Source organism: Nocardiopsis sp. LOL_012, assembly GCF_048060475.1.
Classification (GTDB): Bacteria; Actinomycetota; Actinomycetes; order Streptosporangiales; family Streptosporangiaceae; genus Nocardiopsis.
This window is the reverse complement of the sequence record NZ_JBHMIV010000016.1, coordinates 1-113,624: the sequence shown is the minus strand read 5'-3', so window position 1 is coordinate 113,624 and position 113,624 is coordinate 1. Positions and strand designations below refer to the sequence as shown.

The window sequence follows — 113,624 nt, the reverse complement described above, 5'->3', positions numbered from 1 at the left end:
CGCTCCATCGGCGGGCACCGGATCCGCGGCCGGGTGGGCGCGGGCGGCATGGGGACGGTCTACGCCGCCGAGTCCCCCGGTGTGAGCGGCTATCTGGCCGTGAAGGTGGTGCACGCCGCCCAGGCGGACGACCGGCGCTTCCGTGAGCGCTTCGCGCACGAGGCGCGGCTCCTGGCGAGGGTCAACAGCCCGTCGGTGGCACGGTTCGTCCGTGCCGACGTCGAGGCCGAGCGGCCGTGGATCATCACCGAGTACGTGCCAGGTCCCACACTCCGCCGCCACGTGGAGCGCTTCGGCCGGCTGCGCGGCGGGATGCTGCTCGGCCTGGCGGCCGGGACCGCCGAGGCGCTGCGGGCCGTCCACGACGCCGGAGTGGTGCACCGCGACCTCAAGCCGAGCAACGTGGTGCTGTCCGCGCGGGGGCCCAAGATCCTGGACTTCGGTATCGCGCACCCGGTGGAGGACCCCGACCCCACCAAGTGGATCAGGCTGCGCCGGATGCGCCGCGCCTACCGCGACCTGCACCTGCCGTCGCCGGAGGCGCTGTCCGACGAGCGGATCGCGCACCGGGTCGACAAGCTGGGCACTCCGGGGTGGATGAGCCCGGAGCAGTACGGGCGCCAGCCCACCACGCAGAAGGCGGACGTGTTCCTGTGGGGGGCGACGGTGGCGTTCGCCGCCGCGGCGCACGACCCGTTCGGGCACGCCCACCCCAAGGAGATGGCGCGCCGGGTGATGTTCGAGGAGCCCGACCTGGACCACCTGCCGCCGGGGCTGGAGCGCCTGGTGACGGCGGCGATGGCCAAGGACCCCGACGAGCGCCCCGCGTCCGGGGAGCTGCTGCGGGCCTGCCTGGGCCTGGAGAACAGGGAGGGCGGGGTGCGCCCGCCCGAGGGGGATCCCGGTCCGGCGTCGGTGCGCTCCCTGCTCGCCCGGCGGTGGACCGAGGTGGCGGTGCGCCCGCCGCTGCCGGCCCGTGCGGGGCGGTGGCCGTTCGGACGCGAGGAGGGCGCCGAGGAGGGCTGAGCGGTCAGAGCAGGCCGTAGTAGGCGCGCCCCTCGCGGGAGAACATGAACACCGCCATGGTGACCGCGAAGCCCAGCGGTACCAGGGACAGGAGGTCCCCGCCGAGGACCGCCCAGCCGAGGATGAGGGCGGCGGCCGTCTGGAAGGCCACGATGCCCCAGAACACGCCGACCGTGCGCCGCCGCACGCGGGAGGCCAGGAAGGTGGACAGCAGGCCGTACACACCGGTGACCACCGCCATGACCGCCATCACCGAGCGCATCGCCTCGGCGGTGACCGCGAGTTCGACGCCTTGGTCCGCGGCGATCTCCGCCTGCTCGGCCACCGCCTGGTCCACGGCCTCCGGGGGCATGGCCGTCCCCATGAGGAACATCGCGGACAGGGCGAGTCCGCAGGCGCCGCCGATGAACATGAGGGTGCGCACGATCGCGACCTTGCGCGGCGCGGGCGCGTCGGGGTGCAGGGCGTCGAAGTGGGCTCCGAAGCCGAAGAGCCCGCCGCGGGGCGGCCCGCCGCGTCCGCCGCTCGCCCCGTCCGGGTCGTACGGGTCCTGGCCAGAGGGAAACACGGAGGGCCTCCGAGGGGTCGACGGGCGTACGGGTCCATGGTAGAGGCGCGCCGCTCCGGCGGTGCGCCCCACCGCGGGTCCGGTCCGCCGGAATTCAGGAGCAGCCGCTGATCTCCTCCGTGGCGGTGACCATGCCGTCGCGCTCCTCCTGGCCCATCACGCCCTCCTCGTCGAACCAGAGGAGCACGAAGTGGCAGGCGCTGCGCACATCGACGAGATCCGAGTCCTCCCGCCCCTCCAGTGCCGCAGCGGCCAGCAGGGCGAGGCCGGCGCCGTCGAAGGCGACGACGCGCATGAGGTTCGTGTCCATCGCCGTCGTGCACTGGAGCGGGGCGGGCTGCTCGCCCTCTGCCGTGGAGCACACGTCCGCGGTGATGTTGAGCCGGTCGCTGATGTCGAAGTCGCCATCGAGCTCCTCGACCAGTTCGGGGGCGGTGATGAGTTGCTCCGGCGCCTCAGTGGGGGTCGGCTCCGGGGAAGGCGTCGGCTCCGGTTCGGGCTCCGGTGTCGGTTCCTCTGGAGGGGTCGCGGAGGGCGGGGCCGACGGGACGTCCTCCCCCTGGGCGGGGCCGTCGAACACGGACCTTCCGAGGAAGAGGCCGCCGCCGAGGAAGGAGCCGCCTGCCAGGACGGCGATGACCGCGAGCACCGCCACCGTCCCGGTCCCGTAGCGACCGGGGGGCTTCGGGGGCGGCTGGGGCGGTGTGGGGCCGGGAGGGGGCGGAGGCCCCTGGGGAGGGTGGGGCGGGGGGCCGAAGCCGCGCCCGGGTTCGGGGTGGCGGGGGTGCACGTAGGACTCCTCGGATGCTCGGACCGGGGCCGGCCCCGACGGGCCGCCCACGCGCGAACCAGCTTCCCAGTTTTATCACGAGAAAGCAAAGAATATTAAACAAATAACGCTTATCACCATTTGACCGTTATGTGAATAGCGCATTTTCGACCAACCCTGGGACATCCGGCGCGCATAATAGGGAAATGCACGACCCGGGACCTACGATCAGGACCATGACCTGCGTTTTGCTGGCCGAAGACGATGTCTCGATCTCCGAGCCCCTCGCGCGCGCACTCCGCCGCGAGGGCTACACGGTTGACGTGACCGTCAACGGCATTGAGACACTCGACCGTGCCCGTGGGGGAGACATAGACCTCATGGTCCTGGACCTCGGGTTGCCGGAAATGGACGGGCTCGAGGTGGCACGTCGGCTGCGCGCCGAGGGTCACGGGACTCCGATCCTCATCCTGACGGCCCGTGCCGACGAGGTCGACACCGTCGTCGGCCTCGACGCCGGGGCCGACGACTACGTCACCAAGCCCTTCCGCCTGGCCGAGCTCCTCGCCCGTGTCCGGGCCCTCCTGCGCCGGGGCGGGGCCGAGGTCCCGGTCGTCCACGGCGTACGGATCGACAACGACTCCCGCCGGGCCTGGCTCGGCGACCGCGAACTGCAACTGACCACCAAGGAGTTCGACCTGCTGCGCGTGCTGGTACGCGACGCCGGAAAGGTCGTCACACGCGAGCAGATCATGCGCGAGGTGTGGGACACCAACTGGTGGGGATCGACCAAGACCCTGGACATGCACATCTCCTGGCTGCGGCGCAAACTCGGCGACGACGCCAACCAGCCGTCCTACATCACGACCGTTCGGGGCGTGGGATTCCGGTTCGAGCGGGACTGAGCGGGCCGGATCCACGCGCTCGGCGCGCATCGCCCGCCCGGGTCGCACGAACGTGAGGTGACATGCGCAGGCGGATGGTTTTCTCCACCCTGGTGGTGACCGTCATCGCCATCATGCTGCTCGGGCTGCCCCTGGGCGCGCTCACCTACAACCTCGTCTACAACGAGACCGTCCGCCAGCTCCAGTCCGAGGCCGAGGTCGTCGGCGTGGAGGCCGACCACCAGCTCAGCCACGAGGACATCGTCGACCGCCCGCTCCTGGGCGCCACATCCGCGAACCGGTACATCCGCGTCACTCGCGAGGGCGAGGAACCGGTGACGTCCGGCCCGGCGTCGCTCGCCCCGGGCCGCCCCGGGGGGCCGGAGACCCTGATGGCCCAGACCGTCACCGAGGAGGGCACCCTCGTCGAGATCTGGGTCAGCGCGCAGAGCGCCCAGGAGAGCGTGCTCCGCGCCTGGCTGGGCATCGGGTCGCTGTCCCTGCTGGCGCTCGGCGTGGCCGTCGGCCTGTCCGTGCTCCAGGCCCGCAGGCTCACCCTGCCCCTGGTCGACCTGGCTGCGACCGCCGAACGCCTGGGCTCGGGCGTGACCACCCCCTGGGGCCACCGCTACGGGATCCCCGAGGCCGACCGGGTCGCCGAGGTGCTCGACCGCAGCGCCGAGCGCATCGCGGGGCTGATCGCCACCGAACGCCACTTCGCCACCGACGCCTCCCACCAACTGCGCACCCCGCTCACCGCCCTCACCATGCGCCTGGAGGAGATCGTCGCCGTCGCCGACGACCCCGACGCCGTGCGCGAGGAGGGCGAGGCCGCCCTCGCCCAGACCGAGCGCCTCGTGGAGACCGTCGAGAGCCTGCTGGGGCGGGCCCGCAAGAGCCAGAACCCCGAGGTGGAGGCCGTGGAACTCGACCCCGTCCTCCGCGGTGTCCGCGAGGAGTGGCAGCCCGTCTTCCGGCAGGAGCGCCGGAAACTGGTGCTCGCGGGCGAGGACGGGCTGACCGCGATGACCGTGCCCGGCGACCTCACGCAGATCGTCGCCACCCTCGTGGAGAACGCCTACAAGCACGGCGCGGGCACGGTCACCGTCCGCCGCGTGCTCACCGGAAACTCCGTGCGCGTGGAGGTGAGCGACGAGGGCGAGGGCGTACCCGAGGAGCTGGCCGGGCGCATCTTCGACCGCGAGGTCAGCGGCGGCGGCGGCACCGGGCTGGGCCTGGCCCTGGCCCGGCACATCGCCGAGGCCGAGGGCGCCCGCATCGAACTGGTGCAGACCCATCCGACCACGTTCGCCCTGTTCCTCCCCTCCGGCGGGGAGGGGCTGACGAAGATGGCCGGCCCGTTCTGAGCGGTCAGGCCACCGAACGCGACTCCGTCGACTGCGGCACCTTGCCGCTCACCACGAGTTCGGTCCACAGGGACCGCACGCGGGAGAGCCCGTAGGCCGACACCACCTCCGAGCGGGCCCGCTCGGCCTCCTCGGCGAACCGCCCCTCGGACACGGTCGCGTGGACGGCCTCCGCCATCGCCACGGCGTCGTCGTGGATCCAGTGCGGGTCGTAGATCGTGTCCGCCCCCGGCCACGGCAACAGGGCGGGGACCCCGCCCGAGGCCGCGCACTCGGCGGGCGCCAGGTGGAAGGACTCGTCGTCGCTGGTGGAGAGCATGAACCCCACCCGTCGCAGCCAGGTGGCCACGTCCGGGCCGAACGGGTCGAACACCACGGCCGGGGAGAGCAGTTCGTCGCGCTGGATACGCCGGTAGACGCGCTCGAAGTAGGAGCGCTCCTCCGGCCGGTTCCAGATCCACCAGTAGTCCCACGGCTGCTTGGTCTTCACCGACAGCGTGTACCGGGGGTCCATCCGGCGCAGTTCGGCGAGCACGTCCAGCCCCCGGTCCAGGCGCTTGCGCGAGGGGGCGATCCCGACCATGCCCAGGGAGTACTCCGCCCCGGCGAGCTTGGGCCGGTCCAACTGCGCGTCGTCCACCCAGTTGGGGACGACGATCACCTTGTCGTCGGGCCAGCCGGTGATGTCGCGCGTGAGGTCGGCGTAGTGGGGGCTGACGCACACCACCGCGTCCACCTTGTCGATGTCGAGCTTGCGCGGCCACTCCGCGTAGAGCTCGAACCGGTGCAGGCGCACCACCAGCCGCTGGTCGGGGCGCTTCCACTTGGCGTAGAAGAGGGCGTTGGGCCCGCACCACTCGCAGATCACCACGTCCGCCCAGCCGGCCAGCTCGCGGGAGCGGTACTGGTCGTGGGTGCGCAGCCCCTCCCACTGGTCGATGCGCACGTCGAGTCCGGGCAGCGACTCCAGGTACTCCGCCAGCCGGGTGAAGAACTTGAGGTCGTGCCCGGCCACCACGACCTTGAGCGGAAGCTCGGGGTCGGTGCCGGCGGGCGCGGGCGGGAGGGCCTCGGCCAGGCAGGCGCGCAGGCGCTCGGCGGCGCGGTCCAAGGCGTGGTCGGCGGCGGCCTCCCGGCAGCGGTCGGCGGCCTCGGCGTAGACGGAGCGGTCGGCGTGGGCGCGGGCGACGACCGACGCCACCGAGGCGGTGTCCGTCCCCGCGAAGAGCGGGTAGTCGGCGCCGAGCATCGCCTCGTGCATGGGGGTGCGGTTGAGCACCACGGGCAGGCCGAGCGCCCCCAGTTCGAGCACCTTGGTGGACAGTTCGAGGCTGGCGTCCATCGACGGGTCGCGCCAGGAGAGCCCGAAGTCGCACTCGGCCGCCTGGCGCAGCGCGTCGGCGCGCGACATGCCGCCGCGCCAGTCCACGCCCGGGGTGCCCTCCAGGGCCTTGCGCATCCGCTTGGCCCAGTCGGCGGGGTCGGCGTGGATCTTGTCGCCGATCATCACCATCTCGGACTCCACGCCCAGCCGCTCCAGCTCGGCGGGCAGGGAGGTCATCTCCAGGGTGTTCCACTTGGGCGCGAACTTGCCGGTGTAGGCCAGGCGGGTGCGCGCGTGCACCTCGCCCTGGGCGCGCACGCCGTCGGGGACCACGACCACCGGCGGGAACAGGACGGACCGGCCGCAGGCCGCGGGGACCGACGACTCCAGGAACGCCCGCAGCTCCTCGGTCTGGCAGAGCAGGAACCGGGAGGCCAGCGCGATGTCGGTGAGCTCGGCGGTGGCGGTGGCCGTGAACTCGGAGACGCTGTGCGGGAAGTCGGTGAGGTAGGTCCACAGCCGCCCGGACAGGGACTCCTCCTGCGCGGCCAGCCCGGCCAGGCGTCTACCCCGGACGACCACCAGGTCCAAGCGCGACCGGCCGTCCTGGCGGGTGATCAGCTCCACGGCCTGCTCCGGGGTGAGCCCGCGCGGCCCCAGGTCGGGCAGGAGCTCGTCCTCGTAGGGCCGCAGCAGCCGGACCCCGGGCGTCCGGGTGAGGGGCGCGGTCAGGCGGTCGGTGCGCACCGGCGCCTTCAACAGGAGGGTGACCTGGCATCCGGCGGCGACCAGGGCCTGCGCCATCGACTGCGCCCAGATCGCGGAGCCGTCGATGATGTTGAGGTCCACGTCCCCGTACAGGAGTGCGCGCGGAGGAGGTGTACTCACGTTCTTCCCTTCGGATGCTTTCGGGTTGCCCCTGCGGGGCGTTCGGCGCGGTCGGGGGTCAACCGACCACACCGGTGGAGGCGGCGGTGTGCGCGGGGTCGTCGCCTCCGGCGCCGTGGTCCTGCCCCAGCGCCAGGAGCCGTCCGCCCCGGCGGTTCCACTCCCGGGGGTCCCACCCGCGCCTGAACAGTCCGGTCCGCGCCAGCTCCGGGGTGACGGAGCCGACGAAGACGTACTGCTCGGTAGGGCGGTCGAAGTAGCCGCGCCCGTCGAACGGCTCACCGTCGGTGTCGGGGGTGCCGACCGCGTCGGCGCCCGAGCACTCCGCCGCGCACACCAGGTCGGCGAGGCGCTGTTCGGTGAGATTACCGCGCCAGGGGTGTGCCCAGGGAGAGGAGGCCCTCTCGGCGAGGACGGCCCACCGGTCGGTGCCGGGCGCCCCGTCGCGCACGGTGCGGACGGCCACCCCCTCCGAGCGCAGGCGCCTGACCCCCTCCAGCGCCGCCGCGGCGGCGGGGACGACCACCTCGGCGGGGCGCAGCCGGGACGCGAGGAGTTCGGCGGCCAGGCGTTCGGCGTCGGCCTCCCCCTCGGGCTCGGCGAGGACCGCCACCTGTCGGCCGCGCAGCGGCAGCTTGGCGCCCGCGGTGCCCGGCGCGACGTCGAGGCCGTCGAGGACGGCGGCCAGGCGGACCGGGGTGGCCTCGTCGAGGAACACCTGGCGCAGCAGCGCGCGCTGCTGCGAGGCGCTGGGCCCGTCCTCGCGCAGCCGGGGCACGGACACCGCGAGGTCCTCCGCCCCGGGGCCCGGCGTGGGGGTGTGTCCGACCACGCGGGCCCCGCAGGCGCGGGCGCGGCGGCGGAGGCGTTCGGTGGCGGGGGTGCCCTCGGCGACCACCGCGACGTTGGCGGCGCGCAGGGCCTCGGCCAGGTCGGGGGCGTCGGCGTCGACGACCCGCGCCCCGAGGTCGGCGAGGATCTCGGGGACCGGCTCGTCCTCGCGAGCGCGGACGTACACGGCCCGGGTGCCCGTCGCCAGTGCCGCGGCGACCGGGTTGAACAGGTGGAGGGGCACGCCGGCGTCGCCGTCGTGGACGCGGTCGAAGCCCAGTGCGCGCAGGGCGGGAGGGGCCGGGGCGTCGTCCAGGAGTACGGTCGGCACGCCGCGTGCGGCCGCCTCCTCCAGGACCCAGTGCAGGGCACGGGTGCGGTCGGCCGTGGCGGGGTCGCCGACGTGGGCCCAGGGCGACCCGGCGCCGGCGGCCGAGGAGGAGACGAGGACGAGGTCGACGTCCACACCGTCCATGACGATCTGGGCGTCGTGCGGGCGCAGCGGCACGCAGCGGATGTAGGGCTCGACGGCGGCCTGGACCTCGGGGCCCACGACGGTGGCGGCGACCAGGCGCTCCTCGCCGAACCCGGCCAGGCCGGTGAGCAGGCGGGCCTCCTGGCGTTCGGCGTCGAAGGAGCGGATCGGCGCGGCGCTCTGCCGACGCTGGACGTGGCGGCTCTCACCACTGCGGCGCCAGAGGCGGTAGAGGTCGCGGGGCAGGCGGACCAGGGAGCGGCCGGGCCGCTTGGCGGCGGACGTCAGCGCGCGGCCCACCTGGAGGGAGGTCGACGCCTCCAGGGACGCCAGCCGGGCCCGCGCCTCCTGGAGCTGGGCCTCGCGTTCGGTGAGAGCCTGCTTGAGCTGTTCGGTCTGGCTCTGTTCTCGCCGTTTCACGGTCTGCCACCTCTTCTGGTCGGATCGGCGTCTCTCACGGTGCTCACCTGGACCACTGGGCGAGGACGGAGGCGATACGGTGCCCGGCCCGGCCGTCCCAGAGCGGGGGGCCGTCGTCGCCGATCCGCTCGGGGCCGCGGCCGTCCAGGACCTTGGCGAGGGCCTGGAGGAGGTCGGCCTCGGTGACGAGCTGGTTGGTCCCGTGGGTGATGGTGACGGGCCGTTCGGTGTTGGGGCGCAGGGTCAGGCAGGGGACGCGCAGGATCGTGGTCTCCTCCTGGACGCCCCCGGAGTCGGTGACGACCGCGGCGGCGCCGCGGACCAGCGCGACGAAGTCGAGGTAGCCCAGGGGCTGGAGGAGGCGCACGCGCGGGTGGTCGCCCAGCCCCGCGTGGTCGAAGGCGGCCTTGCCGCGCGGGTGTACGGGCATGACGACGTCGGTGCCGTCGGCGATCTCGTGCAGCCGCGCGACGAGGCGGGCCACGGTCGCCGGGTCGTCGACGTTGGCAGGCCGGTGCAGGGTCGCGGCGACGTAGCGTTCGGGCAGGTCGAGCCGGGAGCGCAGGGCGTCGGCGTCGAAGCGGTCGAGGTTGTCCAGGAGGGTGTCGATCATGGGGTTGCCGACCAGGTGCACCCGCTGGGGGGAGATCCCCTCGGCGGCCAGGTGGCCGACGGCTTCGGGGCTGGTGGCGAAGCACAGGTCGCTGAGCTGGTCGGTGACGCGCCGGTTGATCTCCTCGGGCATGGTGTCGTCGAAGGAGCGCAGCCCGGCCTCGACGTGGGCGACGGGGATGTGGAGTTTGGCGGCGACGAGGGCGGCGGCCACCGTGGAGTTCACGTCGCCGTAGACCACGACCATGCCGGGCCGCCGCTCGGTGAATTCCTTCTCCAGGCCGACCATGAGCGCGGCCGTCTGGGCGGCGTGCGAGCCCGAGCCGACGCCGAGGTCGACGTCGGGGGTGGGCAGGCCCAGGTCGCGGAAGAACACGGCGGACATGCGGTCGTCGTAGTGCTGTCCGGTGTGCACGACCGCCTGGTGCGCGCCGCGCTCACGCAGGGCCGAGACGACGGGGGCGGCTTTGACGAAGTTGGGCCGTGCCCCGACGATGTGCACGATGCCGGTGTCCTGACTCCCCAGGGGAGCGCTCGTTGCCACGACTCTCACTTGTCCTTGCTGTTGGGGTGGTGTGCGCCCGTGGAGGGCGCGGTGGAGGGGCGGGTCGGTCGTGCGGGAACGGAAGCGGCGTCCGGCGCGGCCGGTCGGCCCGGTTCCTTGCCCGAGCCGTCCCACGCGCGTCGCCGTGGTGTCACCACTTGGTCACGTTCGCGTGGTTGTGTGACTGACCGTGCATGACACCCAGACTTCCCGACCCCGCATTCCGCGCCCGCGCACCCGGTGGGTACGAGCGCTGACGTTCACCGCTACGTTGGCCTGGCGACACCTGAGGTCCGATCCCGCGCGGCTGCCGCTGCTGGCGCTGCGGCTCTCGCCCGGCCCGCTGCGGCGCGGCGCCCGCGCACTGGCTTCCCGGACCGGGGGCCTGGCGGGCGCCTACGGGCTCTGGGACCAGGGGCGGCGCGAGGAGGCCCGCCGTGCGGTCCTGGATGCCGCGCAGGGCGCACCGCCGCGGCGCGTGGCCCGCATGGTGGCGGCCTCCCTGGCTGCGGGAGACGCCGACACCGCCCGTGATCTGGTGGAACAGATCCCGGAGGGGCGCGACCGCACCGCCGCTGAGTATCGGACGGCTCTGGCCACGGGGCGCGTGGTCCCCACGTCCTCGTCGCCTGACCATCACCGAATCAAGGTAACCCGTGGCCCGCGAACGCGACCCGACGACACGGTGAACGCTCGGCGACCGGAGCCTTCGGAAGATGAACGCCGACGTGGCGGAGGGGGCCCCGCCTCCCCCGGGGCGGGGCTGCGCGTCCTCCACCTGGTGACCAACGCGCTCCCGCACACCAACGCGGGGTACACCCAGCGCACGCACCGCATCGCCACGGCCCAGCGCGAGGCGGGGATGGAGGTGCACGTGGTCACGCGGGCCGGGTACCCGCTCACCAAGGGGGTCCTGGACCCGCGCACCCGGGTGGCCGTGGACGGGATCGAGTACCACCGCCTGCTGCCGTGGACGGCGCCCGCCGACGCGCGCGGTGAGCTGGCGGCGGGACTACGGCTGGCGGCTCCGCTGGTGGAGGCGCTGCGCCCGGACGTGCTGCACGCGGCGAGCAACCACCACAACGCGCGGCTGGCGCTGGAGCTGGGCCGCCGGTACGACCTTCCGGTGGTGTACGAGGTGCGGGGCTTCCTGGAGGAGTCCTGGCTCTCGCGGGACCCCTCCCGCAGCGTGGACGACGCGTTCTACCGGGCCGAGCGCGCGAGCGAGACGGAGTGCATGCGGGCCGCGGACCTGGTGGTGACGCTGGGCGAGGCGATGCGTGCCGACATCGAGGCGCGGGGGGTGCCGCGCGAGCGCCTGCTCGTGGTCCCCAACGCCGTGGACGTGTCGTTCCTCGACCCCCTTCCCTCGGGTGAGGGGGTGCGCCGCGGTCTGGGGATCGGTGCGGACGCCTGCGTGGTGGGCACCACGACCAGCTGTTTCGGCTACGAGGGGCTGGACGTGCTGCTGGACGCGGTGGCGTTGATGCGCGGGCGCGGCGAGGAGGTGCACGCGCTCGTGGTCGGGGACGGCCCCGAGCTGCCCGCGCTGCGTGACCGGGCCGGGCGGCTGGGGCTGGAGGGCTTCGCCCACTTCCCGGGGCGGGTGCCGGCCGGTGAGGTCCGGCGGCACCACGCGGCGCTGGACGTGTTCGTGGTGCCGCGCCGAGACGAGCGGGTGTGTCGGCTGGTGACCCCGCTCAAGCCGGTGGAGGCCATGGCCGGCGGGCTCCCGGTGGTGGCCAGCGACCTCCCGGCTTTGCGAGAGATTGTGGAACCGGGGGTGACGGGGGAGTTAACTCCGGCTGGCGAATCGGAACAACTCGCTGATGTACTGACAAAACTCGCTTACAGTCGAGAAAAGCGGGCTTCATACGGCAGCGCCGGTCGGAAGCATGTCGGAACCGACCGAACGTGGACACAAGCCGCCTACCACTACGGCCAGGCGTACCGCACCCTACTTCGGAAAATGTCCGAACCGGGCCAAATCCCGTAAGTCAGGGCCGCGGCTGTCTACACTTGGACACCCCACCTTCCCAGGCTGTCCTTGAATCAGTGCGCCCGTTCACCAAACGAATGCGAGTGTGACCGCGAAGTGGATGCCGCAGCCTCCAACTCAGTTTCCGTACCCGAACAGACCTCCGCGGAGAGTGTCGACCTGGTGGTCCTCGGCCTCGGTTACGTCGGCCTGCCGCTGGCCGCCGAGGCCGTCTCCTCCGGCCTGTCGGTCACGGGCCTGGACCTGAACCGGGCCGTCGTGGAGGGCCTCAACCAGGGCCGCTCGCACGTGGACGACCTCTCCGACGCCGACGTGGCCGCGATGGTCGGTGCCGGGTTCACGGCCACCGCCGACCCCGCCTGCCTGGGCCGGGCGCGCGCCATCGTGATCTGCGTGCCCACCCCGCTCTCTGAGGAGGGCGGCCCGGACCTGGGCGCGGTGCGCTCGGCGGCCCGCTCCATCGCCTCCCACCTGGCGCCCGGCACCCTGGTGGTGCTGGAGTCGACCACCTACCCCGGCACCACCGAGGAGGTGCTGCGGCCGCTGCTGGAGGAGTCCGGCCTCATCGCGGGCGCCGACTTCCACCTGGCGTTCTCGCCCGAGCGCATCGACCCGGGCAACGCCACGTTCGGGGTGGCCAACACCCCCAAGGTGGTGGGCGGGCTCACCGAGGCGTGCGGGCAGGCCGCCGCCGACTTCTACGGCCGGTTCGTGCACACGGTGGTGCGCACCCGCGGCACGCGGGAGGCGGAGATGGCCAAGCTGCTGGAGAACACCTACCGGCACGTCAACATCGCCCTGGTCAACGAGATGGCGATCTTCTGCCAGGAGCTGGGCGTGGACCTGTGGGACTCCATCGGCGCGGCGGCGACCAAGCCGTTCGGGTTCCAGGCCTTCCACCCCGGTCCGGGCGTGGGCGGGCACTGCATCCCCATCGACCCGAACTACCTCTCGTACAAGGTCAAGACGCTGGGATACCCGTTCCGGTTCGTGGAGCTGGCCCAGGAGATCAACGGGCGGATGCCGTCCTACGTGGTGCAGCGCGCCCAGGAACTGCTCAACGAGGCGGGGCTGGCGCTCTCGCGCTCCAAGGTGCTGCTGCTGGGCGTGACCTACAAGGCCGACATCGCCGACCAGCGCGAGTCCCCGGCGCGCCCGGTGGCGGCCAAGCTGGCGGCCAAGGGCGCCGAGCTGGTCTACCACGACCCGCACGTGGAGTCCTGGGAGGTGGACGGCAGGGCCGTGGAGCGGGCCGAGGACCTGGAGGCGGCGCTGGCCGAGGCGGACCTGACGATCCTGCTCACGGCGCACTCGGAGTACCGGGCCAAGCGCCTGGTGGAGTGCGCGCGGCTGCTGCTGGACACCCGCGGCGTGCTGCGCCGCGACCAGGACGGCGAGAGCGTCGGCACGGACCCCGAGCACGTCTCCGTCCTCTGACGGCCACGGCACACGGACCCACAGGGCGCCCCGAGGAACGATCACCTTCGTTCACCGGGGCGCCCTTTCACGTTCATCGTCGGACCACCTAAGGTTCACCTATTCACCCCCATGTGTCCATCGAGCCTTTTTCGCCCCGTTTTCGCAGGTGAATACCGTGTCGGAAAGCTGGTACCGCCACAGAGAAGCGGATCATCTTTGTCAGAAGACCCCATTCGGTGACACTCGTAGGTGATGTTCAATGCACGCGCTCGTGGCCACGGTGGTGCACCACCCTGAGGACGCACGGATCCTGCACCGGCAGATCACCGCTCTGATCGACGCAGGCCACCAGGTGACCTACATCGCCCCGTTCCGGGAGTGCGGCGTCACCCCGCGCGAGGACCTGCGCGCCGTGGACGTGCCCCGGGCCTCGGGCCGCGAGCGCCGGCACTCCCTGCGCGCCGCGCGGGCGGCCCTGGCCGAGCACGCCCCGAAGGCGGACCTGCTCCTGTTCCACGACCCCGAACTCATCCTCGCGCTGCCCGCCAAACGTCCGGTGACCGTATGGGACGTCCACGAGGACACGGCGGCCTCCCTGCTCACCAAGCCGTGGGTGCCCAGGCCGCTGCGGCGTCCGCTGGGGCTGGTGGTGCGGGCCTTCGAGCGCTACGCCGAGCGCCGGATGAAGCTGCTCCTGGCCGAGGAGGGGTACCGCTCGCGGTTCCGCGGCGACCACCCGGTGGTGCCCAACACCACCGACGTACCCCTGGCCCCGGCCAAGGAGCCGGGCGACGACCGGGTGGTCTACCTCGGCCACGTCTCGATGGCGCGCGGCGCCCGCGAACTGGTCGAGCTGGGCCGGACCCTGAAGCCGCACGGGGTGCGCCTGGACGTGATCGGCGGCGCCGACACGGGCGTGCGGCCCCTGCTGCGCGAGGCCCAGCAGGAGGGCGCGCTGTGCTGGTACGGCTTCGTCCCCAACGACCGGGCGCTGCGGATGTGCGCCGGGGCGCTGGCCGGGGTGAGCCTGCTGCACGACGCTCCGAACTACCGGCACTCGATGCCGACCAAGATCGTGGAGTACATGGCGCACGGCCTGCCCGTGGTGACCACGGCCAACCCGATCGCCACGACCCTGGTGGCCGAGCGCGACGAGGGTCCCGCGGGGCTGGTGGTGCCCTTCGACGACGTTCCGGCGGCGGCAGAGGCGGTGCTGCGCCTGCGCGAGGACGCGGACCTGCGCAAGGCGATGGCCCGCACCGGGCACGCGATCACCCGGTCCTCCTTCCACTGGCCGACCCAGGCCCGGCTGTTCGTCAAGCAGTTGGAGGAGTGGGTGGCCGAGTCCGCGCCGGGAACCCCCTCGGTCCCCCGGCCCCGCGAGGAGCGCCGGGGCGCCGCGCGGGAGTGAGCCCGCGCACAGATTCGTCGAAAGGAAATGTCTTCCTAGACAACCATGTTGGTGCCGGTGATGCGTGAACCCCGGTTCGCGCTGGTCAAGGCAGTAGACGAGCACCGCAGAGGTTGAGACATGAGCGAGGCACTGGTTCTCAACAAGGACGCGCAGGACCTCCTGTTCCGTTCCGCGCGCACCGCCAACAGCTTCACCGACGAGCCGGTGACCGACGAACAGCTCCAGGCCGTCTACGACCTGGTGAAGTTCGGTCCCACCTCGATGAACAACCAGCCGCTGCGCGTGACCGCCGTGCGCTCCCCCGAGACCCGCGCGCGCCTCGTCAAGCACATGGGCGGCAACAACGCCCCCAAGACGCAGACCGCGCCGCTCACCCTCATCCTGTCGGCGGACTCCGACTTCCACGAGCAGCTGCCCAAGGTCTTCCCGGTCTTCCCCGAGGCCCGCGACAACTTCGCCGGGATGCCGGTGGCGGCCCGCGAGTCGACCGCCGAGCTGAACACCGCCCTCCAGATCGCGTACCTGATCGTCGGCGTCCGGGCGGCCGGTCTCGCCGCCGGCCCGATGACCGGGTTCGACGCCGACGGTGTGCGGAAGGAGTTCTTCGGCGAGGACTCCACCCAGCGCCCGCTCGTGGTGATGAACGTCGGCAAGCCCGGACCGGACGCCTGGTTCGACCGTCTGCCGCGCCTGGACTACGACGAGGTCGTCACCGAGGTCTGATCCCAGGGGATGTGTCGGGGCCGGGCGCCGTGGAGCGCCCGGCCCGACCCGTTCCCAGGGTTCGGCGGGGGGAGGGAGGGTTCCGGGTGCTTCAGGGAGTGGTTCAGCGCCCGGCGCGCACCGAGGCCAGGAGCGCGGCCCACTCCCGGGCCGGCACGTCGAGGTGCCCGAGTTCGCGGTTGCGGGTGTCGCGCACGCCCGTGACCGGCCCCTCCGCGACCTCTACGCAGTTGTGTGCCCCGTCACTGTAGGTTGACTTGTGCCACGGCAGGTTCGCCATCTTCGTACTTCCTCTTCACCTGTCGGAGGTAGTCCACCGAATCTCGTACAGACCGCGCGTTCGCCTGCAATCTACTGAACAGGGACACAAAGGAACGAACCATGTGCGGTTCGTCTGTCGTCTGGCCCAGATAAACCGATTCGGTGTGCAGCACTTCCGGAGCCGAAGGTGACGCTATCAGCGAGAACGGGCCGTCCGGCTCCGAGTGCGGAAGAGTCCCCCACCGGTAGAGCTGCATCTGCACCCGGCCGGTGGTGGCGAGCCGGATGAGGGCGTCGATCTGTTCGCACATGACGGCGTTCCCGGCCACGGGCCGGTGCACCACCACGTCGTCGAGCACCACGTGGTACTGCGGCCCGTCTTCGTCCAGGACGCGTGCGGCCCGCTCGAACCTGGTGGACGCCTTCTCCTCGATCATCGGCTCTTTGAGCCAGGGGGCGCCCGCCGCGAAGACGGCTCTGGCGTAGTCCTTGGTCTGGAAGTTCCCCGGGATGAGGACGCAACTGTACTGGCGGATGAGGTCGGCGCCCGCCTGGAGGACGTGGACCTGCTCCTGCCAGTCCAGGCGCTCGGGCGCGTACAGCTCTTCGTAGAGCCTGACCAGGCGCTTTCCCGCTCCCAGGAACTCATCGAGGTCCTTGACCTTCGACGCGTCCAGGTGCTTCCAGCCGCACTCGACCTGCGAGATGAAGCCCTTGGAGTAGCCGAGTTTACCGGCGACCTTCAGTTGGGTCATACCGCTCTTACGGCGCATACGTGCGACGGCTTGCCCAAAGCGGACGTCTGATATGTCCTTTTTCTTGTTCTTCGCCACGGTGTTGAGCAGATCAGGAGGCACTCAGGAAGTCTACAAAAGTACACCGAGGAATACCTGGGGTATTCGCTAATCCCCCCAAGGACCGTAAGCCTGTTCCGGCCCCCGGGCTTTGGGGATTCTGGCGTTGTCGATCCGCGAAGCGGCGACTCCCGCCCCCTCCCCCTGGGCTGGGAGCCATCGGAGCAATGCCCGGTGGCGGGGTCGGTCCGCTCTCCTCCGGGGCGGGCCGGCCCCAAGACGAGAACACCCAGAACAGACCGAGGTGAGAACACATGCGGCCCACCGTCCCGCCCCTAGCACTCCCCCGCCGACTGTGCGGCACCCACACCACCTCGGGACTGCTCATCGGCCCCGACCCCCGACACCTGCGCGACGCCCGCCGATGGGCCGCCCAAGCCACCCGATCCCGGCCTGGACTCGCCGAACCCGTCACCCTCGCCGTCTCCGAACTCGCCACGAACGCCCAGCGCCACAGCGCCTCGGGGCTGTCCGGCGGCGCCGTCCGCATCGAGATCGAACGCACCCGGCACCGGATCACCCTGCGGGTCACCGACCACGGCCCCCGCCCCGGACACCGGGCCACCCTCCCGGCCGTGCCCGCACCGGACCCGCTCCGGCCCAACGGAAACGGCCTGCGCCTACTCGACGCCCTGTGCTCCTACTGAGACTGGACCCAAGGCCCCGGAGACCAGATCACCGTACGCGCGGTCTTCACCTGAAAGCCCCAGCGCCGTGGGCGATCCACCCAAGCCCGCCAAAGGCCGCCGCGCTCTCCCCCGGTCCCGTTTCGACCAGGTGCGGCTCCAGGCCGCGCTCCGCGGGCTCGTACTCACCCGCTACCCCAGACTGCTCGGAGCGATCTACACCCTCGCCATGCCGGACCAGCAGGTCGCCATCTGCCACGACCTCACCGAAGCCCAGCAACACATCAACCGCCACCCACCCCTGTCTTGAAGGCACCTGGGCGCACACCAAAGAAGATAGGACCGGGACAGCAGGTGCTGCATACAGCAAGGGGAAAATAAGAAAATCTCAATCATCAATCATTCGGCCAGGGCCATTCGACAAATAGATTTTCATCATCAAAAGACTTTGCCACGATTTCACAGTCCAAAACTCTGATCGCAGCCTTGTAAATATACTCACTCACAGACATTTCATGTTCACACCACCAACCATCACGCTCCTTGGCCAAAATTTTCCACTCACTTGAAGGTCCGTCTACATACCAATAAAATTCATCACCAATGAAGTCGTCACCCCACTTCAACAGCCCGGGGACCGTCGGATAAAAATCTGGAAACCTCGGATAACCCTCTAGTAGAGTTCCATCCATTTTTTGCGGGACATCACCCACAAAGGGATCCTCTGCAAGAAATTCTCTAAAAATTTCCTCACTCTCCCTGGTCGCAACCAGCAGATCCGGATCGCCCGGGGTTCCCGCACGGGGAGTTATCAGAGAAATAGAACCCAAGTTCACGGTAAAATACTTAGAGGCAAGAATCTTATAATCCTCAGGAAGCGCCAGACCCATCGCTTCCTCTATTTCACCCCACACAATCGGCTCCTTTTTCCCAACCGTACTATCACCCACCAGATCAATAATCTTCTCCACATAGTCCACAGAACTCTCCAATCCCTCAAAAACCACTCATACTTCTCGGCTTGGACCCCCTGCAGACACTTCCATCCATCCTCCCACCATTCACATACTTCTTCCCATTATTCAGGATGCAATGATCCCAGGATTCCCCATTGCTCGCAATCCCTGTCATATGGATACCCCATGGACGGACGTTCGAACCTTCATAAATTGGCGTAACTACGTAGATTACTTCCACATTATTCTTCAACAATTTTTTAGTTCGACGCTCAACCGTCCCCATGCCAGAAGTATTCGTCTTCCGATACGTGGCGACAATATTCTCATCCTGCCCCGAACCGAAGAAGTTACTAGCAATCAGGTGAGCTCTGTTGTCCGGACCAGAAGCGTATCCAGGTGGATCATTTTTTGGTTCATACCTACTAGTCGAAGGATTCAGATCTTGCGGCCCGCAGAACCTTCCGACCGCAGTCCCACGCTGCTGATGAGAATTGATCTTACTGAGATCGATGAACGAACGACACCCGCCGTCCTCATCTCTCAGGTTGAACGTGGAAGCCCCATCCAAACCTTCCAGGGCCGATTCATAGTCGCCATAGTTTGCAAGGTCAAATGATATTTGATCATTAACCTTGATGTCGTTTTCCCTCTTCTTACGATAACTCTCATCAACCGTGAGAGTTTCGAGGACATGCGCGAAGGAGTCGGTGACGAACTTATCAACAGCGACATCTACCAGATCCTCGATCTCCGGCCTGGCGTGCTCAACCGCCAGAATCGCCCTAAGGATCAAACCCCACGGCGGCGAAGAAGGCGGGGAATCATCTTCGATCCCGTTATTATTTCCAGAACCACCACCGGGATACCAAGGGTTGCGATTACCATTCCCGCCACCCCCTGAACCAGGGATATTGATATCCGTAAACGAGATCTCATCAAGATTCGGGTAAGGCGCTTCAGGCAAATTCCAAGGACATACGGGTTTATTCTGCCCAGGGTAACCACATGTGGCATCAGCCAATGGCGATGGAGCCAATACGCCTTCTATCACCAAACCAGCAAGGTTCAAGCGACCAACCCATGTCGCAGCCCTAAGACCCCATCTACCCCATCTAATTACCTGCACTCTAAAACGTTTTCTGCTTTCTTGGTCATAGAGTTCTTCGACGAATTCTTCGCTAACACAGGGTGTCTTAGGTCGACATGGCGCGTGTCCGCTGGGGTCGGTGTTCATCAGCGGGCTGGCATTGCCGTAGGTGTACCGATTGGCCTGCACCGAGGGCACCGGGTTCAGCGTCCAACTATCCCGAGAAGAGAACCCACCAGTGGCCGGGTCGTACCAGCGGGCGTGCATGTTCACCCGACCGGTCTCCGGATCGGTGTACTCCCCCTGGAAGCCCAACGACCCCGTCGTCCCCGCCTCGTCGGCCACCTCACCGAACGGCGTGTAGGTCCGCGAACCCGTCACGGTCCCGGCCACCGGGTCCACCCCGGCGATCACGTCACCGTGCATGTCACTGACGGTCACCACCCCGCCGCCGCCCGCCGGGGCCGTGGCCAGCGGCCGGCCGTCCAGACCACGCGCGATCAGCTCCCCGCCGACGGCGACAGCGTCGTTGTCCTGGCCCGCGTAAGCCAGGCTCTGCCCGCCCCGGCCGATCAGCCGGTTCAGCGCGTCGTAGACGTAGGCCACCTGGCCGTCGCTGACCATCCGCCCACGGGCGTCGTGGGTGAACGCCGTGGTGGTGTCCTCCTCATCGACGGTCTGGGCCAGCGTCCCCCGCGCGGTCCAGGAGTAGTCGGTCCCCGCCGCGCTGACCAGCCGGTTGCGCTCATCGTAGGCCGCGCTCTCCCCACCGGCCGAGGTGCGGTTGCCCGCCGCGTCCCACGTGTAGTCGGTCACCGTCTCGTCCGGAGCGGTCCAGGAGGTCAGCCGACCCGCGTGGTCGTAGGCGTAGGCGTGCTCGCCCGCCCCGGCCGTACCCGCCGTGGTCTTACCGGTCACACGCCCCGCATCGTCGTAGGCGTAGGACACCGACACCGCCGGGACCGGACCCGGCGCGAGGGTCGAGTCGCTGACCAGGCGCCCCTGGGCGTCGTAGTCGAAGGAGCGGTCCACGCCCGCGCTGCCGTAGGCGATGGCCTCCAGCCGTCCGGTGCCGGTGTCGTAGGTGTAGCTGTGGGTGGTGCCGGTCAGCGGATCGGCGGCGGTGGACAGGCGCCCCGCACCGTCATAACCGAACGTGGTGGTGCCCGCAGCGTCGGTGCGCTGGGTGAGGCGGCCGTCGGCGTCGTAGGCGAAGGAGGCGGTCCCCGATTCGCCCGCGGAGGTGAGCAGTTGGCCGCGGTCGTTGTAGGTGTAGGTGTTGCCGCCCACGGTGGTGGGGCGTCCCGCCAGGTCGTAGCCGAAGGTGTCGGTCCGCGTGGTGGCCTCGGCGCCGGTGCCGGAGACCTCGGTGATGCGGCCCAGAGCGTCGTAGGTAGTGCTCTGGACCACGCCGCCGGGCCGGTGTTCGGCCACCGGGTTGCCCGCCGCGTCGTAGACGGTGGTCCAGGTGCGGTCGGCCAGCGCGGGGTGTGCGGTGGTGGCCGGTTCGATCACCGATTCGAGCAGGTCGTGGGGGGTGAAGGTGTACCAGGTGGTGTTGCCGCGCCCGTCGGTGAGACGGGTGCGGTTGCCCGCCGCGTCGTAGCCGAACGTGGTGGTGATCGAGGTGGTCTCATCGACGGGCTCGGTGAGGGTGGTGATCCGCCCGATCGGGTCGTAGTCGGTGGTGGTGGTGTGGCCCAGGGCGTTGGTGGTGGCCACGGGGCGCGAGTCGTCGTCGTAGTCGGTGCTGGTGGTGGCCAGGACGGTGCCGGAATCGTCCTCGACGGTGGTGGTCGTGGGCCGACCGGCCAGGTCGTGGACGGTGCGCGCGGTGGCTCCGGCCGGGTCGGTGACGGAGGTGGTCAGACCGGTGGGGCCGTAGCCGTAGGTGGTGGTCTGTCCGGCGGCGTCCGTGGTGGCCACGGGCTGGCCGAGGGGGTTGTGGGTGGTGGAGGCGGTGACGCCGGAGGGCGTGGTGGTGGAGGTGAGGTTCCCGGCGTCGTCGTAGGCGTAGGTGGTGGTGTGCGCGGCCGGGGTGGGGTGGCGTTCGATCAGGGTCTGGGTGACCTGGCGGCCCAGGTCGTCGTAGGTGGCCTCGGTGCGGGCGCCGGTCGGGCCGGTGGCCGAGAGCTGTTCGCCCAGCAGGTCGTGGGTGAGGGTGGTGACCGGCGCGGTACCGCCCGTCTCGGCGGGCGGCTGGGTGATCCGGACGGTGTTGCCGAGCTGGTCGTAGGTGTAGGTGGTGGTGTTGCCGCGGGCGCCGGTCTCGGAGGCGACGCGCCCGGCGTCGTCGTAGGTGGTGGTCAGGGCCGGGGTCAGCGCGGTGCTCGAACCGTGGGGGGTGTAGTCGGCCAGGGTCGTGGTGACCGGGCGGCCCAGCAGGTCGTAGACGGTGTGGGTGGTGTTGCCGCGCTCGTCCTCCTCGTGGGTGAGGTCGCCGAAGGTGTTGTAGCCCAGGGTCGTGGTGGGCCGGGCGGTGACGTCGGCGGTGTCCCACTCCTGAACCGTGACGGCGGGGCTGCGGGTGGTGGTGAGGTTGCCCAGCAGGTCGTAGGTGTAGTCGGTGGTGTGCCCGGCCGGGGTGGTCTCGGACAGCACCAGGCCGCGCTGGTCCACGGTGCGGGTGGTGGTCAGGTCGTCGTCGCCGTTCTCGACGGTGCGGCTGGTCCAGGTACCGGTGGCGTCGCGCTGGTAGGTGACCTTCTCGGTGCGGCTCCCGCCCGCGCCGGTGCGGGTCTCGGTGAGGACCGCACCGGTGGCGTCGTAGGTGTAGGCGGTGGTGCGGGCCAGGCCGCCGGGGTCGGCGACGGTGGAGGTGACCAGCCCGGCGGCGTTGACCTGCTGGGTGGTGGTGAGGGTGCCGTTGCCGGTGCTCTGGCTGACGAGGTGGCCCGCCTCGTCGTAGTCGTAGGAGGCCAGCACGATGTCGCGAGTGGAGCCGTCGCTCTCGCGGAAGCCGACGCGGGTCTCCTGTGCGGTGAGGCCGTCGTCGTAGTAGGTGTAGGCGGTGGTGCGGCCCATCGCGTCGGTGTGCTCGGCCAGGCGGCCCACGCTGTCGTAGGCGTAGGAGTCCAAGACGAGGTCGGCGGGCGCCTGCGGGTCGTCGGGGTGGCCGGTGTAGTCGGTCAGGACGGTCTCGGCCAGGTCCCCGCCGGGGGTGTAGGAGTAGCGGAACGTCTGCCCGTCGGCGGTGGTGCGGGTGACCTGGTTGCCGTAGGCGTCGTAGGTGTAGGTCTCGGTGCGGTCCTCGGCGTCGGTGACCGAGGCCAGTCGGCCGTGGTCGTCGTAGGTGCGGGTGGTGGTACGGGGGGCGTCGGCGCCGTCGAGGTCGGTGGCGGTCTCGGTGAGGACGCGGCCGTCGGCGTCGTAGGTGTAGGCGACCGATCCCTGGTGGGTCTGGCCGGTGACGGCGTTGGCCACCTCCGGTCCGGTCTCGGTCACCAGGCGGGAGGCGCCGTCGTAGGTGCGGGTGGTGGTGGCGCCGCCGGGGAAGGTGTCGGTGACCACGGTGCTGGCGGTCTGCCGCCCCAGGGCGTCGTAGGTGTGGGTGGTGGTCAGGCCGCTGGGTGCGTCCACCTGGGCCAGGTCTCCGGCGGCGGTGTAGGCGTAGGAGGTCACGCCGCCCTTGGCGTCGGTGGAGGTGGCCATGAGCCCGGCGGGGACCGTGCCGCCGCCGACGGCCGCTTCGGTGCCGTCGGTGAAGGTCTGGGTGGTCTCCCGGCCGTCGGGGAAGGCGCTGGTGGCGGGGGACGTGGTGGAGACCCGGTCGCCGAAGGCGTTGTAGCCGTAGGTGGTCAGGTAGGTGTCGTCGTCGGGGCCGCTGGAGCGCGGGTCGCGCTGGGCGGTGAGTTGGTCGTTGCGCGGGTCCAGCGGGTTCTCGGTGTCGAGGAAGTAGTCGTAGTAGCCGGTGGAGCAGGAGTCCTCGTCGCCTGCGTCGCGGCAGGTGGTCTGGGAGACCTTGTTGCCGCGCTCGTCGCGCCCGGTACGGGTGACGGTGCCGTCGGGGGCGGTGGTGGCGGCGAGGAAGCCGCCAGTGTCGTAGGAGAAGTGGCCGGTGTTGCCCGAGGTGTCCGTCTGGGAGAGCAGGCGGTGGCCGTTGAGGGGGTCGTAGGTGTAGCTGGAGTCGCGGTCGTCGGGGTCGGTGACGGTCACGGTGACCGTGAGGTCTTCGGGGACCGCTTCCTCGTCGTCGCTTTCGGGGGCCGCGGCGGTACCGGTGAGGGTGTGGTCGGAGACCTGGTAGGTGGCGCCGTGGGAGTCGGTGTAGGTGCTGACGCGGTCGTGCACGGCGTCATGGGTCAACTGCACGTGGGTGCGGCCGCTGGGAAGGGTGGTCTCGGTGAGCTTCTGGGAGAGGGTGGCCGCGGCGTGGTGCTCGGCGACGGTGCGGGCGCCCAGGGGGCGACCGTAGACGGCGACCTCGTCGATGTCACCGGAGAAGTGGGACACCTCGCCGGTGGTGGCGGGCCAGTCCCTCCAGTAGCCCGCGCCGACGTAGACGTAGCGCTGGTCGTTCTGGGTGATCTGGCCGCTCATGGTGCCGACGGCGACACCGTCCAGGTAGAGGGACTGGGTGTCGCCGGAGGCGGTCAGCGCGGCGTGGTGCCACTGCCCGTCGTTGACCGCGTCGCTGGAGGTGAGGGGGGAGGAGGCGCCGTTCCAGAACTCGCCGCGGAGCTTGCCGTCCGTGCCCACGTAGAGCGCGGGGGTGTAGGAGCTGGAGGCCGCCTCCTCCAGGGTGTGGTTCTGGTAGCTGAAGAGCACCCCGTCCTCGGTGGTGCGGAACCACAGTTCGATCGTCAGGTAGGGGGTGTCGGTGACCAGCCAGTCCGGCAACTGCACGCGGGAGGAGGTGCCGTTGAAGGTCGCCGCGCTCTCGGGGGTGCCCTGGAGGGCGCCGGTGGTGCCGAGCTGGACGTCCCGGTAGGTGCCGGTGTGGCGGTCGCCGTCCAGCAGCAGGTCGCTGTCGGCCTCTCCTGCGCCTTCGTCCTCGCCCAGGCGCCAGTAGGCCACGGGGCCTGCGTCGCGGACGACGGTGCGGTAGTGGGAGCCGTCGGTGTAGCTGTAGGCGGTGCAGGCGCCCTCGGCGTCCTCGGTGCCGCACACCTCGGTGAGGCGGTCGCCGTCGTAGGTGTAGGTCCACTCCAGCGGCTGCTCCCCTGATTCGGGGGCGTCGGTGGTGACGGTGCTGACCCGGCCGCCGGTCCAGGTGAAGTGCAGGCTGCGTCCGCCGGGGCTGGTGGCGCTGTCCAGCGTGCCGTCAGCGGCGTAGTCGAAGGTCTGGGTGCGGCCGCGGAAGTCGGTGACCTCGGTGATACGGCCGTCGGAGTCGAAGAGGTAGGCGGTCTGGTTCTTGTCGCTGAGGCGCCATCCGCCCTGGGCGGTGGAGGTCAGGGTGGCGAAACTGCCGAAGGGCGGTGCGTAGGTGCCGTCGGGGTTGTGTCCGAAGCGGACCTGCTGGCCGTTGGGGTAGGTGACCACGACGTTGCCGGTGCCGTCGCCGTCGGGTTCGACCCGCATGTCGAAGCGGGTGCTCCAGCCGGAACCGAAGATGGTGTCGGTGCGCGGGTCGCGACTGTTGTAGGTGCGGCGCACCGACAGGGCCGGTCCGGCGGCGGAGACGTGGGCGTCGGTGTCGGCGGTGGTGTAGTTGCCCACCAGGGGGTCGACGTCGCGGCCCGCGCCGCTGAGGCCGACCCCGCCCAGGTGGTGGGTGATGGCGGGCTGTTCGACGGCGGTGACCACGGGGTAGTACGGGCTGGTGGGGCTGGTCTGGTCCCCTTCACGGGTCTGCACGCGCCACTGGAACTGCTCGCCCCAGGCCAGGGTGTCCTCGGGCACGCTCCAGGTGCGGGTGTCCTGCCAGCTGGAGTCGACGCAGTCGGTGGGCTCTTCGCCGGTGTCAGCACAGACCTCGAACCAGTACTCCACCACGGCGTCGGTGGGCCAGTGGTCGATGGTCTCGCCGGCGGCGAAGAGGGTGGGGGTGAGGCTGCCGACCTGCCCGCCGGGGCGGGGGTAGACGTCGGTGATGCGCGGCCCCACGTCCTGGGAGGCGACGCTGACGGTGGAGACCGGCACGCTCTGGTCGGAGAACCAGGCCTGGTCCCGCAGCCGCTGCATGTCGAAGTTGAGCAGGTAATCGCCCGGGGGCAGTGAGGGGATGCGAGCGTTGAGGGTGGCCGAGTCGCCGGGGGTGAGGCGCTCGTCCAGACGGGTGAAGGCGACGGCGTCCAGCAGTTCGCCGGTGTCGGTGTCGCGGACGCGGGTGCCCAGCCGGAACTCGTTCCAGCCCTGGGGCTCCCAGTCCATGTCGCCGAGGTTGGTGACGGTGACGGTCACCTCGCCGCCCTGGCCGCCGGTCACCGGTTCGGTCAGGGAGTCGACGTCGTAGGAGGCGCCCCAGGAGCTGTGGGTGATGGCCAGGTAGGGCGGGTTGGCGGACTGGCGGCTGCCGAAGCGCTTCCAGGTGTGGCTGGAGTCGAAGTCGGCCCGGATGGACAGGCCGTGGTTGGCCTCGGAGCCGTCGACCCAGCCCTGGACCAGGTCGACGCCGTTCTTGCCCAGGTCGAGGACCTCCCACGCCGAGCCGCCGCAGGTCTCTCCGTGGGCGAAGGAGTCCGTGGCCAGGGCGGAGTCGACCGAGGGGCGGTTGTTCCAGGTGACGGTGGTCGCCGACCAGGATTCGGTGACCTGGTGGACGCGCACCTCGCGCGGGGTGCAGTAGGACGACCAGTGGTTGAACAGCACCAGGTCGGCGTTGAGGATGTAGCGGTTGTCCAGTTCGCTGACGACGTCGTTGAAGCGCAGGTAGCTCATGGCCCGGCTGGCGCCGCCGTTGTAGCTGCCGACCTTGAGTTCGTCGTCGCCGCTGTAGTTGGTGGTGGGCCAGTCGTCCTGGACGTAGGCGTCACCGTCGGTGTCGATGTCGGCCACGCTCGGGTCGACCCGGACGGGGTAGACGCGCTCGGAATCGTCGAGCCAGGCGTCGTCGAGGGTGACGGTGAGGGACCACTGGCCGCCGCTCTGGTCCAGGCCGTAGTGGACGTCGCCGGAGAGGGCGGGGCCGCCCGTGTCCGGGTCGTGGGAGGAGTCCTCCATCCAGCCGGTGGGGATGACCGCCTGGGGTCGGCCGTCGGTGTCCGTGAGCAGGACGGCGCCCTGGTCGTCCAGCTCCGGGGCCAGGCCGTCGAGCTGGAGGGGGAAGGTCCACTCCCGGGGCGCGTCAGGGGAGTTCAGGACGATGGTCTCCTTGACCATCCCGGGGGCGGCCTGCAGTTCCAGGTCGGCGCCGGGGCGCACGTTCTCGTAGTGGACCGTGTCACCTCGCACGCTGCCCGCCGCTTCGGAGGCGCCGTCGAGGCCGAAGGCCACACGGTGCTCACCGTCCTCACCGACGTCGAGGGAGGCCAGTTCGGTGGCCTCGGCGTCGGTGGAGAGGGTGAGGCGGTCCTCCTCAGCGGCCATGGCCACGCGGTCCGCGCCGTCGCCGTCCAGGGAGCGTGCGGCCGCGGCTTCGGTGTCGGGGACCAGGGTCGTGTCGATCTCGCGCCAGGTGCCGTCGCCGTCCTGGAAGTGGACCGGGTCGGTGTAGACCTGTGTGGTCGTGGTGCCGTCGGGGTTCTCGAACTCCTTGGTCCAGCGGGTGCGCTGGTCGGTCAGCTCGACACTGGCCTCGGGGTCGAATCCGCTGCTCTGGGCCTGTTCTGCGGTGTCGTCCTGCGGTGCGAGTTCCTGGGGATCGAAATCGGGTTCGACCGGAGTGAAGGGGGCAGCGCCGTCGTCCAGGGGGAGGGCACCGTCCGCTGGAAGGTCTGCGACATCGATGCTGTTGGCCCCGGTGGCATCGCTCTGCTCAGCGGGGACCTCGTGTTCGCGGTCGGCCGCGGTCCCGCTCAGTTGTTCGGGTCCTTCAGGTGTCTCCACCGGCAGGACCGGAGCAGCCGGTTCCTGGGCCAGGGCAGGCTGGGGCAGCGAGCTGAGCATCAAGGAGAGAGCCACGGCACCGGCCGTCCACGACGTCCAGGTCCGCTTGTCCAAGATTCCGCCACGGTGCGACGCGTGCACGAGGCTCCTTTATCCGCAGGCCAACAGCAACGGACCGGCCCCGTGAAGCGGGGGTGAGGCCGACCCGACAGAACCCGGACACCATAGAACAAAATGAACTTGAAATGAGTTAATATTTAATAACAGGCGAAAAGTAACGAATTAGAAAAATTCCGAGCAAACTTCGTGATAACAGCGAGACTCAAGAGGGTTAAGGTTCCGCCGTCCATTCGTTTCGGCTGAAGGGGACCGATGAAGCGCGAGGGCTTTCACCTGCCCACATCCCGGAAGTGGCTCGCCGCCGCAGCAGCAGTGCTGGTGGTCGGCGGGACGGGCACCTACGCTCTCGTCTCCAGCGTCAGCGACCCTCGCGCCGACTCCTACGACTTCAACGGTGACGGCTTCCCCGACCTGGCCGTCGGTCTGCCGGGAGACACCCTCAACGGCCACGCCAACGCCGGGTCGGTGGCCGTCGCCACCGGCAGCATCTCCGGTCTGATCGGCAGCAGCTACCTCCTCAACCAGGACTCGGCCGACGTCTCCGGAGCCCCCGAAGCGGGTGACAGCTTCGGACAGGTGCTGACCAGCGGCGATTTCGACGCCGACGGGTACGCGGACCTGGCGGTGAACGCCCCCTTCGAAGCCATCGGAAGCACCGAGGGGGCCGGGTACGTCACCATCCAGTACGGCAGCAGCTCAGGTCTGATCAACAGCCGCAGCCAGTCCATCCACGAGGACAGTTCCGGAATCCCCGGTGACGTGGTCAAGGACGAGATCTTCGGATACTCCCTGGCCACCGGTGACCTGAACGGCGACGGCTACGACGACCTCGCCATCGGCCAGCCTCTCGACTCGGCCAACGGCAAACCGAACGCGGGCACGGCACGTGTGGTCTTCGGCTCTGGTTCCGGACTCGACATGGCATCCACCATCTGGCTCGACCAGTCAACGGACAACGTCCCCGGTGGCCCGGAATCCCAGGACCGTTTCGCCGAACAGCTCGCCATCGGCGACATCAACGGCGACGGCAACGACGACCTGGTGTCGGCGACCATCGGCGAACAGATCCCCAGCAGTTCGGACCGGGGCTCACTCCATGTGATGTTCGGTCCCTTCACCGACGCTCCGTCCAGCGGGGACTACATCGACTCCGCCCACGTCGACGGCATCGGCGAGTTCTCCGGAAGCGCCCTGGCCATCGGCAACTTCAACGCCGACCCCTACCTCGACGTCGCGGTCGGCGTCTCCGACCAGAAGGTCGGTGAGGACGGTGCCGCAGGAAGGCTGGCGGTCTTCTACGCGGGCTCCGACGGCCTCTCCCACGACAACGTCGAACTCTTCGACCAGGACACTCCCGGGATCGGCGGAGGCCCCGAGCCGGAGGACTACTTCGCCGCGGACCTGGCCGTGGGCGACGTCGACGGCGACGGGATCGACGACCTGGTGGTCGGTGTGCGCAGTGAAGCCCTCTCGGGTCACCCCGGAGCAGGAGCCGCCACGATCCTCTTCGGCAACATCCAGGGCGGGATCGCGGCGACCGACTCACTCTGGATCGACCAATCCGTGGCAGGTGTCCCGGGAACCGTCTATGAGGCCGACCACTTCGGTTGGACCGTCGGAGTTCTGGACATGGACGGCGACGGGGTCGAAGAGCCCCTCATCGGGGCCCCGGGCAACAGCCACGGGACGGTGACCCTCCTGGAGGTGGAACGGGGCGCGCTGATCTCCGCGACGGCCTATGCCCAGGCCGACCTCGAACTCGAAGAGGGGTCCGGGGAGGACGCCTTCGGAATCGCCCTGCCGAAGTAGCCGGGCGTCCGGTCATCAAGCTCTCGCGGGAATGCCCGCGAACCGCCCACGCGCGCGGCGCACCGTACCTGGTCCGAGGGGCCGGGCACCGGGGTCCCCCGCCTCAGGTGCTCAACAGCAGAAGATCAATGCGGCCAGAGGGTGACGTGAACGATGACGACCTCTCTCATATGGTGAGCGAGGATGAACTTGAAGAAGCCTGCTTCATCACCCAGTGAGAACTCTCGCAACCCACCCGAACGATCAGTCGGTTCACCCACGTGGTCGGCTTCGGGGCCCAGGAAGGCCAACTCGGTCGCGAAGCGTTCGATCGCCGCTAGAGCCCAGGGTGGCAGCCCTTCGGAGAGGTGCTCCGGTTCGAAGCACCAGGTCCATTCGTTCACCTGCCGAGCCTCGCATCCGCCCAGGCCAGGATGCGTGAGATCTCGGAGGCCGCTTCCCGGGTATTTGGGTGCCCCTCGTTCACCATGGCCAACAACTCCGCTTGTCGACGCGCGATATCGGGGTGTCTCTCGACCTCGATGAACTGGGCCCACGAACGGCAGAACAGCCACAGGGGACCGAGGCTCTGATTGGTCTGAGCCTTGGTGCTGGCCTCGACGAGTCTGCGGTCGAACTCCTTCAGCCGCGAGGGGGCGAGTTGCGTCAACGCCGCACGCAGAGCGGCCGGGTTCGCGTCCGGCCGTGGGATGAAAGGCGCCTCGATGGCCTCGACCACAGGTTGTTCCGACATCGCTACCGCCCTGCTTTCAGCCGTGGGAGCCGCTGGTCCTCAGCAGGAATCTACCTGCTGTCCGGAAGAGAAGGTGGGGATCTCAGATGATCGGGGGGCGGCCGGCGAGGGTCATCCGCCAGGCGGTGGACCAGCGGATGGGGCTGCGCCGGCCGGCGTCCTCGCGCCAGCCCTCGCGGAAGCCCGCGAACCAGGAGCGCAGTGCGGAGCGGTCGCGCTCGCGCAGGACGGTGAGCCCCACCCAGGTACCCAGGTAGGCCAGGGCCAGCGGCCACGGCAGGTTGCGGCGGGCCAGCCAGACCCGGTTGCGGGCGTTGAGCCGGTAGAAGTTCTCGTGCCGGGTGGGCGGGACCGCCGGGTGGTACATCACCGCCTGGGCGTCGTACTCGATCGTGTACCCGGCGTCCATGATCCGCCAGGCGAGGTCGGTCTCCTCGTGGGCGTAGAAGAACTCGCCGGGCAGGCCGCCGCCCTCGTCGAAGGCGCTGCGGCGGATGGCGCACGCACCGCCCAGGAAGGTGGTGACCCGGCTCGACACCCGGGGGTCGCCCACCCGCAGCCGGGGCACGTGGCGGCGCTGGTCGGGGCCGCCGTCGGGGTCGGCGATCCGGAACGACAGGGCGCCCAGGGACGGGTCGGCGGCGAAGCGGTCCCGCACGTGGGCGGCGAGGTCGTTGGAGCGGTACCAGCCGTCGTCGTCGAGGAACAGCACGATGTCGCCCCTGGTGGCCCGGACGCCGTGGTTGCGCCCCTCGGGGATGCCCACGTTCTCCGCCAGGCGCACCGTGGCCACGCCCTCGGGCAGCGTGGGCAGGTCGGAGCCGTTGCCGACCACGACCACCTCGACGTCCGTCCCCTCCTGCTCGAACACGCTGCTGATCGCCCTGCGCAGTTCGGCGGGGCGGTTGCCCATGGTCAGCAGGACACAGGACAGCGTGGGCTGGGTGGGACCGGACACCTCGCGGCGGCTCCGTTCGGCTCGGGGCGCTCGGGTTTCGCTCGCCGCGGGCGCGCCGGAGACCGGTGAGGACGGAATCAGGGATGTGGCCAAGGCTCGCGACCGTTCAGTGGACGACAGACGACGGAGAGGTTGACTCTAGCCAACGCTCACACGAACAGACTAATGAGAAGATAAGCCGAATGTGTACGGAGCCGTGTGCCGGGTAGGGCACACGGCTCCATAGGTGACGTGATTGTCACTTTCGCGCTATTCGAGCCTGCGGGAGGCGACCACGCTCACGAAGTGCGCGGCGCTCATCACCACGCCCACGGCGGCGCACGCGGCCACCAGGACCCGGGTGGCCGCCAGGTCACCGAGGAAGGCGTCCGCCACGGCCGCCACCACGACGAGCAGCGACAGTTCGACCGCCTGGATGAGGCGGTGCACCTTGAGCGCGGAGGCCAGGCGCCGGGCCAGGCTCAGGCCCGACGAACGCGGGCGCATCGCCTCGGCCGTGACCTCGGCGGGCAGCCCGGCCTTGGCCCGGGCCACCACCACGTTGTCGGTCTCGGCCTTGATGAGGACGACGCCGAGCGCGGCGGCCATCCCCAGGACGACCCAGCCGCCCGCCGACCACTCGCCCTGGGCGCGCACGCCCAGGCCGACGAGCAGGGCCACCTCGGAGACGTAGTGGCCGATCCGGTCGAGGTAGATCCCGGCCACGCTGGTGCGGCCCGTGTAGCGGGCCACCTCGCCGTCGGAGCAGTCCAGCAGCAGGTAGAGCTGGACCAGCAGCGCGGCGAGGACGGCCGACCACAGCCCGCCGAAGGCCACGACCGCTCCGGCCAGCACGCCGCAGGCCATCATCAGGTAGGTGATCGGGTTGGGGGGGACGCCGAGGCGGACGAAGAACGTGCTCAGGTACGGCGAGAGGTCCCGCATGTAGTACCGGCCGGCCCAGTGCTCCTCGTTGACGCGCTCCTTGATTCCGGGGGGTTGGCCACCGGACCGGACGTCAGCGACCGATGGTTTCGACATAGTCAGCGACACTCCGCGCGATCTCGTCCTCGGTGAGGTCCAGGTGTTCCAGGATGGTGAACCGGCCGGGCCGGGTGCCCGGTGCGTGGGCGACGGCCCGGGCGAACTCCCCGTCACCGAGCCCCGCGTCGGAGGGCAGGGTCGGCAGTCCGTGGCGCACCAGGCAGGCGCGGATCTCCTCCAGCCGCGGTTCCGGCCACCCCGCGTGGCGCGTGCGCAGGAAGGACGCGTACAGCGCGCCCAACCCGGCGAGCTCGCCGTGGTTGCCGACCCCCGGGTAGAGCTGGGTGACGGCGTGCAGGATCTCGTGGCAGGCCCCGCTCGCCGGACGGCTGGACCCGGCCACCGACATCGCCATGCCGGAGAGCACCAGCCCCTCGGCGAGCACGCCGAGGAAGGCGTCGGACTCGATGGAGTCGGGCCGGTGCAGGACCGCCTCGGCCGCGACCCGGGCGAACGTGACGGCCATGCCGTCGACCGGCTCCCCCTTGAGGCGGCCCGCCAGGTGCCAGTCCTCGATGGCGGAGATGTTGCTGACCACGTCGCCGACGCCGGAGCGCACCAGGCGCTCGGGGGCGGCCCGGACGTAGTCGAGGTCGATCACCACGGCGATGGGCATCGTCACCCCGATGGAGGGCTTGCCGCCCTCGTGCTCCAGGGAGCTGACCGGGGAGGCGATGCCGTCGTGGGCCAGGTTCGTGGCCACGGCCACCATGGGGATGCCCGCCATGGTGGCGGCGTACTTGGTGACGTCGATGGTCTTGCCGCCGCCGATCCCGGCGACCGCCTCGTAGGCGCCCGCGCGCAGCTTCGTGCCCAGCTCGGTGGCGGCGTCCACGGTGCCGTCGTCGACCTGGAAGACCTCGCTGTGCGGCAGGTCCAGGTCGGCGACGATACTGGCGCCCTGCCCAGGGCCGACCGCGACGGCGATCCGCCCCTCGGTGGCGATGCGCCGGTCGGCGAGCACGTCCCCGAGGGAGGCGACGGCACCGCGGCGCACGTCGATGGCCAGGGGGGAGGCGAGCATTCTCGCTAGTAGCGGCATGCGATCTCCCTGGCCTTGGCGAGGTCGTCGTGGTCGTCGACCTCGACCCAGTCGACCCGCCCGATCGGGGCGACGGCGACCTTCTCCCCGCGGCGGACGAGTTCCTGGTAGCCGTCCTCGTAGTAGAGCTGCGGGTCGCGCTCCCAGGTGGCCTTGAGGGCGTCGGCGAGCCGGGCGTCGAGCGAGCCCTCGATGAGGGTGGCGCCGATGTACTCCCCCGCGGCGGTGGCCGGGTCCATGAGCTTGGTGATGGTGCGCACGTGTCCCCCCTCGTCGAGGGTCACCTTCATCTCCTCTTCGGCGAGAGTTTTCACGTCGTCCACCGCGAGGAGGAGTTCCGGACCCCTGGCTCCCAGTAGCGTGTTCTCGACACTCACGGGGTGCACCGTGTCGCCGTTGACGAGGAGGACCCCCTCGGAGAAGAACTCGCGTGCGGTCCACAGGGAGTAGGCGTTGTTCCACTCCTCGGCCTTGTCGTTGTAGCTGAGGGTGAGCCTGACGCCGTGGCGCTCCTCCAGGGCCTCCTTGCGCTCCTCGACGGCGCGGGCCTGGTAGCCGACCACGACGACGACGTCGGTCAGCCCGGCGGCGGCGAGGTTGCCCAGGGAGATGTCCATGATGGTCGTCTCACCGTCCACCGGTACCAGGGCCTTGGGCAGGGTGTCGGTGTAGGGGCGCAGACGCCGTCCGGCTCCTGCGGCGAGAACCATTCCGAGCATGAGGGCGTGTTCCTCCTTCATCGGGGAGGCGCCTCACGCCTCCCCGTTCGTTCCGGCGGCCGGTCGGCCGCCGTCTGTGTGCCCGTGCGGGGGTGTCACGGGCTCCTCCGGGCCGTCGCCGCCCCCGGGGCAGGGCGGGGCGACGGTCGTGCGCACCTCGGTCACGGGCGTGGCGCTCCAGGAGCGCACGGCTTCGCGCACCAGGAGCACCGCCAGGTACGCGGCGAGCACACCGTAGGCGGGAGTGAGCGCACCGAACGCTCCGCCGACGGCGAGGACGAGCATGCGGCCGTCCCAGCCCAGCGCCGCCCGGCGCACCCATGCGGGCCGCGCGACACCGACCGCGGGACGGCAGACGCCGTCGCGGTGGTGGCAGGCGACCACCACCAAGAGTACGAACACCAGCGGACCCGGCACACCGGACGCCAGCCCCAGGACCGCCAGATACCCGTACTCCGTGGCGCGCAGGACCAGCGGCACGAGCCGGTCGAAGCGCCCGTCGTGGGGGTGTCCCGAGGAGGGACCGGACAGCAGCAGCGCGGCGACCGGTGCGAACAGGGTAATGCCTGCCAGCTCCCCTCTGACCGCGGCCAGGAGTGTGCCCACCACGAGCAGGCCGGTGAGCGCGGGGAGCAGGGGCGCCACGGCGCCGGGGGCCGCCCGTCCGAGCAGGGTGCAGAGGTGGCCGTCGTCACGCAGGACGCGCAGGTCGGGGACGCTGGCCCGCAGGCGCTCTCGGGGCGTGTTCACCCGGCGTCCCCGGTGGTCGGGTCGATGAGCTCGCAGGTCACCGCGAGGGCGCATCCGACGGTCAGGGTGAGCAGTGCGGCGCGCGCGTCCCAGAACGTGGCGGTCACCGCGATCACCAGGAAGCGGGTGGACTGGGTGAAGGCCAGCAGGCGGCGCAGGACGGCCGGGGGCGCGGCCCCGGGTACGGCCGGACGCGGCTTCTGGACGGGGGGTTCGGATGCGGGGCCGCTCCGGGGGGCACCAGCGGTGCCGAAGAGCCGCCCGGTGAGCGCGGGGTCGCTCTCCTTGGGCCCCTGGGGCGGCGCGGGCAGGAGGTCCTTCAGCAGGCCGCCGGAGGGCTTGTGCGGGCCCGTGGCGGCCTCGTTGAACCCGGGGGCCGGCGCGGGGGCGGGCGGGGCCGACCGGGACACCAGGAACGAGTCGCGCAGGGCGAGGGCGATGAGCGCACCCGCCGCCCAGGCCCAGGCGCCCTCGATCCCGGCCGCGACCGCGCCGAGGGCGAGCCCAGCGTAGACGACGTACTCGCGCAGTTGGGCGAGCATCGCGGCGAGCCACATGGTGAGCGCGTCCCGCCGGTCGGCGCGCATACGCGATCGGACGGCGTCACAGAACAGGACGGCCGCCAGGAAGAGGGCGCCGACGAGGGCGCCGACGGTGTCGCCCCGAGAGAACCAGACGGCCGCGGCGACGGCCACCAGCACGCCCACACGGCTCACCCCGGCCCGGGTGACGCCTCTGCGTTCCAACATCCGCGCGGTCGACCGCGCCACCGTGCCCTCGGCCATGACGTGCCCTCTCCTGCGTACTGAGGGACACCGTTTCTCACTATGGGCAGCCAATCAACCACTGACACGCTCATAGCGCCCGGTACGGGCATACGCGGACGAGGTTCGTCCTGGGGCGAACGTGAGCGCTCGGTTTCGCCGTGGGGCGAACCTCGACACCTGCCGTCCGCGGACCGGGGCACCAGACCCCGTCGACGGGCTAGGCTGCCTGACCGCCGTCGCCCTGGCCCTTCTCCTGCTCGGCCCGCTTCTTGGCCTCCTCGCGCTTCTTCTTCTCCTCGGCGCGCTTCTTGCGCGCGGCGATCTCGGCCTTGGTGTCGGCGTTGTAGGCCTCCAGCGCGGCCTCGATGTCGGTGTCCAGCGCCAGTTCGCCGCCCCGGATGTACAGGCCGCGGTTGCAGAACCTGCGCAGGTCCCCCTCGTTGTGGGAGACCAGGACCATCGTGCGCTGGTTGGCCAGCATGCGCTCGATCGCCTCGTAGCACTTGCGCTTGAACGCCTTGTCGCCGACGGCCAGCACCTCGTCGACCAGCATGACGGGGTGTTCGAGCTGGGAGATCAGCGCGAAGCCGAGCCGGACCTTCATACCGCTGGAGTAGTGCCGCACCGGGGAGTCGATGAACTTGGCCTCGATCTCGGCGAATTCGACGATCTCGTCGAAGCGCGCGTCGATCTCCTTCTCGCTCATCCCGTGCAGCGAGCCGACCAGGTACACGTTCTCGCGGCCGGTGAGGTTGTCGTTGAACCCGGCGCGCAGCTCCAGGAGCGGGGCGACCTTGCCGCGCACGTGCACCTCGCCCTCGTCGGGGATGAGCACCCCGGCGATGAGCTTGAGCAGGGTGGACTTGCCGGTGCCGTTCTTGCCGACGATGCCGACGCAGTCGCCGCGGGCGACCTCGAAGGAGACGTCGCGCAGCGGCCAGAAGTCGTTGCCCTGGGCGTTGGGGTCGCGCTTGCTGCCGTGGATGAACATCTCGCGCAGGCTGCGCTTGCGGCGCCGGTTCACGGCGAACTTGACACCGAGGCCCTTGGCCTCGATGACCGGACCGCCGTCGGCGGTGCCGTAGCTGGTCTGCGCCATCACAACTCCTTCAGGACGGACATCTCCAGGCGGCGGAACGTCCAGTATCCGATGACGAGCATGAGGAGCGAACCGACCACCGCTGAGGTCAACGCCAGGGTGGTGGGCACGAGTTCCTCGAACCCAGCGAACCACACCGTGCGGTGCATCTGGAAGATGCCCAGGAGGGGGTTGAGCTGGAAGACGGTCTGCGCCCACGAGGGGGCGTCGACGCTCTCGCCCAGGACCATGGAGGCGGGGAAGAGGATCGCCGAGCCGTAGAACAGCAGGCGCGTGAGGATGCGCGTCAGGCGCTCGACGTCGCGCAGCAGCACGTTGACCGAGGACAGCAGCAGGGTGGTGCCCAGCCCGAAGGCGAACGTGAGCACGACGGCCAGCGGCAGCCAGATCAGCAGCCCCTCCACCGAGGGGCGCCCGCCCAGGGCGATGACGAAGACCACCAGGATCGGCCAGGTCAGCAGGTACTCGACGAACTTGGTGCCCACGGACGCCAGGGGGAAGATCTCGCGGGGCACCTTCATGGTGGTGATCAGCTTGGAGTGCGTGATCATCGTCCGGGGGGCCTCGCCGAGGATCTGGCTGAAGGTGGTCCACGGCAGGATGCCCGCGACCAGGAACAGCAGGAAGCCGCCGGTCGCCTTCGCGTCCGCGGGCATGCCGCGATCCGCCCCCAGGACAATCCCGAAGACGAAGAAGTAGACCAGGGTCATGGCCATGGGCTCCAGCATCGTCCAGGCGTAGCCCAGAACCGACTGCTGGTACTTGACCTTCAGGTCGCGCCGGACCAGGAGGCCGACGACCTTCCGGTGCTCCCAGACGGCCAGCGTCCGTGACGCCACCGCCACCTCCAAGGGTTGTCTCTCACGTCCGGGCGGCTCTCGACCCCGGACGGGCGTGTAGGTACTCGCCTGCGCGCACCGGACCTGCGGACCAGGCCCCGGGACCCAGCGCCTGGGGGATGTCGCGGGCCGCGCCCCCGGTCCCGGGTGGGCCGGGTGCCGGAACGGACGCGTCACAACAGGCGTCCACAGATTACCGCCGTGACGGATCGGCCGAACCCACCCATCCGGGGACAGGCGCCGCGGACCGCACCCGGGCCCCGGTCACCGGTCCGCTAGGGTCGGCGCATGGCTCCCCAGATCCCGCGCGTGATCGCCGCGGTCCTCGCCGGAGGGGTGGGATCGCGCATGGGCGCGGCCGCCCCCAAGCAACTGCTCCCCCTCGCGGGGCGGCCGATCATCGCCCACTCCGTCGCCGCCTTCGAGGACTGTCCCGACGTGGACGACATCGTCGTGCTCATGGTCGCCGAGCACGTGGGGCGGGTGGAGGACATCGTCGCCGACGCGGGGTTCACCAAGGTCCGCGCGGTCCTTCCCGGCGGGGCGACGCGCACCGAGACCTCGCGCGCCGCGCTGGACGCGATGGAGGGTGCGACCGGAACCGATCTGGCCCTGCTCCACGACGCCGCGCGCCCCCTGCTGCGTCCGGCCACGATCTCGGCGTGTGTGGCCGCCCTGGGGACGGCGGGTGCGGTCGGGGTGGCCGTGCCCAGCACCGACACGACGGTACGGGTGGCGCCCGGCCGCACCGGCGGCGAGGTGATCACCGATGTTCCGCCGCGCTCCGAACTGCGGCGCATGCAGACCCCGCAGGGGTTCCGGCTGGACGTGGTCCGCCGCGCCTACGCCCTGGCGGCGGCCGACCCGGACCTGGTCGCCACCGACGACTGCGGTGTGGTGCTGCGGTACCTGCCCGGCGAGGAGGTCCGGATCGTCGAGGGCGACGAGGCCAACATCAAGGTCACCAACCCGGGCGACGTGGAGGTCGCGGAGGCGCTGCTGCGGCGGGCGCGGGCCGGGGAGGCGCGGTGAGCGGGGTGTTCACCCCGACCGAGGTGATCGGCCACCGGGGTGCGGGGCGCGGTGTGGTCGGCGGCGCTGTGGAGAACTCGGTCCGCTCCTACGCGGCCGCCGCCGAGGCGGGGGCGGACTGGGTGGAGATCGACGTGCGGCGCACGGCCGACGACGCCCTGGTGCTGTACCACGACGCCTGGCTGGCGGACGGCCGCGCGGTGGTGGACCTGACCGCCCGGGAATGCGCGCGGGCCGGGATCATCGGCCTGGACGAGGGCCTGGCGGCGCTGCCGGAGGGGGTGGGCCTGGACGTGGACGTCAAGTCGGTGGTGGAGGACGCCGTGGACGCCCCGGCGCGGCGGACCGTCTCGCTGCTGCTCCCCTACCTGCGCCGGGAGGCCCGGCGCAGGCGGGTGCTGGTCTGCTCGTTCGACCCGGGTGTCCTGCTGGCCGTGGCCGAGGGGGCTCCGGGGGTCCCGACGGCGTGGATGCCCTATGTGCGCACCCCCGCCGACCACGCGGTGCCGGGCGCGGTCGCCCTGGGCTGCCCGGTCGTGGCGATCGACGCGCGCGCGTTCGGGCTGGGCGGTGAGCCGCCGCGGCCGGGGCGGCGTCCGGTGTCCTACTCCGTGGACCTGGCGCACCGCGCCGGCCTGGAGGTGGTGTCGTGGTGTCCGGACCCGGCGGAGGCCGCGCTGCTGGCCGGGGCGGGCGTGGACGCGGTGGTGGTGGACGACGTGCCCGGCACGGTGGCGGCGCTGGGGGCCGCGCGGTCCGGCGGGTGAGCGCTCAGGCTCTGACGGCGGCGGTGCGCGAGTCCGCGCCGAGGCCGCGCGGGCTGGTGATGAAGCCGACCCCCCAGGACATGTGCATGGTCGCCAGGGCGAGGGGGACCATCGGCCAGGACGCGGCGGGCAGGCCCCGGGACAGCGGGGCCGACGCCGCGGTGATCAGGGCCAGGTAGGCGGCGGGCACGAGGAACAGCGGCCAGAGGAAGAGCCCTCCGACCAGTCCGGCGGCGATCCCGGCCACCGCGAGCGGCGGGGCCAGGTAGCGCAGGTTGATCGTGCCCTTGTGCTGGCGGGCGACCACGCGCCGCCAGCGGCCGTAGTGGAAGTACTGCTTGGCCAGCAGGCGCACGTTGCGGCGCGGCCGGTAGGACACCCGCATGCGGGGCTGGAACCACACGGTCCCGCCGGTGGTGCGGATGCGGTGGTTCATCTCCCAGTCCTGAGCGCGCAGGAACGCCTCGTCGTAGCCGTCGACGCGTTCGAGGGCCGAGCGGCGGAAGACGCCCAGGTAGACGGTGTCGACCGGGCCGCCCTCGCCTCCGGTGTGGAAGCGCGCGTTGCCCACGCCCACCTTGGAGGTCATGGCGGCGGCCACGGCCTTCTCCCAGGGGGTGGTGCCCTCGGCGGCCATGATCCCGCCGACGTTGTCGGCACCCGTCTCCTCCAGGGTCTGGACGGCCACGCGCAGGTAGTCGGAGGGCATCATGGCGTGCCCGTCGATGCGGGCGACGATGTCGTGGCGGGAGGCGGCGATGGCGGCGTTGAGGCCGGCCGGGGTCCTGCCGGTGGGGTTGTCCACGACCTTGACCCGGGGGTCCTCGGCGGCGATCCCGTCGGCGACCTCGCGGGTGCGGTCGGTGGAGGGCCCCACGGCGAGCACGACCTCCAGCTCACCGGGGTAGTCCTGGGACAGGACGTGGTCCACCGCGGCGGCGAGGTGGCGCTCTTCGTTGAGGACGGGCATGACGACGGAGACCGGCGGCCAGGACACGGATACTTCCCCAGGTCGAGACGGGTCGCTGATGCGTGGGACGCGGGTCAACGGTACTGCACGGCGGCCTCCGTTCCGGCCCGGCGGAAGATCGCCAGGCCGGAACGGGCAGGGCTTCAGGCGTTCTTGACGGGCAGGCCGTCGGAGTCCTTGTACGCGCCGACGAGGATCATGATGAAGTCGATCAGCACCCAGATGCCGAGACCGCCGAAGGTGATGAGCATCAGGATGCCGGTGCCGATCTTGCCGGTGTAGAAGCGGTGGACGCCGAGGGCACCGAGGAAGAAGCTGAGGAGGACGGTGACGAGCCAGTTCTTGCTGGAGACGGCCTCACCGGACGGCGCGGTCATAGTGCACTCCGAGGATGTCGGGGGAATTGAGGGTTTCGGTACTCACCGGGATCTGACGGAGCCGGGGGAGGCTCCTGTCCGTTCCGTACCGGGAGTAGAGCATACATCCGCCCACTACCAGGCCACATCGGTTATCGAGGGGAACATCCCATTCGCATAGAGTGACGGTCACACGGATCCACCGCCCCGCCCGGAGCCGCCCCGGGCGGGCGACACGCCGAGAGTGCCCGTCCGGCCACTCTGAGCACATCAGGTGACAACCTAGGAGTAAAGGGATTCCGGCTCTGCAGGGGCCGGGAGGAGACGCCCGACACACTGATGACGGACACCGCTGCACGGGTGGGACGGGGACGCCGATGAGTGACGGCAACACGGAAGGGCCGGGACCCGCGGACGAGTTCCGCCGCACGCGGTCCCAGCCGCTCCCGCCCGCCCCCCGGCGCTCGAACCGCTCGGGCCGGGTCACCGTGCCCCCGGCCGCCGTGCGCCGCCACCGCACCGCCCTGCTGGTGATGGGCGCCCTGTCGGCGCTGGTCCTGGTCGCCTCCGGCACGTCCTGGGCGGTCGCGGGGTGGATGTCGGGAACGCTCAACCGCTTCGACGTGTTCGGGGCGCTCTCCGAGGACGGCCGCCCCGAGGGGTCCGGCGGCCTCACCTTCCTGGTCATCGGCTCCGACTCCCGCGGGGAGATGAGCCGCGAGGACCGGCACGCGCTGAGTGTGGGCTCCACCCCCGGCCGCAGGTCCGACGTCATCATGCTGGTGCGGATCGACGCCGAGAACGACCGTGTCGCCGTGGTCGGCGTCCCCCGGGACCTGTGGGTCGAGATCCCCGGCGAGGGGCCGGACAAGATCAACGCCGCCTACGCCCACGGCGGGCCGACCATGTCGGTCCGGACCGTGGAGGCCCTCACCGACGTGCGGATCGACCACTACGTCGAGGTGGACTTCGACGGGTTCGTGGACGTGGTGGACGCCCTCGGCGGGATCGAGGTGTGCCTTCCCGAGGCCATCCACGACCCCAAGGCCCGGTTGGACATGGCGGCCGGCACACACGGGGTGGACGGAGCCGAGGCCCTGGCGTTCGCCCGGACCCGCGCCACGGAGCGCGGCGACCTGGACCGCATCGACCGCCAGCAGCAGGTGCTCTCGGCGATGCTCGACAGAGCGGTGAGCACCCGGACGCTCTCCGACCCCTCCCTGATGACCGAGTTCCTGCGCAGCGCGCTGTCGTCGGTGACCGTGGACGAGGGGCTGGACACGGACACCATCAACCGGCTCGGCTACCACCTGCGCGACCTGGAGCTGTCGGAGGTCTCCTTCACCCAGGTGCCCATCGCCGACATGGACCACCGGACCCCGCGCGGGGAGTCCGCGCTGCTGTGGGACGAACCCGCCGCGCGGGAACTGTTCGACCGCTTCCGGGAGGGCCGCCCCATCGACGGCTCCGCACCGGTCCGGGACGGGGAGCCCGACCCGGCCGACATCCGGGTCCGGGTGTTCAACGGGACCGCGGGATCCGGGCTGGCCTCGCGCACGGAGCGCGAGCTCGCCAGCGCCGGGTTCCGGATCAGCGCCCCCGCCGCGAACTGGGGGCGCCGGGACGTGGCCGTCACCCAGATCCGCCACGCGCCCGGGAACGGGGAGGCCGCGGCCTACGTCTCAGAGATGTTCCCCGGTTCCGAGACGGTGGAGGAGCCTACGCTGGACGGTGGACTCCACATCGTGATCGGGTTCGACTTCACGGCACTGCACGTTCCGGAGGACACCGGAGGCGAGCCCGCCGGGGACGCGTCCGCCGCCGACGGCGTCTCGACCGTCAGGACCGCCCAGGACAACGTCTGTAGCTGAACCCGAGCGAAGGAAGGTGGTTCCCGTGCTCCGCCATCTGGTCGGTCTGCTCGCCGGTATCGCCCTGGCCCCGCCGCTGTGGGCCGCCCTCGCCTGGGGGGCGGACCTGTTCCCCCGGCTCGCCGGGGGCGAGGTGACCGCGGCGACGGTGTCGGCGGCGATCGTGCTGGCACTGGCGGGGGCCATCGGCGCCTACCTGGCGGCGGGAGGGGCGTCGCCGCTGTGCGCCGCCGCCGCGGGGCTGCTCCTGACCGCGCTGGCCCTGTGGCCGGTGCTGTCCCCGCAGACGGTGGCCACCGCCCTGGGATGGCTGGACCCGGAGGGCTTCCTGTACCCCGTCGGTCCCGGGCTCGCACCGGCTCTGGCCGCGGGGGTCCTCCTGCTCGGCTCGGCGATGACGCCGACCCGGTGGCGGGTCCGGCGCACCGCCGCGGAGCCGCCCCCCGCCGCCGACGGCCCCGCTCCCGGCAGGGACCGCGTCCGCGACGGCGGCCCCCTCCCCACGCGCCCGCTCCCGGCCGAGCCCGCCGGTGAGCGGTTCTCCGACACCCCTCCCCTGCCGCCGACCGGCTCCGGCGACCCGGACAAGACCACGACGCCCTTCCGCAGACAGGGGGACCCCGCCTCGCGGCACCCGCTGGACGTCGCCCCCGAGCAGTTCCGCTCCTTCGACGACCGGAGCTGAGCGGGTCCCCCGGGGCTCGGCGTCCGGAACCGCGGGTAGCCTGTGCGCCTGACTGTTCACGCCCTGTTCGCCCCCGTGCCGCACCATGGCGCGTAGGGTGATGGCTCTTGGGATGTTCGCCCCGGGCTCTCCTATGTCCGTTTTCAACCCGAAAACAGGATGCTGACCGCTTCAAGTGGGCACAACGAGTACACAGGCGCGAACGGCACGTTCAGGAAGGGGCTCCATAAGTGGCGGAACGAATGCGCGTCTCGGTCATCGGCACCGGATATCTGGGGGCCACGACAGCGGCCTGCCTGGCCGAGCTGGGCTTCGAGGTTCTCGGACTCGACGTCGACGAGGCCAAGATCGAGCTGCTGCGCTCCGGTAGCGTTCCCTTCTACGAGCCGGGGCTGGAGGAACTCCTCACCCGCGGCCTCGACGCCGGCCGGCTGAGCTTCACCACCTCCTTCCCCGAGGCCGCCGAGTTCGCCGACGTCCACCTCATCTGCGTGGGCACCCCCCAGCGCGACGACTCCGGCGCCGCCGACCTGCGCTACGTCAACTCCGCCGTGGAACTGCTGGCCCCCCACCTGACCCGCCCCGCCGTGGTCGTCGGCCGCTCCACCGTGCCGGTGGGCACCGCCGCGACCCTGGCCGCGCGCCTGCGCGAACTGGCCCCGGCGGACGAGGAGGCCGAGCTGGGCTGGAGCCCGGAGTTCCTCCGCGAGGGCTTCGGGGTGGAGGACACCCTCAACCCGAACCGGATCGTGCTCGGCACCGACTCCCGCAGGGTCGAGAAGGTCGTCCGCGAGCTGTGGCAGAAGCAGATCGACGAGGGGGTGCCCTTCCTGGTCACCGACCTCCAGACCGCCGAGCTGGTCAAGGTGTCGGCCAACGCCTTCCTGGCCACGAAGATCTCGTTCATCAACGCGATGGCCGAGGTGTCCGAGGCCGCCGGGGCCGACGTCATCCAACTCGCCGAGGCACTGTCCCACGACGACCGCATCGGCGGAAAGTTCCTCGGCCCCGGACTAGGCTTCGGCGGCGGCTGCCTGCCCAAGGACATCCGGGCGTTCATGGCGCGCGCCGACGAACTCGGGGTGGAGCCCGCCCTGTCCTTCCTGCGCGAGGTGGACGCGATCAACCAGCGCCGCCGCGCCCGCACGATCGACATCGCGCGCGAGCTGATCGGCGGGGACTTCTCCGGCACCTCGGTCACCGTGCTGGGCGCCGCGTTCAAGCCCAACTCCGACGACATCCGGGACTCCCCGGCCCTGGACGTGGCCGCCACCGTGGCCTCCCTCGGGGCCCGGGTGACGGTGTACGACCCCCAGGCCATGGACCGGGCGCGCGAGGCCTACCCGCAGTTGGGCTACGCCCCGACGATGGCGGACGCCGTGCGCGGCGCGGACGTGGTCCTGCTGCTCACCGAGTGGGCGGAGTTCCGGGAGGCCCACCCCGACGAGATCGGTGAGGCGGTGGCGCACAAGCGCATCGTCGACGGCCGCAACGCGCTCGACCCGACGTTCTGGCGGGCCTCCGGCTGGACCTACCGGGCGCTCGGACGCCAGTAGCCGCCCCGAGGCATCGAAGGGAGCCCCCCGCGGGGGGCTCCCTTCGTGTTTCCCTCCCGTCCGTGCGTTGCCCGGCGGTCGGACCGCGCCCGTGATTCACTGCTCTGCGCACTCACTTGAACACACCCGGCCATCGCCGGGTGTCCGAGTTCCGAACGGAGTCCGATGCCGAGGATCACGCCGCTGGCCGGCACCGCCCTGGCCCTGGCCCTGGCCGCCACGCCCGCCCACGCCGCAGCCTCCATGGAACACCCGCCGACGGCCTCCGCACTGGACGGCTGCCCCGCGCGCTACGAGCCGCCGACCGCCGACGAACTGGAGAGGTACCTGTGCGGCGACCCGCGGCTGGGGCCGGCGTCGCTGCCCTCTGAGGGACCGGTCGCCGCACTGGTGGAGGGGTACCAGCGCTTCGGCGGGCTGACCCCCGCCGCGTTCCTGGACCGGTGGTACCTGGAGGACCAGGTGGACCCGGCGACCGGCGACACCTTCGACGGATGGGACTACCCGGAGCACAACGGCTTCGCGGTGCGGGACGGGGAACCCGTCAACGGGCTCCGCGTCCTCGGCTCCGGGGAGCTGCTGGACCGCTTCGGCTCCCCCCGCGGCACGTTCCTCGCCCCGGCGGGCGCCCCCTACGCCGAGCGGGCCCTGCCGCCCGACTCGCTGAACACCTACCCGGGCGGCGCCGAGCACAACTACCACTGCTATGCGGTACTCGAAGACCTGACCGCGCTGGTCGGGCCGATCACCCCGCACTTCGGGCAGCCCGGAGGCGGGGAACAGCTCCTCGTCCCCGCGGAGGGGGTTCCCGAGGCGGACGGTGACGGCTTCGTGCGGGTGAGCCGACTCCTGGAGCTCGGCTACCTCGACGAGCAGCCCGCCGAGGCCTGCGTGGACGGCGCGGACGGCCGAGCGGACACGGCCTGAACCGCGCCGCCCCACCGCCGACGCGCCGCCCGGGGGCGGCGCGTCACCCGACGCTCAGCGGCCCAGGCCGAACCCGGCCGGCCGACCGTCCTCGGCGACCTCGCGGCGCAGCCGCTCGCCCTTGGCGTGGGCCTGGGCCATGAGCCCCTCCTGGAACCGCGCCATCCGCTCGGTCAGCTCCGGGTCGCCCGCCGCCAGCATCCGTACCGCCAGCAGACCGGCGTTGCGGGCCGCGCCCACGGCCACGGTGGCGACCGGCACCCCGGCCGGCATCTGCACGATCGAGAGCAGCGAGTCCATACCGTCCAGGTACTTGAGCGGCACCGGGACCCCCACCACCGGCAGGGTCGTCACCGAAGCCAGCATCCCCGGCAGGTGGGCGGCGCCGCCCGCACCGGCGATGATCGCCTTGAGGCCCCGCCCCGCGGCCTCGGAGCCGTACCGGATCATCTCGTGCGGCATCCGGTGCGCGGAGACCACGTCGGCCTCGAAGGGCACGTCGAACTCGCGGAGGGCGTCGGCGGCCTCGCGCATCACCGGCCAGTCGGAGTCCGAGCCCATCACGATCCCCACGACGGGGCCGCCACCGTTCGCGCTGTCGGTCACTGGTCGTCTCCTCGCAGGTAGTCGGCGGCGTCCCGGGCCCGCGCCAGCAGGTCCCGGTGGTCGTCGCCCGTCACTGTGACGTGCCCGATCTTGCGCCCCGGCCGCACGTCCTTGCCGTACATGTGCACCTTCACCCCGGGGTCCTTGGCCATGACGTGCAGGTAGCGGCCGTAGACGTCGGGGTCCGCGCCGCCCAGCACGTTGGCCATCACGGTGTAGGGCGCGACGGTGCCCGGCGCGCCCAGGGGCAGGTTGGCCACGGCGCGCAGGTGCTGCTCGAACTGGGAGGTCACGGCACCGTCGATCGTCCAGTGCCCGGAGTTGTGGGGGCGCATCGCCAGTTCGTTGACGAGTACGCCCTCGGCGGTCTCGAACATCTCCACCGCCAGGACCCCGGTGACGTCCAGGGCGTGGGCGATCTCGATCGCGGCCTGCTGCGCCCTGGTCGCCTTCTCCTCGTCGAGTCCGGGCGCTGGGGCGATCACCTCGTGGCAGATGCCGTCGCGCTGGAGGGTCTCCACCACCGGGTAGACCGCGACCTGCCCGTGCGGGGAGCGCGCCACCTGCACGGCGAGTTCGCGGCGGAAGCCGACCTTCTCCTCGGCCAGTAGCGGCACCCCCTCGGCGGCGGCGCGCGCGACGATCACGGCGGCCTCCTCGGGGCCGTCGGCGATCCACACGCCCTTGCCGTCGTAGCCGCCGCGCGCCGCCTTGAGCACGATCGGCCAGCCGTGCTCGTCGGCGAAGGCGTCCACGTGCTCGGGGGCGCTCACGGCCCGCCAGGCCGGGGAGGGGGCGCCCAGTTCGGCCATGCGGGTGCGCATGACGAGTTTGTCCTGTGCGAAGCGGAGCGCCCGGCGGCCGGGCCGCAGGAGGCCGCCCGCCTCCTCCACGGCGCGCAGGACGGGTTCGGGCACGTGTTCGTGGTCGAAGGTGACCACGTCGCAGGCCTTGGCGAAGGCCAGGACGTCGTCCAGCCCGCGGTCGTCCCCCAGGACGACGTCGCCGCACACGCGGGCGGCGCTGTCTCGGGGGTCGGCGGCCAGCACCGAGAAGTCGATCCCCAGGGCGATGCCCGCCTGGTGGGTCATCCGGGAGAGTTGTCCGCCTCCCACCATTCCCATGCGGGGGACGGTGCGGTTACGCTCGCTCACAATGCCTCAATGATCATCGATTCGTCGGGGTGGAGCCCCCTCCGGCCGGGGATCCGCGCTCCGGCCCCGGGCTAGAGTCTAGGCCGTGTTCTTCTTGAACCTCCGCTTCGCTTCGGCCCACCCCCCGACCACCGCGACGGGAGACTCGAAGCGTGCGTGACTTCCTTCTCCGGCATCCGAGGATCGCCGGGCTCCTCCGGGAGCTGAGCCGGTTCGCCTCGGTGGGCGCGGTGGCCTACACCGTCCAACTGGGTGTGACCAACCTCCTGTGGGCGCTGGGCACGGACACGATGCTCGGCCAGGCGGTCGGCACACTGCTCTCGATCGCGGTGGCGTTCGTGGGCAACCGCTTCTGGACCTACCGCCACCGCGCGCGCACGGGTTACGGACGCGAGACGGCGCTGTTCCTGGCGATGAACGCGGTGGGGATGCTCATCCAGCTCGGCTGTCAGGGGACGGCCGTCTACATCTTGGAGCTGGAGGGCCCGTTGGCCTCCAACATCGCCGGGAACGTCGTGGGGGTCGGCCTGGGCACGCTGTTCCGGTTCTGGTCCTACCGGACGTGGGTGTTCCCGGAGACCGGTTCCGGTGCCCGGGGCGGCGCGGCACGGGAGGTGCGCGGCCAGGTCTCCGACCCGCCGGGGGCGGCCCCCGCCCCGGACCCGAACGCGTAGACGGCCGTCAACTTGACCCGACCGTAACGCCGATTTACCGGCAAAAAATCTAACAGATCTGGTCTAATCCACTCATTTTAGGTAAAGTCTCCTCACTGTTACGGCCGCGTCCACAACACCAACGCTTATGTGCGGTGCGACCCCAGGGTGACCTGCCCCTCCCCATCCCCGACCGCGGGCACCCCTCGCCGACCCCCGAGGGCCCATCCCGCTCCTGAGGAGAAGGATGAGTATCGGCCAGTGGGCCGCCAGCTTCGCGACAGCCCTGCTGATCGCGGCCAGCCTCGCCGTCTACACCGCGTACCAGGGCGCGTTCGGCATCGAGACCGAGGCGATCGACCCCGAGTCCTGGGGCGACGGCGAACGCCCCGAACCGGTCGAGGGCATCCACAACTTCCTCCTGCTGGGCGTGGACACCGAGTCGGAGGGCGAGCGGCCCGACGTGCTGATCATCGTCAACATCGACGCGGACCGGGACGCGGTGACCATGGTCAACATCCCCCGCGACCTGATCGTGGACATCCCCGCCTGCGAGGCCGACGACGAGCACCCCGGCTGGACCGGCGGCCTCCAGCAGATCAACCACGCGGCGACCTACGGCGGCATGGACTGCCTGGGCAACACGGTCGAGACGGCCACCGGCATCCGCCTGGACCACATGGTCATGGTGGACTTCGCCGGGTTCGAGAACATCGTGAACACCGTCGACGGCGTGGAGATGTGCATCCCCGAGCCGATCGACGACCCCAAGGCCCATCTGGTCCTGGAGGCCGGAACGCAGACGCTCGACGGCGCGGAGGCGCTGGGCCTGGCACGGTCCCGGGCCAGCACCGACAACGGCAGCGACCTGGAGCGCATCGAGAGCCAGCAGCGGCTGATCGGCGCCCTGGTCCGGAAGGTGACCAGCGGCGAGTTCCTCTCCAGCCCGACGTCCGTCTACTCCTTCGTGGACTCGGTCACCGACAGCATGGTCACCGACGACCGGCTCACCGTGGACACCATGGCGAACCTGGCCCTCAGCATGAGCGACGTCGACCTAGACCAGGTCAACATGGTGACGGTCCCGGTGGTGGACTCCGAGACCCACCAGTACAAGGTCGATCCGATGCAGCCGCAGGCCGGTGACCTGTTCGCCGCGGTGGCCAACGGCGAGGTGCTCCCCGAGGAGGAGGACGGTGCGCCGGAGGCCGACGAGGAGCCCTCCCTCGCCCCGGGCGACGTCTCCCTGCGCGTGCTGAACGGGACCGGGGTCACCGGACTGGCCGCCGAGGTCGGTGTGCTCCTGGAGGGACGCGGGTTCGTGGTGGGCGGGGTGGGCAACCCCGTCGAGCGCACACCCGCCGTCACCACCGTCTACCACGCGCCGGACCAGCGCGAGGCGGCCGAGCTGCTGGCCGCGGAGCTGGCGGCGGCCACCGTGGAGGAGGTCGACGGTCTCGGCCCCGAGCTGGAGCTGGTGATGGGGGCGCAAGACTGGGACGGGCTGGCCGTCGGCGGGCGGAGCCCGAGCGCGGAGGCCTCCGACGGAGAGGACGGCGGCGTTCTGGAGGAGCTCGACTCCACCTCCGCCGAGTCCGACACCGCCGTCTGCGAGTAGCCGTCCGCCCTACGGCGGTCGGGGGCTCAGGCCGGGGCGGCCGGGCTGATGCGCCGCACGCCCGTGCGGCGGGCCAGGGCTACGGCACCCAGCGCGTACGCACCCGCCAGCACCACCGCGAGGACCAGGCCAAGGGGCGTCCCCGTGCCCGGCGGACCCGCGCCGACGACGGCCCCGGTCCCGATCGCCGCCATCCGGCCCTCAGCCACACTGAAGACGATCTGGACCAGCCCGTTGACCACGTGCAGACCGATCGCCGCCTCCAGACCGCCGGTGCGCCAGGTCAGCCAGGCCGCGCACAGGCCCATGACGGCGAGCGTGGCCGCCGTCCACCCGTCCTCGGGGAAGGCGGAGGCGTAGAGCGCGGCGAGCAGCGTCCCGCCGGCCAGGACCGCGGGGGCCGGCGAGCGCAGGACCCGGGCGGCCGCCCGATGGCCCCCCGGGGCGTCGGCCGACGCCCCCAGGGAGCCGACGAGCTGCATCACCAGACCGCGCAGCCCGAACTCCTCGGCCACGGCCTGGAACGGCACCAGCAGCACGATCACGGCGACCGCCGCCGCCACGACCCGCACGTCGGGCGGCGGCCCCGCCTCGGGCCCGGAGAGGCCGAACGGGCCGACCAGGAGCAGGTAGGCGCCGAGCACCGCCGCGACGCACACCAGCGCCAGCGCCGAGCAGCGGGCCAGCCACCCCCCGCGCAGCCGGCCCTCGACCGACAGCAGCGACCGCGCCCGGCGCCACTGGACCACGCGCACCACGATCAGCACGATCGGCAGGAGCAGCACCGAGGAGCCCAGGCCGATGGCCAGTCCCGCGATCTCCCCGACCCGCGGCGAGTCCGCGAGCAGACTGCTGCCGCCGAGGACCGCGACGATCGTCACGACGAAGGCGACCGCCACGCCCAGGACGAACAGCAGGATCGCCAGCATCACGAGTGACAGGGCGGGGACCCACCAGCGGAACCGGTCGCCGCGGGCCAGCCGGTGATACGGCTCACCCCCGGGGATCTCCGCGCAGGCGAACTCACTGGTGCGCACCGGACGCGGCGGCGGCCACGCCCACACCGAGGGGGACGCGTTCGCCGCGGGCTGCCCGCCGGGGGGCGTCAGACGGCCGCCGCCGGGCGGCCCCGCCCAGGTCTGCTCCCGCGCCCACGCCTCGTCGGTCCGCCCGCCGGCCCTCTCCGGGGCCGGCCAGGACGGACCGGATGGTGGCGACACGTTTCCCATGGTGGGCAGAGGCTACTATCCGGCGGTGTAGCGACAGCGTTAAGGGCACGCCGTAAACGCCTGGTCACAGTACGGACGGGCCCCTCCGGGGCGCCCGCGGCACCGCCCGGGAATAGGCCGGTGACGGCGCGCCGTTGGAGGGGGTGGTCCGTGAAGGAGACGCCACAGGCCAACGCCGGTTTCCGCTGATCTACGATTGAGTACTATGTCCTCCACACCATCCACCGAGCAGGTGCACGAAGCCCTCGCCACGGTGCTCGACCCGGAGATCCGCCGCCCCATCACCGACCTCGGTATGGTCAAGAGCGTCGACATCGCCGACGACGGCTCCGTCAAGGTCGGTATCTACCTCACCGTGGCCGGCTGCCCGATGAAGGGCCGTATCGAGAAGGACGTGACCGAGGCGGTGACCGGCAAGGTCACCGGGGTCACCTCCGTGGCCGTCGAACTCGACGTGATGAACGAAGAGCAGCGCAAGGAGCTCCAGACCAAGCTCCGCGGCGGCCAGGCGGCGAAGGAGATCCCCTTCGCCAAGCCCAGCTCGCTGACCCGGGTCTTCGCGGTCGCCTCCGGCAAGGGCGGCGTCGGCAAGTCGTCCGTGACGGTCAACCTCGCCGCCGCCATGGCCGCCCAGGGCCACAAGGTCGGTGTCGTCGACGCCGACATCTACGGCCACTCGGTGCCGCGCATGCTCGGCGCGTCGGACTTCCCGACCAAGGTCGAGGACATGATCCTGCCGCCCACCGCGCACGACATCAAGGTCATCTCCGTCGGCATGTTCACCCAGGGCAACACGCCGGTCGTGTGGCGCGGCCCCATGCTGCACCGGGCCCTCCAGCAGTTCCTCTCCGACGTCTTCTGGGGCGACCTGGACGTCCTGCTGATGGACCTGCCCCCGGGCACCGGCGACATCGCGATCTCGGTGGCCCAGTTGCTGCCGACCGCCGAACTGCTCGTGGTGACCACCCCGCAGCAGGCCGCCGCCGAGGTCGCCGAGCGCGCGGGCGCCATCACCGCCCAGACGCACCAGCGCATCGCGGGCGTCATCGAGAACATGTCGTACTTCGTCCCGCCGGGCGGCGGCGAACCGCTGCACCTGTTCGGCGAGGGCGGCGGCAGGACCGTCTCCGAGGCGCTGGGCCGGACCCTGGGCACCGACATCCCGCTGCTGGGCCAGGTGCCCCTCGACACCCGCATGCGCGAGGGCGGCGACTCCGGTCAGCCGCTCGTCCTGACCGACCCCGACGCCGAGGCCAGCAAGGTCATCACCTCGATCGCCGACGGCCTGGTGGGCAAGCCGCGCGGGCTGGCCGGCATGCAGTTGGGGATCTCCCCCGCCGGGCGCTAGAGGGTATTGAGAGACGAGTGGGCGACGGCCCGCGGGCCCCGGGACCGACGGTTCAGGGGCCCGCGGCGCGTCAGTCGTCCGACGCGCCCAGGACGATGTCGGTGGTGACGGTCTCCCCGTCGCGCCGGTAGACGAGCTCGACCTCGTCGCCCGGTGAGCGGTCCCGGAGCATCGCCAGCAGTTCCTGGCCGGAGTTCACCCGCCGGGTGTCCAGGGACGTGATCACGTCGCCGGGCTCCAGCCCCGCCTCGTCCGCGGGGCCGCCGCGCTCCACGGCGCCGGGCTCGTCGACGATGACCGCGCCCGCCGTCGGGCTGCTCAGGTCGAACTCCGCGCCGATGTCGGCGTAGGTCGCGCCCTCGTTCTCGATGAGCCGCTCCACCACGGTCTGCGCCTCGGACGAGGGGATCGCGAAGCCCAGACCGATGTTGCCAGTCCCCTCCCCCATGTAGCCGCCCATGGTGATGATCATCGAGTTGACGCCGATGACCCGTCCTTGGAGGTCGACCAGAGGGCCGCCCGAGTTGCCCGGGTTGATCGCGGCATCGGTCTGGAGCGCGTAGAACTGGCCGACGTCCTCGCCCTCGGGGCTCACCGGCCGGTCGGTGGCGCTGATGATGCCCTGGGTGACCGTCCCGGCCAGGCCCAGGGGCGCGCCGATCGCGATCACCTCGTCGCCGACGATGACCTCATCGGAGTCGCCGAACTCCAGGGGCTCGACGTCGATCGGGTCCTCCAGAGCCAGGACGGCCAGGTCGGAGGTGGGATCGGCCCCGACGACGGTGGCGTCCGACAGGCTTCCGTTGCTGTACTCGATCTGGATGCCCCCGTCCTCCAGTTCGGAGGAGACGTGGTCGTTGGTGACCACGTAGTCGCCCTCGATGACGAACCCGGACCCGCCGCCGGGGATCACCGGGCTGGCACTGCCGATGTAGACCACGCTCGGGCTGACGCGCTGGGCGACGCCCGCGATGGTGTCGGGGTCGCGCTGGGGCGCTTCAGGCGGCGGCTCGTTCATCTGCGGCCCCTGGTCCGGGGCGGCCTCCTCGTCGCCCGAGGAGGAGGCGGTGGCACCCACCAGGCCGCCGGCACCACCGGCGATGAGGGCGACGACCAGCATCCCCGACAGCGCCATCCACGCGGGTATCCCGCGCTTGGGCGGGCGCGGCGGTGCGGCGGGCGGCCCCTGGCCCGGGTGGTACGGGGCCTGTGTGAAGTGCTGGGGCTGGAACCGAGGGTCCGGCGGGGGGAACGGGTGCTGCTGGGAGGTCTGGATCGAAGGGGAGGGGTTCTGGGGTGTGTGAGGGTGCCGCGGAACCTGTGACATGTGGGGTGCATCAGGTGGTTCCGCTGGACCTGGGGGCGTTGTGTGGTTCATGCGGCCTCCGCTGGCGGTCGCTGGGGTAGGGGTCGAGGCGCGGCGCTACCGGGGCGGGGATCAGCCGATCCCCCACCGGGACAGGCCGCGCTGCACTCTGGCCCAGAACCCGAAGGCCCCGGGCTCCGGCAACGCGGTCACCGCGGAGGACACCAGCCCCGTGGGGGCGTCTGCCAGAACCGTGTAGACGAAACCACCGGATTCCCACACGTTCCGGTACTGACCGGTACCACCGCCGAAGATCGTGTCATGTTCTGTTGTGACGCCGTCACCCCCCGCCCCGGTTCCGGTGGATTCGTCACCGAGTGCGGAAGGATGTTCCGATTCCAGCTTCCCACGCTGGAGGAAGACCGACACCTGGGACAGACCATCCGAATAGACCGCGTGCACGACACGCGCGCCGTCCAGGCGGGTCGACCTGGCGTCCACGAGCCGCAGGTTCCACGCGAGGTGCTCGGGCAGATACCAGCCGCCCTCCCGCAGTTCCTCCCGCTCGTCCGGGGGGAGCGTGTCGCCCCAGGGCTCACCGCCGACGGCGTGTTCGGGCCAGTCCGCCTCGCCCACCCGGATCCCGGACAGGCGCGACACCGAGAAGGGCCGTCCAGACCCGTCGCACACCGTACGGCCCACGAGCAGGCCGGTGTCGGCGTCCACCAGGAAGCGGCCCGCGCGGGTGCCGTCGGCCCTCAGCGCGTCCACCCGGTGGACCGGTCGGCCCTCCAGCTCCCCGGGCCCCGCGTACACGACGGCATAGGTGTCCGCCAGTACCCGCAGGAGACGGCCGTCGAGGGCCTCGGGGGACTCGCGCACCACGAAGGCGGGCTCCTGGGAGCCGAGGGGCGCGACGGCGACCCCCTCCCCCGGGCGGCTGACCACGTGCAGGGCTCTCTCCTGCCGGGCACCGGGAAACGACACCGTGCCCACGGCGGTGTAGGGCACCTCGTCCTCGGCCTCGGCGGCGCCCAGGAGGTGGCCCATCCCGTCGTCGCCGCCCTCGGCGGGGACTCCGGAAGGGTCGGGGTGCCCCGGCGGCGCCATGATCAGGACACACAGCGCCAGAGCGGCCAGCAGGACCGCTACCGGGGGAACCGGGGGGGAGGAGGGTTCCTCCGGTCTCACCGGGTCTGTTCGGTCTCGCCGGGGGCGGCTCCCGTGACGGTCTCCGCCGGGGACTCCTCCCCGAAGGGCAACTGCCGGACGGTCAGCGCGTGTTCGAGCGCGAAATCGGCGATCCGGGGCTCGACCACCGGTGTGTCGTCGTCACCGCCGCCCGCCACGAACGCCGAACCGAGCAGGGCCGTGGCCACCGCGACCCCGGCCACCGCGTACCTGCTGCCCGGGAACGCGGGCAGGAGGTAGCTGAACCGGTCGGCGCGGCGGCGCGCCGGACGGTCCGCCGAGGGCGGGGCCGCAGGTGCGGCGGGAGAGGTGTCCGCCACGGCCTCCGAGGCGAACGGACCGCCCGTGGAAGGGTGGCCGCCGAGGGGGCGGGAGGAACCCAGCGGAGGGCTCATGCCGAACCCGGCGCCCCCGGGCGGCGGGCCGGGCGGTCGGCTGTCGGCTCCGCCTCCGGCCAGGCCGCTCAGGCGTCCCAGGAAGTCGTGGTCGGGCTCGGGCTCGCCGAGCGTGGTCAGGCGCCGTTTGAGCCTGCGCAGCATGTCGGCCTCGAAGCGGCACGCCTGGCACCCGGCCAGGTGGATGAGGGCGCGTTCGTGCTCGATCGGTCCCAGTTCTCCGTCGACGAGCGCGGAGAGGCGCTCTCCGAGGTGGCCCGTACTCACTCCGCCTCCCGGGTGCTCACACGCGCCTCACGCGCCTCCTTCTCGGCTGCCAGGGCGCGCCGGTGCTCCAGCGCACGGCGCAGTTGCGCACGGCCGCGGTGGATCCTGCTGCGGACCGTGCCGAGTTTGACGTCCAGCGTGGCGGCGATCTCCTCGTACGACAGGCCCTCGATGTCGCACAGGACGACCGGGGCCCGGAACTCGGCGGGGAGCGCGTCGAGGGCCGCCTGCACGTCGGCGTCGAAGTGGCGGTCGTCGTAGCTCTGCGCGGGTGAGGGCTCCCGGCCCTCGATGCGCTCGTCGGCGTTGTCCGCCAGGCCCTCGAACCGGATGCGGGCCTTGCGCCGCGCCGTGTCGAGGAAGAGGTTGGTGGTGATGCGGTGCAGCCAGCCCTCGAACGTACCGGGTGTGTACTTGGCCAGGGAGCGGAACACCCGGATGAAGACCTCCTGGGTGAGGTCCTCCGCGTCGTGCTTGTTCCCGGTGAGCCGGTAGGCGAGCCGGTAGACGCGGGGCGAGTGGACGCGGACCACCTCGTCCCAGCTCGGGGGCTCCCATTCCTCGAATTCCGCGGCCGGGCGGGACTCTGGCACCGCTGCTCCTTCCTTGCGTCGATCGCGAGGGGGCCGTGGCCCGGTCGACGACCGTTCATCCTGGTTCAACGCCGGGGGACATCCGATAAGTTCCCGCCGTCATGCTCGGAGTTCTCCCCTGTTTCACGTTAATCTTTTGCCGAGAGGCGGCCTGAACGCAACCACTCCCTTACGGAGAGTGGCCGATCACCGTCGAACCGACCACGACGCGAGGAGGCCGTCATCGCGAGCACGGAACAGGCCGCGGCCCAGATCACCTGGGCACGGACCGAGCAGAACCGCTTCTCCCACGAAGCCGTCGGGGAGGGCCCCCTGGCCGACGCCTACGAGACGGCACTGCGGTCCACCGCCCCGCCCGTGGACCCCGCCGCGGGGGCGGCACTGCGCTTCCTCGCCGCCGCGATCGGCGCGAGGTCGGCGGTGGAGGTGGGCACCGGCTGCGGCGTGTCCGGGGTCTGGCTCCTGAAGGGGATGGCCGCCGACGGGATCCTCACCTCCGTGGACACCAACGCCGCCTACCAGGACCACGCCCGGTCGGTGTACGCCGCCGAGGGGTTCGGCACGGGCCGGGCCCGGCTCATCAGGGGCCGGGCCCTGGAGGTGCTGCCCCGCCTGGCCGACGGCGGCTACGACCTGGTCTTCGTGGACGCCGACCCGGAGGGCTACCCGCTCTACCTGCGGGAGGCCCTGCGCCTCCTGCGTCCGGGCGGGATCCTGGCCTTCAACGAGGCCCTGACCGTGTCACCGGAGCCGGACGGCCCGCTGAGGGCGCCCGACCCGGTGGAGACGGCGGTGCGTGAGACGGTCCGGCAGGTACGCGAGGACACCTCGTTCGTACCCCTGCTGCTGCCCTTGGGCGGCGGCCTACTGGCCGCCATCCACCGCCCGGCCCTCTAGCGGGAGGCGAGCCAGCGCAGCAGCGTGCGGGTGGTGAACGCCGTGCCGCCCTTGCTGAGGATGCCGCTCTCCGACATCGACCGGCCCGGGCCCGCGATGTCCAGGTGGACCCAGGGCACGTCCGCCGTGAACTCCCTCAGGAAGAGGGCCGCCTCGGTCGCGCCCGCCGGGCCGAAGTCCTTGCCGCGGGTGCCGACGTTGGCGAGGTCGGCGATCCGGGAACCGGTGGTCGGTGCGTACTCGTCGGTGAGCGGCATCCGCCACAGGGGCTCGCCGGACTGCTCACCGGCCGCCGAGAGCTCGGCGGCGATCGTGTCGTCGTTGCTGTACAGCGCGCCGATACCGGTGCCGAGCGCGACCTTGGCCGCGCCGGTCAGCGTCGCCACGTCCACCAGGGCGTCCGGGCCGAGCTCGGCGACCGCGTAGCCGAAGGCGTCGGCCATGACCAGGCGCCCCTCGGCGTCGGTGTTGAGCACCTCGACGGTGGTGCCGGAGTAGGTGGTGAGCACGTCGCCGACCCTGGTGGCCGAACCGGAGAAGGAGTTCTCCGCCAGGGGCAGCAGGCCGGTGACCCGCACCGAGGCGCCCACGGCCGCCAGCTCCGACAGCACGCCCAGCACGATCGCCGCGCCGCTCATGTCCGTCTTCATGAGCTTCATGTTGTCGTTGGGCTTGAGCGAGAGACCGCCGGTGTCGAACGTGATGCCCTTGCCGACCAGCACGATGTGCTCGGTGGGGTTCTCGGGCGTGTAGGAGAGCCGGACCAGGCGCGGTGGGCGCACGGACCCCTGCCCCACACCGAGGATGGCGCCGAAGCCCTCGTCCACCAGGTCCTTCTCGTCCCAGACCCGCACGTCCAGCCCCGCCCCGGAGGCGACCTCGCGGGCCCGGGCCACCATCCACTCGGGGCCCTTGGCTAGGGAGGGGGTGTTGATGAGGTCGCGCGCGAGCGCGGTGGCCGCTGCGAGGGCGGCCCCCCGGCGGAGGTCGTCCGCCAGGGCCTCGGCGCCTGCGCCCACGACGTCGACGGCCTGGGCGGGGCGCTGGTTCGCGGGGGTCTCGCCCGTCTTCATGCTGAAGGTGTAGGAGGCGAGCAGCACCCCCTCGGCGAAGGCCGCGGCAGCGGCGGCGCCGTGGCCGGGCCAGGCCAGGGCGACCCGTTCCCGCCCCCGGCCGGCCCGGGAGAGGGCCGCACCGGCCTTCCGGAGGTCTCCGGGCGATCCCGGCCCCACCCCCAGAAGCGCCAGCCGTGTCAGGCCCCCGTCCCGGGGCACCGGGAACTGGACGAGCTCACCGGGCGCGCCGGTGAGCGAATAGTGCGTGAACAGATCGTCGAGCGGAGCGGGAAGAAGGCCCGCGACCGCTTCGGCCCCTCCGGCCGCGGTCGGCGCGTCATCACCGGAGGCCACGGGAAGGACCAGCAGGTCCGCGGTGGAATCGGCGAGGCTTCCCCGTCGGGGCTGGATCTGCGTGGTGAAGGGCACGGGCCGCTCACAATCGTTCACTCGTTCGGGAGGTCGGTGACCTCGGGGATCGTCGGGGATATCCGGCCCGGGGTGGGGGCGGGCACGGATCGGCTCACCTAGCCGACGACACCTTGCAACGCGTCCCGGAGCTCGCCCGCCTCGTCCGGTGTCAGTTCGACCACCAGGCGACCGCCGCCCTCCAGGGGGACTCGCATGATGATGCCGCGACCCTCCTTGGTGACCTCCATCGGCCCGTCGCTGGTCCTCGGCTTCATCGCCGCCATGCCATTCCCCTTTCTCGATGTTCCTCGCAGGTGGCCGGGGGCCGGACCGCGTCACCGGTACCGATCCGGCGAACCGTCCCGGTCCCGGAACCGCTGCACCGGTTCCCTGCGGCCCCACGCCCGCACCGGCGCGCGCGTGCCGCTCCTCCCATTATCTCGGAGGTTGGCCCCGGGTGTGTGCGCCAGACAGCCGCCTGACCACCGCACGGGCCCACCGGCGAGGAATCGTTGTTCATTAAAGGTTATATCGGTACTGACCGAATCTTGGGAGAGCCCGACAGCCGAACGGACTTCTCCCCCTTCGGAACCAATCGAAACAAAAGGGAACCGGATCCCCCGGAGTCGTCCGGAACCGGTCAGCCGAGGACACCCGTGGAGGTCATGCGCGTGCCCTCGTCGGTGACGGACGACCACTCGGCCCTCAGCCCCCGCCCGTCCTCCTCGGGCCACAGCGTCAGTTCGGCGTCGTCGACGCACCGGTCCTCGGGGTCGGCGGTCTCGGTGTAGGCGTACACGGCGCGATCGCCCTCACTCGCCGACAGCACCAGGCTCCCCGAACAGGAGAAGGTGATCCAGGCGGAGGTGCCGTGCTCGGCGCCCTCCTCGATGGAGACACGGGCGTCCCAGTCGGCGACGTGCTGCCCCTCGGTGTCGACCTGGTTCATCTCCCCCGACCAGGAGCCCACGAACTCACCCGTCGACACCGCCTCGCCGGCGGAGCCGGAGTCGCCGCCGACGAACACCGCCACCGCCGCGGCTCCGCCCGCGAGCACGGCGACCGCCGCCACGGATCCGGCCAGCAGGAGGATCCGCTTTCGGCGCTTGCTCTTGTAACGGGTCGACCGGGGCGGGGCCCACAGGGACATCTGGCTCACAGGCCCCGGGGAGCCGTCGCTCCCGCCATCGGAACCGGATTCCACTTCGGCTGGTGTGTCCATCCTCGCCATCCTGAGCAACGGTCCACCCTCACAGGCGGAACAGGGGGGTACGTTCGTGCTGCGCTGAGAATAGAACACACGAACGCGGCATGTGTCAGGACAGGGGCGCGAACAGCGTGACCCACGGCATAGCGCGGGCCCGGCCCTCACTCCGGAGCCCCCGCCTCGTCACCGGTCGTAGCGCGCGTGGACGCGGTCGCCGTCACCGCCGGGCGCGAAGGACACCCCGGGGGCGGCCGGGGAGGCGCCGGCGAGCCGCTCCTCCAGTTCCGCGATCCGCCGTTCGCGCTCACCCAGCTCGTCGGACAGCCGGGTCAGGAGGTCGTCGACCGCCCGGACGTGGTAGCCCAACAGCGACAGGGGCAGCGTCAGCCGACGGAGGTCGGCCGTCCCGACCGGGCGGTCGGCGGGCAGGTCGAGCGGAGGGCGGTCGGACTCCACGCCGGCGAGTCCCCCGCCCCTGCCGAGCACGACGAGGACGACGCCCGCGAGCACGGTGACGGCGACCGCTCCCAGCAGGATCATGATGAAGACAGGCACGGGACCGATCCTCCCACAACCCGCTCCTAGCCGCTGATGCCCGGCGGGGTCGCCCCGTTCTCGCGGGCCAGGTCGGAGTGGGACCTGCGGATGATGTCGACGACCTCGTCGGGGTCGTCGGTGAGCCGGAACAGGTGCGTGTCCTGTGGGCCGATCAGCCCGTGCTTGGACAGGCTCGACTCGATCCACTCGGCCAGCCCGCCCCAGAACTCCGTCCCGACTAGGACCACGGGGAACCGGGTCACCTTCTTGGTCTGGACGAGCGTGATCGACTCGAACAGCTCGTCCAGGGTCCCGAACCCGCCGGGAAGCACGACGAAGGCCTGCGAGTACTTCACGAACATGGTCTTGCGGACGAAGAAGTACCGGAACGTCATCCCCACGTCGATGTAGGGGTTGAGCTCCTGCTCGAACGGCAGCTCGATACCCAGGCCGACGGACAACCCGCCCGCCTCCTGGGCGCCCTTGTTGGCGGCCTCCATCATTCCCGGCCCGCCGCCGGTGATGGTGGCGTACCCGGCCCTGGCCAGCTCGGCGCCGACCCTCAGCCCCACGTCGTAGAAGTGGTGGTCGGGGGCGACCCGCGCCGATCCGAACACGCTCACCGCCGTCGGCATCTCCGACAGCAGCCCGAACCCCTCGACGAACTCCGACTGGATGCGCAGCACCCGCCAGGGGTCGGTGTGCACCCAGTCCGTGGGACCGCGCTGGTCCAGCAGGCGCTGGTCCGTGGTGGTCTGGGGGATGGCGCTCCCCCGGTAGGTCAGGGGGCCGGCGTGCCGTATGTGTTCCTCTTCTTCCGTCATGCCCGCCAACCTAGCCGAGCGGGGGCCGACCACGCGTGAACCGAGCGTGTCACCAGGGAAAACGGTGACGCCTCGCGGAGGGGCGGCCGTCCCGACCGGTCAGCGTTCCCCAGTGAGCCAGCCGAGCATCCGCTCCTCGGCCTCGCGGATCTTGGCGATGTCGGCGTACTCGTCGCGGGTGTGCGCCAGCGTCGGGTCGCCCGGCCCGTAGTTGACCGCGGGCACACCCAGCTCCGAGAACCGGGACACGTCGGTCCAGCCGAGCTTGGCGCGCGCCCGGCCGCCGCCAACCGAGGCCACGAACGCGGCCGCCGAGGGGTCGTCGAGGCCGGGGCGCGCCGGGGCCGCGGCGTCGGTCACCTCCACCTCGTAGCCGTCGAAGAGCCCGCGCAGGTAGGCCTCGGCCTCGGCCACCGACAGGTCCGGCGCGAAGCGGTAGTTGACCGTGACGACGCACTCGTCGGGGATGACGTTGCCCGCCACCCCGCCCTCGACGAACACGGCGTTGAGCCCCTCGTGGAAGCGCAGACCCTCCACCTCCGGCTCGCGGGGGGTGTGGGCGCGCAGCACGTCGAGGACGGCGCCGGCCCCGTGGATGGCGTTCTCGCCCATCCACGAGCGGGCGCTGTGCGCACGGGTGCCCCGAACCGTGACCCGCACCCGCATCGTGCCCTGGCAGCCGCCCTCGATGACGCCGCCGGTGGGCTCCATGAGGATCGCGAAGTCGCCCGCCAGCCACTCGGGGCTGTGCGCCGCCAGCCGCCGCAGGCCGTTGCGGGAGGCGTCGACCTCCTCGTTGTCGTAGAAGACGTAGGTGACGTCGTGCACCGGTTCGGCGGCCAGGGCGGCGAGCTTGAGCTGCACCGCCACGCCCGCCTTCATGTCGGAGGTGCCGCAGCCGTACAGGCGTCCGCCGTCCACGTGCGAGGGGAGGTTGTCGACCACGGGCACGGTGTCGAGGTGGCCGGCGATCACCACTCGTCGGGGACGGCCCAGGCCGGTGCGCGCGACGACCGCGTCGCCGTCGCGGAGCACCTCCAGGTGCGGCAGGTCCGCCAGCGCGCGCTCGACCCGGTCGGCGAGGACCTTCTCGTCGCCGCTCTCGGAGCGGATGTCCACCAGGGCGGCGGTCAGGTCCGCCACGTCCGAGGTCAGGTCCAGCATCGTCTCGCCCCTGTTTTCCGGTGAGGTCGTCGTCTTCCGGTCCCAGCCTAGGGACATCCGCGGCCTCCCGGGGCGCACCGCCCTCCCCCGCGTGTACGGGAGAGGGCGCCCGAGCCGCGGCGGACCGTGCCCGTCAGGCGTTGACGCCGTGTTCGCGCAGGAGGTCGTTCAGGGCGAGCTTGTCGTGCTCGGCACCCTCCTCCAAGCGCTTGAGCACCAGCAGGACGGGCATGCCGAAGTCGCCGCCGGGGAAGCTCTTGACGCGGTTGGCGGTCACGCACACCGACCAGGCCGGGGCCTGCCCGCGCTCCAGCTCCTCGCCGGTCTCGGCGTCGAAGACCCGGGTGGAGGAGGTGAGGATGGTCCCCGCGCCGAGCTTGGCTCCGGTGCGCACGCGCGCGCCCTCCACGACCATGCTGCGGGAGCCGAGGAAGGCGTCGTCCTCGATGACCACCGGGGAGGCCTGTGGCGGCTCCAGGACACCGCCCACGCCCACGCCGCCGGACAGGTGGACGTTCTCGCCGACCTGGGCGCAGGAGCCCACGGTCGCCCAGGTGTCCACCATGGTGCCGGAGCCGACGTGGGCACCGATGTTGGTGAAGGAGGGCATGAGCACGACGCCCGGAGCCAGGTAGGAACCCCAGCGGGCGATGGCGCCCGGCACCACGCGGACACCGTCGAAACGGGTCTTCAGCGGCATGCGGTCGTGGTGGTGGAAGTCGCCCGCCCGGGACTCCTTCATCTCCAGTACCTTGAAGCCGAGCAGGATGGAGCGCTTGGCGCGCTCGTCGACCACGACCTCGTCGGTGCTCGGGTCGACGAAGGCGACGCGGGCCTTGCCCTCGTCGATCTGGTCGATCGCGGCGAGGATGGTCGCACGGGGCTCGGCGTGGTCGGGGGTGAGTTCGGTGCGCCGCTCCCAGAGCACGTCGATCTCGTCGGGCAGCGGGCTTGTGTACGAGCTGGTCATGTGTCACCACGTTAGCCGCTGCGCGGCCGGTGGGATGCCGTGCCCCGCCCCTGATGGAACGAGTTCTTCCCACCGCTATGTCCCGGTTCACTCGCCGACTACACTTTCGCCGGGGCACTCACACGCCTCACGCGCCTCGCGGACCTGTCTCCCTTCCCGCGCGGACGCGTTCCACCCGTCCACCGACCCGATGGTTCGCCCGTGCCCAGTAAGCGGCGGAGATTCTCCGCGTTCGTCAAGATCCTCCTCGCCCTGTCCCTCGTCTGCGGCGCGCTCGTCGGGGGCGCCTACTACGTGCTGACCACCGTGGAACCGATGGAGACCGCGGAGCCCCCCGAACCGGGGTGTCGGCTGGACCTGGCCCAGGGGGAGTACGAACTGGAGCCCGCCCAGGCGAGGAACGCCGCCACGGTCAGCGGCGTGGCCTTCGGCCACGACCTGCCCGAGTCCGCCGTCACCGTGGCGTTCGCGACCGTGTGGCAGGAGTCGACCTTCTACAACCTGGAGTTCGGCGACCGCGACTCGCTGGGCCTGTTCCAGCAGCGGCCCTCACAGGAGTGGGGCGAGCCCGAGGAGATCCTCGACCCCGTGTACGCCAGCACCGCCTTCTACACGGCGCTGGCCGAGGTCGAGGGCTGGGAGTCGCTGCCGGTGTTCGAGGCGGCCCAGGCCGTGCAGCGCAGCGCCGACGGCTACGCCTACGACCAGCACGAACTCCTGTCCGCGGACATGGCGGAGGCGTTCACAGGCACGCTGGGACCGGCGATGACGTGCTGGTACGTCCCGGAGACCGTCGAGGCGGTCCGGGCCGCCGAGGCGGACCCCGACGGCGCCCGGGAGGAGATGGCCCGGGTCTTCGGCATCGACCCGGAGAGCCTGCCCTCGGCGGAGGACCCCCGGACGGGGGACACCGGGTGGGCGATGGCGCTCTGGGCGGTCGCCCACGCCGAGGAGTACGGGCTGACCTCGGTCGCCTACCAGGGGCGGCAGTGGCGGATCTCCGACGGGACGGAGGGCGCCGAGGCCTGGTCCACGGCGGACTCCGGTGGCCTAGTCCTGGAATGAGGCCTCAGGACAGGCGCGCGGCCGCCGCGTCCACGCGCTCGTCGGTGGCGGTGAAGGCCACGCGGACGTGGCCCGCCCCCGCCTTGCCGTAGAACTCGCCGGGCGCCACCAGGACGCCGCGCTCGGCGAGGGCGGACACCGCCCCCCACGCGTCGTGCCCGGGGTGGCTGGCCCACAGGTACAGACCGGCCTCGGAGTGCTCGATCCGCCATCCCGCGGCCTCGAAGGCGGTGCGCAGCCGCTCGCGGCGCGCACGGTAGCGCTCCTTCTGCTCCCGCGCGTGGGCGTCGTCGTCCAGCGCCGCCGCCATGGCCGCCTGGACGGGGGCCGGCATGATCATCCCCCCGTGCTTGCGCACGGCCAGCAACTCCTCGACCAGGGCGGGGTCCCCGGCGACGAAGGCGGCCCGGTAGCCCGCCAGGTTGGAGCGCTTGGACAGCGAGTGCACGGCCAGCAGGTTCTCGTGGGACCCATCGCACACCTCAGGGTGCAGGATCGACACCGGCTCGGTGCCGTCCCACCCCAGCCCGAGGTAGCACTCGTCGGAGGCCACCACGGCGCCCCGCTCCCGCGCCCAGGCGACGACCTTGCGCAGGTGCGGCACGCCCAGCACGCGGCCGGTGGGGTTGCTCGGCGAGTTCACCCAGACGAGCCCGACCGGGGCCGGACCGAGCGGGGTGAGGCCGTCGGAGGCCACGGGCTCCGCGCCCGCCAGCCGCGCCCCGATGTCGTAGGTGGGGTAGGCCAGCTCGGGGTGGACGACGGTGTCGCCCGGGCCCAGTCCGAGTTGGGCGGGCAGGTGCGCCACCAGCTCCTTGGAACCGACGGTCGGCAGGACCGCGCCCTCGGCGACGCGCACGCCGTGCCGCCGCTCCAGCCAGCCGGAGATCGAGTCGCGCAGCCGGGGCGTCCCCCAGGTGGCGGGGTACCCCGGCGCGTCCGAGGCGTCGGTCAGGGCGCGGCGGACGAGGCCGGGGACGGGGTCCACGGGCGTGCCCACCGACAGGTCGACGATGCCGTCGGGGTGGGCGGCGGCCGTGCGCTTGTACGGCGTGAGCCGGTCCCACGGGAAGGTCGGGAGCCGGTCGGTCACCCGTCGCCGCTGGGCCATCGGTGTTCTCTCTCCATGGGGTTCGCTTACCACTGCTCATGACGCGGTCGCGCCGGCCCCCGTCGGGGGCCGGCGCGACCGCGTCGATCGGGCCGCCCGTGCGGGGGCGGCACCCTCTGCGCCAAGGGGGTGTGCGTGGCCGGCCGCGGACGCGGCCGAGGTGCGGAGCCTACTCCGCCTGCGGCGGCAGCTTGGCGATGAGCGGGTGGTCCCGGTCGATCTTGCCCTGCTTGGCGGCACCGCCGGGGGAGCCCAGGTCGTCGAAGAACTCCACGTTGGCCTTGTAGAAGTCCGACCACTGCTCGGGAAGGTCGTCCTCGTAGTAGATGGCCTCGACGGGGCAGACCGGCTCGCACGCACCGCAGTCAACGCACTCGTCCGGGTGGATGTAGAGCATGCGGTCGCCCTCGTAGATGCAGTCCACGGGGCATTCGTCAATGCACGCCTTGTCCAGCACGTCGACACAGGGCTGCGCGATGACGTAGGTCACGTCGAACTCCTTGATCTCACCCCCGCGGCGGGAGCCTGACGGGGACCCTGAGAGTCCCGGAGGGGCGGCGGTGTGCGGGCACCGCGGCCTCCCCTGCCGGGGACTCTGTCAGCGATTGGCACAGATATCGTCCTCCTAGTATGGCGTTGGAGAACGTGTGACGCACAATCGGGGGTGGGTTGGATGCACATGGGGGGCCGTCTGGTCCATCGAATCACCCGTGAGGACGTCGGTCGGCGCGTCTCCCTACGGATCCGCCTCCCCGAGGGCGGATTCACCGATATCGTCGGAGTGGTGGAGTCCTGGACGGACGGGGTGCTGTGCCTGCGCCGCCGTGACGGCTCGCCGGTGGAGGTCTCCGAATCCGGTATCGCCGCCAGCCGCGTCGTCCCTCCCGTCCCGCCGAGACGGCGCGGCGGCCGACCGCCGGAGGCTCCCTGAGGCGCGATGCTCCGGAGCGACGCATTCTTCGCCCCGACCGGGGTAAACAGACGGCACGGTTCCACTTCGGCGAGCCGATTCGGCTCCGTGTGGACGAACGCGCCCCGGCCCCGCCCCGGGCCGAGGGGCGCCGGGTACGGCGGGAGGTGGTGAGCGCCCATCATGCGCGAAGCAGTCACGTGCGCCCTCGCGGAACTGGCGCAACGGGATGAGCGGATCGCCGAATCGGCGCGCCGCGCCCTGGACACGCTGGTCCCCGACCACGACATCGAACGCCTCACCCAGCACCGCCTCCAGCGGTTCTGCTGGTACGAGCTGCCCGTGCGCTTCCACGACTCCGCCGAGGAGCGGCTGTTCGCCGTCCGCTCCCTGGGGCGCCTCTTCTCCCTCCTCCAACTGCACCGCTACGCGCACGTCTGCACCTCGGCGGAGACCGTCACCCTGCTCACCACCTACGACGAGGATCACGACACCGGTCTGGCCATGTACGAGCGGCTCATGTGGGAGTCGGGCGTGCAGCCGCCTGACCTGCCCGAACTGACCTGGGGCACCTCGGTGGGCGAGGCCGAGATCAGGGCGCACGGCGAGACCGCCGCCGCGCTGGAGCTGGCGGTCTCCCTCGGCGACATCCGGCCCGGCAGGTACGGGTGGCGGCCCGCGCAGGAGCGGTTCGCGCGCTCCTTCCTCATCCAGCCCGACGGCAAGGGCCTGAGCCACCTGGACCGGATCCGCGAGGAGCGGGTCCGCGCGTGGCTGGGGTCCTCCTCCCACCCGCACCGCCAGCGCATGTGGCCCCTGGTGGGCCTCCTCATCGCCGGGGTGGACGTCCCGCGCACCGCTGACCGCGCCATGGAACCGCTGCGGGCACTGCTGGACCTGGCCGAGGACGGTATCGCGCTCACCCAGGTCGGATACCTCTCCCCCGCCGTGGTCCGCCGCCTGTGCGAGGACTTCGGCTGGCGGAGCAGCCCGGAGCCCCCGCGCAGTGAGACTGACTGCACCCAGGTGATCGCGCTGCACCAACTGCTGAGGAGCATGCACGCGGTGCGGCGCTCGGGGCGGCGGCTGGTGCTCACCCGGCGGGGCCGACGGCTCCGGGGGGACACCGAGGCGCTGTGGTGGGCCGCCGCCGGGGCCGCGTGCCGGGCGGGCGGCATCGAGCGGGCGGCCGTGGAGACCCTGCTGGGCATTCTTCTGGACCGCACCCCGCAGGGCACCGGCTCGCACGCGCGGCGCGCGGAGTCGGACGCCGCCGCGGCGGAACGGGTCCTGGTGGAGTCGGGGTGGACGCCCCTGGAGTCTCCGGTGTCGGCCGGGCGCCACGCGGCGACCCGGAGCGAGACGGCCGAGACCGGTTCGGACCAGGTGCGTGCCATGGTGATGGCGGTCAACTGGCTGCTGGAGGCGCTGGACCTGCTCGTCGGCGGTGAGGTGGAGGGGCGTGGAGGGCTGACGGCCACGGGACGGGCGTTCGCGCTCGCGTGTCTGCACAGATCGGCGGTCGCCCCCCGAGCCGTGGTGTGACCTGCGGCGGGCACCCGCTGCGGAGGAGGGCGGCACACGCCGTACCCTGGAGCCCGAGAGGCCGCCCGTGACCCGCAGGAGTGCCATGCCCACGCCCGAGACCCCGCAGCAGGCGGACCCGACCGACGCGCCCGCGGCGGAGAACGGCGCGGCCGGGGCTCCTGGCGCCGACCCGTGGGAGCGGATGCCCGAGGACGCGCTCAACGTCCCCTCCCGTGCCGGAGCCGCCGAGGACGGCGGGGGCCCCGGCCCCGCCGCGGAACCGGCCTCTGGGGAAGACCCCGCCGGGGACACCGGACCCGCACGGCAGGGCTGGACCGACTTCCTGCCCAGCCCGGTGCTGGTCCTGCTGCTGGGGCTGGCGGGGTTCGCGGGCTGGCTGTCCTGGCAGGCGGTCGAGCTGGACTGGGTGGCGGAGGGGACGAGGGTCACCCCGCTGATCCCGCCGCTGCTGATCCTGCTCGGGTGGATCGTCTCCTGCGCCGTGCACGAGTTCGGGCACGCGCTCGCCGCCTACCTGGCCGGGGACCGCTCCCTGCGGGGCAGCGGCTACCTGCGCCTCAACCCGTTCGCCTACCGCGAGGCCTTCGGCGGCCTGGTGCTCCCGGTCACCTACCTGTGCCTGAGCGGCCTCGGGCTGACCGGCCCGCCCGCCTACGTGGACTGGGACCGCATCCCCGGAAGGGGCAGGCGCGTGCTGGTGGCGCTGGCCGGACCACTGGCGAGCCTGGCCGCGGCGGCGCTGCTGGCGCTCACCGTCTCACTGCTGGTGCCGCCCGGCAACGACACCACCAACTGGGCGATCGCCGCGCTGGCGTTCCTGTCCCTGGCCAACCTGACCGCGGCAGCGATCAACCTTCTGCCCCTGCCGGGCCTGGACGGGTTCGAGGTCCTCGCGCCCTGGCTGCCCGGAAGGGCGGTGCGCCCGGGGCGGGCCTGGGGGGCGTTCGGATCGATCGCCGTCTTCGCGGTGCTGTGGTTCCCGTCGGCGAAGGGGCCCTTCACCGACCTCTTCTACGGACTGTTCACGCTGGTCCTGCCCAACCCGGCGTTCCCGGGCATGGCCTTCCACGGCGAGCTGCTCCTCCAGTTCTGGGGATAGCGGGCACGCGTGTGACGCTCTCAGGAGGTACCGAACCGATTCCTGCGGTCCGCCTCCCCGAGCCCGCTGCGTACGAAGGCGAGCACCAGCGTGAGCATGGCGCCGAACATGTAGGCGTAGTTGACGATGTGGGCGGTGAGCAGCAGGTCACCGCCGCGCGTGTAGCCGACCAGGGCGCTGAGGGCCAGCACGTAGCCCGCCCCGAAGACCACGGCGCCGACCGGGCTCCCGCAGCCCCACGCGACCAGGCGGACACCGGCGTACAGCAGGACCAGGTAGGCGGCCAGGGCGGCCAGGACGAGCGTCGGCACGTACGACGCCGCCTCCCAGTAGCGGGTCAGCCACCCGGCACCGACCGTGGAGACGGCCCCCACCGCCGCTCCGAGCGGCGCGAGGACCACGAGGGTCGCGCCGTGCAGCAGCGTCGACGCGACTCGGGCCGGAGCGCCCCGGGTTTCGGTGATGGTCACGTCAGGCAACGGTACGCGCTCCGCTCCGGTCTTCACAGGCCCGAGAAGAGGTCGGTCTCCAGCTCCCCCTGGCGCAGCCGCGGTGTGGGCCCCATGAGCAGCGTGAAGTACTCCACCGCGTCGATCTCCTGGGCGATGCCGTTGGAGAGGGCGAACCGCTCCCCCTCCACGCTGATCTGCGTGGCGTGGGCGCGCATCGCCAGGGCCTTGGCCGCCCAGTGCGCGGTGGCGTCCACACGCGTGGTCACCTGCGCGTCGGGGGTGCCCCGGGCGATGTCGGACACCCGCGCGGGCGGTGTGAAGGAACCGGACTCCTCGCGCAGCCGGGCGATGGCGGCCTCGATCCGCGAGACGGGCTGGGCGATGGCGTAGAGCTTGCGGACCTGCCACGGGGTTCCGGGCATGGAGCGCTCCCCGGCCCTGATACAAGCGCGGCGGGTGACCCGGTGGGCCTGGATGTGGTCGGGGTGGCCGTAGCCGCCGTGCTCGTCGTAGCAGACCAGCACGTGGGGGCGCACCTGGCGGATCACCTCGGCCAGGAGCGTGGCCGCCTCCTCGACGTCGGCCCCCCAGAAGGCGCGGGGGCGGCCGTTGGTGGCGGCGCCCATCATCCCGGAGTCGCGGTAGCGGCCCGGTCCGCCGAGGAACCGGTGGTCGCGCACGCCCAGGGCGACGCACGCCTTGTCCAGTTCGCCGACCCGGTGCTCCCCGAGCGTGTCGGTGCGGTCCGAGGCCAGGTGCGCGAGGTCGTCGGGGATGACCTCGCCCTCCTCGCCGAGGGTGCAGGTGACGAGGGTGACCCCCGCCCCTTCCGCCGCGTACTTCGCCAGCGTCGCGCCCGTGACGATGCTCTCGTCGTCGGGGTGCGCGTGGACCATCATCAGTCGCCTGTCCTTCACCCGGTGAACGATACCGGGACGCCGCCGGGGCCCGGCCCTCTTCCGGCGCGTCGGCCGGGGCGCGCCGCCGGGCAAGCGGCGGCCAGGCCGGTGATGCGCGAGAATCGGCCCATGAGCTTTCCTCGCCAACTTGCCCGGACCCATCGCTTCTCCCTCGGTGTCCCGCACGCGTTCCAGATCTCCGAGGACGGACGGTGCGTGGCCTTCCTGAGGGGGCGCGACGGGGTGGACACCGCCACCTGCCTGTGGGTACACGAGACCGAGGGGGACGTGGCCCGGGTGGTCGCCGACCCCAGAGAGCTGGGGGCCGACGACGAGAACCTCCCGCCGGAGGAGCGCGCGCGCAGGGAGCGGCTGCGCGAGAGCGGCGGCGGCATCGTCGCCTACTCCGTGGACACGGCCTTCACCCGGGCCGTGTTCGCCCTCTCCGGACGGCTCTTCTGCGTGGACCTGTCCACCGGCGGCTCCACCCCGGCCGAGCTCCCCGCGACCGGTCCCGTCGTGGACCCCCGGGTCAGCCCCGGGGGCGACCGCGTGGCCTACGTCGCCGGAGGGGCGCTGCGGGTGATCGACATCGAGGCCGGGGAGGACGGGCACGGCGACCGGGCCGTCGCCGAACCCGACGGGCCCGACGTCACCTGGGGTCTGGCCGACTTCGTGGCAGCCGAGGAGATGGGCCGCTACCGGGGCTTCTGGTGGTCCCCCGACGGTACGTCCCTCCTGGCCGCACGGGTCGACGAGTCCGGTGTGGCGCGCTGGCACGTGGACGACCCGGCCGTTCCGGAGCAGGAGCCCACCAGCCTGCGCTACCCGGCGGCCGGCTCGGACAACCCGGACGTGCGGCTGGCGGTACTGCCGATCGCCGGCGGCGGGCCCGTGTGGGTGGAGTGGGACCGCCGGGCCCTCCCGTACGTGCCGCGGGCGGGCTGGAAGCGGGTGGGGGAGAACGCGCCGACCGTGGTGTTCACCGCCCAGAGCCGCGACCAGCGCACCCTGACCGTGTTCGACGCCGACCCGGTGACGGGCCGGGTGAGCGAGGTGCGCACCGACACCGACGACGTGTGGATCGAGATCCCCTCGGGTGTGCCCGCGCACACCGGATCCGGTGCCCTGGTGTGGGTGGCGCGCGACCCGGGAACCGGTGAGCGGCGGGTCTACGCGGGGGACGAACCGGTCAGCCCGACCGACGTCTACGTGCGATCGGTGCTCGACGTGGACGCCGACCGGATCCTGTACTCGGGCTCCCCGGCCGGCCGGCCCGGCGACGTGTCGCTGTGGTACGTGGACCTGGCCACGGGGAACTCGGGGGCCGTCGACATCCCCGGCCACGGCTGCTCGGCCTCCTCCGACGCCGACGTGCACAGCGGCCTGCGCTCGGGGTGGATGCGCGACGACACCCTCCTGCTCCAGCACCGGTCGATGGACTTCCCCGGTGTACGCACCCTGGTGTTCCGCGACGTCAGCGTCGAGTCCAAGCGGCAGCGGAGCGAGATCGAGAGCTACGCGCAGAACCCGGACCTGCCCGAGCCCCTGCGGGTGGAGACCTGGCGGGCCGGGGAGCGGGAGATCCCGACGGCCCTGGTGCTGCCGAGCTGGTACCGCAAGGGCCTGCGCAGGCTGCCGGTGCTCATGGCGCCCTACGGCGGTCCGCACGCGCAGCGCGTCCTCAACGCGCGCGGCGCCTACCTGACCGCGCAGTGGTACGCCGAACAGGGGTTCGCGGTGCTCATCGCGGACGGCCGGGGCACCCCGGGCATCAGCGTGGAGTGGGAGCAGGCGGTCCACCTGGACCTGGCCGGTCCGGTCCTGGAGGACCAGGTGGCGGCGCTGGAGGACGCCGCCGGACGCCATCCCGACCTGTTGGACACGGAGCGGGTGGGCATCCACGGGTGGTCGTTCGGCGGCTACCTGGCGGCCCTGGCCGTGCTGCGCAGGCCGGACGTGTTCCACGCCGCGGTGGCGGGCGCGCCCGTGATCGACTGGAAGCTGTACGACACGCACTACACCGAGCGCTACCTGAGCACGCCGCAGGAGCACCCGGAGGCCTACGAGGGCAGTTCCCTGCTGGCGGACGCCGCCAAGCTGGAGCGACCGCTGATGATGATCCACGGGCTCTCCGACGACAACGTGGTGTTCGCGCACACGCAGCGGATGTCCTCGGCCCTGCTGGCGGCGGGCCGCAGGCACACGGTGCTGCCGCTGTCGGGGGTGACGCACATGGCGTCGGACCCAGTGGTGGCGGAGAACCTCATGCTGCTCCAGGTGGAGTTCCTCAAGGACGGCCTGTCCAGGCACTGACCGGGCGCCGGGCGCCGCCGCTGCGGCGGTGCCCGGCGGTCCCCCCGTGCATCCCGCCACTGGCCGTTCTAACCTGGTGTTATGCGCTCGTTCACGGCTCCGCTCGCCTTCGTCGCCGACCTGGTGTGCGTGCTGGCCTTCGTGCTGATCGGCAGGACCGAGCACGAGAGCGGCACCGCACTCGGCGCGGTCCTCGGTACGGCCTGGCCGTTCGCGGCCGCGCTCGCACTGGGGTGGGCCCTCACCCTGGCGTGGCGGTCTCCCGCCCGGCTGTGGCCGACCGGCGTCTTCGTGTGGGCGGTGGCGGTCGCCGGGGGCATGGTCGCGCGCCTGGCCACCGGGGAGGACGCGCCCTACTCCTTCGTCGTGGTGACCGGCGTCTTCCTCGCCGCGACCATGCTGGGCTGGCGCGGCCTCGCCCACCTGGTCGTGGAACGGCGGGAGAAGAGGCACCAGGCGGCCTGACGGCCCCGGGCCCGTGTTCCCCCGGGTCGGCCCGACCCGTCCGTTCCGTGGCGGGGTGATCCGCGGACCCGGCCGCCGGCGTGGTCCCTACACTGGGGCGGGTGAACGAACAGCCCGATCCGGTGACCGCCGCTCCGACCTCCTCCGACGACGGGGAGCGGCCCGGTGGCGTGGGTGTGGGGCCGTGGCCCGGCCCCTGGCCCACTGGGGAGCGCTACGACCCCGACCTCCTGGCCGAGGGCGACCGCCGCAACGTCGTGGACCGCTACCGGTACTGGCGGCACGAGCACATCGTGGCCGACCTGGACACCAGGCGGCACCCGTTCCACGTGGCGGTGGAGAACTGGGAGCACGACTTCAACATCGGTTCGGTGGTACGCACCGCCAACGCCTTCGGGTGCGCGGCCGTGCACATCGTCGGCCGCCGCCGCTGGAACAAGCGGGGCGCCATGGTGACCGACCGCTACCAGCACGTGCACCACCACCCCGACACCGCGTCGCTGGTGGCCTGGGCGCGCGGGCGCGGGCTCGCCCTGATCGGGATCGACAACCTGCCCGGTTCGGTGCCGGTGGAGACCTACCCGCTGCCGCGGGAGGCGGTCCTGGTGTTCGGCCAGGAGGGGCCGGGCCTGTCCGAGCAGGTGCGCGAGGTGTGCGAGGCGGTGTTGTCGATCGCACAGTTCGGCTCGACCCGGTCGATCAACGCCGGGGCGGCGGCCGCGATCGCCATGCACGCCTGGGTTCGTGCGCACGTGTTCGACCAGCCGGTCCCGGCCGCGGAGTCCACGGGCCCGTCCCGCCCGTGATGTTTTCGTGATCTAATGGTGGTGCGAGGCCCCCGACCGGAGAGTTGTGTGTTCCCGATGAGCCCCACCGTCACCGCCGCCGCCCGCCGAGCCACCATCGAGGACGTCCCGGGGGTGGCTCGCGTGCTGAGCCGGGCCCTGGCCGACGACCCGCTCTTGCGGTGGCTGTTCCCCGACGACGCCCAGCGCATGGCCCGTACCCGCCGCTTCTTCGCCCTGGCGGCGGGTTTCGGGTACATCCCGGCCGGTGACACCCGTGTGGTGTCCCTCGCCGAGGGCGCCTTCGAGGACCCGGTCATCCGTGCCGCCGCCCTGTGGGCCCCGGCGTCGAGCAACCCGGAGGGGCCGCTGGTGTCGCCGCGCGCCTGGCCGCACTGGGCCCCGCTGATCGGCCGTGAACGGCTGGGCGCCTTCGTCCGCCTGTGCGCCGAGTGGAGGATGGCCGCACCCCAGGAGCCGCACCTGTACCTGGCCGGGCTCGGCGTCGACCCCGCGCTGGAGGGCACCGGTCTGGCGAAGGAGCTGCTGGAGTCGGGGCTGGCGCGGTCCGACGACGAGGGGCTGCCCGCGTTCACGCAGACGCTGTCCCCCGAGAGCGCGGACTTCTACGAGCGGTTCGGTTTCCGGGTGGTCCAGCAGGTCGAGCAGCCGGGGATCGGGACCAGCCGGTTCCTCATGCGCACGCCCGCCTGACCCCTCGGGGCACGCGGCGCTCAGGGAGAGAGCAGACCGCGTGCCATGTCGCCCGCGGCCCGGCCGTAGTCGGCCGCCGACACCTCCGGGTCCCAGGCGCGCTGAAGGATGTAGCCCTGGATGAGGCCGAGCACCACGCGCGCGACGGCCCGCGGGTCCAGGTGTCGGGGCATCTCCCCCCCGGCCTGCCCGGACTCCACCCGTTCGCGCAGCCGTTGGAGGACCCCGTCAACCCCCGCGCCCAGCGCCTCGCGCAGGGCCGGGTCCCGCAGGGCCTCCCCCCAGGCCTGCACGGCCAGCCGGGTGCGCGCGTCGGCCCGGTCCAGCGCGTCGATGGTGGCGGGCAGGTCCGCGACCAGTTCCGGGAAGGGCTTGTGCTGGTCGACGGAGGTCCGCACCACGCCCTGGACGGCGTCGATCGCGTCCAGGGAGATGGCGACGATGATGTCGTCCTTACTCGGGAAGTAGCGGTAGACCGCCCCCGGTGAGAGCCCCGCCTCGTCGATGACGTCGCGCATGGACGTGCGGTGGAAGCCCTCACGGGCGAAGCGGGTCGCGGCGGCGGCCAGGATGTGTTCGCGCCGCTGGGCGAGGTAGGCGTCGGAGACTCGTGGCATGCGTCCACCATAGAACGAACGTTCGCTCTTGACATGTCGACGGATCCGGAGGAGCCTAAAAAAGAACGAACATTCGCTTTCAGGAGAGGTCATGACCGACGTCCTCATCGTGGGAGCCGGCCCCACGGGGCTCGCCCTCGCCACCCGCCTGACCGACCTCGGTGCCCGCGTCCGGATCATCGAAAAGCACGAGAGCGTGCTGGAACTGACCAAGTCCGCCGCCCTGCACGCCCGTACCCTGGAACACCTGCGCGACCTCGGCACGGCCGACGCCGTCCTGGCCGAGGGGCAGCCCGTGGAGATCCTGACCCTGCGGACCGGCTACCGCGACCGCGTCTCCGTGGACTTTCGCACCCTCGCCGACACCGCCTACCCCCTGATGATCGACATTCCCCAGGCCCGCACCGAGCACCTGCTCATCGACGGCCTGGCCGAACGCGGTGTGGAGGTCGAACGCGGCACCGAGTGCACCGGGATCGAACAGGACGCCGACGGCGTCCGCGCCACGGTCTCCGTCCGCGGCACCGAGCACACCGTCGAGGCCCGCTGGGCGGTGGGCTGCGACGGCTCGCGCAGCACCGTGCGCGACCTGCTGGGCATCGGCATGGCCGGGGAGCCCTACGCCGACGACTGGGTCCTGTGCGACGCCGAGGTCGACTGGCCCCTGCCCCGCAACGAGATGGCCTTCTCCGGGGACACCGAGGGGATCTTCGGCGTCTTCCCCCTGCCGGGAGAGCGGCGCTTCCGCCTCGCCTACACCGCCACCGGGGCCGAACCGAGCATCGAGGACGCCCAGCGGTGCATGGCGCGCACCGGCATCGACGGCAGGATCCGCTCCGTGGAGGAGTTCTGGACCTTCTCCCTCGCCCACAAGCAGGCCGTCCGCTACGGCGGCGGGCGCGTCCTCCTGGCCGGGGACGCCGCGCACGTGCACACCCCCTTCGGCGGGCAGGGCCTCAACCTCGGCATCGGGGACGCGATGAACCTGGCCTGGCGGCTCGCCCTGGCCGCGCGGGGGGCCGATCCCGCGCTGATCGACGGCTACGAGACCGAGCGCCACCCGGTCGCCGCCCAGGTCATCGCCTTCACCCACCGGGGCGCGCAGGCCATGTTGATGCGTGGCGACCCGCGCCGCCACGTGCGCGACGCCCTGCTGACCGCGGCGGGATCCTCCGACCGCGCGCGGCGCGGCCTCGCCCGCCGCTTCTCCCAGCTCGACCACCGCTACCGCCGTGTGGCGGGCAACACCGGCCGCGGGGGCGGGCTGGTCGGCGGCGACCGGCTCCCCGACACCGCCTTCTTCGACGGCGTCGCCGAGCGGACCCGGCACCTGCACGACCTGCTGCCGAGCGACCGGCACACCCTGCTGCTCACCGACCCCGCGCAGGCCGAGGGGCTGTCCGTGCCCGCGCCCCACGCGGTCCGCCTCATCACCCCGGACTGGGCCCAGGCCCGCGCCGACCGCGACACGGTCACCGCGCTCGACCGGGCCGAGTCGCTGTCGCGCCTGTACGGGTCGGCCTACCTGGTCCGGCCCGACCGGCACGTCGCCCGGATCGGCTCCCCCGCCGAACTGGTCGCCGCCCTGCCCGAGACCACCCGCGAGGAGTCCCGATGAACGCCGCCGTCGTCCCGGTCCCCCTGGGCGCCTCCACCGCCTACGCCGTGCGCGGCGAGCGCACCGTCCTCGTGGACACCGGCTTCCCCGGAGGGGAGGACCGGCTGCTCACGCGCCTGCGCAAGGCGGGGGTCGCGCCCTCCTCGATCTCCCTCATCGTCCTGACGCACTGCCACCCCGACCACGCGGGCGGCGCGGCCGGGCTCAAGCGGAGGCTGGGCGTCCCGGTGGCGGTCCACGAGGCCGAGGCCGCGTGGGCCGAGTCGGGCACGAGCGAGCTCTACCGGCCGCTGAACCTCTTCGGGAGGCTCCTCGACCGCACCCTGGACACCGGGTTCCCCGGCTTCACGCCGGACGTGGTCCTCACCGGCGGCGCGGACCTGGCCGCCCACGGGGCGGGGGCGGACGTCCTGCACACCCCCGGGCACACACCGGGTTCGATCACGCTGCTGTGCCGGGAGAGCGGTGACGCCGTGGTCGGGGACCTGCTGGCGGGGAGCATGGTCCGCCGCGACCGGCCCGGACCGCCCTTCCTCGCCCAGGACACCGCGGAGCTGTGGCGCAGTGCCCGGCGGGTGCTGGAGGCGGGTCCCCGGAGGTTCCTGTTCGGGCACGGCCGCCCGGCGTCGGCGGCGTCGGTGCGCCGCCTGCTGGCCGCCTGCACCTGACCGGCGCGAAAGGGGCCGCGCCCTTGACGGACGCGGCCCCGTGGCCGAGGGAGCGGCGGTCTAGCCGTTGCCCCTGCTGAGCGAGCCCAGCAGGTCCCGGTTGAGCTGGGAGATCGTGTCCAGCGGGATGCCCTTCGGGCAGACCGCGGCGCACTCACCGATGTTGGTGCAGCCGCCGAAGTCCTCCTCGTCGTGCTGGTTGATCATCTTCACCACGCGCGCGTCCCGCTCGGGCTGGCCCTGCGGGAGCATGCCCAGGTGGGTGACCTTGGCGGCGGTGAACAGCATGCCGGAGGCGTTGGGGCAGGCCGCCACGCACGCGCCGCAGCCGATACAGGTCGCGGCGTCGAACGCACGGTCAGCGTCCGGCTTCGGGATCGGGTTGGCGTGGGCGTCCGGGGCGGTACCGGTCGGGGCGCTGATGTAGCCGCCCGCCTGGATGATCCGGTCGAAGGAGCCGCGGTCCACGATCAGGTCCTTGACCACCGGGAACGCCGTGGCGCGCCACGGCTCCACCGTGATGGTGTCGCCGTCGTTGAAGCTGCGCATGTGCAACTGGCAGGTGGTGGTGGTCTCCGGGCCGTGGGCCTCGCCGTCGATCACGACCCCGCAGGCACCGCAGATGCCCTCACGGCAGTCGTGGTCGAAGGCCACCGGGTCCTCGTTCTCAAGCGTGAGCTTCTCGTTGAGGACGTCGAGCATTTCGAGGAAGGACATGTCGGGCGAGACGTCGGTGAGCTCGTAGCTGGCCATCCGACCCTTGTCGTCCCGGCCCTTCTGGCGCCAAACGCGCAGGGTGATGTTCACTTGTAGCTCCGCTGCTTCATCTCGACGTACTCGTACTCCAGGGCCTCCTTGTGGAGCACGGGCTTGCTGTCCTGGCCACCGAACTCCCAGGCCGCGACGTAGGCGAACTCGTCGTCGTGGCGCAGCGCCTCGCCGTCCTCGGTCTGGCTCTCCGCGCGGAAGTGGCCGCCGCAGGACTCGCGGCGGTGCAGGGCGTCGATGCACATGAGCTCGCCCAGCTCCAGGAAGTCGGCCACGCGCCCGGCCTTCTCCAGGGCCTGGTTGAGCTCGTCGTTGGTGCCGAGCACCTTGACGTCGCGCCAGAACTCGGCGCGCAGCTCGCGGATGCGCCCGATGGCCTTGGTGAGGCCCTCCTCGCTGCGCTCCATGCCGCAGTACTCCCACATGATCTGCCCGAGCTCCTTGTGGAAGGAGTCGACGGTGCGGGAGCCCTGGATCGACAGGAGCTTGTCGATACGAGAGGTGACCTGCTCCTTGGCGGCGACCGCGTCGGGGTGGCTCTCGTCGAGCCGCTCGAACGGCCCGTCCGCCAGGTAGTCGTTGATGGTGTTGGGCAGGACGAAGTAGCCGTCGGCCAGCCCCTGCATCAGCGCGCTGGCGCCCAGGCGGTTGGCGCCGTGGTCGGAGAAGTTGGCCTCACCGGTCACGAACAGGCCCGGGATGGTGCTCTGGAGGTCGTAGTCGACCCACAGACCGCCCATGGTGTAGTGCACGGCCGGGTAGATCCGCATCGGAACCTCGTAGGGGTTCTCGCCGGTGATGCGCTGGTACATGTCGAACAGGTTGCCGTACTTGGCCTCGACGGCGGACCGGCCCATGCGCTTGATCGCGTCCGCGAAGTCCAGGTAGACGCCCAGACCGCCGGGGCCGACGCCGCGGCCCTCGTCGCAGACGTTCTTGGCGGCGCGGGAGGCGATGTCGCGCGGCACCAGGTTGCCGAACGCCGGGTAGATGCGCTCCAGGTAGTAGTCGCGCTCCTCCTCCGGGATCTGGCGCGGGTCGCGGTCGTCGCCCATCTCCTTGGGCACCCAGATGCGGCCGTCGTTGCGCAGCGACTCGCTCATCAGGGTCAGCTTGGACTGGTAGTCGCCGCTGACCGGGATGCAGGTCGGGTGGATCTGCGTGTAGCACGGGTTGGCGAAGAGCGCGCCCTTGCGGTGCGCGCGCCAGGAGGCCGTGACGTTGCAGCCCATGGCGTTGGTCGACAGGAAGAACACGTTGCCGTAGCCGCCGGTGGCCAGCACCACGGCGTCGGCGAAGTGCGTCTCGATCTCGCCGGTGACCATGTCACGGGCGATGATGCCGCGCGCCTTGCCGTCCACGACGATGACTTCGAGCATCTCGTGGCGGGTGTTCATCTTGACGGTGCCCGCCGCGATCTGGCGCTCCAGGGCCTGGTAGGCACCGATGAGCAGCTGCTGGCCCGTCTGGCCGCGCGCGTAGAAGGTGCGGGACACCTGGACGCCGCCGAAGGAGCGGTTGTCCAGCAGGCCGCCGTACTCGCGGGCGAACGGCACGCCCTGGGCCACGCACTGGTCGATGATCTCGACACTGGTCTGGGCCAGGCGGTAGACGTTCGACTCGCGGGAGCGGAAGTCACCGCCCTTGACGGTGTCGTAGAACAGCCGGTGGATGCTGTCGCCGTCGTTGCGGTAGTTCTTGGCGGCGTTGATCCCGCCCTGCGCCGCGATGCTGTGCGCGCGGCGCGGGCTGTCCTGATAGCAGAAGGACGTGACGTTGTAGCCCGCCTCGCCCATGGTCGCCGCCGCGGAGGCTCCGGCCAGGCCGGTGCCGACGATGATCACGGAGAGCTTGCGCCGGTTCGCGGGGTTGACCAGCTTGGCGGAGAAGCGGCGCTTGTCCCAGCGCTCGTTGATCGGTCCCTCGGGGGCCTTCTCGTCCCGGATCGGGGCGCCCTCGACGTACAGGTCGTTCTCAGACAACTAACTCACCAGTCCAAAGGTGACCGCCAGGGGCGGGAGGAGGAAGCCGACGGTCACGATCAGCGCGATGGCCACGGCGACGCCGTTGATCTTGCCCTGGCGGGGCGCCTTGTTCAGGCCCAGGGTGGCCATGCCGCTCCAGATCCCGTGCCGCAGGTGGAAGCCCACGGCGATGACCGACGCGACGTAGAACAGGGTCACGTACCAGTACTCGGGCTGGAATCCGTTGACGAGCCGCTCGTAGGGGCTGTCGGACCTGCCGCCGGGCGCGATCGTGTTCGTCGTCAGGTGCAGGATGTGGAAGATCACGAAGAGCGCGATGAGGACGCCGCCCCAGCGCATCGTGTACGAGGCGTAGGAGCGCTGCACGCGCTTGGTCACCGCGTACCGGTGCCCGCGGGCCTTGCGGGCGCGGATCGTGAGGACCGCCGCGCTGTAGATGTGGATCAGGATGCTCGCCAGCAGGACGACGCGCGCGATCCACAGGAAGCCCTCGTGGGGCAGCAGCGGGTAGCCGAGGTCGCGGAGCCCCTCGGCGTAGCCGTCGAAGGCCTCCTGGCCAGCGAAGACTTTCAGGTTGCCGTACATGTGCGCGATCAAATACAGCACGAGGACCACGCCGCTGACAGCCATCGCTGACTTGAGCGCGACCGTGGATCCGTAGGCCGTAGACCGCTTCTTGGTCAAGGTACTGTTCGCCACAGCCTGTCACTTTAATTTCGGGTTAAGTTCGTCGTCCAAGTCATCATGACCCTGGTGTCCATAGCCGTAGGCTATGGAGCATGCAGTTCCAACAGCTCGCGTACTTCGTCGCTGTGGCCCGCACGCGCCATTTCACCCGCGCAGCCGAGCTTTCGCGCGTCGCCCAGCCGAGCTTGAGCAAACAGATCCGCAGCCTTGAGAGCGAGTTGGGCGCGCCGTTATTCAGTCGTGCCAGGGGAAATATCACACTCACCCCGGCGGGCGAGGCGCTGTTGCCGCTGGCCCAGCGCATCCTCACCGACCTGGAGACGGCCCGCCGCGAGGTGGCCGAACTGGCCGGGATCCGTCGTGGCCGGGTGCGCCTGGGCGCCACGCCGTCCCTGTGCGCGGGGCTGCTGGCCGACGTGCTCGCCGACTTCCATACCCGCTTTCCCGGCATCGAACTCCACGTGGAGGAGAGCGGTTCGCGCGACCTCATCCGCGACCTGGGCCGGGGCGAGCTGGACCTGGCCCTGATTATCCTGCCCCTGCACAGCAGCGACCCGGATTTCGCGACCACGCCGATCCTGCGGGAGAACCTGGTGGTGGCGAGCCCGTTCGCGCTGCCCTCCCCCAACGGCCGGGCCTCGATGCGCATCACGGAGCTGAAGGGCCGCCCGCTGGTGATGTTCCGGCGCGGCTACGACGTACGCGAAGCGACGCTGCGGGCGTGCCGCGCGGCCGGGTTCGATCCGGAGCTGGCGGTGGAGGGCGGCGAGATGGACGCGGTGCTGCGGTTCGTGGAGGCGGGCCTGGGGCTGGCGGTGGTGCCAAGCATGGTGCTGCGCAGCCGGCCGGGCCTGCGCGGCACGCCGCTGGCCCGGCCGCGGCTGCTGCGGACGGTGGCGCTGGCCCAGCGCCGGGACGTGGAGCCCTCCCACGCCGCCGACGCCTTCCGCCGCCACCTGGAGCGCTACCTGCTGGAGCTGCCCCCCGAGGAGCTGGGGCCGGACCTGGAGGTGCTCATCTCGGGCGGGGAGTCGGCGGGTTGAGCCCTGCACCCGGTCCCACCTCGCGATCGAGGTTCGTTCTACGGCGAGAATAGGCGCCGAGGTTCGCCACAGGGCCAACCTCGACCACACGACAACGAACCCCGAGCACACAACAGCGAGTTCACGCGGCCGCCCCGCTCCGTCGGTCGGCGCGCTGGTCCTGCCAGAGGCGGACCAGCCGCGCGAGTTCGTCGAACTCACCGGGCACCGGCGGGGGCGGCCCGGCGAGCAGGTCCCCGGCCGGGCGCGGCGCGGGTGCGCTCGGGCGCGCGTGGGCCGGGGTGTAGGGGACGGCCGGGACCCGGCTGCGGCGCGGACCGGGGGTGGTGGCGCGGGCGCGCAGGCGGCGGGCGGGGTGGTCCTGGCCGTAGGCGAGTGCGCGCTCGTAGGCGGTGTAGTAGGGCCTGATGAGGGCGGCCTCCCGGGCGGGCATGCGCACGGTGGGCGGCGCGAGCCTGGAGGCGGGTTCGGGCACAGCGGGCACGGCGGGTGCGGGGGGCGGCGCGGCGGCCTGCTCGGGGGCGGGAAGGGGCGCGTAGCGGCGGACCCGGGCCGAGCGGCGGCGGACGTGGCGTCCGCGCGCGGGCAGGAGGAAGGCTTCGAGGGTCTCCAGGGCAGACCTGAGGACCGCACGGCTAGAATGAGCCATGTCGGCAATCCTTGTCTTCAAAGGTGGAAGTTGCTGACCACGACCCCGGCCGGTTGTCTACCGTCGCGGGGTCTTCGTCATATGCAGTTGGGCTTTCGCAAAGAAGATTAGGGCATGCGGGGAGTGGTGTCGCACCTTTCTGCGAAGTCGGGGCGGAAAAGTTCGATCGGACGGACATCATCCCAGCTCAGAGCGGCTCACAGAAAGGGATGAGCCGTTTTCATCCCCGAGCCAAAACTATCCCTTTGGTCCGAATTGAAATCATTTGCACACCCCCACCGGGCACACAAAAGGGGCGGTGCTTCCCCGTGGAAGCACCGCCCCTCGTAGCGCTATCGCTGGGCCTTGAGGGAGTCCACGAGCGCGCTCCACTCACCGGCCGCGAACTCCAGATGCCCCAGCTCGCGGTTCTGCGTGTCCCGCACCGCCGTGGCGACCCCCTCGGCGACCTCAACACAATCAGCTCCGTTATGGCTGTAGCTGCTCTTATGCCAGTCGTTCATGCCAGTTCCCTGAGTACTTCGAGCGAGTGTCGGGCCGGGAGTGCGACCGCCAGCGCTCCCAAGACAAGCGCGTGCAGGCGCTCATGCGTGTGAGTCGGGTGAATGACACTACCAGCCGCGTTATCGCTGGTAATCACCGATTCCCCAGAGTGCAGCCGAAACACCATCATCGGTGACGGGGGGTCCAACAGGACCGACCCCTCCGGCACCAGGTGCACCGTTGCCCGCCCCGAAGCGACGACGTCGAGCAGGTGGGCAGACTGCTCCTTCCGGACCTGCTCATCCACCCCTTTCAACGTAGCCACCGGGAACACCGCCGTGACACGGAGCCTGGGAAACCGGTCGAACATCTCCGTTCGGATCTTGACGAGGCGCGCGATCTCCTCATCGGAGGCGAACGGCCAGCCCGTTCGAAACAGCAACGCCGCGTACAACGGGCTCTGGAGATAACCGGGCACGAGCACCGGAGACACGATCTGCACCGTGCGCGCTTCCATCTCAATGTGGGTGATCGAACGTGCCCACTCCGGCCACATAGCCCCCGAGGTGGCCTCGCGCCAGGCGGCCAGCAGCTTCCCCTCCGCGCCCAGCTCGGCATCCAGTGTTTCCGCCATGGAGAGCTTGGGCATCGCGTGCCCGTTCGTCCACCGGGAAACCGCCGCGACCGACGCGTTGACCCGCGTGGCGAGCTGTTTCTGGGAAAGCCCGTTCAGCTCCCGGAACTTGGTGAGCACATCGAGGAAGGGGGGTTCCGCCATGCGCAACAGGTTACGCCGGGATTCCTCACCGCATCAGGCGTTTGCCGAAAGTTCGCGGACGGTGGAGGGACCCCTACCCGGAGCCACATGCTGAGTCCAGACGGGTCGCGGCAACCGACCGGCCCGGACACGAGCGGAGAGCGGTGGGCACGGTGGCACGGCAGACGGGCGACGACGAGACGCGGTACACGGCCGCCCGGAGGCTCCACGCACGGCACCAGCCGCTGTGGCTGGTGCTGTGGGGCGCGGCCTCGCGCCGCTACATCGCCTTCTACCAGGGCGACGCCGACGTGACGCCGCTGACCGACACCACCCCGCACGGGCTCGACGCCCGGATTCGCCAGGCCCAGGCGGTCATCGCGCGTACCCGCCCCCACTCGTACTGGCACTGCCCGGTTCGGGGATGCGCGTGGACCTCGATCACGCCCACACCGCACGCGCCCTGCCCCGGCCCGCGCGAAGCGCCGTAACGGCGGACGGACCACCCGACACGAACAGACAGGAGTCACCCGTGTTCCCCACGTCCCAGCAGGAGCACCCGCCGCTCCCCCGGCGTGTGCGGCGGTCGGCACCGGCCGCAGCCCCCGACGACCTCTCCGAACTGGCCCGGGCCGTGCGCGCCCTCCTCCGTCTACGCCCCGACCTGGCCCGCCCTGTCCCCACGCTCTGGAGCACCCCGCCCCCGCCGATGCTCCTCACCGATCTGCTCATCGCCCTGGACCAGGTCCGCCGCCTCGCCCTCAGCATCGGCGCCGACCAGGAGGCCGCCGAGATCACCCGCCTCATCCACACCCTGCGCACCACCATGTGATCCCAGTTCACAGCCTGCCCAGAGGGGAGCCCGAAACCTCACCCGCTAAGCACTTCGATCTATAGCTGAAGCGGATACTTTGCAGCATCAAGCCAGATTGAGGTCTGCATTCTGTAGCGCCATCGCTATAGAATGCAGACATGGTTCTCATGACGAGCATGGCCGCCCTCGCCGACCTCGCTGAGGAACAGGGAGGGCTGTTCACCCGCCGCCAGGCCGAGACCACCGGGATGGCCTGGAGCACCCTCTCCCACCTCTCCTCGGAGGCGGCCATCGTCGAACGCGTGGCCCACGGCGTCTACCGGATGAGGGGCGCCCCCGCTCCGGAGCACCTGGAGCTGCGCGCGGCGTGGCTACAACTCTCGCCCGGCACCCCCGCCTGGGAACGAAGACCTGCTGACGGCGTCGTCTCCCACCGGTCGGCCGCAGCACTCTACGGATTCGGGCACCTGCCCGCCGACATCCACGAGTTCACCCTGCCCAGACGCCGACAGTCCCGACGCCCCGACCTGCGCCTGCATCGCGGCCACCTCACCGAGACCGAGTGGACCTCCCTGAACGGTCTTCTGGTGACCCGACCGCAGCGCATCGTCTCCGACCTGCTGTCCGCCCGCGAAGACCCCGGTGCGGTGGGTCAGGTCCTGGCCGAAGCACTGAGAGACGGGCACAGTCACCCTGCCGCGATGGCCCGTTCCCTCTCCGGCTACGCCGCGCGTTTGGGCCTGCGCCGCGGTGACGGGGTGGCCCTGCTGCGCTGGCTCCTCGAACTGGCCACCGCCCCCGAACGAAACCACTGGCTCAGCCAGATTCCCGACACGGAAACAAGCACCGCACCGCCATGACACTGAGCGCTTTTCATCGTGCTTCGCGGAGTTGAAGCACGATGAAAAGCGCTCACTGGATCAGGAAATCCGTGTCGTCTCCCCGTTCCTCGATCCACTTCTCCAAGGAACTGTCTCAGGGGCTTGGGAACCCCAGGCAGCGATGTGGACGACGCTGACGAGGTGAACCCGCTTTCTCGGAACAGGGGGAGGCAAGGTCGGGGTGACCGTGGCAGACTGGACGCGCGGAGACTCCGTGCAATCGGCGGGGCGTGTACACCGAATCCGGTTCGGACGCGAAAACCCGGGTTTGCGTGCACGGCGTTTGCGCTGGTCACAGGACCGCAAGCACAAAAAGTGACGTGCATCACGTACCATCGAGAGCCTTGGAGGCCGGTTGCGTGCAGGAGGGGTGCATCACCGCAGGTCAGAACCAGCGAAAAACGGCAAGGGTTTCACCGACCCATAAAGCCCATAGGGCATGGAAACCTTGCTGCGGTCGTGAAGAGGCTCCCTCTTCGTCGTTTCACCGACCCATAAAGCCCATAGGGCATGGAAACGCGCTGCAGGTGTTTTCACACTGCGAGTTGCAGTTGTTTCACCGACCCATAAAGCCCATAGGGCATGGAAACCCGATCAGAGGTGTCAGTCTGCTCAGGAGCCTGCTGTTTCACCGACCCATAAAGCCCATAGGGCATGGAAACTTTGCGGGGCGCCGGCATACCGATTACCCGCTTCGTTTCACCGGCCTATAAAGCCCATAGGGCATGGAAATCGGGACCGAACCAGAGCGTCATAGCGTCCAGGTCGGTTTCACCGGCCTATAAAGCCCCCGGGGCATCCGGCGCCGACTCCCCTACTCCCGAAGAACAGCGCGAGCCCTGTGCTGGTGCAGGGGTCGGGTGGTCGACCCCTGCACCAGCACAGGGCTCGCGGCCCAGAAACCGCGCCCCTCGGCTACTGCGAACAGCACGCCCCGGCATGAGAAACGCGTTCTATAGCGCTGGAGCTATAGAACGCAGACACGGCCCCACCCCGGTTCCGGTCGATGCAGCCGAGTTCGGCGCGGACGTGGTCGGGCAGGGGCTCGCCGATCACGTCGCGCAGCAGGGCCGGGGCCAGTTCCGGATGGTGGTGGAACAGGCGCACCTTGAATTCGTGGTCGCATCCGGGCATACGACGACGCTGCATCGAGTAACGGCATCGGCACCGAAGGTTCCGGAAATCCGTGGACGGTCGGCCTCACCCGAACCGTCGGGGGGCTCTTCTAAGGTCGGGGTGACCGCTTTCCTACCGACGGCGAGGACGACATGCTCATCATCTCCGGCAGCATCACCGTGCACCCCGACCAGCGCGAACGGTACCTGGAGGGCTGCGCGGGGATCGTGGAGCAGGCGCGCTCGGCCCCGGGCTGCCTGGACTTCGCGCTCTCCCCCGACCTCCTCGACCCGGCTCGGATCAACGTCTACGAGCGCTGGGAGTCCGCGACCGAACTGGAGGACTTCCGCGGGGCGGCGCCCTCGACGGGCCAGGAGGAGTCGATCACGGACGCGTCGGTGGCGCGGTACGTCATCTCCTCCGTCGAGGCCCCCTAGAGGCCGCCCCCGAAGCACGCCACTGCGGCTTCACTCAGGGTGGCCCTACCGCGTCGGCTCCCCGAACTGGCTGCCGATGACGTCGAGGAGCTCAAGCCGATCGACGTCGTCACCACCGGGAACGGCGGTGTAGGCGACGATACGCAGATCGGCGCCAGGGACCGTGAGAACGTCGCAGTCGAGAGAGAGTGTTCCGACGTCAGGGTGCCGAACGGTCTTGGTGTGCGCCTCGTGGACGCCCACGACCCCGCTGTCCCACAGGCGCACGAACTCGGCACCGGTACCCCTCAGGTCCGTGACGAGAGAGCGCAGACCGGCATCAGCGGGATAGCGGACGGATGCCACCCTGAGATCGGCAACCAGGGCCGCCTCGAACTGTGACCGCTGTCCAGGGGTGTGGCCAACCCGGCTGGGCAGACCGGCGAAATGACGCCAGGCGACGTTGCGCTCGCGCCCGCGCGTCGCCGACGGGTCCCCGAACAAGGCCGCCCAGAGTGGGTTCCACAGGATCAGGTTCCAGGCAGCGTCGTACACACTCAGCGGTGTACCGCCCATCTGGTCGAGCAGTCTTCGGACACCGGGTGGGACGTGGGCCGACACCTGACCGGGGCTCGGTGCTAGCTGGCCCGCGATGAGGTACAGGTGTTCGCGTTCGGCCGTCGACAGCCGCAGTGCCCGGGCCAGCGCGGACAGCACCTGCACGGACGGGGCGGTCGACCTGCCCTGTTCCAGGCGGATGACGTAGTCGACCGACAGCCCTGCGAGCTGCGCGAGTTCCTCACGCCGCAGCCCGGCGGCACGCCGCACCCCGTTGGCGGGCAGCCCCACCGCCGCGGGAGCCGTGCGGTCGCGCCAGCCGCGCAGTGCCCTGCCCAGTTCCTTGGATCCGCTCACAGTCCCAGTATCCCGCTTCCGCGTCCGGACAGCCTGGTACTGGCGCACCACAGGCAGCGGCGGGTGCTGGCTGTCCGCCCGGGGACGGAGAAGGGTGAAGGCGTCTTCACCCCACCGACCGCCGAAAGCGAGAAATCATGACCACCGCACTGATCACCGGAGCCAACAAGGGGCTCGGCTTCGAGACGGCCCGACGCCTGATCGAGGCGGGACACACCGTCTACGTCGGGGCCCGTGACGCACACGCCGGCCGGGCTGCGGCCGGACGGCTCGGCTCCCGCGCCCGGTTCGTCCGGCTCGACGTCACCGACGAGGACTCCGTCAAGGCCGCCGCCGAATTCGTGCGCACGGACGCGGGCGGCCATCTCGACGTCCTGGTCAACAACGCGGGGATCGCGGGTGCCGGCAAACTCGGCCGTGTCGGCGACGTCACCGGGACCGACATGAGGAACACCTACGACACGAACGTCTTCGGCGCCGTACGCGTCACACACGCCTTCCTGCCGTTGCTGGAGGCGGCCGGGGCTCCGGTCGTCGTCAACGTCAGCAGCGGTCTCGGCTCGCTGGCGGCGACCAACGACCCGGACCGCTTGGAGTCTCGGGTGACGATGCTGGACTACAACTCCTCCAAGACCGCCCTGGTGATGGTCACCTCGCAGTACGCCAAGGCCTACCCCGCTCTCCGGTTCAACGCCGTCGACCCGGGCTACACGGCCACCGCCCTCAACGGCCACCGAGGGACCCAGAGCGTCGAGGAGGGCGCGGAGGTCATCGTCCGTATGGCCCTGATCGGTTCGGACGGCCCCACCGGCGGTTTCTTCGACAAGGACGGTCCGGCCGCCTGGTAGCGGTCGGGCCGTCGGCCCGGGGCGCGGCGGGAGCCCCTTAGAACCCCCGCCGCGCCCACTCGTCCAGGTGCTCGGCGGCCTCGGCGATCGTGGTGGACTCCCCGTGGCCGGGGTGCACCACGGTCTCGGGCGGCAGGACCGCCAGGTGGTCGCGGATGGAGGCGATGACGGTCGGGAAGTCCGAGAAGGGCTGACCGGTCGCACCCGGACCGCCCGGAAAGAGTGTGTCCCCGCTGAACAGCACCCCCGGTTCCGCCGCGTGCAGGCACACCCCGCCGGGGGTGTGGCCCGGGGTGTGCAGAATCCGGAGCTCCAGGCCCCCGGCGACGAGGGTCTCGCCGTGCAGCAGCGGCGCGTCCGGTTCGCGGTCGGGGTGGACCCGCTCCCAGAGTTCGGCGTCGTCGGGGTGCAGCAGGATCGGGGAGGACGTCAGCTCGGCGAGCGCCACGGCGGCGTTCACGTGGTCGCTGTGGGCGTGGGTGCACACGATCGCCATGAGTTCGCGGTCGCCCAGCCCCCGGGCGATCCGCTCGTGGTCGTGGGCGGCGTCGATCACGACCGCGCTCCGCGCGTCCCCCACGATCCACACGTTGTTCTCGACGTCGGCCTCGCTGCCCTCCAGGCTGAAGAGCCCCGAGGTGCGCAGCCGCTCCACCGGGTTCGGGGTGCTCGGCACTGGGTCACCACCTCAACGTTCGCGGGCCGGTTCGATGCTCCCCGACCCTATCGGCGATCGCCCGCGCGGCTGGGCTTTCCGGCCCGGTTCACGCCCCGCCGGGCTCGAAGCTGCGGCGCAGGGCGTAGGGCTGGATGAGTCCGAGGCCGTGGGCGTGGCGGGCGCGCACCCGCACCACCTGGATGCCCTCGTGGCCGTCGAGGCGTTCGGCGAGGGCGTCGTCGATGAGGACGGTGCCGGGACGGGCGAAGGAGGTCAGGCGGCTGGAGCGGTTCACGGTGGTGCCGAACACGTCGCCGTGCAGGGTGAGGACGGGGCCGTAGGCCACCCCCACCCGGACGTCGGGCACCTCCACGTGGGTGGTGACCCCGGATGCCAGGCGCAGGGCGATGTCGGCGGCCTCGGCCGGGGAGTCGGCGACGTAGAGGATCTCGTCGCCGAGCGTCTTGACGACCCGGCCGCCGCCGGAGGCGACGATGTCGGCGGCGGTGGCCTCGAACCCCTCGACCACGTCGGCGAGTTCGAGTTCGTCCAGCTCGCGGCTGAGCGTGGTGAAGGAGACGAGGTCGGCGAAGCCCACGATGAGCGGGTAGTAGTTGGGGACGGTGTCGGTGTTGTTGGACATCACCGTCAGGGTGCGCGCGGTGGAGGCGGCCAGCTGCCGCCGCCAGATGTGCAGCAGCAGCCGTTCGACGTCCGGCAGCAGCTCCTTGACCTGGTTCATGAGCGGGCTGCCGGTGGAGTCGCCGCCGTCACCGGTCATGAGCGTGCTGAGGATGCTGGTCTGCCAGTCGGCCAGGCGGGACATGGTCTGGCCCATGGCGCGGGCGAAGCGGACCACGCCCTGCTCGTCCAGGAGCCCCTCCGCCAGGAGGGAGTGGGTGATGCGCAGCGCCTCGACGTCGCTCTCGGCGAAGACAACGGCGTCGTCGGCCTGGGTGGGGAAGCCGAGGGCGCGCCAGACACGGCCCGCGATCTCGGGGTCCGCACCGGAGAGTTCGATCGCCTGCCGTTTGGTGTACACCGGTTCACCGCCGAGCAGGACGGACTCGATCGCTTTCGGGTCGGGACGCGACGGCATACGTTCTCTCTCAGACCATCCCCGCGAATACGGAGTACGAGCACTTCGTCACTGTGTCGGCGGTGCGGCGCGGTTGTTCCCCACCAGCCTACGCCCGCGGCCTCTTCCCAAAGGAGGGGTCGTCGGGCCACCACGGGAGCACGCCTCTCCGAACGGCGGGGACGCACGACTCCCGATCGTTGTACCAATGATCATGTCACGATCTTTCGGAAATCGGGAGTTCCACAGCCGAAACCGTACGAAGGTCAGGGGGAGCGGTCGCCGGGCCGGACGTGCACGACGTCGCCGACGGTCAGCGCCCGCTCACCGACGGGCCCGCGCACCACGAGCCGGGCCTGGGCGTCCACGGCGGCGGCCTCGCCCTCCAGGACGGAGCCGCCGGGCAGGTGGACGCGGACCCGGCGCCCCACGGTCGTGCACAGGTCCCGGTAGGCGTCGGCCAGGCCGCGGGCACCGGCGTCGCCGCGGGCGGCGCTCCACACCGTGTACAACTCCTCGAATTCGGTGAGGACCGCGGTGAGCAGGGCGGTGCGGTCCGGTTCGGCGGCCCCCTCGCCGGTCAGGGACGCGGCGGTGTCCACGGGCAGTTCGGCGCGGGTCTGGGACACGTTGAGGCCCGTGCCCACGACCACGGCCGGGGCGCCGGGGTCGGAGAAGTCGGCCTCGGAGAGGATTCCGGCGAGCTTGCCGTCGGCGGTCGCCGCGTCGGAGCGGGACCCCGCGGGGACGATGACGTCGTTGGGCCACTTCAGCGCGGCGGCGACCCCGGTCCGCGCACGGATCGCCCGGACGGCGGCCACACCCATGAGCAGCGGCAGCCAGCCGAGCGCGTCGGGGTGGGCGCGGGGGCGCAGCAGGACGGAGAAGGTGAGCGCGGCGCGGTCGGGGGTGGTGAAGCCGCGGCCGAGGCGGCCCTTGCCGGCGGTCTGGTGCTCGGTGGCGAGCACGGCGCCGTGCGGGGCGCCGCCCTTGGCGCGGGCGGCGAGTTCGGTGTTGGTGGAGCCCACGGCGGGCAGTACCTCGACGGAGCGCCACGTCCCGCCGGGGCGGACCAGGGCGGCGGTGAGCGCCGCCGTGTCGAGCGGCGGGCGCGAGAGGTCCTCGGTGTCAGGGGTCATGGCCCCATTACAGCAGCGAGGCGATCGCCTGGGGAAAACCTGTCCCGATGGGAGGGCAGCGGTTATCCTGAAACCGGCGCATCGGTGATCACGCGCTGCTACGTTCAGCTACCGGAGGTGGCGCCGCAGATGAGTATCGCGGAAGCGGAAACCGGATCGGTGACCCCGGTACCGTCCCGGTGGGACGTCGTGCTGCGCGCCTGGAAGGAACTGGACCTGCCCGAGGGTTGGCGGGCCGAGATCATCGAAGGCGACATCGTCATCATGACGCCCCCTAAATACGACCACAACCACATCGTGTGGCTGGTCAACAAAGCGCTGATGCGTGAGATCCTGCGCCCGGGCAGCCGCGTCTCCGAGGCGGAGGTCCACCAGGCACAGGACATCCGGGTCCCGGTGACCGACAGCGTGTACATCCCGGATCTGATGGTCCTGCCCGAGTCCGCGCCCGATCCCGACGCCGAGAACCCGGCGGCCGACGCGATCCTCGTGGTCGAGGTGGCCTCGCCGAGCACGGCGAAGAAGGACCGCAAGGCCAAGCTGTGGGGCTACGCGCACGCCGGGATCCCCCTGTACCTGCTGGTGGACCGCTGGGACCCGGACACCGGCCAGGAGGCCGCGACCCTGTTCGCCGAGCCCGAGCGCGGCGTCTACAAGCACGTCGAGAAGGTGTTCTTCGGCGAGCCGCTGAAGCTGCCCGAGCCGTTCGGCATCACGCTGGACACCTCCGGCTTCCCCGCCTGACTTCTCCCAAACAGAGCCTCGTCCAGCTCCCGGACAGCGAGGCGATCGCCTGGGGAAAACCTGCCCCGTTGGGAGGGCACGGGTTATCCTGAAACCGGCGCATCGGTGATCACGCGCTGCTACGTTCAGCTACCGGAGGTGGCACGACAGGTGAGTATCACGCAAGCGGAGACGCCGGCGAACACTCCATCCGCCTGGGAACTGTCGTTGCGCACCTGGGAAGCGCTGGACCTGCCTGAGGGCTGGCAGGCCGAGATCATCGAAGGCGGTCTCTTCTTCGTGGTGCCCCCCTCTCGCGAACACGCGCGGATCGTCGCCTTGCTGCAGAAGCAGCTCTATCGCGAGATCCTGCGCGACGGGAGCGGTCTTTCCGAAGCCGATGTACACCAGACACTCGATGTGCGGGTTCCACTGCGGTCGAGCCTGTTCATTCCCGACCTGGTGGTTCTTCCGTACTCGGTGCTGGAGTACGACCCCGACGGCATGGTCTCGGACGCTCTACTGGCCGTCGAGGTGACGTCGAAGAGCACGGCGGAGAAGGACCGCAAGGCCAAGCTGTGGGGGTACGCGCACGCCGGGGTACCCCTGTACCTGCTGGTAGACCGGTGGGACCCAGAGACGGGCAGAGGCGAGACCACCTTGTTCTCAGCGCCCGAGAACGGCCGGTACACCTCGGCGACCAAGGTCCCCTTCGGCAAGGACATCGACCTGCCCGAGCCGTTCGGCTTCACGCTGGACACCTCCGGCTTCCCCGTCTGACCCCTCCCGCGTACGCGAGCGCCCCCGCACCGGGGTGCGGGGGCGCCGACGTCCGTTCGGGGCTCAGCCGGTGTTCTGCAACCCGGCGGCCACGCCGCTCACCGACAGCAGCAGGAGCCGCTCCAGGTGCTGGCGGTCCTGCTCGGAGAGGGCGTCCGCCTCCTCGCCGCGCAGCGCCTCCAGGGCGCGCAGTTGCAGGTGGGAGAGGGCGTCCACGTACGGGTTGCGCAGGTCCACCGCGCGGGAGAGCACCGCCCGGTTCTCCAGCGGACGGCCGTGCCCGGTCACCTTAAGCACCAGGTCGCGGGTGCGGTCGTACTCGGCGAGCACGCGTTCGGCCAGTTCCGGTCGGCCTCCCAGCGCCAGGTAGCGCTCGGCGATGGTCCGGTCGGTCTTGGCAAGGCTCATCTCGGCGTTGTCCAGCAGCGAGGCGAACATGGGCCACTCGCGGTAGGCCGCCTGGAGCACGGACAGGTCCTCGACCGCCGCCAGGCCGGTGCCGAGCCCGAACCAGCCGGGCAGGTTCACGCGGGTCTGGGTCCAGGCGAACACCCACGGGATGGCGCGCAGGTCGCCCAGGCCGCGGGCGGCGCCACGGCGGGCGGGGCGCGAGCCCAGGCGCAGTTCGCCGAGCTCCTCCAGCGGGCTGACCCGGGAGAACCACACGGCGAAGTCCTCGGTGTTGACTAGGTCCAGGTAGGCCGCCTGAGCGGCTTCGGCGATGGTGTCGGCGTGCGGGCGGTACCGCTCGGCGGCGGAGCGCTCGTGGTCCTGGACGGCGTCGGTGGAGGAGATCAGGACGGCGTGGCCGACCTGCTCGATGTGGCGGCGGGCGATGGCGGACTGGCCGTAGCGGGCGAAGATGACCTCGCCCTGCTCGGTGACCTTGAACCGCCCGTCCACCGAACCGGGGGCCTGGGCGAGCAGCGCCCGGCTGGCCGGGCCGCCGCCGCGGCCCAGGGAACCGCCCCTGCCGTGGAAGAGGGTGAGACGCACGTCGTGCTTGCGCGCCCACTCGGCGAGGCGGGCCTGCGCGTCGTACAGGCGCAGGGTGGCGCTGACCGGCCCGACGTCCTTGGCGGAGTCGCTGTAGCCGAGCATGACCTCGACTCGCCGCCCGGTCTCGTCCAGCCGCCGCTGGACGGCGGGCAGCTCCAGCATGCCGTCGAGGACGCCGGGTGAGGCGTCCAGGTCGGCGCCGGTCTCGAAGAGCGGGATGACGTCGAGGACGGGGACCCGGTCGGCGGGCAGCGCGTGCTCGGCCAGTTCGTACACCGCGGCGATGTCCTCGGCGGTGCGGGTGAAGCTGACGATGTAGCGGCGGCAGGCCTCCACGCCGAAGCGCTCCTGGATCCAGGAGATGACCCGGAGGGTGGCCAGCACCTCCTCGGTCTTCTCCGAGGGGCGCTTGCCCTCGCGCAGTTCGGCGAGGGCGGCGGCGTGCACCTCGCTGTGCTGGCGTACCTCCAGTTCGGCGAGGTGGAAGCCGAAGGTCTCGGCCTGCCAGATGAGGTGCTGGAGTTCGCCGTAGGCCTGACGGCGCGCTCCGGCCTCGGCCAGCGACTCCTGGACGGTGCGCAGGTCGGCGAGGAAGGCCTCGACGTCCGGGTAGGCGAGGTCGGCGTCGCGTTCGCGGGTGGCGCGCAGCCGCGCGGCGGCGAGCAGGAGCAGCCGCCGGTGCGGTTCGTTGGGCGAGCGGTCGAAGATCTCGCCCATGAGGTCGGGGTAGCCGGCCTGGGCGGAGGAGAGCGTGTCGAGCAGGGCCGCGCTGGCGGGTGTGAGGTTGGAGTAGGCGGTGAGCGTACGCCCCACCCGGGCGCAGGCGCCCTCCAGGCCGCGCAGCACGTGGTCGGACTGGATGAGCATCGCCTCGCGCGTCACGTCGTGGGTGACGAACGGGTTGCCGTCGCGGTCGCCGCCGATCCAGCTCCCGTAGCGCACGAAGGCCTTGGCGCGCGGGGGACGGGTGCCGGTCCCCTCGGGGTCGATGGCGGTGTCCAGGCTCCGGTACACCTGCGGGACGACGTCGAAGATGGTCTCGTCGAAGGCGGCCAGGGCGGTGCGCACCTCGTCGAGGGGGTCGAGCTTGGTGTAGCGCAACTGGGAGGTGCGCCAGAGCAGGTCGATCTCCTCCAGCAGGCGGCGGTGCGCCTCGGCGGCGGCGCTGCTGCCCTCGTGGGAGGAGTGCCAGGCGTCGAGCTGGGCGCTGATGCGCAGGATCGAGGTGGACACGGCGCGGCGGCGGGCCTCGGTGGGGTGGGCGGTCACCACCGGGTGGAACTCCATGCCGTCGACGAGTTCGTCGAGCCGCTCCTCGCCGCCGCCGGACTCGCGCACGGCCCGCACGGCGGCGGCCAGGGACTCGCCGGGCGGGTGGGCGAGGTCGTCGCGCTCGCGCAGGGCGCGCATGCGCTGGTGCTCCTCGGCCAGGTTGGCCAGGTGGAAGTAGACGGTGAAGGCGCGCGCCACCTGCTTGGCCCGCTCCAGGGGCCATCCGGCGACGAGCGCGGTGATCTCCTCGGTGGGGACCGCGCCGTCGCGTGCGCCGATCACGGCGTGCCGGAGCCTCTCGACGTCCTCCAGGAGGTCGGCGCCGCCGCTTTCGGCGAGGACCGTCCCGAGCATCTCGCCGAGCAGTTTGACGTCATTGCGAAGCTGCTCGGGGACTTCCTGTCGTGCACTGTCGCGTTCTGCGCTTACCGCTGTCATAGGGACGACTTTACAGAGACCGTGCCTGCACCGATGTCCCAGGGGGCGCATTTCGTCGGTTTTGCCAGAGCGTTAACAATTGTGTATTTCCAGAGCGAATTCACATTGGATCACGCCGCAATTCCCCGACCCTGCCCCCGCCCGGCGGCGGCACGCGCCGCGGCGCCCCCGCGCACCCGCCCCGGCCCTACGCGCAAGTAACATGCCCCCGGTACTGGTCAGAGCGATAACGACGACTAACCTGGACTGTTATGGCCACCGAAGCCCCTGAACCACTGGCCGCGGCGGAGATCGACATCCACACCACCGCTGGCAAGCTCGCCGACCTGCAACGACGCCGGTATGAGGCGGTCCACGCAGGGTCGGAGCGAGCCGTCGAGAAACAGCACGCCAAGGGCAAGATGACCGCACGCGAGCGCATCGACGCCCTCCTGGACCCGGGTTCGTTCGTGGAGTTCGACGCCCTGGCCCGCCACCGCTCCACCAACTTCGGACTCGCCGACAAACGCCCCTACGGCGACGGCGTCGTCACCGGGCACGGCACGGTCGAGGGCCGACCCGTCGCCGTGTTCAGCCAGGACGTCACCGTCTTCGGCGGCTCCCTCGGCGAGGTCTACGGCGAGAAGATCACCAAGGTCCTCGACCACGCCCTCACCAACGGCTGCCCCGTCGTGGGCATCAACGAGGGCGGCGGCGCGCGCATCCAGGAGGGCGTCGTCGCGCTCGGCCTGTACGCGGAGATCTTCAAGCGCAACACCCACGCCTCCGGCGTCATCCCCCAGATCTCCCTGGTCATGGGGGCCGCCGCCGGAGGGCACGTCTACTCCCCCGCGCTCACCGACTTCGTCGTGATGGTCGACGAGACCTCGCAGATGTTCATCACCGGCCCCGACGTCATCAAGACCGTCACCGGCGAGGACGTCTCCATGGAGGAGCTGGGCGGGGCCCGCGCGCACAACACCAGGTCCGGCGCGGCGCACTACATGGGCGCGGACGAGCAGGACGCCATCGACTACGTCAAGGCCCTGCTCGCGCACCTGCCCGACAACAACCTGGAGGAGGCGCCCGAGCTTCCCCCCGAGAACCCCCTGGGCGACGAACCCGCCGACACCGACCTGGCCCTGGACACGTTCATCCCCGACTCGGCGAACCAGCCCTACGACATGAAGCGGGTCATCGAGGCGGTCCTGGACGACGGCGACTTCCTCGAAGTGCACCCGATGTTCGCCACCAACATCGTGGTGGGCTTCGGCCGCGTCGACGGGCGGTCCGTGGGCGTGGTCGCCAACCAGCCCATGAACCTCGCGGGCTGTCTGGACATCGCCGCCTCCGAGAAGGCGGCGCGCTTCGTGCGCACCTGCGACGCCTTCAACGTGCCCGTGCTGACCTTCGTGGACGTGCCCGGCTTCCTGCCCGGCACCGACCAGGAGTGGGACGGCATCATCCGGCGCGGCGCCAAACTGCTCTACGCCTACGCCGAGGCCACCGTCCCGCTGGTCACCGTGATCACCCGCAAGGCCTTCGGCGGCGCCTACGACGTGATGGGCTCCAAGCACCTGGGCGCCGACGTCAACCTGGCGTGGCCCACCGCGCAGATCGCGGTCATGGGCGCCCAGGGGGCCGTGAACATCCTGCACCGGCGCACGCTCGCCGCCGCCGACGACGTCGAGGCAGAGCGGGAACGGCTCATCACCGAGTACGAGGACACCCTCCTCAACCCCTACTCCGCGGCCGAACGCGGGTACGTGGACGGTGTGATCATGCCCTCCGAGACCCGCGACCAGGTGGCCAAGGCCCTGAGGGCCCTGCGGAACAAGCGCGAGCAGCTCCCGCCCAAGAAGCACGGGAACATCCCGCTGTGAGCGCGCCGAACGACCCCCGCCACCTGGCGGTGGTCCGCGGAGCCCCCTCCGAGGAGGAGCTCGCGGCCCTGACCGCCGTGCTCGCCGCGCGCGCCGCCGCCCGTGCCCGCACGCCGGAGGAGACGGACCGGCCCGCCTCCGGCTGGCGTGACCGCTCACGGCTCCTGCGCGCCCCGCTGCGGCCCGGACCCGGCGCCTGGCGCCTGAGCACGAGGTGAACCCGTGCCACCATCTGAGTTTTCCCGCCGAGCGGACGGCGCGCTCCCGCTCCAGCCACAGCGGAAGGAATCCCCACCGTGCGTAAAGTTCTGATCGCCAACCGCGGCGAGATCGCCGTACGTATCGCCCGCGCCTGCCGCGACGCCGGTCTGGCCAGCGTCGCCGTCTACGCCGAACCCGACCTGGACGCGCTGCACGCCAAGATCGCCGACGAGGCCCACGCCCTGGGCGGCACCACCCCGGCCGAGTCCTACCTGGACATCGCCAAACTCCTGGACGTGGCCGCCCGCACCGGCGCCGACGCCGTCCACCCCGGGTACGGCTTCCTCGCCGAGAACGCCGACTTCGCCCGGGCCGTCATCGACGCCGGGCTCACCTGGATCGGGCCGCCCCCGGCGGCGATCACCGCCCTGGGCGACAAGGTGGCGGCCCGCCACATCGCGCAGAAGGTCGGCGCGCCGCTGGTGGCGGGCACCCCCGATCCGGTCTCCGGGGCCGGGGAGGTCGTGGCCTTCGCCGAGGAGCACGGTCTGCCGATCGCGGTCAAGGCGGCGTTCGGCGGCGGCGGGCGCGGCCTGCGCGTCGCCCACACCATGGACGAGGTCGAGAGCGCCTACGAGTCGGCGGTGCGCGAGGCGGTCACCGCCTTCGGGCGCGGCGAGTGCTTCGTGGAGCGCTACCTGGACAGGCCCCGCCACGTGGAGACCCAGTGCCTGGCCGACACCCACGGCAACGTGGTGGTGGTCTCCACCCGTGACTGCTCGCTCCAGCGCCGCCACCAGAAGCTGGTGGAGGAGGCCCCCGCCCCGTTCCTGACCGCCGACCAGACCGAGCGGCTCTACAGTGCCTCCAAGGCCATCCTCGCCGAGGCGGGCTACGTGGGCGCGGGCACGTGTGAGTTCCTGGTGGGCACCGACGGCACCATCTCGTTCCTGGAGGTCAACACCCGCCTCCAGGTCGAGCACCCGGTGAGCGAGGAGGTCACCGGCCTCGACCTGGTGCGGGAGATGCTGCGCATCGCCGACGGCGAGGAGCTGGGCTACGGCGACCCGCAGATCCGCGGCCACTCCTTCGAGTTCCGCATCAACGCCGAGGACGCCGGGCGTAACTTCATGCCCGCCCCCGGCACCATCACCGAACTCACCCTGCCCGGCGGCCCGGGCGTGCGCGTGGACACCGGCTGCGAGGCCGGGTTCACGGTGCCGCAGGCCTTCGACTCCATGGTCGCCAAGCTCATCGTGACCGGGCGGACCCGCACCGAGGCCCTGGAGCGGTCGCGGCGGGCGCTGGCGGAGTTCACCGTGGGCGGCATGCCCACGGTGATCCCCTTCCATCGGGCCGTGGTGTCCGATCCGGCGTTCGCCCCGGCCGGCCCGGAGCACGCGTTCGGCGTGTACACGCGGTGGATCGAGACCGAGTTCGACAACCGGATCGAGCCGTGGTCGGGCGAGAGCGGCGACGCGGAGCCCGAGCAGCGCGAGACGGTCACCGTGGAGGTGGGCGGCCGGCGTATCGACGTGGTGCTGCCCGCGTCCCTGGGCACCGCCGCGACCGCCCCGGCCGCGAACCCGGGCGGCCGCAGGAAGCGGGCCGCGCGGCGTGGCGGCGGTGCGGCGGCGGTGAGCGGTGACGCTCTGGTCTCGCCGATGCAGGGCACGGTGGTCAAGGTGGTGGCCGCCGAGGGCGCGGCGGTCGCCGAGGGCGACACCGTGGTCGTGATCGAGGCGATGAAGATGGAGCAGCCGCTGAGCGCGCACAAGGCGGGTGTGGTCACCGGGCTGAAGGTCGCCCCGGGCGAGAGCGTGGGCAACGGCGCGGTGGTCTGCGAGGTCAAGGACTCCTAGGGTCCCGCGGTGCCGAGGGGAGGCGTCCGGGGCCGCCTCCCCCTCCCCTGCGTGCGAGGGCTCAGCGCATCCGCGTCAGATCGATGTCCAGGTGGCAGGGCGCGGCGACCTTGACCCGGTCGCGGTGCACACCGGCGGGCGCGTACCGGCCGGACAGCCGGTCGAGCTCGTAGACGTGCACCGCCAGTCCGTACTCCTCCTGCTCCACGAGCCAGAAGTGGGGGATGCCCGCCCGCGCGTAGAGTTCGGGTTTGCGGGCACGGTCCCTGAACTCGGACTCCGGTGACACGACCTCGACCACCAGACGCACATCCTGCACCGGAAACCACGTGTCGTCGGGGCCGCCCAGCGCGGAGGCACGGACCAGCATGAGATCGGGCTCGGGCCGGTTGCGCTCACCGAGTACCGTCGTCATCCCACGGCAGACGATGAGGTCCTCGGGCACCTGCGCGTCCATCTGCCGCTGCAACAGCGTGATCGCGAAGCATGGAAGTACTTCTGGGGGCTCACCAGTACCAGATTTCCGTCGATGAGTTCGGTGTGCCGGGGGAGACCGGGGATCCGGTCGAGATCGTCGGCGGTGAACCCGTCCTGGGGAGGCATCGGCAGCAGCAGCACACCGTCGAGTTCGGGGTCCGGGGGATCGGCCACCGTGGGAACGGACATGTCGTCGCCTCCGGTCGTCAGATCGTCCTCATCACCCATGGTAGTCATCCCTGCCACCTCGCAACGGTGCTTTCCTGAATTGTCCCATCCGTACCCGATGCCCGGCATGACCTCCCCGGCCACGCGCCGTATCCTCGGTGTGTGAGACCGCGAACACTGAGGTCACAGCGCTCCCGTCCGGGAACCCCGGGTCCGCGCCGTTCGTCTCTGACGGTGAAGGAGGCGAGAGGAACCACCATGACGCGCCGCTTGGCAACACCCACAGTGCTGACCGCCGGACTCGTGGCGGCGGTGACGGGAACCGCGGCCCTGCCCGCCGCGGCCGACGTCCAGCCCGAACTACCGGACACCCAGGCCATCGTCGACGAACTCGAAGGCGACGGCGTCTACATCGACCCCAGCATCGACCAGATCTCCCCGGCCGACGAGCTCGCCCTGGAGAACGCCGCGTCCGGCTCGGACGTGCCGGTCTACTACGTGATCCTGCCCAGCGGGACCGCCAACTCCAACTCCAGCGTCGACGCCGTCATGGACCCGGTGATGGCCGAGGTGGGCGACGGCGCCTACGGCATCCTGGCCGGTTCCGACGCCTTCGCCGTCACCTCACCCAATCTGGACGACCCCGGGGAGATCCGGGAGATCGCCCTGGCCCAGGGCGGCAACCAGATCGACACCCTGGTGGCCGTGCCCGACGCCGTCGAGCAGTCCGAGTCCGACGCCGGTGCCGCCTCCGGCGTGGTCCTGATCGTGCTGCTGGTGGCCCTCGTCGCGGGCGGCGCCTGGTTCGTCCGCCACAGCCGCAAGAAGCGCGCGGCGGAGAAGGCCAAGCAGGTCGCCGAGATCAAGCAGATGGCCACCGAGGACGTCGTGCGGCTCGGCGAGGACGTCGCCCGGCTGGAGATCGACCTCACCGCCGTCGACGAGGCCACCCGCGTCGACTACACGCGGGCCATGGACTCCTACGACCAGGCCAAGGCGCGCCTGGACACCATCACCGAACCCGAACAGGTGAAGGCGGTGACCCAGTCCCTGGAGGACGGCCGCTACCACATGGCCGCGACCCGGGCCCGGATGAACGGGGAGCCGGTGCCGGAGCGGCGCGGCCCCTGCTTCTTCAACCCGCAGCACGGCCCCTCCACCGAGGACGTCGTCTGGGCCCCGCCCGGCGGCGCGCCCCGGTCGGTCACCGCGTGCGCGGTGTGCGCGCAGGCCGTGCGCACCGGCGGGCAGCCCGACGTACGCCTGGTGGAGGTGGACGGCGAGCGGCGCCCCTACTACGACGCGGGCCCGGCCTACTCCCCCTACGCCGGCGGCTACTTCGGCACGGACATGATGATGGGCATGTTCACCGGCATGATGATGGGCTCCATGATGGGGTCGATGATGGGCGGCGGCATGATGGGCGCCGGAGACGTCGGCACCGACGACATGGGCGGCGACTTCGGGGGCGGTGACTTCGGCGGCGACTTCGGAGGCGGCGGGGACTTCGGCGGCTTCGACTTCTGACACCTGCGGCGCGAGACCGCGAACGCGGGCCCCGGGCGCGTGCCCGGGGCCCGCGGCGTCCTCTCCGCCCGTCCGGGGCCGCCGGTGGCTCAGGCCCCGGACGCGAAGCGCGCGTGCAGTTCCTCCACCCACGCGCACACGGCCTCGGCGGTGTCCTCAGGGGCGACACGGGTGGTGTCGACCAGGGTCAGCGGGGGCGTGAGGCGGTCGGCCTCGGCCGCGATCCACTCGACGAACTCCCGGTTCTCCGCGATCCGCTCCTCGTCCCAGGCCCGCCAGGCCGGGCGGGCGCGCAGGCGGTCGGCGAGCACGTCGGGGTCGCACATCAGCGACAGGTAGTGGATCCGTGCGAACAGCGCCCGCTCGGGAAGCGGCTCCAGCTCGGGGGGCATCACCGTGCCGCAGAGCACGACGGGGCGCCCGCTCTGCTGCACCATGGCGGCCGTGCGCAGCCAGGTGGAGCGGAACAGGCGGTGGTGGTCGGCCGGGTCGCGCAGCCCGCCCACCCACAGCAGGTCCTGTTCGAGGACGACGAAGCGGTCCCGGAGCCGTTCGAGCAGCAGGCCCGCGATGGTGGACTTGCCGGTACCGCTGGGCCCCGACACGCAGTACAGCGGCAGGCGGCGGTAGGGGCGCTCCTGGCCGCAGGCGTGGCAGCGCAGAGCGGACGCGCCCGCCCCGGTGTCGGGAACCTCGTTCCACTCACCGCAGCGGGAGCAGATCAGCGGATGCACGGCCGACTCAGTCGAAGAGCTCTTCCAGGAAGCTCTTGCGGCGCTTGCGGTAGCCCTTGGGCGAGTCCGGATAGCCGCCGCGGAAGCCCTTCGGGGAGTCCGGGTAGCCGCCGCGGAACCCCTTGGGCGAGTCCGGATAGCCCCGGTAGCCCTTCGGGGAGTCGGGGTAGCCGCCCGGACGCGGGTACCCCGGCGGGGGGCCCTGCTGGGGGTAGGCGGGCGGAGGGCCCTGGGGGGCGGCGGGCGGAGGGGCGGCGTAGTGGCGCTGCTCGGCCGCCAGGATGCTCTCCAGCTCGCCCCGGTCCAGGAAGATGCCCTGGCAGACGTCGCACCGGTCGATGTGGACGCCCTGCCGGTCGTAGGTACGCATGGGGCTCTGGCACTTAGGACAAATCACGGGCCCGAGCCTACATGCACCGGTGTCGGATCGGAGTAAGAGTCCGGGGCCGGAATCCGCCGTGACGTGCTTGGCCCCACGCACGGCGGACCCCGCGGCCCCGATCGCCCGCCTACTCCGGGGAGGCGAGCATGAGCGAGCGCGCCGCCTCGGTGACGCTGCCCGAGAGCGAGGGGTACACGGCGAAGGTGTGCGCCAGGTCGTCCACCGTCAGGTTCTGCTGGACCGCGACGGACACCGCTAGGATGAGTTCGCTGGCGCGCGGGCCGACGATGACACCGCCCAGGACGATGCCGGTGTGCTGTCGGCAGATGAGCTTGACGAAGCCCTCGTTGACCTCGTTCATCTTGGCGCGCGGGTTGGTGTTGAGGGGCAGTGTGACCGAGCGCCCGTCGATCCGGCCGCTGCGCACGTCGTCCTCGCTGGCGCCGACCGCCGCGATTTCGGGGTGGGTGAACACGGTGGAGGCCACCGTGGACAGCTTGAGCGGCGCCACGGCCTCGCCCAGCGCGTGCCACATGGCGATCCGGCCCTGCATGGCGGCCACGGAGGCCAGCATGTTGACCCCGGTGCAGTCGCCCGCGGCGTACACGCCGGGCACGGTGGTACGGGAGACCCGGTCGACCTCGACGAACCCGCCCTGCCCCAGCCGGACCCCGGCCTCCTCCAGGCCGATCCCCTCGGTGTTGGGGATCATGCCCACGGTCATGAGGCAGTGGGTGCCCTCCACCACGCGGCCGTCGGAGAGGGTCACCCGGACACCGGTCCCGGTGTTGGTGACCGACTCGGCGCGCGTCCGGTTCAGGATGTTCATGCCACGGCGCGTGAACACCTCCTCCAGGGCCTGGGCCGCGTCGGCGTCCTGCGTGGGCATGACGTGGTCGCGGGAGGAGACGAGGGAGACGTCCGACCCCAGGGACTGGTAGGCGCTGGCGAACTCGGCCCCGGTGACGCCGGAGCCGACGACGATGAGCTTCTCGGGGAGTTCGTCGAGGTCGTAGAGGTGGCGCCAGGTGAGGACGCGCTCGCCGTCGGGCTCGGCGGTGGGGAGTTCACGGGGGTGGGCGCCGGTGGCGATGAGGATGACGTCGGCGCGGATGCGCCGCTCCCCCACCGCGACGATGTGCGGGTCGACCAGTCGCGCCTCGCCGACGACGACCTCCACGCCCTCCTTGACCAGCCGGGCCCGGGTGTCCTCGGACTGGGCGAGGGCGAGGCGTTTGATGCGCGGGTTGAACGTGTTCGGGTCGACTTCGACCTCGGACTTGCCGTCGGGGCCGCTGGGGACGTTGATGCCCAGGACCTCGGACTCGCGTACGTAGGTCGTCCGCGTGGAGGTGGCGATGAGGCTCTTGGAGGGGACGCAGTCGGTGAGGACGCAGGCGCCGCCGATCCCGTCGCGCTCCACCACGGTCACGTCCGCGCCGAGCTGGGCGGCCACCAGCGCCGCCTCATAGCCCCCGGGTCCGCCACCGATGATCACGACCTTCGTCACGCTGCTTCACTCCCTCTTCGGTCGGCCGCCGTACCCGTCCGGCTCGGGAGTCGGGCGGAGCCGAACACCACCAGGTTCTCGCTCGCACCCATTGTCGTCCATGTCCGCCCGCGGTATCGGCAAGAGCCCCCGCGCACGGGGCGCCGGGCCACCGGATACCTGCGCGGGCCGGACCCGCGACGCGGCCTTCTCACCCGTTAATGGGACGAAGGACACACCCGTATCCCCCACACACCCTTCCCCGAACGACGCGTGCATCACCGCGCGCCCCCGGTCCCGTCCGTGATGTCGCACGACCGACACCGGCGTTCCACCCGCCGGACACACTGCACCACCCTTCGGATTGATCCGACTACCCATGGGTACCATCCGGGGTGTGAGCAACACAGAGCAGGAGCCCCGGACCAGCGAAGAGGCCAAGGACATGGCGTCCGAGGCGGCACGGGAGCTGCTGTCCCGCGCCGGTGCCGACACCTTCGACGCACTGGTGGTGCTCGGCTCGGGGTGGGCGGGCGCGGCGGACTCACTGGGTGCCGTCGACATCGAGTTCGACGTGAGGGAGCTGCCCGGCTTCCTCGCTCCGACCGCGCAGGGCCACTCCAGCAAGGTGCGGAGCGTGTGGGTCGGCGACAAGCGTGTGGTCGTGTTCATGGGGCGCGTCCACGAGTACGAGACCCACGACCCCATGGCGGCCACCCACGCGGTGCGCACCGGCCTGTCCGCCGGGTCCCGGATCGCGGTCCTGACGGGGTCGGCGGGCTCCCTGCGGGCCGACATCGCCCCCGGCGTCCCGGTGGTGGTGCGCGACCACATCAACCTCACCGCGCGCTCACCGCTGACGGGGGCCAGGTTCGTCGACCTGTCGCAGGCCTACACCCCGCGGCTGCGTGGGCTCATCGAGGAGGTGGACCCCTCCCTGGCGGAGGGGGTGTACGTGTCCACCGTCGGTCCGCAGCTGCAGACCCCCGCCGAACTGGCGCTGCTGCGCCAGGCGGGGGCGGACGTGGTCGGGCGGTCGATCGCGATGGAGACCATCGCGGCGGTGGAGATGGGGGCCGAGGTCCTGGGGCTGGCGATGGTCACCAACGACGCCGTGGGGTCGGTCTTCGCGCCCTTCGAGTCCGACCAGGCCCTGGAGGTCGTCACGCAGCGGGCCGGACGGCTGGGTGAACTGCTGAACGGCGCGCTCGAACGGGCGTGAGTCGCGCGAGCCGCCGGGTGTGGGTGGGGAAACGGGGCGCCTCCGGCCGTGGTGCAGATGAACCGGTACCGGCGTGGCGAGCTGTACACCCCGAGGCCTTGGGATGAACGGTACCGGCCGCGACCAGGCCGGAGGCGGTGCTTCCCCGGTGTCCCGCCGTGCGGAATCCCCGCAGATCCCGTTGGACTCACGGACGGGACACCTTTCCTGTATTCAGTTGAACCGCGCGCGCCGCCCTCGGGAGGAGAACCGGACGGAGGGACCATCCGCGCGAAGTCCGTCCATCCGGAACGTTCCCCCTTAGGCATGCCTTACCTAATCAGAAGCGGCGTGCGCCGTCAACCCCCGGGCACGAACACGAGGACACCCGCGATCGCGGCGGCCGTCACCGCCAGGACCGCGAACACCTCCACCGGCACCATGGACTGGGGCCGGTCCCCCGCCCCCAGGGCCGCGGGGCCCGCCTCGGCGACGTCCCTGATCGGCCCGCTCAGCGGCCGTGCCTTGCGGTGCTCGGCCTCTCCCCGCAGCTCGGCGGCGATCCGGTCCATCGGACGCTGCGGGGCGTCCCCGGCACCGGCCTCCGGGTCGACCAGGCCCGACGTCCGTCTCAGGTTGTCGCGCACCCGCGACCGCCGGGTCTCCCGCAGCGGCCACGAGCGCACGATCCGGTCCGGGGTGTGCACGCGCAGCACGTCGGTGACGTCCACCCACACCACCGCGGACCACGGCACGAACGTCTCCCGCACCGGGTTGACCACCCGCAGGCCCCGCTCCGTGGCGACCAGGCGCGGCCGCAGCCACACCAGGTACACCACGGCGATGCTCACCACCAGGACGGCACCCGCGATCCACGCGGACCGGCCCCGGCCCGCCAGGAGCACCTCGACCAGCAACAGGAGCGCGACGGCCGTCCAGAGCGCCGCCATGACCCGCGTGAACGTCACCGCGTAGGTCGTGGAGCCCGGCCGCTCCATCAAGACGTCGCCCACTTCAACTGCGCGAACCCGGGCTTGATCACACCGTTGATCAGCGACAGGCGCTCGTCGAAGGGCAGGAAGGCCGACTTCATCGCGTTCACCGTGAACCACTCCAGGTCGTCCCAGCCGTAGCCGAAGGCGGCGCAGAGCTTCGCGAACTCCTCCGACAGGACGACCCCGCTCTGGAGGCGGTTGTCGGTGTTGACCGTGACCCGGAAGCGCAGATCGCGCAGGAGCCCGATGGGGTGCTCGGCGACCGACGCGGCCGCGCCCGTCTGGACGTTGGAGCTGGGGCACATCTCCAGCGGCACCCGCTTGTCCCGCACGTACTGGGCGAGTCGGCCCAGCCGGGGCGGGGCGCCCTCCTCCACGGTGATGTCGTCGATGATGCGCACGCCGTGGCCCAGGCGGTCGCACCCGCACCACTGGAGGGCCTCCCAGATCGAGGGCAGGCCGAACGCCTCACCGGCGTGGATGGTGAAGTGGAAGTTCTCCCGGCGCAGGTACTCGAAGGCGTCCAGGTGCCGGGTGGGCGGGTTCCCGGCCTCGGCGCCCGCGATGTCGAACCCGGACACGCCGGCGTCGCGGTAGCGCACCGCGAGTTCGGCGATCTCCGACGAGCGCGCGGCGTGCCGCATGGCCGTGACGAGCTGGCCGGTCCTGATGGCGTGTCCCTGGTCCGCGGCGCGCTTTTGGCCCAGCTCCAGCCCCTCCTGGACGGCCTCCACGACCTCCTCCAGGGTGAGCCCGCCCTCCAGGTGCTGTTCGGGGGCGTAGCGCTGCTCGGCGTAGACCACGCCGTCGGCGGCCAGGTCCTCCACGGCCTCGGCCGCCACGCGCACGAGCGCCTCGCGTGTCTGCATCACCCCGGTGGTGTGCGCGAAGGTCTCCAGGTAGCGCTCCAGGGAGCCGGAGTCGGATGCGTCGCGGAACCACGCGCCCAGTCGGTCGGGGTCGTCGGTGGGCAGCCCCGTGTAGCCGGTCTCCCGGGCGAGTTCGACCACGGTGGCCGGGCGCAGGCCGCCGTCGAGGTGGTCGTGCAGCAGGACCTTGGGCGCCCGCCGGATCTGCTCAACAGTGAGTGGCTGGTTCATACACCTCAGAATGCCACCCGGCGGCCGGACGCCGGTGTCACAGTGGCGTCACACGTTCCGGGGAAACCGCTGGCAGGCGGGACAGCGGCTCAGGCGAGGGCCTCGTCGTCCACCCGCTCCCCGGCACGGCTCCGGTTCCACAGGGCCGTCAGCGCCGTGGTCACCATGAACCGGGTGCCCGCGCCGATGGCGCGTTCGTCGACGTCGAAGGTCCCCCGGTGCAGGTCCAGCATGGGCCCCTCCCAGTCGGGCGAGTGGGTGCCCAGGCGGGCCAGTGCCCCGGGGACGTGCTCCAGGTACCAGGCGAAGTCCTCCCCGCCCAGGCTCTGCGGGGTGCCGGCCACCGCGTCGGCGCCGAGCGCCGAGGCGGCCGCCTCGCGCATCACCTCCACGCTCCCGGCCTCGTTGATCGTGGGCGGGACGCCCCGGCGGTAGGTGACCTCGACCTCGGCCCCGTAGGGGCCGGCCACCGACTCGACCAGGCCCTTGATGATCTCGGGGGCCGCATGCCACGCCTCGTCGTCCAGGCAGCGCACGGTGCCCTCGGCGACGGCGTCGTCGGGGATGACGTTGGGGGCCGCACCCGCGCTGATCCGCCCCCAGACCAGGCTGAACCCGGCCCGGGGGTCGACGCGTCGGGACAGCGCGGCGGGCAGTTCCGTGACCACCTTGCCCAGGGCGTAGACGAGGTCGGAGGTCAGGTGCGGCCGCGCGGTGTGCCCGCCGGGTCCGGACAGGCGGACCATCACCTGGTCGCACGCGGCGGTGATGCCGCCGGTGCGCAGCCCGACCCGTCCGGCCATGAGCCGGGGGTCGCAGTGCAGGGCGAAGATGCGCTCCACACCCTTCAGTGCACCGTTGTCCACCACCTCGACGGCACCGCCCGGCAGTTCCTCAGCGGGCTGGAAGATGAGCCGCACCCGCCCGGGAAGGGAACCGGAACGGTCCTGCTGGGCGAGGAAGACCGCCGTCGCCAGCAGGACCGTGGTGTGCACGTCGTGACCGCAGGCGTGGGCCGCCCCGGGGACCGTGGAGCGGTAGGGCACGTCCTTCTTCTCGTCGGTGAGGGGGAGGGCGTCGATGTCGGCCCTCAGGGCGACCAGGCCCCCGGGGCCACTGCCGACGTCGCACACCAGGCCGGTGCCCCGGGGCAGGACGCGCGGGTCCAGCCCGGCCTCGCGCAGCCGCTCGGCGATCCGTCCGGTCGTCCGGTGCTCGGCGAAGGCGAGTTCGGGGTGCATGTGCAGGTCCCGGCGGAAGCCGGTGAACTCCCTCTCATGGCGCGCCAGAAAAGCGGTCAACTGCTCCGGCAGGTCACGTCCCTGCATGCGGGGGTCCCCTCTTCATTCGCGTATCAGCGTGCACCGGCTCCGCCGCCGATGCCGACCTCTGCGCGCGCGGGGCCGCCGCGGAGCTCGTCGACCAGCATGTCCACGACGTCGTCGAGCGATCCGCCGTCGGCGACGACCGCGCGCTGCCGTTCGTAGGAGGCGCCCTTGTCCAGGGTCTCGGAGACCAGGTCCAGGTCCTCCGCGCAGCCCAGGCGGGCGGCGACGGGGCGCAACTCGCGGACCAGCTCGTAGAGGTCGTCGCGGATCGGAACGGTGGTTCCATGGATGTCCGTGATGACACGAGCGTCGAGCCCGTAGCGGGTGGCGCGCCACTTGTTGTCACTCACCAGCCAGGACGGCGGGTTGGGCAGTGCGTACCCGCGGTCGAGCTGGTGGTCGAACGCCTCCACCAGGGTCTGGGAGAGCGCGGCGGCCATGCCCACCTCGCGCAGGGTGGGAATCCCGTCGAACATCCGGATTTCGATGGTGCCGAAATCCGGGTGCGGCCGGATGTCCCACCACACTTCCTTGATAGAGGCGATGGTACCCGCCCGCTGAAGTGTTGCGAGGTATTCCTCGAAAGCAGTCCATCCGGACAGGTTCGGCGGGGGGCCGGCGGTGGGCAGGGCCCCGAAGACGACGGAGCGGGCGGAGGCCAGCCCCGTGTCGTGTCCGCTCCAGAAAGGACTGGAAGCGCTCAGAGCGAGGAAATGCGGGAGGAACTTCGTGAGCGCGTTGACGATGGGGATGGCCTTCTCCGGGCTGCGCACGCCCACGTGGACGTGGACCCCGCAGGTGAGGATCCGCCGGGCGAGCCACTGCAACTGCTCGATGAGTTCGTCATACCGCTTTCCCGGGCTGAAGGACTGGTCGCGCCAGTCGTCCATCGGGTGGGTGCCCGCGCAGGTCAGCGTGGTGCCGCGCGGTTCGAGGACCGCACGCATCCGGTCGATGCTGCGAGCGAGGTCGAGTTTGGCCTCCTCCACCGTCTCGCAGATGCCGGTGACCACCTCCACCTGCGACTGCATGAGTTCGTGCCGCAGCGGAGGGGTGTCCGTGCGGGCGCTGAGTTCGGGGAGTTCGGAAAGGAGTTCCCCCGCTTCCTGCTTCAGGTGGCGGCTCTGCCGGTCCACGAGTTGGAGTTCCCACTCCACACCGAGTGTCGGGCGTTCGGACGACTTGAATGCGATTCCCATCTGCCCTCCGAGGGGGGTGATCGCCGACTGTCACCGTCGGCAGCCGGTGCGTCCCGATGAAACGGTCGACCGGGACAGAGGAGGACTACCCTTCCCACACCCCGCGCATACGGGTCGCTGTTCCACGAGTGGGTGTTTTTCCTTATATACGACTAAAAGTCGCTCTTCGCGTATTTAGTCAGCAGTGTCGGAGGGCTCGGGCATCGCCGTGTAGGGCGGCGGAACCGGCAGCCACGTCGCGGCCCACGAGGCGCTCAGGACCACGAGGCGCATCACGAAGTTGATCCACACCAGCAGCCCCACCAGCACCGCGAACGAGGCGTACAGCGGGTTGCTCAGCGTCCCGGAGAGCAGCATCGCGGCCACGGACTTGAGGATCTCGAAGCCGACGGCACCCAGGAGGGCCCCGTGCCACAGCTCCCGGACCGGCCGACCGCTCCCCGAGAGCAGGCGGAAGACCATCGCGAAGATCGCCGTGTTGGCCGCCACCGCGATCACCAGCGCCAGCCCCCGCAGCGCCAGGTTGGCCACCAGGGAGCCGTCCAACCCGACCAGCGACAGCAGGAAGCCGGTGGCCGTCTGCGCCACGCTGGTGAAGGCGACCGTGCACAGCAGCGCCACGCCCAGACCCAGCATGACCAGGAGGTCCAGTACCTTGCCCAGGAGGAAGTTCGGGCTGTCCTTGACCTTTTTGAGCCAGACCCTGTGCAGGACCTGGCGCAGCTCCGACACCGCGTTCAGCCCGGAGTAGAGCAGTCCGAGCACACCGATCAGGCCCGCGCCCAGGCGCGCGTTGGCGATCTCCTCCACGGGAAGCTGGTCGGACAGTCCGGGCAGGATCTGGTCCAGTGCCTCTTCGAGATAGGAGGTCAGGTCGGCCTGACCCGCCGCCACGAAGCCGACCGCCGCGAAGGCCAGCGCCAGCAGCGGGAAGAACGAGAGGAAGGCGTAGTAGGTGACCGCCCCGGCCAGCAGACTGCCGCTGCACTCGGAGTAGCGGCCGAGGGCGCGCACGAGGTGGTCGAAGACCGCGCTCCTGTGGCGCAGCGCCCAGAAGGCGTCCATGGACATGTGGCGGTAGCGCCGGGCCGCGGCACGGCCCCGGTCCACAACTGCGGGCATGGCCCCCTTCACTCCACGGTCGCCGCTGGTGGGCGCAACACTAGAGGAGAACGGGCGGGAGGGGAACCCGCCACACACGGCCGTCCGCGCACAGGAGCGGACCGCGTGGACCAGGTGGGAACCGAGTGAAAGAGGTCGTCTGTTGGAACGCGCTGTGACCCGGTTGCGCGCCGTGCTGGGCGTGCGGTCGGCCGGCCCGCGGGGCGCGTGGCCGTCGGCCGCACCCGGGGCCGACCGGCTCCTTGCGGAGTTCGGCTCCCGGTACGGTTCGGCGGCCTCGGGCGTGTGGCACGCGCCGGGCCGCGCGGCGCTCCTCGGCGAGCACACGGCGTCCGTCGGCGGCGGCGCCCTGTACGCGGCCCTGCCCTGGGGCGTGACCGCCGCGGCCGACACCTCCCCCGACGGCCGCACCCGCGTGGCGACGCCCAGAGGGCCGCTGAGGCCCCGCGACCCCTCCTTCCGGGCCGTGACCGCGGCGACGGACTCGGCACGGCGTGCGGGGCTGCTGGGCGGCGGCCAGGGGCTGCACGTGCTCCTGGACGGCAACCTGCCCCGGCACGCCTCGCTGGGGTACGCGGCGGCCGTGGCCGGAGCGGTCTCGCTCGCGCTCGCCGACATCACGGGGGGGCCGCCGCCGGAGGGCGCGACCGCCGACGAGCGGGTGGTGCTCACGGCCCGCCCCGGCCACGCGGTCCGCGTGCGGCCCGACACACTGCGGACGGTGATCCTGCCCTTCGACCTGGCCGGTGAGGGGCTGTGCCTGCTCGTCGTCGACACCGGGGCCCTGCCGCACCGCGACCCGCGACCCGCGCACACGGCGGCGCTGCGGCGTGCCCAGGAGGCCCTGGGTCCGCTCCGGTCCGTCCGGGACCCGCGCGCGGCACTGCGGGAGCTGCGTGAGCCCGCGCTGCGCGCCCGCGCCGAGTGCGCCCTCACGGAGGTACACCGGCTCAACGCGGCCGTGGGCCTGCTGCGCGCCGGACGCGCCGGGGAGACCGGCCCCGTGTTGGAGTCCTCCCACCTGTCACTGCGCGGCTGCGGCCTGACCACCGCCGAGGTCGAACTGGCCGCCGAGGCCGCCTCCCGTTCCGGGGCCCGGGGCGTGCGGGTGTCCGGCTGGGCGGGCACCCTGGTCGCGCTGGCCGCCCAGGAGCGCGTGGAGCCGATCACGGCCGCCCTCACCCGCGCCTTCACCGACCGCGGCCGGGTCCCGCCCCGCGTCCGCTCCGCCCTGCCCTCGGCCGGGGCGCACCGGTTGCGCTGAACCGAGCCCTCCCGGAAGGTGGCCCGGGCCACCGTAGGCGAGTGCGAACCCGGCTACAGTTTTCGCGGTCATACACGGGCAGCAGGAACCTTTCGAATCGAGCAGAAGCGCGACGGGCGGGCGGATCGATGACGGACTCACAGAACCGGGGCGGTTCCGGCCCCACCAGCGAACACGACCGGGCGGGCGTGTTCCGTCGCGCGGGCGATCCGGACAAGCCGGACGAGTTCGAGAGGCTCTACCGACAGCGCGAGTCCGAGCGGCGGACCGTGGGGGCGGCCCGGCGCGTCCCCGAGGCCGGGGAGGCGCCGCCGATCAGGCCGGAGAAGCGCCGGACCCACAGCTCCGGCAGGGTGTACGACGGGACCGGGAGGGACCGCCGGTCCCGGCAGCGGCACAAGAAGCGCTTCCGCAACGTCGCGGCGGGCGTCCTCGTCGTGCTGATCATCCTGCTCACCGTGCCGCCCGCCCTCTTCTACTCCTGGGCCGACAGCCGCCTGGTCCGCGTGGACGCCGTCACCGACTACGAGGGCCGGCCGGAGGGCCAGCCGGGTACCACGTACCTGATCGTGGGCTCCGACAGCCGGGACGGGCTCAGCGAGGAGGAGATGGACGAGCTGGCCACCGGGTACGCGCAGGGCCGCCGGACCGACTCGATCATGCTGCTCTACATCCCCGAGGGCGACGCCTCACCCACCATCGTCAGCGTCCCGCGCGACTCCTACGTGCCGATGGCCATCCCCGGCTACGCGGACAACAAGATCAACACCGCCTTCGCCGACGCCGTCTGCGGGACCGACGACGCGGGCGAGGAGGTCTGCGGCGGACCGGGGCCGCTGGTGGAGACCTTCGAGCGCGCCTCCGGGGTGCACGTGGACCACTACGTCGAGATCGGCATGGGCGGCTTCGTCGACCTGGTGGACGCGGTCGGCGGTGTGGAGCTGTGCCCCGAGCAGGCCATGCAGGACCCCAAGGCCGGGCTGGACATCGAGGCCGGGTGCCAGATGATGGACGGCGGCACGGCGCTGGGCTACGTGCGCACGCGCGCCACCCCCCGCGCCGACCTGGACCGTATCCAGCGGCAGCGGGAGTTCTTCGCCGAGCTGGTCCAGACGGCCACCGAGCCGTCGACGCTGTTCAACCCGTTCCGGGTGATGCCGCTGGTGACGGCGGGTACGGACACCTTCATCGTCGATGACGACGTCCACCTGCGGCACCTGGCCACGATGGTGCTGGCGATGCGCGGGGGGACGCAGACCACGTCCGTGCCGGTGGGCTCGACCCCCACCCTGGACGGGGTGGGCTCCGTGGTCGTCTGGGACGAGGTCCGCTCCGAGGAGATGTTCACCGCCATCCGAGCGGGTGAGCCCATCCCCGAGAGCGCCATGCAGGACTGAACCCGGCCCGTCCGGCCGATCTGGCCGACAGACAACGTGCGTGAGCAGCGCGAGCGGCGCATTCGGTCTCTGCAGGAGGAGTCGCTGCCGCAGCGAGGAATGAGCAAGGAGGGGCCGCGGCCGGAGGCCGTCCGTTGAGGGTGGTGGTGGGCGACGGGCAGGGAAGGCCGCGG

The 113,624-nt window shown here is 71.3% G+C and carries 105 protein-coding genes, 1 pseudogene and 1 CRISPR repeat array (1 of these 107 running past the window's edge); of the genes and pseudogenes, 45 read left to right on the top strand and 61 right to left on the bottom strand.

The window, feature by feature from the left end:
• Nucleotides 1-1,026 carry the 3' portion of a serine/threonine-protein kinase gene (locus tag ACFHWE_RS12765; protein ID WP_416601432.1) on the top strand. Its footprint begins 51 nt before the window's first position, so only the last 1,026 of its 1,077 coding nucleotides appear in the window; its start codon lies beyond the left edge, outside the window; it ends in the stop codon at nt 1,024-1,026.
• A gap of 4 nt (nt 1,027-1,030) precedes the next feature.
• Here the strand turns inward: ACFHWE_RS12765 and ACFHWE_RS12760 are convergent, their stop codons facing one another.
• Nucleotides 1,031-1,594: a hypothetical protein gene (locus ACFHWE_RS12760; protein WP_416601430.1), complete on the bottom strand. Its 564-nt coding sequence runs from the start codon at nt 1,592-1,594 to the stop codon at nt 1,031-1,033.
• Between the two features lie 94 nt (nt 1,595-1,688).
• A complete protein-coding gene (locus ACFHWE_RS12755; protein ID WP_416601429.1) occupies nt 1,689-2,384 on the bottom strand; it encodes a hypothetical protein in 696 nt (231 codons plus the stop codon).
• Nucleotides 2,385-2,599: 215 nt separating this feature from the next.
• Between ACFHWE_RS12755 and ACFHWE_RS12750 the strand changes: the two genes are divergently transcribed.
• Nucleotides 2,600-3,268 carry a response regulator transcription factor gene (locus ACFHWE_RS12750; RefSeq protein ID WP_028648640.1) on the top strand — a complete coding sequence of 223 codons (669 nt, stop codon included), beginning with the start codon at nt 2,600-2,602 and terminating at the stop codon, nt 3,266-3,268.
• 62 nt (nt 3,269-3,330) lie between these two features.
• Entirely contained in the window at nt 3,331-4,614 is a 1,284-nt protein-coding gene (locus tag ACFHWE_RS12745) for a sensor histidine kinase (protein ID WP_416601427.1), read from the top strand.
• A gap of 4 nt (nt 4,615-4,618) precedes the next feature.
• Here the strand turns inward: ACFHWE_RS12745 and ACFHWE_RS12740 are convergent, their stop codons facing one another.
• Genes ACFHWE_RS12740 through wecB form a run of 3 tightly spaced genes read right to left on the bottom strand, consistent with a single transcriptional unit; the run spans nt 4,619 to nt 9,708 of the window.
• Complete coding sequence (locus ACFHWE_RS12740; RefSeq protein ID WP_416601425.1) at nt 4,619-6,826, bottom strand: glycosyltransferase; 2,208 nt, start codon at nt 6,824-6,826, stop codon at nt 4,619-4,621.
• Between the two features lie 58 nt (nt 6,827-6,884).
• Nucleotides 6,885-8,552 carry a hypothetical protein gene (locus ACFHWE_RS12735; protein WP_416601424.1) on the bottom strand — a complete coding sequence of 556 codons (1,668 nt, stop codon included), beginning with the start codon at nt 8,550-8,552 and terminating at the stop codon, nt 6,885-6,887.
• Between the two features lie 43 nt (nt 8,553-8,595).
• Nucleotides 8,596-9,708 (bottom strand): non-hydrolyzing UDP-N-acetylglucosamine 2-epimerase, encoded by a 1,113-nt coding sequence (gene wecB, locus ACFHWE_RS12730; RefSeq protein WP_416601423.1) that lies wholly within the window; start codon nt 9,706-9,708, stop codon nt 8,596-8,598.
• 271 nt (nt 9,709-9,979) lie between these two features.
• On the opposite strand from wecB, the gene ACFHWE_RS12725 reads away from it, so the two are divergent.
• From ACFHWE_RS12725 to ACFHWE_RS12710, 4 genes are all read left to right on the top strand, one after another.
• Nucleotides 9,980-11,704, top strand: coding sequence for a glycosyltransferase family 4 protein (locus ACFHWE_RS12725; RefSeq protein WP_416601421.1), 1,725 nt, complete (start codon nt 9,980-9,982; stop codon nt 11,702-11,704).
• 99 nt (nt 11,705-11,803) lie between these two features.
• Entirely contained in the window at nt 11,804-13,144 is a 1,341-nt protein-coding gene (locus ACFHWE_RS12720; protein ID WP_416601419.1) for a nucleotide sugar dehydrogenase, read from the top strand.
• A gap of 241 nt (nt 13,145-13,385) precedes the next feature.
• Entirely contained in the window at nt 13,386-14,537 is a 1,152-nt protein-coding gene (locus ACFHWE_RS12715) for a glycosyltransferase family 4 protein (protein WP_416601417.1), read from the top strand.
• Nucleotides 14,538-14,657: 120 nt separating this feature from the next.
• A complete protein-coding gene (locus ACFHWE_RS12710; protein ID WP_416601416.1) occupies nt 14,658-15,263 on the top strand; it encodes a malonic semialdehyde reductase in 606 nt (201 codons plus the stop codon).
• 103 nt (nt 15,264-15,366) lie between these two features.
• Here ACFHWE_RS12710 and ACFHWE_RS12705 read toward each other — a convergent pair whose 3' ends face one another.
• The gene (locus ACFHWE_RS12705; RefSeq protein WP_416601414.1) at nt 15,367-15,543 is read right to left on the bottom strand and encodes a DUF397 domain-containing protein; all 177 of its coding nucleotides are present in this window, start codon (nt 15,541-15,543) and stop codon (nt 15,367-15,369) included.
• Complete coding sequence (locus ACFHWE_RS12700) at nt 15,506-16,381, bottom strand: helix-turn-helix domain-containing protein (RefSeq protein WP_416601412.1); 876 nt, start codon at nt 16,379-16,381, stop codon at nt 15,506-15,508. The genes ACFHWE_RS12705 and ACFHWE_RS12700 overlap by 38 nt, the downstream gene beginning before the upstream one ends.
• 251 nt (nt 16,382-16,632) lie before the next feature.
• Here ACFHWE_RS12700 and ACFHWE_RS12695 point away from each other — a divergent pair, with 251 nt between their 5' ends.
• On the top strand, nt 16,633-17,025 hold the full coding sequence (locus ACFHWE_RS12695) for an ATP-binding protein (protein ID WP_416601410.1): 393 nt from the start codon (nt 16,633-16,635) through the stop codon (nt 17,023-17,025).
• A 67-nt stretch (nt 17,026-17,092) separates the two neighbouring features.
• Nucleotides 17,093-17,314, top strand: coding sequence for a hypothetical protein (locus ACFHWE_RS12690; RefSeq protein ID WP_416601409.1), 222 nt, complete (start codon nt 17,093-17,095; stop codon nt 17,312-17,314).
• Nucleotides 17,315-17,399: 85 nt separating this feature from the next.
• On the opposite strand, the gene ACFHWE_RS12685 is transcribed toward ACFHWE_RS12690, so the two are convergent.
• Nucleotides 17,400-17,984: a hypothetical protein gene (locus tag ACFHWE_RS12685; protein ID WP_416601407.1), complete on the bottom strand. Its 585-nt coding sequence runs from the start codon at nt 17,982-17,984 to the stop codon at nt 17,400-17,402.
• Nucleotides 17,985-18,000: 16 nt separating this feature from the next.
• The gene (locus tag ACFHWE_RS12680) at nt 18,001-27,054 is read right to left on the bottom strand and encodes a DNRLRE domain-containing protein (protein WP_416601405.1); all 9,054 of its coding nucleotides are present in this window, start codon (nt 27,052-27,054) and stop codon (nt 18,001-18,003) included.
• A 297-nt stretch (nt 27,055-27,351) separates the two neighbouring features.
• On the opposite strand from ACFHWE_RS12680, the gene ACFHWE_RS12675 reads away from it, so the two are divergent.
• The gene (locus ACFHWE_RS12675; RefSeq protein WP_416601403.1) at nt 27,352-28,908 is read left to right on the top strand and encodes a hypothetical protein; all 1,557 of its coding nucleotides are present in this window, start codon (nt 27,352-27,354) and stop codon (nt 28,906-28,908) included.
• A gap of 125 nt (nt 28,909-29,033) precedes the next feature.
• On the opposite strand, the gene ACFHWE_RS12670 is transcribed toward ACFHWE_RS12675, so the two are convergent.
• The 10 genes from ACFHWE_RS12670 to ACFHWE_RS12625 all read right to left on the bottom strand — a co-directional run bounded on the left by ACFHWE_RS12670 (nt 29,034) and on the right by ACFHWE_RS12625 (nt 36,850).
• Nucleotides 29,034-29,291, bottom strand: coding sequence for a hypothetical protein (locus ACFHWE_RS12670; RefSeq protein ID WP_416601401.1), 258 nt, complete (start codon nt 29,289-29,291; stop codon nt 29,034-29,036).
• Entirely contained in the window at nt 29,288-29,641 is a 354-nt protein-coding gene (locus ACFHWE_RS12665) for a DUF6247 family protein (protein WP_416601399.1), read from the bottom strand. Before ACFHWE_RS12665 ends, ACFHWE_RS12670 begins: the two co-directional genes overlap by 4 nt.
• Nucleotides 29,642-29,723: 82 nt before the next feature.
• The gene (locus ACFHWE_RS12660) at nt 29,724-30,554 is read right to left on the bottom strand and encodes a glycosyltransferase family 2 protein (RefSeq protein ID WP_416601454.1); all 831 of its coding nucleotides are present in this window, start codon (nt 30,552-30,554) and stop codon (nt 29,724-29,726) included.
• 294 nt (nt 30,555-30,848) lie between these two features.
• Entirely contained in the window at nt 30,849-31,619 is a 771-nt protein-coding gene (locus ACFHWE_RS12655; protein WP_416601397.1) for a CDP-alcohol phosphatidyltransferase family protein, read from the bottom strand.
• Nucleotides 31,597-32,646, bottom strand: a complete 1,050-nt coding sequence (locus ACFHWE_RS12650; RefSeq protein WP_416601395.1) for an iron-containing alcohol dehydrogenase family protein — start codon at nt 32,644-32,646, stop codon at nt 31,597-31,599. The genes ACFHWE_RS12655 and ACFHWE_RS12650 overlap by 23 nt, the downstream gene beginning before the upstream one ends.
• A 5-nt stretch (nt 32,647-32,651) precedes the next feature.
• Nucleotides 32,652-33,383 carry a sugar phosphate nucleotidyltransferase gene (locus ACFHWE_RS12645; protein ID WP_416601452.1) on the bottom strand — a complete coding sequence of 244 codons (732 nt, stop codon included), beginning with the start codon at nt 33,381-33,383 and terminating at the stop codon, nt 32,652-32,654.
• A 33-nt stretch (nt 33,384-33,416) separates the two neighbouring features.
• On the bottom strand, nt 33,417-34,133 hold the full coding sequence (locus ACFHWE_RS12640; protein WP_416601393.1) for a DUF5941 domain-containing protein: 717 nt from the start codon (nt 34,131-34,133) through the stop codon (nt 33,417-33,419).
• The gene (locus ACFHWE_RS12635; protein WP_416601391.1) at nt 34,130-34,918 is read right to left on the bottom strand and encodes a hypothetical protein; all 789 of its coding nucleotides are present in this window, start codon (nt 34,916-34,918) and stop codon (nt 34,130-34,132) included. The genes ACFHWE_RS12640 and ACFHWE_RS12635 overlap by 4 nt, the downstream gene beginning before the upstream one ends.
• 199 nt (nt 34,919-35,117) lie before the next feature.
• Nucleotides 35,118-35,999 carry an ABC transporter ATP-binding protein gene (locus ACFHWE_RS12630; protein ID WP_416601390.1) on the bottom strand — a complete coding sequence of 294 codons (882 nt, stop codon included), beginning with the start codon at nt 35,997-35,999 and terminating at the stop codon, nt 35,118-35,120.
• Nucleotides 35,999-36,850 (bottom strand): ABC transporter permease, encoded by an 852-nt coding sequence (locus ACFHWE_RS12625; RefSeq protein ID WP_416601388.1) that lies wholly within the window; start codon nt 36,848-36,850, stop codon nt 35,999-36,001. The genes ACFHWE_RS12630 and ACFHWE_RS12625 overlap by 1 nt, the downstream gene beginning before the upstream one ends.
• Nucleotides 36,851-37,126: 276 nt before the next feature.
• Between ACFHWE_RS12625 and ACFHWE_RS12620 the strand changes: the two genes are divergently transcribed.
• Both ACFHWE_RS12620 and ACFHWE_RS12615 read left to right on the top strand, forming a co-directional pair.
• Nucleotides 37,127-37,870 carry an IspD/TarI family cytidylyltransferase gene (locus tag ACFHWE_RS12620; RefSeq protein ID WP_416601386.1) on the top strand — a complete coding sequence of 248 codons (744 nt, stop codon included), beginning with the start codon at nt 37,127-37,129 and terminating at the stop codon, nt 37,868-37,870.
• Entirely contained in the window at nt 37,867-38,637 is a 771-nt protein-coding gene (locus ACFHWE_RS12615) for a glycerophosphodiester phosphodiesterase (RefSeq protein WP_416601384.1), read from the top strand. The genes ACFHWE_RS12620 and ACFHWE_RS12615 overlap by 4 nt, the downstream gene beginning before the upstream one ends.
• A gap of 4 nt (nt 38,638-38,641) precedes the next feature.
• Here the strand turns inward: ACFHWE_RS12615 and ACFHWE_RS12610 are convergent, their stop codons facing one another.
• Nucleotides 38,642-39,634, bottom strand: a complete 993-nt coding sequence (locus ACFHWE_RS12610) for a glycosyltransferase family 2 protein (protein ID WP_416601382.1) — start codon at nt 39,632-39,634, stop codon at nt 38,642-38,644.
• 116 nt (nt 39,635-39,750) lie between these two features.
• On the bottom strand, nt 39,751-39,984 hold the full coding sequence (locus ACFHWE_RS12605) for a TM2 domain-containing protein (RefSeq protein ID WP_416601381.1): 234 nt from the start codon (nt 39,982-39,984) through the stop codon (nt 39,751-39,753).
• Between the two features lie 356 nt (nt 39,985-40,340).
• Between ACFHWE_RS12605 and ACFHWE_RS12600 the strand changes: the two genes are divergently transcribed.
• From ACFHWE_RS12600 to ACFHWE_RS12585, 4 genes are all read left to right on the top strand, one after another.
• Nucleotides 40,341-41,834 (top strand): LCP family protein, encoded by a 1,494-nt coding sequence (locus tag ACFHWE_RS12600; protein ID WP_416601379.1) that lies wholly within the window; start codon nt 40,341-40,343, stop codon nt 41,832-41,834.
• A gap of 25 nt (nt 41,835-41,859) precedes the next feature.
• Nucleotides 41,860-42,519, top strand: coding sequence for a YIP1 family protein (locus ACFHWE_RS12595; RefSeq protein WP_416601378.1), 660 nt, complete (start codon nt 41,860-41,862; stop codon nt 42,517-42,519).
• A 242-nt stretch (nt 42,520-42,761) separates the two neighbouring features.
• Nucleotides 42,762-44,075: a UDP-glucose dehydrogenase family protein gene (locus ACFHWE_RS12590; RefSeq protein ID WP_416601451.1), complete on the top strand. Its 1,314-nt coding sequence runs from the start codon at nt 42,762-42,764 to the stop codon at nt 44,073-44,075.
• Between the two features lie 165 nt (nt 44,076-44,240).
• On the top strand, nt 44,241-45,002 hold the full coding sequence (locus ACFHWE_RS12585; protein ID WP_416601377.1) for a TNT domain-containing protein: 762 nt from the start codon (nt 44,241-44,243) through the stop codon (nt 45,000-45,002).
• Nucleotides 45,003-45,056: 54 nt separating this feature from the next.
• Here the strand turns inward: ACFHWE_RS12585 and purE are convergent, their stop codons facing one another.
• Together purE and ACFHWE_RS12575 are read right to left on the bottom strand one after the other, a co-directional pair.
• Nucleotides 45,057-45,608: a 5-(carboxyamino)imidazole ribonucleotide mutase gene (gene purE / locus ACFHWE_RS12580; RefSeq protein ID WP_416601376.1), complete on the bottom strand. Its 552-nt coding sequence runs from the start codon at nt 45,606-45,608 to the stop codon at nt 45,057-45,059.
• Entirely contained in the window at nt 45,605-46,762 is a 1,158-nt protein-coding gene (locus ACFHWE_RS12575) for a 5-(carboxyamino)imidazole ribonucleotide synthase (RefSeq protein WP_416601374.1), read from the bottom strand. The genes purE and ACFHWE_RS12575 overlap by 4 nt, the downstream gene beginning before the upstream one ends.
• Nucleotides 46,763-46,914: 152 nt before the next feature.
• On the opposite strand from ACFHWE_RS12575, the gene ACFHWE_RS12570 reads away from it, so the two are divergent.
• Complete coding sequence (locus tag ACFHWE_RS12570) at nt 46,915-47,436, top strand: GtrA family protein (protein WP_416601372.1); 522 nt, start codon at nt 46,915-46,917, stop codon at nt 47,434-47,436.
• A 226-nt stretch (nt 47,437-47,662) separates the two neighbouring features.
• A complete protein-coding gene (locus tag ACFHWE_RS12565; protein WP_416601371.1) occupies nt 47,663-49,033 on the top strand; it encodes an LCP family protein in 1,371 nt (456 codons plus the stop codon).
• 26 nt (nt 49,034-49,059) lie between these two features.
• Here the strand turns inward: ACFHWE_RS12565 and ACFHWE_RS12560 are convergent, their stop codons facing one another.
• Nucleotides 49,060-50,070 (bottom strand): type II CAAX prenyl endopeptidase Rce1 family protein, encoded by a 1,011-nt coding sequence (locus tag ACFHWE_RS12560; RefSeq protein WP_416601449.1) that lies wholly within the window; start codon nt 50,068-50,070, stop codon nt 49,060-49,062.
• Between the two features lie 397 nt (nt 50,071-50,467).
• Here ACFHWE_RS12560 and ACFHWE_RS12555 point away from each other — a divergent pair, with 397 nt between their 5' ends.
• Nucleotides 50,468-51,610 carry an Mrp/NBP35 family ATP-binding protein gene (locus tag ACFHWE_RS12555; RefSeq protein ID WP_416601370.1) on the top strand — a complete coding sequence of 381 codons (1,143 nt, stop codon included), beginning with the start codon at nt 50,468-50,470 and terminating at the stop codon, nt 51,608-51,610.
• Between the two features lie 70 nt (nt 51,611-51,680).
• Here the strand turns inward: ACFHWE_RS12555 and ACFHWE_RS12550 are convergent, their stop codons facing one another.
• The 4 genes from ACFHWE_RS12550 to sigE all read right to left on the bottom strand — a co-directional run bounded on the left by ACFHWE_RS12550 (nt 51,681) and on the right by sigE (nt 55,362).
• Nucleotides 51,681-52,745, bottom strand: coding sequence for a S1C family serine protease (locus tag ACFHWE_RS12550; protein ID WP_416601369.1), 1,065 nt, complete (start codon nt 52,743-52,745; stop codon nt 51,681-51,683).
• 303 nt (nt 52,746-53,048) lie between these two features.
• Nucleotides 53,049-54,107 (bottom strand): transcriptional regulator, encoded by a 1,059-nt coding sequence (locus ACFHWE_RS12545; RefSeq protein WP_416601367.1) that lies wholly within the window; start codon nt 54,105-54,107, stop codon nt 53,049-53,051.
• Entirely contained in the window at nt 54,104-54,769 is a 666-nt protein-coding gene (locus ACFHWE_RS12540; RefSeq protein ID WP_416601366.1) for an anti-sigma factor family protein, read from the bottom strand. Before ACFHWE_RS12540 ends, ACFHWE_RS12545 begins: the two co-directional genes overlap by 4 nt.
• Entirely contained in the window at nt 54,766-55,362 is a 597-nt protein-coding gene (gene sigE / locus ACFHWE_RS12535; protein WP_416601364.1) for an RNA polymerase sigma factor SigE, read from the bottom strand. Before sigE ends, ACFHWE_RS12540 begins: the two co-directional genes overlap by 4 nt.
• 252 nt (nt 55,363-55,614) lie before the next feature.
• Between sigE and ACFHWE_RS12530 the strand changes: the two genes are divergently transcribed.
• Nucleotides 55,615-56,259, top strand: a complete 645-nt coding sequence (locus ACFHWE_RS12530) for an O-methyltransferase (protein WP_416601447.1) — start codon at nt 55,615-55,617, stop codon at nt 56,257-56,259.
• Here the strand turns inward: ACFHWE_RS12530 and ACFHWE_RS12525 are convergent.
• From ACFHWE_RS12525 to ACFHWE_RS12495, 7 genes are all read right to left on the bottom strand, one after another.
• The gene (locus ACFHWE_RS12525) at nt 56,256-57,743 is read right to left on the bottom strand and encodes a leucyl aminopeptidase (protein ID WP_416601362.1); all 1,488 of its coding nucleotides are present in this window, start codon (nt 57,741-57,743) and stop codon (nt 56,256-56,258) included. The genes ACFHWE_RS12530 and ACFHWE_RS12525 overlap by 4 nt on opposite strands.
• A 98-nt stretch (nt 57,744-57,841) precedes the next feature.
• Nucleotides 57,842-58,009 (bottom strand): DUF3117 domain-containing protein, encoded by a 168-nt coding sequence (locus ACFHWE_RS12520; protein WP_081748608.1) that lies wholly within the window; start codon nt 58,007-58,009, stop codon nt 57,842-57,844.
• Nucleotides 58,010-58,365: 356 nt separating this feature from the next.
• Entirely contained in the window at nt 58,366-58,947 is a 582-nt protein-coding gene (locus ACFHWE_RS12515) for a hypothetical protein (RefSeq protein WP_416601359.1), read from the bottom strand.
• Nucleotides 58,948-59,115: 168 nt separating this feature from the next.
• Entirely contained in the window at nt 59,116-59,487 is a 372-nt protein-coding gene (locus ACFHWE_RS12510; protein ID WP_416601357.1) for a hypothetical protein, read from the bottom strand.
• Nucleotides 59,488-59,513: 26 nt separating this feature from the next.
• Nucleotides 59,514-60,293: a TIGR00730 family Rossman fold protein gene (locus tag ACFHWE_RS12505; protein ID WP_416601355.1), complete on the bottom strand. Its 780-nt coding sequence runs from the start codon at nt 60,291-60,293 to the stop codon at nt 59,514-59,516.
• A gap of 99 nt (nt 60,294-60,392) precedes the next feature.
• Nucleotides 60,393-61,457, bottom strand: a complete 1,065-nt coding sequence (gene dapE / locus ACFHWE_RS12500; RefSeq protein WP_416601353.1) for a succinyl-diaminopimelate desuccinylase — start codon at nt 61,455-61,457, stop codon at nt 60,393-60,395.
• 133 nt (nt 61,458-61,590) lie between these two features.
• Entirely contained in the window at nt 61,591-62,427 is an 837-nt protein-coding gene (locus ACFHWE_RS12495; protein WP_416601352.1) for a 2,3,4,5-tetrahydropyridine-2,6-dicarboxylate N-succinyltransferase, read from the bottom strand.
• Nucleotides 62,428-62,628: 201 nt separating this feature from the next.
• Here ACFHWE_RS12495 and ACFHWE_RS12490 point away from each other — a divergent pair, with 201 nt between their 5' ends.
• The gene (locus ACFHWE_RS12490; protein ID WP_416601350.1) at nt 62,629-63,492 is read left to right on the top strand and encodes a hypothetical protein; all 864 of its coding nucleotides are present in this window, start codon (nt 62,629-62,631) and stop codon (nt 63,490-63,492) included.
• Nucleotides 63,493-63,496: 4 nt separating this feature from the next.
• On the opposite strand, the gene dapC is transcribed toward ACFHWE_RS12490, so the two are convergent.
• Nucleotides 63,497-64,603 (bottom strand): succinyldiaminopimelate transaminase, encoded by a 1,107-nt coding sequence (gene dapC, locus ACFHWE_RS12485; RefSeq protein ID WP_416601349.1) that lies wholly within the window; start codon nt 64,601-64,603, stop codon nt 63,497-63,499.
• 169 nt (nt 64,604-64,772) lie between these two features.
• Complete coding sequence (gene fdxA / locus ACFHWE_RS12480; RefSeq protein WP_416601347.1) at nt 64,773-65,093, bottom strand: ferredoxin; 321 nt, start codon at nt 65,091-65,093, stop codon at nt 64,773-64,775.
• Nucleotides 65,094-65,276: 183 nt separating this feature from the next.
• On the opposite strand from fdxA, the gene ACFHWE_RS12475 reads away from it, so the two are divergent.
• The 3 genes from ACFHWE_RS12475 to ACFHWE_RS12465 all read left to right on the top strand — a co-directional run bounded on the left by ACFHWE_RS12475 (nt 65,277) and on the right by ACFHWE_RS12465 (nt 68,160).
• Nucleotides 65,277-65,534: a hypothetical protein gene (locus ACFHWE_RS12475; protein ID WP_028647410.1), complete on the top strand. Its 258-nt coding sequence runs from the start codon at nt 65,277-65,279 to the stop codon at nt 65,532-65,534.
• Between the two features lie 162 nt (nt 65,535-65,696).
• On the top strand, nt 65,697-67,058 hold the full coding sequence (locus ACFHWE_RS12470; protein WP_416601346.1) for a hypothetical protein: 1,362 nt from the start codon (nt 65,697-65,699) through the stop codon (nt 67,056-67,058).
• A gap of 85 nt (nt 67,059-67,143) precedes the next feature.
• Nucleotides 67,144-68,160: a site-2 protease family protein gene (locus ACFHWE_RS12465; RefSeq protein ID WP_416601345.1), complete on the top strand. Its 1,017-nt coding sequence runs from the start codon at nt 67,144-67,146 to the stop codon at nt 68,158-68,160.
• Between the two features lie 20 nt (nt 68,161-68,180).
• On the opposite strand, the gene ACFHWE_RS12460 is transcribed toward ACFHWE_RS12465, so the two are convergent.
• Together ACFHWE_RS12460 and mshB are read right to left on the bottom strand one after the other, a co-directional pair.
• Nucleotides 68,181-68,630, bottom strand: coding sequence for a hypothetical protein (locus ACFHWE_RS12460; RefSeq protein WP_416601344.1), 450 nt, complete (start codon nt 68,628-68,630; stop codon nt 68,181-68,183).
• Between the two features lie 32 nt (nt 68,631-68,662).
• Nucleotides 68,663-69,529 (bottom strand): N-acetyl-1-D-myo-inositol-2-amino-2-deoxy-alpha-D-glucopyranoside deacetylase, encoded by an 867-nt coding sequence (gene mshB / locus ACFHWE_RS12455; protein WP_416601343.1) that lies wholly within the window; start codon nt 69,527-69,529, stop codon nt 68,663-68,665.
• A 111-nt stretch (nt 69,530-69,640) separates the two neighbouring features.
• On the opposite strand from mshB, the gene ACFHWE_RS12450 reads away from it, so the two are divergent.
• The 4 genes from ACFHWE_RS12450 to ACFHWE_RS12435 all read left to right on the top strand — a co-directional run bounded on the left by ACFHWE_RS12450 (nt 69,641) and on the right by ACFHWE_RS12435 (nt 73,791).
• Nucleotides 69,641-71,827, top strand: coding sequence for a prolyl oligopeptidase family serine peptidase (locus ACFHWE_RS12450; RefSeq protein WP_416601341.1), 2,187 nt, complete (start codon nt 69,641-69,643; stop codon nt 71,825-71,827).
• Nucleotides 71,828-71,908: 81 nt separating this feature from the next.
• The gene (locus ACFHWE_RS12445) at nt 71,909-72,292 is read left to right on the top strand and encodes a DUF3054 domain-containing protein (protein WP_416601339.1); all 384 of its coding nucleotides are present in this window, start codon (nt 71,909-71,911) and stop codon (nt 72,290-72,292) included.
• A 122-nt stretch (nt 72,293-72,414) separates the two neighbouring features.
• On the top strand, nt 72,415-73,098 hold the full coding sequence (locus ACFHWE_RS12440; RefSeq protein ID WP_416601445.1) for a TrmH family RNA methyltransferase: 684 nt from the start codon (nt 72,415-72,417) through the stop codon (nt 73,096-73,098).
• Between the two features lie 57 nt (nt 73,099-73,155).
• Nucleotides 73,156-73,791 carry a GNAT family N-acetyltransferase gene (locus ACFHWE_RS12435; RefSeq protein WP_416601337.1) on the top strand — a complete coding sequence of 212 codons (636 nt, stop codon included), beginning with the start codon at nt 73,156-73,158 and terminating at the stop codon, nt 73,789-73,791.
• Nucleotides 73,792-73,811: 20 nt separating this feature from the next.
• On the opposite strand, the gene ACFHWE_RS12430 is transcribed toward ACFHWE_RS12435, so the two are convergent.
• On the bottom strand, nt 73,812-74,408 hold the full coding sequence (locus ACFHWE_RS12430; RefSeq protein WP_416601335.1) for a TetR/AcrR family transcriptional regulator: 597 nt from the start codon (nt 74,406-74,408) through the stop codon (nt 73,812-73,814).
• A 28-nt stretch (nt 74,409-74,436) separates the two neighbouring features.
• Between ACFHWE_RS12430 and ACFHWE_RS12425 the strand changes: the two genes are divergently transcribed.
• A complete protein-coding gene (locus ACFHWE_RS12425) occupies nt 74,437-76,026 on the top strand; it encodes an FAD-dependent monooxygenase (protein WP_416601334.1) in 1,590 nt (529 codons plus the stop codon).
• Complete coding sequence (locus ACFHWE_RS12420) at nt 76,023-76,694, top strand: MBL fold metallo-hydrolase (protein ID WP_416601333.1); 672 nt, start codon at nt 76,023-76,025, stop codon at nt 76,692-76,694. The genes ACFHWE_RS12425 and ACFHWE_RS12420 overlap by 4 nt, the downstream gene beginning before the upstream one ends.
• 60 nt (nt 76,695-76,754) lie before the next feature.
• Here the strand turns inward: ACFHWE_RS12420 and ACFHWE_RS12415 are convergent, their stop codons facing one another.
• The 3 genes from ACFHWE_RS12415 to ACFHWE_RS12405 are packed head-to-tail and all read right to left on the bottom strand — an operon-like array spanning nt 76,755 to nt 80,131.
• The gene (locus tag ACFHWE_RS12415; protein WP_416601332.1) at nt 76,755-77,501 is read right to left on the bottom strand and encodes a succinate dehydrogenase/fumarate reductase iron-sulfur subunit; all 747 of its coding nucleotides are present in this window, start codon (nt 77,499-77,501) and stop codon (nt 76,755-76,757) included.
• A complete protein-coding gene (locus ACFHWE_RS12410; protein ID WP_416601330.1) occupies nt 77,498-79,444 on the bottom strand; it encodes a fumarate reductase/succinate dehydrogenase flavoprotein subunit in 1,947 nt (648 codons plus the stop codon). The genes ACFHWE_RS12415 and ACFHWE_RS12410 overlap by 4 nt, the downstream gene beginning before the upstream one ends.
• Nucleotides 79,445-80,131: a succinate dehydrogenase cytochrome b subunit gene (locus ACFHWE_RS12405; protein ID WP_416601443.1), complete on the bottom strand. Its 687-nt coding sequence runs from the start codon at nt 80,129-80,131 to the stop codon at nt 79,445-79,447. It abuts the gene before it with no gap.
• Between the two features lie 95 nt (nt 80,132-80,226).
• Here ACFHWE_RS12405 and ACFHWE_RS12400 point away from each other — a divergent pair, with 95 nt between their 5' ends.
• Nucleotides 80,227-81,177 carry a LysR family transcriptional regulator gene (locus tag ACFHWE_RS12400; RefSeq protein ID WP_416601328.1) on the top strand — a complete coding sequence of 317 codons (951 nt, stop codon included), beginning with the start codon at nt 80,227-80,229 and terminating at the stop codon, nt 81,175-81,177.
• Nucleotides 81,178-81,298: 121 nt separating this feature from the next.
• Here ACFHWE_RS12400 and ACFHWE_RS12395 read toward each other — a convergent pair whose 3' ends face one another.
• The 3 genes from ACFHWE_RS12395 to ACFHWE_RS12385 form a co-directional block, all read right to left on the bottom strand.
• The gene (locus tag ACFHWE_RS12395) at nt 81,299-81,826 is read right to left on the bottom strand and encodes a hypothetical protein (RefSeq protein WP_416601327.1); all 528 of its coding nucleotides are present in this window, start codon (nt 81,824-81,826) and stop codon (nt 81,299-81,301) included.
• A 332-nt stretch (nt 81,827-82,158) separates the two neighbouring features.
• Entirely contained in the window at nt 82,159-82,329 is a 171-nt protein-coding gene (locus tag ACFHWE_RS12390; protein WP_416601326.1) for a DUF397 domain-containing protein, read from the bottom strand.
• Nucleotides 82,326-83,087, bottom strand: coding sequence for a Scr1 family TA system antitoxin-like transcriptional regulator (locus ACFHWE_RS12385; RefSeq protein ID WP_416601324.1), 762 nt, complete (start codon nt 83,085-83,087; stop codon nt 82,326-82,328). Before ACFHWE_RS12385 ends, ACFHWE_RS12390 begins: the two co-directional genes overlap by 4 nt.
• Nucleotides 83,088-83,239: 152 nt before the next feature.
• Here ACFHWE_RS12385 and ACFHWE_RS12380 point away from each other — a divergent pair, with 152 nt between their 5' ends.
• The 3 genes from ACFHWE_RS12380 to ACFHWE_RS12370 all read left to right on the top strand — a co-directional run bounded on the left by ACFHWE_RS12380 (nt 83,240) and on the right by ACFHWE_RS12370 (nt 84,740).
• Nucleotides 83,240-83,557, top strand: coding sequence for a hypothetical protein (locus ACFHWE_RS12380; protein ID WP_416601322.1), 318 nt, complete (start codon nt 83,240-83,242; stop codon nt 83,555-83,557).
• 41 nt (nt 83,558-83,598) lie between these two features.
• Nucleotides 83,599-83,898 carry a hypothetical protein gene (locus ACFHWE_RS12375; RefSeq protein ID WP_416601321.1) on the top strand — a complete coding sequence of 100 codons (300 nt, stop codon included), beginning with the start codon at nt 83,599-83,601 and terminating at the stop codon, nt 83,896-83,898.
• A gap of 140 nt (nt 83,899-84,038) precedes the next feature.
• Nucleotides 84,039-84,740 (top strand): type IV toxin-antitoxin system AbiEi family antitoxin domain-containing protein, encoded by a 702-nt coding sequence (locus ACFHWE_RS12370; protein ID WP_416601319.1) that lies wholly within the window; start codon nt 84,039-84,041, stop codon nt 84,738-84,740.
• A 431-nt stretch (nt 84,741-85,171) separates the two neighbouring features.
• A CRISPR array of direct repeats spans nt 85,172-85,494; the repeat unit is 37 nt; unit sequence GTTTCACCGACCCATAAAGCCCATAGGGCATGGAAAC.
• A gap of 182 nt (nt 85,495-85,676) precedes the next feature.
• Here ACFHWE_RS12370 and ACFHWE_RS12365 read toward each other — a convergent pair.
• Complete coding sequence (locus ACFHWE_RS12365) at nt 85,677-85,910, bottom strand: hypothetical protein (RefSeq protein WP_416601317.1); 234 nt, start codon at nt 85,908-85,910, stop codon at nt 85,677-85,679.
• Between the two features lie 119 nt (nt 85,911-86,029).
• On the opposite strand from ACFHWE_RS12365, the gene ACFHWE_RS12360 reads away from it, so the two are divergent.
• Complete coding sequence (locus tag ACFHWE_RS12360; RefSeq protein ID WP_416601315.1) at nt 86,030-86,314, top strand: putative quinol monooxygenase; 285 nt, start codon at nt 86,030-86,032, stop codon at nt 86,312-86,314.
• Nucleotides 86,315-86,359: 45 nt separating this feature from the next.
• Here the strand turns inward: ACFHWE_RS12360 and ACFHWE_RS12355 are convergent, their stop codons facing one another.
• The gene (locus ACFHWE_RS12355; protein ID WP_416601313.1) at nt 86,360-87,208 is read right to left on the bottom strand and encodes a helix-turn-helix domain-containing protein; all 849 of its coding nucleotides are present in this window, start codon (nt 87,206-87,208) and stop codon (nt 86,360-86,362) included.
• Between the two features lie 137 nt (nt 87,209-87,345).
• Here ACFHWE_RS12355 and ACFHWE_RS12350 point away from each other — a divergent pair, with 137 nt between their 5' ends.
• On the top strand, nt 87,346-88,056 hold the full coding sequence (locus ACFHWE_RS12350; RefSeq protein ID WP_416601312.1) for an SDR family NAD(P)-dependent oxidoreductase: 711 nt from the start codon (nt 87,346-87,348) through the stop codon (nt 88,054-88,056).
• 37 nt (nt 88,057-88,093) lie between these two features.
• Here the strand turns inward: ACFHWE_RS12350 and ACFHWE_RS12345 are convergent, their stop codons facing one another.
• From ACFHWE_RS12345 to ACFHWE_RS12335, 3 genes are all read right to left on the bottom strand, one after another.
• On the bottom strand, nt 88,094-88,732 hold the full coding sequence (locus ACFHWE_RS12345; RefSeq protein ID WP_416601310.1) for an MBL fold metallo-hydrolase: 639 nt from the start codon (nt 88,730-88,732) through the stop codon (nt 88,094-88,096).
• Nucleotides 88,733-88,820: 88 nt separating this feature from the next.
• Complete coding sequence (locus ACFHWE_RS12340) at nt 88,821-89,813, bottom strand: adenylate/guanylate cyclase domain-containing protein (protein ID WP_416601309.1); 993 nt, start codon at nt 89,811-89,813, stop codon at nt 88,821-88,823.
• Nucleotides 89,814-90,058: 245 nt separating this feature from the next.
• Nucleotides 90,059-90,931 carry a biotin--[acetyl-CoA-carboxylase] ligase gene (locus ACFHWE_RS12335; RefSeq protein WP_416601307.1) on the bottom strand — a complete coding sequence of 291 codons (873 nt, stop codon included), beginning with the start codon at nt 90,929-90,931 and terminating at the stop codon, nt 90,059-90,061.
• Between the two features lie 129 nt (nt 90,932-91,060).
• Here ACFHWE_RS12335 and ACFHWE_RS12330 point away from each other — a divergent pair, with 129 nt between their 5' ends.
• On the top strand, nt 91,061-91,675 hold the full coding sequence (locus tag ACFHWE_RS12330) for a Uma2 family endonuclease (protein ID WP_416601305.1): 615 nt from the start codon (nt 91,061-91,063) through the stop codon (nt 91,673-91,675).
• Nucleotides 91,676-91,825: 150 nt separating this feature from the next.
• Nucleotides 91,826-92,434: a Uma2 family endonuclease gene (locus tag ACFHWE_RS12325; RefSeq protein ID WP_416601303.1), complete on the top strand. Its 609-nt coding sequence runs from the start codon at nt 91,826-91,828 to the stop codon at nt 92,432-92,434.
• 63 nt (nt 92,435-92,497) lie between these two features.
• Here ACFHWE_RS12325 and ACFHWE_RS12320 read toward each other — a convergent pair whose 3' ends face one another.
• Nucleotides 92,498-95,059 carry a phosphoenolpyruvate carboxylase gene (locus tag ACFHWE_RS12320; RefSeq protein WP_416601441.1) on the bottom strand — a complete coding sequence of 854 codons (2,562 nt, stop codon included), beginning with the start codon at nt 95,057-95,059 and terminating at the stop codon, nt 92,498-92,500.
• A gap of 335 nt (nt 95,060-95,394) precedes the next feature.
• Here ACFHWE_RS12320 and ACFHWE_RS12315 point away from each other — a divergent pair, with 335 nt between their 5' ends.
• The 3 genes from ACFHWE_RS12315 to ACFHWE_RS12305 all read left to right on the top strand — a co-directional run bounded on the left by ACFHWE_RS12315 (nt 95,395) and on the right by ACFHWE_RS12305 (nt 99,068).
• Complete coding sequence (locus ACFHWE_RS12315) at nt 95,395-97,005, top strand: acyl-CoA carboxylase subunit beta (RefSeq protein WP_416601301.1); 1,611 nt, start codon at nt 95,395-95,397, stop codon at nt 97,003-97,005.
• Nucleotides 97,002-97,223 (top strand): acyl-CoA carboxylase subunit epsilon, encoded by a 222-nt coding sequence (locus ACFHWE_RS12310; RefSeq protein WP_416601299.1) that lies wholly within the window; start codon nt 97,002-97,004, stop codon nt 97,221-97,223. Before ACFHWE_RS12315 ends, ACFHWE_RS12310 begins: the two co-directional genes overlap by 4 nt.
• A 78-nt stretch (nt 97,224-97,301) precedes the next feature.
• A complete protein-coding gene (locus tag ACFHWE_RS12305; protein ID WP_416601298.1) occupies nt 97,302-99,068 on the top strand; it encodes a biotin carboxylase N-terminal domain-containing protein in 1,767 nt (588 codons plus the stop codon).
• 61 nt (nt 99,069-99,129) lie between these two features.
• Here ACFHWE_RS12305 and ACFHWE_RS12300 read toward each other — a convergent pair.
• Nucleotides 99,130-99,734: pseudogene (locus ACFHWE_RS12300) on the bottom strand (Uma2 family endonuclease).
• Between the two features lie 264 nt (nt 99,735-99,998).
• On the opposite strand from ACFHWE_RS12300, the gene ACFHWE_RS12295 reads away from it, so the two are divergent.
• Nucleotides 99,999-101,240 (top strand): chemotaxis protein CheA, encoded by a 1,242-nt coding sequence (locus tag ACFHWE_RS12295; protein ID WP_416601439.1) that lies wholly within the window; start codon nt 99,999-100,001, stop codon nt 101,238-101,240.
• 89 nt (nt 101,241-101,329) lie between these two features.
• Here ACFHWE_RS12295 and ACFHWE_RS12290 read toward each other — a convergent pair whose 3' ends face one another.
• From ACFHWE_RS12290 to ACFHWE_RS12280, 3 genes are all read right to left on the bottom strand, one after another.
• Nucleotides 101,330-101,974: an AAA family ATPase gene (locus tag ACFHWE_RS12290; RefSeq protein WP_416601296.1), complete on the bottom strand. Its 645-nt coding sequence runs from the start codon at nt 101,972-101,974 to the stop codon at nt 101,330-101,332.
• Between the two features lie 7 nt (nt 101,975-101,981).
• Entirely contained in the window at nt 101,982-102,371 is a 390-nt protein-coding gene (locus ACFHWE_RS12285) for a zf-TFIIB domain-containing protein (RefSeq protein ID WP_416601295.1), read from the bottom strand.
• 112 nt (nt 102,372-102,483) lie between these two features.
• Nucleotides 102,484-103,866 (bottom strand): NAD(P)H-quinone dehydrogenase, encoded by a 1,383-nt coding sequence (locus tag ACFHWE_RS12280; protein WP_416601293.1) that lies wholly within the window; start codon nt 103,864-103,866, stop codon nt 102,484-102,486.
• 376 nt (nt 103,867-104,242) lie between these two features.
• Between ACFHWE_RS12280 and ACFHWE_RS12275 the strand changes: the two genes are divergently transcribed.
• Nucleotides 104,243-105,067 carry a purine-nucleoside phosphorylase gene (locus tag ACFHWE_RS12275; RefSeq protein ID WP_416601291.1) on the top strand — a complete coding sequence of 275 codons (825 nt, stop codon included), beginning with the start codon at nt 104,243-104,245 and terminating at the stop codon, nt 105,065-105,067.
• A 338-nt stretch (nt 105,068-105,405) separates the two neighbouring features.
• Here the strand turns inward: ACFHWE_RS12275 and ACFHWE_RS12270 are convergent, their stop codons facing one another.
• The 5 genes from ACFHWE_RS12270 to ACFHWE_RS12250 all read right to left on the bottom strand — a co-directional run bounded on the left by ACFHWE_RS12270 (nt 105,406) and on the right by ACFHWE_RS12250 (nt 110,790).
• Nucleotides 105,406-106,059: a PH domain-containing protein gene (locus tag ACFHWE_RS12270; RefSeq protein ID WP_416601290.1), complete on the bottom strand. Its 654-nt coding sequence runs from the start codon at nt 106,057-106,059 to the stop codon at nt 105,406-105,408.
• Nucleotides 106,044-107,141: an adenosine deaminase gene (locus ACFHWE_RS12265; RefSeq protein WP_416601289.1), complete on the bottom strand. Its 1,098-nt coding sequence runs from the start codon at nt 107,139-107,141 to the stop codon at nt 106,044-106,046. Before ACFHWE_RS12265 ends, ACFHWE_RS12270 begins: the two co-directional genes overlap by 16 nt.
• Before the next feature lie 89 nt (nt 107,142-107,230).
• Nucleotides 107,231-108,469, bottom strand: coding sequence for an amidohydrolase (locus ACFHWE_RS12260; protein WP_416601288.1), 1,239 nt, complete (start codon nt 108,467-108,469; stop codon nt 107,231-107,233).
• Nucleotides 108,470-108,495: 26 nt separating this feature from the next.
• A complete protein-coding gene (locus ACFHWE_RS12255) occupies nt 108,496-109,668 on the bottom strand; it encodes a glutamate--cysteine ligase (protein ID WP_416601287.1) in 1,173 nt (390 codons plus the stop codon).
• Nucleotides 109,669-109,842: 174 nt separating this feature from the next.
• On the bottom strand, nt 109,843-110,790 hold the full coding sequence (locus tag ACFHWE_RS12250; protein ID WP_416601285.1) for a YihY/virulence factor BrkB family protein: 948 nt from the start codon (nt 110,788-110,790) through the stop codon (nt 109,843-109,845).
• A gap of 142 nt (nt 110,791-110,932) precedes the next feature.
• On the opposite strand from ACFHWE_RS12250, the gene ACFHWE_RS12245 reads away from it, so the two are divergent.
• Nucleotides 110,933-112,054 carry a galactokinase family protein gene (locus tag ACFHWE_RS12245; RefSeq protein WP_416601284.1) on the top strand — a complete coding sequence of 374 codons (1,122 nt, stop codon included), beginning with the start codon at nt 110,933-110,935 and terminating at the stop codon, nt 112,052-112,054.
• A 128-nt stretch (nt 112,055-112,182) separates the two neighbouring features.
• Complete coding sequence (locus tag ACFHWE_RS12240) at nt 112,183-113,451, top strand: LCP family protein (RefSeq protein WP_416601282.1); 1,269 nt, start codon at nt 112,183-112,185, stop codon at nt 113,449-113,451.
• Nucleotides 113,452-113,624: the final 173 nt, after the last annotated feature.

Bases quoted from the DNA above. Each gene is read 5' to 3' on its own strand.
- ACFHWE_RS12750 (WP_028648640.1), top strand. From the start codon at position 2,600: ATGACCTGCGTTTTGCTGGCCGAAGACGATGTCTCGATCTCCGAGCCC.
- ACFHWE_RS12745 (WP_416601427.1), top strand. From the start codon at position 3,331: ATGCGCAGGCGGATGGTTTTCTCCACCCTGGTGGTGACCGTCATCGCC.
- ACFHWE_RS12715 (WP_416601417.1), top strand. From the start codon at position 13,386: ATGCACGCGCTCGTGGCCACGGTGGTGCACCACCCTGAGGACGCACGG.
- ACFHWE_RS12710 (WP_416601416.1), top strand. From the start codon at position 14,658: ATGAGCGAGGCACTGGTTCTCAACAAGGACGCGCAGGACCTCCTGTTC.
- ACFHWE_RS12705 (WP_416601414.1), bottom strand. From the start codon at position 15,543: ATGGCGAACCTGCCGTGGCACAAGTCAACCTACAGTGACGGGGCACAC.
- ACFHWE_RS12695 (WP_416601410.1), top strand. From the start codon at position 16,633: ATGCGGCCCACCGTCCCGCCCCTAGCACTCCCCCGCCGACTGTGCGGC.
- ACFHWE_RS12675 (WP_416601403.1), top strand. From the start codon at position 27,352: ATGAAGCGCGAGGGCTTTCACCTGCCCACATCCCGGAAGTGGCTCGCC.
- ACFHWE_RS12665 (WP_416601399.1), bottom strand. From the start codon at position 29,641: ATGTCGGAACAACCTGTGGTCGAGGCCATCGAGGCGCCTTTCATCCCA.
- ACFHWE_RS12660 (WP_416601454.1), bottom strand. From the start codon at position 30,554: ATGGGCAACCGCCCCGCCGAACTGCGCAGGGCGATCAGCAGCGTGTTC.
- ACFHWE_RS12655 (WP_416601397.1), bottom strand. From the start codon at position 31,619: ATGTCGAAACCATCGGTCGCTGACGTCCGGTCCGGTGGCCAACCCCCC.
- ACFHWE_RS12650 (WP_416601395.1), bottom strand. From the start codon at position 32,646: ATGCTCGCCTCCCCCCTGGCCATCGACGTGCGCCGCGGTGCCGTCGCC.
- ACFHWE_RS12645 (WP_416601452.1), bottom strand. From the start codon at position 33,383: ATGCTCGGAATGGTTCTCGCCGCAGGAGCCGGACGGCGTCTGCGCCCC.
- ACFHWE_RS12635 (WP_416601391.1), bottom strand. From the start codon at position 34,918: ATGGCCGAGGGCACGGTGGCGCGGTCGACCGCGCGGATGTTGGAACGC.
- ACFHWE_RS12630 (WP_416601390.1), bottom strand. From the start codon at position 35,999: ATGGCGCAGACCAGCTACGGCACCGCCGACGGCGGTCCGGTCATCGAG.
- ACFHWE_RS12620 (WP_416601386.1), top strand. From the start codon at position 37,127: ATGGCTCCCCAGATCCCGCGCGTGATCGCCGCGGTCCTCGCCGGAGGG.
- ACFHWE_RS12605 (WP_416601381.1), bottom strand. From the start codon at position 39,984: ATGACCGCGCCGTCCGGTGAGGCCGTCTCCAGCAAGAACTGGCTCGTC.
- ACFHWE_RS12600 (WP_416601379.1), top strand. From the start codon at position 40,341: ATGAGTGACGGCAACACGGAAGGGCCGGGACCCGCGGACGAGTTCCGC.
- ACFHWE_RS12590 (WP_416601451.1), top strand. From the start codon at position 42,762: ATGCGCGTCTCGGTCATCGGCACCGGATATCTGGGGGCCACGACAGCG.
- ACFHWE_RS12585 (WP_416601377.1), top strand. From the start codon at position 44,241: ATGCCGAGGATCACGCCGCTGGCCGGCACCGCCCTGGCCCTGGCCCTG.
- ACFHWE_RS12565 (WP_416601371.1), top strand. From the start codon at position 47,663: ATGAGTATCGGCCAGTGGGCCGCCAGCTTCGCGACAGCCCTGCTGATC.
- ACFHWE_RS12555 (WP_416601370.1), top strand. From the start codon at position 50,468: ATGTCCTCCACACCATCCACCGAGCAGGTGCACGAAGCCCTCGCCACG.
- ACFHWE_RS12550 (WP_416601369.1), bottom strand. From the start codon at position 52,745: ATGGCGCTGTCGGGGATGCTGGTCGTCGCCCTCATCGCCGGTGGTGCC.
- ACFHWE_RS12520 (WP_081748608.1), bottom strand. From the start codon at position 58,009: ATGGCGGCGATGAAGCCGAGGACCAGCGACGGGCCGATGGAGGTCACC.
- ACFHWE_RS12515 (WP_416601359.1), bottom strand. From the start codon at position 58,947: ATGGACACACCAGCCGAAGTGGAATCCGGTTCCGATGGCGGGAGCGAC.
- ACFHWE_RS12505 (WP_416601355.1), bottom strand. From the start codon at position 60,293: ATGACGGAAGAAGAGGAACACATACGGCACGCCGGCCCCCTGACCTAC.
- dapE (WP_416601353.1), bottom strand. From the start codon at position 61,457: ATGCTGGACCTGACCTCGGACGTGGCGGACCTGACCGCCGCCCTGGTG.
- ACFHWE_RS12495 (WP_416601352.1), bottom strand. From the start codon at position 62,427: ATGACCAGCTCGTACACAAGCCCGCTGCCCGACGAGATCGACGTGCTC.
- dapC (WP_416601349.1), bottom strand. From the start codon at position 64,603: ATGGCCCAGCGGCGACGGGTGACCGACCGGCTCCCGACCTTCCCGTGG.
- ACFHWE_RS12475 (WP_028647410.1), top strand. From the start codon at position 65,277: ATGCACATGGGGGGCCGTCTGGTCCATCGAATCACCCGTGAGGACGTC.
- ACFHWE_RS12470 (WP_416601346.1), top strand. From the start codon at position 65,697: ATGCGCGAAGCAGTCACGTGCGCCCTCGCGGAACTGGCGCAACGGGAT.
- ACFHWE_RS12465 (WP_416601345.1), top strand. From the start codon at position 67,144: ATGCCCACGCCCGAGACCCCGCAGCAGGCGGACCCGACCGACGCGCCC.
- ACFHWE_RS12450 (WP_416601341.1), top strand. From the start codon at position 69,641: ATGAGCTTTCCTCGCCAACTTGCCCGGACCCATCGCTTCTCCCTCGGT.
- ACFHWE_RS12445 (WP_416601339.1), top strand. From the start codon at position 71,909: ATGCGCTCGTTCACGGCTCCGCTCGCCTTCGTCGCCGACCTGGTGTGC.
- ACFHWE_RS12435 (WP_416601337.1), top strand. From the start codon at position 73,156: ATGAGCCCCACCGTCACCGCCGCCGCCCGCCGAGCCACCATCGAGGAC.
- ACFHWE_RS12430 (WP_416601335.1), bottom strand. From the start codon at position 74,408: ATGCCACGAGTCTCCGACGCCTACCTCGCCCAGCGGCGCGAACACATC.
- ACFHWE_RS12420 (WP_416601333.1), top strand. From the start codon at position 76,023: ATGAACGCCGCCGTCGTCCCGGTCCCCCTGGGCGCCTCCACCGCCTAC.
- ACFHWE_RS12400 (WP_416601328.1), top strand. From the start codon at position 80,227: ATGCAGTTCCAACAGCTCGCGTACTTCGTCGCTGTGGCCCGCACGCGC.
- ACFHWE_RS12395 (WP_416601327.1), bottom strand. From the start codon at position 81,826: ATGGCTCATTCTAGCCGTGCGGTCCTCAGGTCTGCCCTGGAGACCCTC.
- ACFHWE_RS12390 (WP_416601326.1), bottom strand. From the start codon at position 82,329: ATGAACGACTGGCATAAGAGCAGCTACAGCCATAACGGAGCTGATTGT.
- ACFHWE_RS12385 (WP_416601324.1), bottom strand. From the start codon at position 83,087: ATGGCGGAACCCCCCTTCCTCGATGTGCTCACCAAGTTCCGGGAGCTG.
- ACFHWE_RS12370 (WP_416601319.1), top strand. From the start codon at position 84,039: ATGGTTCTCATGACGAGCATGGCCGCCCTCGCCGACCTCGCTGAGGAA.
- ACFHWE_RS12365 (WP_416601317.1), bottom strand. From the start codon at position 85,910: ATGCAGCGTCGTCGTATGCCCGGATGCGACCACGAATTCAAGGTGCGC.
- ACFHWE_RS12360 (WP_416601315.1), top strand. From the start codon at position 86,030: ATGCTCATCATCTCCGGCAGCATCACCGTGCACCCCGACCAGCGCGAA.
- ACFHWE_RS12350 (WP_416601312.1), top strand. From the start codon at position 87,346: ATGACCACCGCACTGATCACCGGAGCCAACAAGGGGCTCGGCTTCGAG.
- ACFHWE_RS12340 (WP_416601309.1), bottom strand. From the start codon at position 89,813: ATGCCGTCGCGTCCCGACCCGAAAGCGATCGAGTCCGTCCTGCTCGGC.
- ACFHWE_RS12335 (WP_416601307.1), bottom strand. From the start codon at position 90,931: ATGACCCCTGACACCGAGGACCTCTCGCGCCCGCCGCTCGACACGGCG.
- ACFHWE_RS12330 (WP_416601305.1), top strand. From the start codon at position 91,061: ATGAGTATCGCGGAAGCGGAAACCGGATCGGTGACCCCGGTACCGTCC.
- ACFHWE_RS12320 (WP_416601441.1), bottom strand. From the start codon at position 95,059: ATGCTCGGGACGGTCCTCGCCGAAAGCGGCGGCGCCGACCTCCTGGAG.
- ACFHWE_RS12315 (WP_416601301.1), top strand. From the start codon at position 95,395: ATGGCCACCGAAGCCCCTGAACCACTGGCCGCGGCGGAGATCGACATC.
- ACFHWE_RS12265 (WP_416601289.1), bottom strand. From the start codon at position 107,141: ATGAACCAGCCACTCACTGTTGAGCAGATCCGGCGGGCGCCCAAGGTC.
- ACFHWE_RS12260 (WP_416601288.1), bottom strand. From the start codon at position 108,469: ATGCAGGGACGTGACCTGCCGGAGCAGTTGACCGCTTTTCTGGCGCGC.
- ACFHWE_RS12255 (WP_416601287.1), bottom strand. From the start codon at position 109,668: ATGGGAATCGCATTCAAGTCGTCCGAACGCCCGACACTCGGTGTGGAG.
- ACFHWE_RS12250 (WP_416601285.1), bottom strand. From the start codon at position 110,790: ATGCCCGCAGTTGTGGACCGGGGCCGTGCCGCGGCCCGGCGCTACCGC.
- ACFHWE_RS12240 (WP_416601282.1), top strand. From the start codon at position 112,183: ATGACGGACTCACAGAACCGGGGCGGTTCCGGCCCCACCAGCGAACAC.